Genomic DNA, 105,828 nt, shown 5'->3' with positions numbered 1-105,828 from the left:
TCCGCGTACTTGTTCGTGAGCTGCGAGCCCTGTGCGGCCATCACGGCCGGGCTCGTGTAGTTTTCCGACGCGATCAGCTCGATGTGATCTTCCTGGCGGCGGTTTTCCTGCTCGATCGCGGCAAAGATTTCGGGATCGACGTTCGCAATGGTGCTTTGGGCTCTGTCAAACATACGGTTTCCGTTAAGTGTGTACAGGTTGACCGGAGCGGCCGAGTACGGTGTGCTGCTGGCGGGACCAGCTCGACGTGGCGGAAGAATCCGTATGACGCGAGGCAGGACAGCCACCGGCGATGCACGCGACGGCGCACAACGGCTGCCCAGGCGAACGGCAAAAACGGCGCCCCGCGCTTCACGGTGGGATGCTCCACCTTGAACCCGAACGGGTTCTATCGCCAGTCACGCAGGGGTGATGAGCGCGTTAGTGTATTGGATGCGTCATGAATAGGCAACCGCACGGAACTGCGCCGGAATCAATTGGGGCCAGACTCTACGCGCCCGTGCCGAAACGCTTTGCCGCCTTGCCGCGGTGCGGCAATCTCAGTAGGCTTGCGGGATATCACCCGCTATTTTGTTATCGACCAGGAGCAGCAATGATCGTGTTCGTCACAGGCGCGTCCGCCGGCTTCGGCGCCGCCATCGCCCGTGCCTTCGTCAAAGGAGGCCACCGCGTCGTCGCGACCGCGCGCCGCAAGGACCGTCTCGATGCGCTCGCCGCCGAACTCGGCGACGCCCTTCTGCCGTTCGAGCTCGACGTGCGCGACCGCGCGGCCGTCGAGGCCGTGCCGGCCGCCCTTCCCGCCGAATTCGCGGCGCTCGACGTACTCGTCAACAACGCCGGCCTCGCGCTCGGCGTCGAGCCGGCCCAAAAGGCCAGCCTCGACGAATGGCACACGATGATCGACACGAATTGCACGGGCCTCGTCACGGTCACGCACGCGCTGCTGCCCGGCATGATCGCGCGCGGCCGCGGCCATATCTTCAATCTCGGCTCGGTCGCGGGTTCGTACCCTTATGCAGGTGGCAACGTCTACGGCGCGACCAAGGCTTTCGTCAGACAATTCAGCCTGAACCTGCGCGCCGATCTGCTCGGCACGCCGTTGCGCGTGACCGACATCGAGCCGGGCCTGTGCGGCGGCACCGAGTTCTCGAACGTCCGCTATCGCGGCGACGACGAGAAGGCGGCAAACGTCTACAACAACGTCCAGCCGCTGATGCCGGAAGACATCGCCGATACGATCTACTGGATCGCGACGCGCCCGGCACATGTCAACGTCAATACGATCGAGCTGATGCCGATCGCGCAAGCCCCCGGCGGCCCGACCGTCCACCGCGGCTGAAGCCCCGCGGGCCCGGCCTCAGGCCGGCCCGCGGCGTGCTACGGCGTACTACATTCCGTTACGAATCGGTTACGAATCGGCTCCCTGCCTTCCGGTAGAATGCGCGCCATGACTCAGCCTACCCGCTCCCCGGAAGCGTCTTCCGGCTTCACCTGGCCGGTGCGCGTGTACTACGAGGATACCGACGCAGGCGGCATCGTCTTCTATGCCAACTACCTGAAGTTCTTCGAGCGCGCCCGCACCGAGTGGTTGCGTGCGTGCGGCATCGATCAGCGCCAGCTCGCCGACGATACCGGTGCGATCTTCATCGTCCGCAGCACGTCGCTCGACTACCGCGCGCCGGCGCGACTCGACGATACGCTGGCGATCACGAGCCGGCCCGGACGCATCGGCCGCGCGTCGGTGGAATTCACGCAGGAAGCCTGGTGTGGCGACACGCTGCTCGTAGCCGGGAACATTCGCCTCGGCTGCGTCGACCGTAACGGTATCCGGCCCACGGCCATCCCGCCGGCCGTGCTCGACGCGCTGCAACGCGGGCCCGTCATCGATGCCGGGCACACTCCACTGTCAACGAAGCTCGCATGAGCGCCGTTTAGACAAAGCCTATGAACTTGCCGTTCTGATTCGATACTAAGCAAGGTTCGGCGTCAGGCATGGCCGGCGCGCCGCGCCGCATGCATACCGGGCGCCCCGAAGGGCCGTTACTCAAACCTCTATGAACACTTCTCAAGACCTGTCGATCATTTCCCTCGTCCTCAACGCGAGCGTGCTGGCCCAGGCCGTGATGGGACTGCTGCTGCTGCTGTCGCTGATGTCGTGGACCTTCATCTTCCGCAAGTGGTTCGCGATCCGCCGCGCACGCGCGCAGACCGAACGCTTCGAGAAGGATTTCTGGTCGGGCGGCGACCTGCAGGCGCTGTACCAGAGCGCGGCCAACAACCGCCACACGATCGGCGCGCTCGAGCGGATCTTCGAATCGGGGATGCGCGAATTCCTGAAGGCGAAGGAAAAGCGCATCAGCGATCCGGGCCTCGTGCTCGATGGAGCACGCCGCGCGATGCGCGCGTCGTTCCAGCGTGAAATGGACGTGCTCGAAGCCAACCTCGCGTTCCTCGCATCGGTCGGCTCGGTCAGCCCGTACATCGGCCTGTTCGGCACGGTCTGGGGGATCATGAACTCGTTCCGCGGCCTCGCGAACGTGCAGCAGGCCACGCTCGCGAACGTCGCACCGGGCATCGCCGAGGCGCTCGTCGCCACCGCGATCGGCCTGTTCGCCGCGATTCCGGCCGTGGTCGCGTACAACCGCTACGCGCACGACATCGACCGCCTCGCGATCCGCTTCGAGACCTTCATCGAAGAGTTCTCGAACATCCTGCAGCGTCAGGCCCAGTAAGGAGCGCGCCATGGCAGGAAGTCCCATCCGATCCAGCATGCGCGGCGGCCGCTCGCGCCGTGCAATGGCCGACATCAACGTCGTGCCGTACATCGACGTGATGCTGGTGCTGCTCGTGATCTTCATGGTCACCGCACCGCTCGTCGCCCCGTCTATCATCAACCTGCCGACCGTCGGCAACGCCGCGCCGCAGGAGCAGACGCCGCCCGTCGTCGTCAACATCAAGGCCGACCGCACGATGAGCGTCAAGTACAAGGGCGACTCGGGCTCGACCCAGGAAGACACGATGACGAAGGCCGAGCTCGACAGCTTCATCTCGGCCCGGCAGGCCGATCATCCTGACCAGCCGGTCGTGATCGCTGCCGACAAGACGGTGCAGTACGATGCCGTCATGACCGTGATGTCGGATCTGAAGGCGCGCGGCGTCAAGCGCGTCGGCCTCCTCGTCAAATCGCAATGAACCGGCAGCAATCCACGCGCAGCTCCGCCTACCCGCCTCAGCCTCCCCGCGAGCGCGGCACCTGGCGCGCGTTCGCGCTCGCCGCGCTGATGCACGTGCTGCTCGCGCTGTTCCTCTATCACGGCGTGCAGTGGCAGAACAGCACGCCGGCCGGCGCCGAAGCCGAGCTGTGGACCGAGGTGCCCGACGTCGCCGCGCCGCGGCCCGTCGTGACGCCTCCCGCGAAGGTCGCGCCGCCGCCTCCCCCGGTGCGCGACGAGCAGGCCGACATCGCGCTGCAGCAGAAGAAGCGGCAGCAGGAAGCGGCCGCGCGCGAAGCGCTGCTCGATCAGCAGCGCCGCGCGCAGCAGTTGAAGGCCCAGCAGGAAGACGAAGCCCGGCGCGCGCAGCTCGCGGCGCAGCAGGCCGCCACGCTCGCCGCGCAAAAGGCCGCCGAACGCGACAAGCAGAAGCAGGCCGACAAGCTCAAGCAACAGCAGCTCGCCGAGCAGCAGAAGCTCGAACAGCAGAAACTCCAGCAGCAAAAGCAGGCGCAGCTCGAAGCGCAGCAGGCGGCGAAGGCCAAGGCCGACGCAGCCGCGAAGGCAAAGGCCGAAGCGCAGGCCAAGGCGAAGGCCGAAGCCACGGCGCGGGCGAAGGCCAGCGCGGCGGCGAACGCGAAGCTCGACCGCGAGCGCAACGCGCGTCTCGCCCAGATGCAGGGCCTGTCCGGCGCCGGTGAAGGCGGCGGCGAAGGCCTCGCGAAAAGCGGCACGGGCACGGGTTCCGGCGGCAATGCCGCGACGCCCGGCTATGCCGACAAGGTACGCCGCCGCGTCAAACCGAACATCGTTTGGGGCGGCGAGCGAGCAGGCCTGACCACCGTCGTCAAGATTCGGTGCACGCCGTCCGGTGACGTATTGAGCGCATCGGTCTCCCGCTCGAGCGGGAATTCGGGGTGGGATCAAGCCGTGGTGAATGCGATCCACGCATCGGTCCCGTTGCCGCCCGATTCTAACGGTCGTACCCCGTCTGACATTACGATTACCTTCAAGGCAGCGGAGTGAAAGGAAATGCGCTTACACTCCGGGCGTCGCTGTCGGACGGGAACGAATCGGGTATTTTTACTGTCTCTGCGGATGCGCAGCGATCCAAGCCATACGGGAAGCAAGAAGCATGAGTTTGATGACAAAGCTAGGTTTCAGGGCACTCGTGGCCTCGTGTCTGATTACGGCGGGCAGCGCCGCTAACGCCCAGGTCAACGTGCTGATCACCGGTGTCGGGTCGACCCAGTTCCCCATTGCCACGGCGAATTTCACGAACGAGGCGAACCTGCCGCAGCAGGTCACGTCGATCGTCCGTGCCGACCTCGCCCGCAGCGGCAAATTCACCAACATCGACGCAGGCAGCACGCCCGTGCCCGAGACCGCCTCGGTCGATCTCGGCGCATGGAAGGCCAAGGGCGCGAATGCGTTCGTTGCCGGCAGCGTGAACCGCGACGCAAACGGCCAGTACAAGGTCAACTTCATCCTGTACGACACCGTGAAGCAGCAAAGCCTCGGCGGCCTGTCGCTGACGGCCACCGACACGACGCTGCGCACGGCCGGCCACAAGATCGCCGACTACATCTACCAGAAGCTGCTCGGCGTGCGCGGCGTGTTCGCCACGCGCCTGTCGTACGTGATCAAGACCGGCAATCGCTACCAGTTGCAGATCTCCGATTCGGACGGCCAGAATGCGCGCATCGCGCTGTCGAGCACCGAGCCGATCATCTCGCCGGCGTGGTCGCCGAGCGGGACGAAGGTCGCGTACGTGTCGTTCGAGCGCAAGAAGCCGATCGTCTACATCCACGACTTGCCGACCGGCCGCCGCTACATGGTCTCCGACCAGAAGGGCAACAACAGTGCGCCGGCCTGGTCGCCGGACAGCAACACGCTCGCCGTCGCGCTGTCGCTGACGGGCAATACGCAAATCTACACGGTCAATGCAAACGGCGGCGGCCTGCGCCGTCTCACGCAGAGCAGCTCGATCGACACCGAGCCGTACTACTCGCCGGACGGCCACTGGATCTACTTCACGAGCGATCGCGGCGGCGCGCCGCAGATCTACCGGATGCCCGCACAGGGTGAAAGTGCCGGTGCCGCGCAGCGCGTGACCTTCACCGGCAGCTACAACACGAGTCCGCGTATCAGCCCGGACGGCAAGCTGCTCGCTTACATCTCCCGCACGGGCGGGGGCTTCAAGCTGTACGTTCAGGATCTGCAATCCGGCGCGGCGAACGCCATCACGAATACCAATCGCGACGAATCGCCGAGCTTCGCGGCAAACGGCCAGTATCTTCTGTACGCTACCCAGTCGGGTGGTCGCAATGTTCTGGCTGCAGTGCCCTCCGACGGCAGCGCGCCGCCGCAAATCCTGTCCGTCCAGGGCGGCTCCGTTCGCGAGCCGTCGTGGGGGCCCTTCATGCAATGACCACAAGGAGAGTAACCATGATGTCGAATAAAGCTCGTCTGGCCCTGGCCGTGATGATGATCAGCGCGCTCGCCGCATGTAAGTCGGGCGTGAAGCTCGACGACAAGGCGAACAACGCGGGTGCAGTCAGCACGCAACCGAGTGCCGACAACGTCGCGCAAGTGAACGTCGATCCGCTGAACGACCCGAACAGCCCGCTCGCGAAACGCAGCATCTACTTCGACTTCGACAGCTATTCGGTGAAGGACGAGTACCAGCCGCTGATGCAGCAGCACGCTCAGTACCTGAAGAGCCACCCGCAGCGCCACGTGCTGATCCAGGGCAACACCGACGAACGCGGCACGAGCGAGTACAACCTCGCGCTGGGCCAGAAGCGTGCGGAAGCCGTCCGTCGCGCGATGGCACTGCTCGGCGTGAACGATTCGCAAATGGAAGCCGTGAGCCTCGGCAAGGAAAAGCCGCAGGCAACGGGTCACGACGAAGCATCGTGGGCGCAGAACCGTCGCGCCGACCTCGTCTACCAACAGTAAGTAACGGAAGAATCGCCGTATGACGCACCGTGTAACCTGGCTGCGTGCAGCCGCAGCTCTCTGCGTCGCCGGCGCGGCGTGGTCGGCCGCGCCGGCGCACGCCGGCGTGTTCGACGACAACGAAGCGCGCCGCGCCGTGCTCGATCTGCGCAGCAAAACCGACAACCTGGCGAGCCAGTTGTCGGCCGCCCAGCGTACGATCCTCGATCAATCCGGCCGTCTCGACCAGCTGAACCAGCAGGTCGCGACGCTGCGCGGCGAAAACGAGGATCTGACGAACCGGCTGACGACACTCGAGCGGCAGCAGAAGGAGTACTACCAGGATCTCGACACGCGGCTCAAGAAGTTCGAGCCGCAGCAGACGACGATCGATGGTGTCGAAGGCACCGTGCAGCCGGGTGAAACGGATGCGCTCAGCGCGGCGCAGCAGCAGTTCCGCAACGGCAACTTCAAGGCGGCCGCGGCTTCGTTCCGCGCATTCATCGCGAAGTATCCGCAGAGCCCCTACCAGCCGACCGCGCAGTACTGGTACGGCAATGCGCAATACGCGCTGCGCGACTACCGCGGTTCGACCGCGACGTGGCAAGGGATCGTCAGCAAGTTCCCGCAGCACCCGCGCGCGGCCGATGCCCTCGTGGCGATCGGGACGAACCAGCTCGAACAAGGCCAGAAAGCGGCCGCGAAGAAGACGTTCGAGCAGGTCGTGTCGCAGTACGCCGGGTCGAACGCGGCGCAGACGGCGCAGGGCAAGCTCGAGACGATCAAATAATTATCGCGGCGGGTTGTTGACAGCCCACCAATCCGTCGCTATAATCTTTTGCTCTTTGGGTCGCTTGCCAAGTTGTTGAAGCAACGAACCAACAGGTTTCAAGAACGTGGGGTGGTAACTCAGTTGGTTAGAGTATCTGACTTTTAATCAGAGAGTCGAGGGTTCGAGTCCCTCCCACCCTACCAACTATCTTTGATAGTGCAATTAAAGCCTCCCGAGTGGAGGCTTTTTTGCGTCTGTCGCTTGCGACTGTTCGAGCTCGAATGCTCGCCGCGCCCTCAGTCGCGCGCGGCCGGTCATCGCACACTCACATCCCGCAGCACCGCGCCATATCCCGCGTACAAATTGCCGTCAGGCAGCAACTGCCGCTGCGCGAGTTGCCGGTGCACGACCGGCAGGCTATGGAACGGCATCCGCGCGAACAGGTGATGTTCGATATGAAAATGAATCGCATGCGGGCCGAACAGGAACGTCTGCCATGAACGCCGGCCGATCGTGCGCGCGTTGCGGCTCTGGTCCTCTCCGGGCGGCAACCCGGCGTGCTCGAAGATCGCGCGCACCTGCCCGGCAAGCGGCAACAGCGTGACGGACGGCACGATCCACAACACGACATACAGCAGCGGATGTCCGGCAAGCGCGAGCACACCGAACAGCAGACCGTTGCACGCCAGCATCGACACGACTTCCCACGCCGCGTACGCACGCGACTTTACGACCTGCGGCAATGCATGGGCGAACTTGCCGCGCGCGAGCTTCACGACGCTGGTCAGATAGCCGACCCCGCACGCATACGCGAGCAAGCGGCCGACCAACCGCGCGCGCGTCACCGGATAGTCGTGCACGCCGAACAGCAGCGCGACGGGATCGTCCGGTTGCATCGGCGCGCGATGGTGTTTCAGATGGCCCGCACGATACGTGCGCAGCGACAACCACAGCGGACCGGCCGCGAGCAGTTGGCCGAGCACGTCGTTGACGCGCCGGTTCCGCGCCAGCAATCCATGCGCGCCTTCGTGCATCATGACCGCGAGCGCAAGCTGGCTGCGCGCGATCACGATCGCCGCGCACGCGTACACGAACGGATGCGGCAACACGATCGCAACCGCGAACGCCGCGGCAATCATCAGCCAGTCGCCTGCCAGCGCTGTCCCCACGCGCCACGCGTTCACGCGAAACAATTCGGGATCGGGCACGAACCGCGCCAGCTCCGCGTTCGGCCCGCCTTGACGAACATGGGCAGCCGTCACGCGAACCTCCTGCGCAGCGCACGCCGCTCGACCCACCGCGCACTGACCATCGCGAGCACCACGCCGCCGAGCACGTCGGCCACCGTATGCTGCTTGAGCGTCAGCGTCGACACGCAGATCAGCAGCCCGACCGCGGCGCCCACGATCCGGCGCCGGTCCACCAGCATCCGGCATGCAAGGCACGTCACCGCGACATGCAGGCTCGGAAATCCATTGGCCGCGAGATCGAGCTGCCACATGCGCGCGAGACGATCGCGCACGAACGCGTTGCCGATCTCCGCGACGTCGGGCCGCGGCACGGCTTCCGGAAACAGCAGGAAGCAGACGACGCCGAGCACGAACGCGATCAGCACGGCCTCCTTGAACGCGGCAAACGCGGGCGGCCGTGCATATGCGGCCAACGCAATCACGAACGGGAAGAAGGCGACATAGACGAACCACGACCATGCGATGAACGGAATCCGCGCATCGATCGACGTGGCCAGCACGTAGCGCGGCGTGACGCCGCGCTCGAGCACGAAGAAGATCGCGAGGCCGGCTGCCATGCCGAATGTCGCGGCCAGCATCTGCCGGACATCGGGCCGGCGATCGTCACGCGGCATCAACGTATTCATCGCGATGCCGGCGCCTCGCATCGGGTTTCCGCGTCGGCCGGCCGCGCCTGCGACCGCAGCGCGAGGATGCGCGACGTCCACGCGTCCACACGTGCCCGCGCATGCTCACGTCCGGCGCGCGTTCCCGCCGGCGTGCCCGGATTGCGCATCAGTTCGGCAGCGGCCTGCCCGACCGACCGCCGGAACGCATCCGCATCACCGCGCCACGTGACGACGCGATGCACGAGTTGCAGCCGCGCCGCCCGCGCGGCGTTGCTCGCCTGTTCGGGCTGATCGGTCAGCACGAGCAGGATCGGGCGGCGATAGACGCGCGCGATCGACAGCGCGGCCATGCCGGGCGCCGATACGATCAGCGGCGCATGCGCGGCGCGCGTCACCCAGTCGGCATCGACGCCGGTCCAGCCGTCGTGCCCGGCGTACCCCTCGCCCACGCGGTGCGCGGCAAGCCCCGCGTCGCGAATGCCGGCCGACAGCGCATCGGCGAGCGCGACGTCGCGGAAGTGCGGATTCAGATAAACGGCCGCGGCAACCTGTTCCGAAGGCGGCAGTTCGGCGACACCCGGTAACGGCGTCGGCAAGCGGACATGCCCGCGCGACTGCTGCACATCGTCGGCCACGTCGTACGCAAAATCGTGTTCGATGCAGCCCAGCGCCGAATCGATCTGCCAGTCGACGATCCGCGCGAACGCACGCGCCAGCATGCGCGGCAGCCGCGCATCGAAATTCGCGGTCAACGCACGACGCAGGCTGCCGCCGTACACGTGAACGACGCGACGGCGCCAGCCCGGCACCGCGCCCATGAACAGCAGCGCCGGATGAAACGAATCGTTGATCACGAGATCCGCATCGCGAACGATCGCACGCAACCGCACGATGTCGCGCAGCATCCGCGTCGGCCTGAACACGTAGTGCGCAACGTTGCGGTCGGTCGCGTCGCGCAGCATGTTCTGCCGCTCGTCGAACTGCACCGCGTAGTGACGGGACAGCACAGGCGCATCGATACCGAATGCGGCCAGGAACGCCTGCCCCGCATCGGACGTCGTCAGCACGTCGACCTGCGCGCCGGCTGCACGCAGCGCATGCACGAGCAGTTGCGCGCGCATCAGGTGGCCGCGCGCGTCGGCTGTCGCGAGATAGACGATCCGCTGCATCATGCGCGCGGACGAAGCGACTGGACCCAGCCTGCCGCATACATCGCCAGCGCCCCCGTCACGCCGAACCCGGCTTCGATTGCACGAATCTCGCGCAGCAACGCAGCGAGATGCGCGGCCTCGGACGGTTCGACGAGACGGCGCAACGTGTCCGAACAGAGCCGCACGTGCCGTGTCTCGTCGGCGAGCACGCGCGCGAGCAACGGATGGAGCGGATGGGTGTCGCCGATCGTCGCGCAGTGGCGCGCGAGCACACGCATCGCCATCTGTTCCGCGCACAGACCCGTCGCATAGGCCGGCACGAGCACGCCTTGCGCAAAATGCGGCGCGTGGCGTTGCGCGAGCCGGCGCCATCGCATGATCTTGCGCCGGCTCAGCCAGTCGGGTTCGTGCGGCCCGGCCGAAGCCGCGACGCCGCGCTGGTGCAGCGCATCGGCAAACGCGGCCGCGTGGCGACGCTCGTCCGCGAGATGCTGTTCGATCCGCGGCGCGAGCCAGTCCGGCGGCTGTCCGGTCCAGTCTTCATGCAACGCGCACTCGGTCGCTTCCTCGCCGATCAGGTACATGCGCAGCATCCAGCGCTCGCCGTGCATGCTGCGATGCAGCCGCCGGAGCGCCGCCCGCTTGATGCGATCGACGAGATACGCGCGCACCCGCGCCGCCCCCTGCGGCACGGGCGTATCGAGACAGTCGAAGCGCGCGCCGTCCGCCGCCCGCGGCGATGCGGGCAGCTCACCTGCCGCGCTCATGCCGGCACACCCCGCGCGGACGCGGACTTCGTCGCGGCGGCCGCGGCGGCCGGATCGCGGCGCCAGCCGAGGATCAGGCCAACGAAGCTTTCCTGCATGAACGCATGCGCGGACGCGGCGGCGCCTGCGAATGCTTCCTCATGGCCGTTCACGCGCAGATAGCCGTTGCCGTCGCGCGCGCCGAATTCGATCCGGTCGTTCTTCCGGAAGCCGCGCTCGCGCACGTCTTTCAGCAGCGCGCTGCCGTCGAGACCGAACAGGAACAACTCGCGCTGCGCGACCCACACCGGAATGTGATTGCTCAATGCGTCGAAACGGATCGACCACGTGCCCGACGCCAGTGCGCGATCGACGTCCGCATCGTGCGGCGCGGTCGACGTGAAGCTCGCGCGCGCGACCGACTTCGTCAGGCCGCCGACGCCGAGCGCGATCGTGATGTCGTCCGCGGACGGCTGCTTCGGATCGGTCGCGCTCACCTTCACGAGATGCCGCGCAAGCCGGGACGCCAGCGACGGATGCGCGAACAGCGCAAGCGTTTCGTCCGGCGTCAGCACATCGCGCTCGCCGTCGCCCTCCTTCACGCGCACACGGTACGGATCGATCCGCACATCGGTGAACTTGCCGCGCACGGGCGCATGGACGTACACGTCGCGGTCCCATTTCGCGCCGTCGCGGCGCAGCAGAACGTGCACGCTCAGCGGCACGCGCCGGCCGTCGCCGTCAACGCCCGTGCCCTGCAGCAGCACGTCGCCGAGCACGTCCTTCGTGCGGCGACTCTCATCGCTCGAGAAGACGATCGCGTGCGCATCGGTATCGACGCTCGCGTGAACGTCGGGCGTATCGAGCGCGATGCGATTGCAGTCCGTCGCGGCCGCGCTCGCGAACGGGCAACCGCTTTGCGACGCGAAGTGGTAGATCCCGCGTCCCGCGTGATCGACCGGCGCGGCGTGGGCGCCGGTGCTGGCGGCAAACAGGGCGAGGCAGGCAACACGGCTGGCGAATGAGGGCATGGTCGTCGTCGGGATGGGTTCAGGATGTCGAAGCAACGTGGCGCCGCCGCTTCAATGACGGTGATAGGACAGCGCGTCGAGATCGCGCCGGGTCGACGCTCGCCCGGCGAGCCCGAACCCGCGCGCGAGCGCGCCGATCGTATCGACGGCGGACGCGGCGATCGTGACGCCGGCGGCCGCGAGATAGCGGACGGTACCCAGTTGCGGCAACTGCTGATGATTGAGCGCACGCAGGCTGTAGCCGAGCCGCATCGCCATCACGCAGAACGGCCCGAGCGGGCCGCTGCGGCCAAGCCATTGCCACTGGCGCGGCAGGTACGCGTTCACGAGATAGGGCGTCAGCCCGACGCTGTCCTCGCCGCGCATCCAGCGCAGCTTCAGCGATTCGCGATGCGTGTCCGGCAGCCGATGCTCGGTGTGCGCGGCCGGCGCAAACTCGACGGCCACGCCGGCTGCCTGCATCCGCAACCCCATCACCTGGCAATGCGCGCGATAGACGCCGTCGAGCGGCTCGTAGCGGAATTGCGCGAATACGTCACGCCGGAACGCGACGTTGTTTGCGTAGAAGTTGCGCGTCGCGCCGTCGCGCAGCGGACTCGGGAAATACATGAAATCGATCGACGTCAGCGCGATGCCGAGCACATTCGGCGCATAGCTGGTCCGCCCCGCCACCGCCACGGGTGCGTCGCCCGCATCCCGCGCGAACGGCGCGAGCAGGTGCTCGAGCCAGTCGTCCGCTGGCCGGCAATCGGCATCGCCGAACACGACGATGTCGCAGCGCTCCGCGTCGACGCGATCGAAGCCGTCGTTCTTCGCATCGTAGTAGCCGGTGCTCGCGCCGATCTCGACGAAATCGATCGGACGACCGGCCAGCACGGTGATTTCCGCGCACGCATGGGCAGGCAAGCCGTCATGCGTGATGATCCATTGCGCAAGTGCCGCCGGCGGCACGGTCTGCTTCGACAGCGCCGACACGAGGCGCTTCAGGCTGTCGACGGCCTGCGCGAGGCCCGCGCCGCCGCGCAGGTTGTTCGTCTCCAGCACGAGCGCGGCTTTCGCCGCCACGGAACGCGCGGCCGCGCGCGTACGCGGTACGGTTTCATTGAAGTCTGGCATCCGGAATATCTCCACCGTCATGCGCGACGGCATGGATGAAACGGCAGGACGGAGGCTGCGGCGCACCGGCGAAAGCGGGCCGCCGCGGACCTCCTCGCGCGGCGGGCAGCCTGGTCAGGCACCCGCCCTGCGTGACGTCACTCCTGGATCGACGGCGCGGATTCTGCGTCGGCGAAGCGCGGCTTTGCGTTCTGCAGGTCGCGCGTGTTCTTCTGCACGGCCACCGCGCCGAACAGCGCGAGCACGAACGACATCGCGTAGAAGCCCTTTTCGCTCAGTTGCAGCGTTGCGTTGAACAGGCCGACGACCAGCAGCGCGATCGACAGCAGCAGCGCGATCCAGCTGAGGCCGTAGTAGATGCCCGTGACGGGAATGCCTTCCGCGCGGTCGCGCACGCTCTTCTGCAGCGAGATCGCCGCGTAAAGGCCGAACACCAGCACGGTGAAGTAGTAGCCCTTCTCGTTCAGCTGCATGCCGGCGTTCCAGAGGCCGATCAGGAACGCCGCGAAGCCGGCGAGCAGCGCGGCCCATGACGCGGCCACGAACGCAAACGACGGTTGCTGGATGGTGGTCTGGTTCATTGCTTTGCCCTCTCTTTCTTCTTGTTCGAAATCGTTTTCGTTGAACTGCGTTTTGCGCATGGTAGCAGCTTTGGTGCGCGCCACGACAACCGCACTTGCAGTCTTACATGCCGCGCTGCGCGCGCCGCCAGCGCCCCGGCGTCGTACCGAGTACCGCGCGAAACGCCTTGCCGAAGGCGGCCTCGGACTGGTAACCGACCGCCTGCCCGATTTCCGCCTGCCCGCGCTGCGTGTCCTGCAGCAACGCGCACGCATGCATCATCCGGATCTGCGCGACGAACGCGCCGACGCTCATCCCGGCCTTCTCGCGGAAATGCCGCGCATAGGTCGCGCGCGACATCGCCGCCGCGTCGCCGAGCGATTCGACCGTCCACGGCTGCTCCGGCGCCTGCAGCACGGCCTGGACCGACGGGCCGAGCCGCGCATCGGCCGCGAGCGCGAGCCAGCCGGACGGCACCCGCGCGCCGCGGCCATAGGCACGCAGCGCATACGCGAGCAGCGCCTGGCCGAGCGCGTTCACGATCGCGCCGGCGCCCGGCTGTACGTTCGACGCCTCGGTGCGCAGCACGCTCGTCAGCAGTTGCAGCGGCTCGAACCCCGATGCTTCGCGCAATCCGACGTGCAGCACCTGCGGCAGCGTGCGCATCAGCAGTTCGCCCGCGCCGCGCGCATAGACGAACCGTCCGCACAGCAGGTCCACGCTCGCGCCGCCCGGTTCGGCCGGATCGAGATTCGACTTGACCGGCAGCACCGCGCCGCCGCCGGCGCCTACGTCGCGCAGCGGCATGGCCGACCGTGACCGGCCATTCCCGGTGTCGAGCAGGTCGTGTGAACCGCCCGCGGGCAGCAGCACGAAATCGCCTTCGGCAAGTTGCAGCGTGCGCCCGTCGGCCGTGCGCAGCCGGCACGTGCCGGTCAGCACCAGGTGGAACGCCGCCTCGCCGGGCGGCAGCGGGTCGTGCGGCATCGCGAACGGCCCGTCGAGCAGGCAGCGCACGTCGAGTTCGACATGGCTGCGCCCGAGCGACAGCAGTTGACTCAATGCATCCATGAGACGATTGCGCTAAAAATTGACACTCTAGCGTATCGAAACCCTCAGCGCGAACGATCAGAATAGGTCTGCATCGCCCGAGATCGCGGCGCCCGCCGCCCTCCTCACCTCTTCTCGAAAAGGACGCATCATGCTGAACTGGAACGAATACCGGAAGGAACTCTCGACGCGCATCGGCGACATCGCCAAGCTGTCGCCCGATACGCTGGCCGGGTACAAGGCGCTGGCCGGCGCAGGCGCCAAGACCGGCCATCTGGACGCGAAGACGCGCGAGCTGATCGCGCTCGCGGTGGCCGTCACGACACGCTGCGACGGCTGTATCGCCGTTCACACCGCCGAAGCGGCGAAGCATGGCGCAACCAAGGAGGAAGTAGCGGAAGCGCTCGGCGTCGCGATTGCGCTGAATGCAGGCGCGGCGCTCGTCTATTCGGCGCGCGTGATGGACGCGCTCGGCGACTGACCGTCACGGCGGCGCCGTCGCGGGCCGCCTGCTGCGTGGCGCCCGGCCGTCCGGCCGGGTGGCCGCCCGCCTCGCGATGTATGAAGATTGGCAGGCGTGCTCGCGCCGGCAACCGTCGCGCCACGCGCAGCCCGCGGACACGCCGCGAAGTCGGCTACCATGCGCGAACGATCCATCGTGAAGGAGCGCTCCATGTGCCGCTGGCTCGCCTATACGGGTAATCCGATCCATCTGGAAACCGTGCTGTTCCGCGCGAAGCATTCGCTGATCGACCAGAGCCTGCATTCGGAGCTCGGCGCCACGACCACCAATGGCGACGGCTTCGGGATCGGCTGGTACGGGCGCCCCGACGAACTCCCGTTCCGTTATCGCTCCGTGCATCCCGCATGGAACGACCGCAACCTGCGCGAAGCCGCGCGCGCGATCCGCTCGCGGATGTTCATCGCGCATATCCGCGCGGCGACCGACACGCCGGTGCAGGAAACCAACTGCCACCCGTTCCGCCACGGCCGCTGGCTGTTCGCGCACAACGGGCTGATCCGCGACTTCCACAAGCTGCGCCGCGACCTGACGATGAAGGTCGATCCCGCGCTGTTCCCCACGCTCGAAGGCTCGACCGACTCCGAGCTGATGTTCCGCCTCGCGCTGACGTATGGCCTCGAGCAGACGCCGCTGCCGGCGCTCGAACGAATGGTCGGCGTAGTCGAGGAAACCGCCGCGCGGCATCGCGTGGCCGACCCGCTCAACATGACGATCTGCGCGACCGATGGCGACCGGATCATCGCGGTGCGCTACTCGAGCGAACGGCAATCGCGCTCGCTGTTCCACAGCACGTCGTTCAAGCACCTGCACGAGCTGTATCCGCATAATCCGCGCATCGCGGAAGCCGGTGACGACGCGTTCATGGTCGTGTCCGAGCCGCTCGTCGACCTGCGCGGCGCGTGGGAGGAAGTGCCGGAAGGGATGGCGATCGTCGCGCAGGGTGCGGACGTGAAGCAGCAGCCGTTCGCGCCGCGGCACAAGTAGTGGGCAGTGTCGTGCCCGCCGTCAGGCGCGGCGCGAGAACCGCATCCGGATCGAATCGAGTTCGGCAGGCAGCCGGCGCGAACGGGCGCGCGGCCGTGGCAACGCGGCAAACCCGAGCCGCTCGTACAGCGCGCGGGCGCGAACGTTGCGGGTCAGCACGTCGAGCACGACTTCGCGGCTGCCGTCGGCAGGCAACGCGCCGGAATCCAGCGCATCGCGGAACAACGCGCTGAAGATACCCGTGCCGCGCTGCCGTTCATCGGTCGCGCAGTGCGCGACGAGGATCTGCGAACGCTTCGGCGCCGGGAGTTCCGTTTCGAGGACCAGCCCGCGCAGCAACTGGCCGATCGTGCGGCGCACGCCGAAGAAGCGCGCGAGTGCCCATACGACATGCACATCGTCGAACATCGTCCGCTGCCCGTCGTGAATCGCCATCACGGCAAGCACGGTGCCATCGTCGGCAACCGCGACGCGATGCCGGCGCCACGAAAAGCGCCCATGACGCGACCGGAATGCCTGCTGCAGGAACGCGATGCAGCGCGCATCGCTTTCGCCGAGAAAAAACCCGAATTCCGCCACGCCGGACGCAAACACGAGCGGCCCGCACGACGCCGCATCATCCGCATCGGCCGCGCGAAACCGCACGGGCTCGCCGGCGCGCGGGACCGCCTGCGCAAACGCGGCGGCCTGCGTCATGCGCTACGTCCCGCGAGGCGCGACAACACGCCAACCGTCCGGCTGATCTGCTCGGGCTCGTGCGTCGAGCAGATGAAGAAACGCAGCCGCGCCGCCTTTTCCTCGACGGCCGGATAGAAGATCGGCTGCACGTTGATCCCTTCGTCGAACATCGCATTCGCCCACTGCGCGGCCTTCAGCGAACTTCCGGTAATCACCGGCACGACCGCATAGCCCGCACTCGTACCGGTATTCAGCCCGGCGGCACGCGCTTCGGTCAGGAACTGCCGCCCGCGCGCCTGCAGTTGCGCGACGCGCGCCGGCTCCGCCTGCAGGCGCTCGAGCGCAGCCAGTGACGCTTCGGCGAGCGTCGGCGCGAGCCCGACGCTGTACAGGAAGCCCGGCGCCAGATGACGCAGCATGTCGACGAGCGGCTGGCAACCGGCGATGAAACCGCCGCAACCGGCCAGCGTCTTGCTCATCGTGCCCATCCACATGTCGACCTGGTCGGGCGCGACGCCGCAATGCTCGCGAATGCCCTTGCCGGTCGCACCGAGCACGCCGAGCGAATGGGCCTCGTCGACCAGCAGGAACGCGCCGTGGCGCGTCTTCACGTCGACGAAGCGCTGCAGGTCGGGGAAATCGCCGTCCATGCTGTACAGCCCTTCGATCGCGATCAGCACGTGACGGTATTCGCGGCGTACGCGCGACAGCAATTCGTCGAGCGCCTGCCAGTCGTTGTGCGCGAAGCTCAGCCGCTTCGCGCCGCTCAGCTGCGCGCCCTGCACGATGCTGTTGTGCGCGAGCGCATCGTGAACGACCAGGTCGCCCGGGCCGAACAGCGCGCCGATCACGGTCACGTTCGTCGCGTGGCCGCTCACGAACGCGACGCAGTCGTCGGTCTCGTAGAACGCGGCCAGTGCGCGTTCGAGCTCGCGCTGCACCGGGCGTTCGCCCGCGACCATCCGGCTCGCCGATGCCGACGTGCCGTAGCGGTCGATCGCGGCTTTCGCGCGCGCGGACACGTCCGGGTCGCCGGCCAGGCCGAGGTAGTTGTAGTTCGCGAAGTTCAGGTATTCGCGGCCGCCGATCTGCGTCGTCGCACCGGCGACGCCGTCGTGCACACGGAAAAACGGCGAGTCGACGCGCAGCTTCTCGCCCATCTCGCGCATGATCCGGACCTGCTGATACTGCGGCATCGATTCGAAGCGGCTGCGCGCCGACGCGGTCTGCGCAGCCGGCGTGCCGGGCACGCCGGGCGCCGCGGCCGCATCGGTCGCGCGCTCCAGTTGCCGTTTCAGCGCTTTCGCCGCCAGTTGCTGGCGAAGATGCTCTCCCAGTGCCATTGCTTCCTTCGCTGTATCTCGAAAAGGCGCTATGTTACGCCGCGTATTTTTAAAAAGCGTGGTGTCACGCGTCGGAAAACTCGGCCCACTGCCACGCGTCGGGCGCGGCCAGCAGCGCATCGACCAGCCTGAAATTCATCTCGTGGCTCGGCCGCAACGCGCTCACGCGCGCCAGCAGCGGCGCGCCGGCCAGTGCGAGATCGCCGACCAGGTCGAGCACGCGGTGCCGGACGAACTCCTCCGGCAAGCGCATGCCGCCCAGCACGCGGCTGCCGACGATGGACGCGGTACAGGACGGCCGCGCGCCGCGCAGGATCGGCACGCCGCGCAGATAGCCGGCGACGATCGCCGGCACGGCCCACTTCACACGCCCGTACGAGCGCGACGGCGCGATTTCGGTTTCGAACGCGGCCGGCGTCAGCGCACCGTCCCAGTGCATGTCGCCGAAGCCGCGCAGGTCGTTGCGCACGCTCAGTTCGTAACGCGGCGCCGGCTCGATCCGCATTTCGCGCCGCTGGTCACCCTCGCCGTCCGTGACGACGACGGGCCGCAGCACGCGGATGAAGCGCTTCGGCGCATCGAGCGCGACGCGGCCGCACGCACGGACCGCATCGACCCACGGCGTTGCGCTGCCGTCGAGAATCGGCACTTCCTCCGCATCGAGCTCGACGATCGCGTGATCGATCTCGCACGCGAGCAGCGACGCGAGCAGATGCTCGATCGTGCGCACGCCGACGCCGTCGGCATTGCGCAGCATCGTGCAAAGCGGCTGCGCGCGGCGCAGCGCGGGATCGACCGGCAGCGTCGCGAGCGTGCGCCCGTGCGCGACGCGACGGAACGCGATGCCCGCCACGCCGTCTTCCGGACGTGCGGGCAGAATCCGCACGCCCACCCGGCGACCCGTGTGCAGCCCGTGCCCGTCGATCGTCAGCGGCCGTGCCAGCGTACCCTGGCGCGTTGCCCAGCCGGCCGGCGCGCTCATCGAGCCACCTCCAGCGTCGGCGACGCATGACCGGCGACGGGCGCCGGCCGCGTGTCGAGCAGCGCGCGCGCTTCGCCGTCGATCGCATGCTTCGCGGCAAGCGCCGCGACGGCCTCGTGCGCGGCATCGGTTGCCGAGCCGGCGTCGGCATCGGCATCGGCCGACGCGCCGATCGAATCGACGATGCGTCCGGCCAGCGTCGTCACCGACGCGCCCTCGGCAATCGCCATCACCGACAGCTTGACCTCGAACGCTTCCTCGACCGCGAGGCCGAGCTCCATCCCCATCAGCGAATCCATGCCCATGTCGAGCACCGACTTGTCGAGTGCGATGCGATCGGGCGTCATGTGCAGAATCCGCGCGATCTGCGCCTGCAGCGTCCGCGCAACCAGCGCGATCGCTTCGTCGCGCGGCAACGCGAGCACCTCTTCGCGCAGCTGCGTGCCGCCGTCGCGCACATCGCCGCCGCTCGCATGCGACTGCAGCAGCGAATACCGGCGCGCCTTCGCGGCCGGCATCCCGCGCGCCACCGCATGCCAGTCGAGCCGGACCACGGCTTCGCCGGCCGCCCCCGCGACCAGCGTGCGCTCGAGCGCGATCATCGCCTCGTCGGACGTGATCGACGCACCGCCGATCCGCGACTGCAATGCTTCGCGCGTATCGGCATGGCGGGCGAGGAAACCGACGTCCTCGAGCGGCCCCCAGGCCATGAACGTGCCGGGCAGCCCTGCCGCGCGGCGATGTTCGACGAGCGCTTCCAGGAAGCTGTTGGCCGCGACGTAGTTCGATTGCCCCGGATTGCCGAGATAGGTCGTCGCCGACGAATAGACCACGAACAGGTCGAGCGGCAGCCCGCGCGTCGCACGATGCAGGTTCCATGCGCCGGCCACCTTCGGTGCGAGCACCGCAGCCATGCGCGCATCGTCGAGATTGCGCACGAGACCGTCGTCGATCGACATCGCGGAATGCAGCACACCCTTCAGCGGAACATCGCGCCGGACGATCGCGGCAATCATCGCATCGACCGCTGCGGCATCGGTCACATCGCACGACACGACGTCGACGGTGACGCCCAGCGTGTCGCGCCAGCACGCGACTTCGTCGCGCGCCGCGGCGGCGAGTTCGCCGGAGCGGCTCGCCAGCGTCAGCCGGCGTGCGCCGCGCTCGACCATCCAGCGCGCGCTCGCGAAGCCGAGCCCGCCCGTGCCGCCGATCACCAGGTATGCGCCGTGCGGATCGAGCGCGAGCGAACCCGCGCCCGAGACGCCGCGCGTCGGCGCCGGCGTGCCGGACGGGTAGGTCACGAGCACCTTGCCGATCTGGCGCGCCTGCTGCATGTAGCGGAACGCATCCTCGGCCCGTTCGGCAGGGAACGCGCGATACGGCAGCGGATGCAGCACGCCTGCCGCGAACAGCGCCATCACTTCGCCGAACAGCCGTTCGGTCAGCTCCGGCAACGCGCCCATCAACTGGTCGGCATCGATGCCGAAATAGCTGATGTTGTTGCGGAACGGCCGCAGCCCGATATGGCTGTTTTCGTAGAAATCGCGCTTGCCGAGTTCGAGGAAACGCCCGAACGGCCGCAGCGTGTCGATGCTGCGCACCATCGCTTCGCCGGCCAGCGAATTCAGCACGATGTCGATGCCCTGCCCGCCCGTCATGGCCCGGATCTCGTCCGCGAACGCGAGGCTGCGCGAATCGAGCACGTGGTCGGCGCCGAGCAGGCGCACGAACTCGCGCTTCTCGTCGCTGCCGGCCGTCGCGAATACTTCCGCGCCGAAATGGCGCGCGAGCTGGATCGCGGCGATCCCGACGCCGCCCGCGCCGCCGTGCACGAGCACGCGTTCGCCGCGGCGCAGCCGCGCCAGTTCGACGAGCGCGTAATACGCGGTGAAGAACGTGGTCGGCACGGTCGCCGCTTCCTCGAACGACAGGCGTTCGGGTTTCAGCGCGATCGCTTGCGCGCGCGTCCTGACGCGCGTCGCGAACGACGCCGGCGCGAAGCCGAGAACCGCATCGCCCGGCGCAAATGCCGTCACGGCAGGGCCGACCCGGACCACGCGCCCGGACAGCTCCATGCCGATCGTTGCGCCCGCGAAGCCGGTCTCGACCGCTTCATCGGACAAGAGCCCCATCGCGTACATCACGTCGCGGAAATTCAGGCCGGTGGCAACCGGCTCGATCTCCACCTCGTCCTCGCCCAGCGCGCTTGCGGGCAACGCAAACCATTCGAGATTGCGCAACGAGCCCGGTGCATCGAACGCGAGCACCGATGCGCGAGCGATCGCGCCTTCGCTGCGAGCCGCGGCCTGCACGGCCGTCAGCATGCGCGGCACCAGCCGCCCGTGTGCGCTCAGGACGACCTCTTCCTCGACCGCCGAGCCCGTCAGCTCGCGAATCAGCGCATCGGAAATCCCGTCCGCCGCGCGATCGACGTCGATCAGGCGGCATGCGAGTTCGGGATGCTCGTTCGCGAGAACGCGACCGAGGCCCCACAGCGTCGCCTGTTCCGGGTGCGCACTCGCGGCCCCGGCAAACGGCGCCCCGCCGCGCGTGACGACGGTCAATCGCGTGGCCGCGTTCGGCTGCGCGCCGAGCACGCGAACGAGTGCCGCCAGCGCGATCGCACCGTGACGCTGCGCGGTCATCAGGCTGTCGCCCGTCGCGGCTTCGGCGAGTGGCGTTTCCGGTGCGCAGAACACGACGTGCGCCGGCTGCCCGGCCGGCAGCGACGCAATCGCGTCGGCCGCGTGCGTGATGTCCACGATATCGGCCGGATAGCCCGCCTGCGCCAGCGCATCGGCCAGTTGCCCGCCGAAACCGCCGACCGCATCCGGCGCGTGCATCACGAGCCAGTGTTCGTGGCGTGCGAGCGTATCGAGATCGCTCGGGTCATCGCCACGTTGTGCAGCAACCGTGTTCGCCGGATTGCGCGCGACGACGAACGTCGGCGTGCCGTCCAGGTCGAGCGACTGCTCGACGTGCCGCACGACGTCGACGTAGCCCGCGCGGGCGAGCGCCGCCTCGAGATCCGCCGGCGCCAGCGGCACGGGTGCATCGGCTTCCGTCGACGCCACCTGCGGGGCGAACACGATGTCGGAGAAGCGGCCGCGGCGCGACTCGGCCAGCAGCAGCAATCCGCCCGGCGCGAGCCACGACCGCATCGCATTCAGCGCATCGGCCACATCGTGACGGCCGCTCAACGCACGGTTCGCGACGATCAGGTCGTAAGGCCCTGCGTCATCGGCCGACAGCGACAGCCGCTCGCCCGACTGCAGTGCCACCGTGCGCACCGCCGCTTCCGCGTCCGTGTCGAACCCGGCCAGCTGGCCGGCCGTCGCGGCGATCGTGTGATCGCAGCGCGCGGCCGCGAGATGCATGCCGAGCGTCTGCAGCACGTCACCGTCCGTCGCGCCCAGTTCGAGCACGCGCAGCCGGCGCGCCGGCTGCCATGCGTCGACCGCCTGCTCGACGCCGGCCGTCAGCAGTGCATGCACGTGCTGCCAGGTCGGCGATGCGGCCAGGAGTTGCTCGACCAGGCTGTGCCCGGTCGGCGACAGCCAGCGTGCGCCATCCTTCGCGCCGCTCAGCACGTCGGCCAACGCCGCGCCGCAATGCGCGAGCAGCGTCAACTCGGCCACGTGCCCCGGCGATTCGGCCAGCAGCCCGCGCCACAGCTCGTCGAGCGGCGGCAACGCCGCGCACGCCGCGTCGTCGCGCACGAGGCGCTCGCCGTCGCGATGAGCCAGGCCGTCCTCGACGAGCATGTCGGCAAGACGTGCCGTCAGCGCCGCACGCCCGGGCGCCGGCTGCCACGTGCCGGCGAATGCGTCGAGCGCATCGAACGCGCGAAGCACGTAAAGGCTCGCGAGCACGTCGAGCAGCGGCAGGATTTCGGTCAGATGCTGCGTGCGGCGACCGTCGTCCTCGGTCGTATCGAGCCGGGCGACCGCTTGCGTGAGCAGCGCGTCGGGCGCCGGCAGACCGGCTGCATCGACGTCGCCCGGCAGCGGCACTTCTTCGAGGCGGTACACGAAGCGCGCGGGCAGGTTCTGCCGGCGGCCGACGAGATCGACGCGCCGGAACCGGCAAGCGCCGAGCCGCGCGACGATTGCGCCCTGCGCGTCGAGGAATTCGAAATGCGCGACGACCGAATGCGGGCTGCGCCGGTCGATCCGCGCGAGTACGCGCGCGACCGTGTCGCCGCGCAGATAGTCGACGCGGCCGATCTGCACCGGCACGTAAGCCGGATGCTCGCCGTCGCGCGCGTGCGCGGCAAGCAGCGCGAACAGCGGATGAAACCCGCTGTCCATCAGCGCCGGATGCAGCAGATAGGCTGACAGCGCCCGCGCATCGCCGCATGCGGCGGGCGCCGAGACGTCGGCCAGCGCCGCATCGTCGCCTGCGGCGACCCGCACGGTACGGACCCAGCGGAACGCCGGCCCGTACGCGAGGCCGATGGCTGCGGTGTTCGCATACAGCGTGTCGCCGTCGGCGGCCGGCACCGCGAGCAGGCGCTCGAGCGTGCCGGACGGCACGACGCGCGCCGCGCCGAGCGCGCTGCCGCTTTCCAGCATCCGCCCCGTCACGTTCAGCGTCCATGCGCCGTTGGACATCCGGTCGCGCGTCTCGATCGTGAAGGTCGCGGTACGCGGCTCGATCACGAGCCGGAACAGCTTCGCCTGCTGCGGCTGGAACACGACCGGCGTGCGGATCTCGACGTTTTCGAGTGCCGCATCCGGCGCATCGAAGAACGTACGCGCCGCGGCGAGCGCCATTTCCACGTAACCCGCCCCCGGGAACGCCACGCCGCCATCGACGACGTGATCGGCCAGCATCGGCAGCTTCGCCGGATCGAGCTGGTTTTCCCAACCGAACGCGTGTTCATGCAGCCGATAGCCGAGCAGCGGATGCTCGCGGCGACGATTGACGAGGCCGTAGCCTTCGACGGTCGGCGTCAGCCAGAAGCGGTCGCGCTGCCACGGATAGGACGGCAATGCCGCACGCGACGTGCCCGGTGCAAAGCGGTCGGGATCGACGCTCGCGCCGTGCGCGATCGCCGCGAGAATCGCCTGCCGCAGCGTCGCCGCGCTGCCGTGATCGCGCTTGAGCGTCGGCAGCACCGTACCGGTCGCGCCGGCAGCCGTGAACGCCTGCTTCACGTACGTGCGCAGGATCGAATGCGGCGACACTTCGACGAACAGCCGGACGCCCTGCTCGATCAGGTACGCGATGCCGTCGCCGAAGCGCACGGGCTCGCGGATATTGCGCCACCAGTAGCGCGCGTCGAGCTCGGTGCCGGAAAGCGCGCCGCCGGTCACGGTCGACACGAACGCGCCGTTGCCCGGTTGCGGCCGCAGGCTCGCCAGTTCGGCCAGCACGACCGGCTCGATGCGATCCATGTGGCTGCTGTGGAACGCGTAGTCGAGATCCAGCATCTGGAAGAACTTGCCGCTGCCGCGCAGCGCCGCTTCCAGTGCCTGCAAGCCCTGCAGTTCGCCTGCGAGCGTGACTGCGTCGGGGCTGTTGATGCCGGCGATCTCGACACGGCGCGCAAGCCCGTGGCGTGCGATCAGTTCGCGCGCCGCCGCGTCGTCGATGCCGACGGCGGCCATCCGGCCGCTGCCGCGCGTCATCGCCTGCGCGCGGCTGCGGATCTTGATTACGCGCACCGCGTCGCCGAGCGACAGCGCGCCCGTCACCCACGCCGCGGCAATTTCGCCGACGCTATGGCCGATCGCCGCGTCGTAACGCATCCCGCGTGCGTCGATCACCCGGATCATGCCGACCTGGATCGCGAACAGCAGCGGCTGCGCGTTCTCCGTCGCGGCGAGCCACTCGGCGCCCGCGCCGGCCAGCCATTCCGCGCTCGGGCCACCGCGCATCACGTCGACGAGCGACGGGCTGCCGTCGGCACACCACAGCGCGTCGACTTCGTCGAGCGCCGCGCGGAAGACGGCGTTCTCCGCATAGAGTTCGTTGCCCATACCGACCCACTGGCAACCGTTGCCCGAGAAAACGAGCGCGGTGCGCAGCGCGTCGGCGGGCGCCTGGCCGGTTGCCACGCAGGCAGGCAGGCCTTCCGGTGCCGGCTGGGCCAGTGCCGCAAGCGCCGCACGGCCTTCGGCAACCTCGGCCGGTGCGACGATCGCGCGATGCTCGAGCCATTGGCGACGACGTACGGCCGTGGCGGCAAGCGTCTGCCAGTCGCCACCGTTGTCGAGCATCGCCAGATAGCGGCCCGCGAGCGCGCCGAGCGCCGCCGCGCTGCGCGCGGTCAGCACGAGCGGAGACAACTGTGCGTGAGCCGGCTCGGGCGCGGCCGTCGACGTCTCGTTTGCAGCCGGTGCCTCGGTCAGCACGACGTGTGCGTTCGTCCCACCGAAGCCGAACGAGTTGACACCAACCGTCAGCGGCGCGTCACCCGCTTCGAGCGGCATGTAGCGATCGACGACGCGCAGGCGCCCGCCGTCGAAATCGATGCCAGGATTGGGCGTGACGAAATGCAGCGAGCGCGGCACCGCGCGATGCTTCAGGCACAGCACGGCCTTCAGCAGGCCGGCCATGCCGGAGGCCGTTTCAAGGTGGCCGATGTTGGTCTTCACCGAGCCGATGAGCAGCGGACGGCCCGCCGGGCGCTCGCCCGACACGACGTCGATCAGCGCACGCGCCTCGATCGGATCGCCGACCGCCGTGCCGGTGCCGTGCGCCTCGAGGTACGCGAGCGATTGCGGATCGATGCCTGCGCGCGCGTAGACGCTGCGCAGCAGCGACGCTTGCGCGGCCGCGCCCGGCACGCTGATGCCGCCCGGCGAGTGGCCCACGGAGTTCACGCCGGAGCCGGCGATGACCGCATGGATCGTGTCGCCGTCGGCGAGCGCGCGATCGAGCGGCTTGAGCAGCACGAATGCGCCGCCTTCGGAGCGGACATAGCCGTCGCCGGTTGCATCGAACGCGCGGCAACGGCCGCGCGGCGACAGCATCGACGCCTTGGAGAAGCTGACGAAGCCGAACGGGTGCAGCAGCAGATTGACGCCGCCCGCGAGCGCCACATCGGCTTCGCCGGATTGCAGCGCCTTGACGGCCTGGTGGAGTGCGACGAGCGACGACGAGCATGCCGTATCGACGGACATGCTCGGGCCGCGCAGGTCGAACAGGTAGGACACGCGGTTCGACGCGATGCTCAGTGTGTTGCCGGTCGCCGAATACGGATCGATCACGTTCAGATCGTCCATGTTGCGGTTGCCGTAATCCATGCTGGCGGCGCCGACGAAGACGCCGCAGTTGCTGCCGCGCATGTCGGCCGGGCGCACGCCCGCGTCCTCGAACGCCTCCCATGCGAGTTCGAGCAACAGGCGCTGCTGCGGATCCATCTGGGCCGCTTCGCGCGGGGAAATGCCGAAGAACGCGGCATCGAAGCCGGCGACGTTGTCGAGCACGCCGGCCGAGAACGTGTAGCTCTTGCCCGGTTCGCGCTTGGACGGGTGCTGGTAGAAATCGGTGCCGAAGCGGTCGGCTGGGATTTCGGTCACTGCGTCGCGTTCGTCGCGCAGCAGCTGCCAGAAGTCGCCAAGATTGTTAGCGCTCCCGGGAAACCGACAAGCCACCCCAATTATTGCAATCTTACTGTTCATCTTTTATGTCGCTTTCTCGGATGCGTGCGGCTCTTCCACGCGATTTCCGTCATCTTGTACCACATGCAGCAGTGCCACCCCCAGCTCCTCGGCCGCGAGATTCCGGCGTTCGGGAGTATTCGCGCCGTAATTCCGCCAAATGAAGTAGTCGCTGTGTTGCGGATTAACGCCCAGTTTTTCGAATACATGAGGCAGCGCGGGGACGTGGTCGCCGTAGAAACAAACGACCGTTTCACGATCGCTGGTGCGCAAATAATCGAGCAAGCGCCCGATCATTGCGTCGGCATTTTCAATGTGCCGCAGATATGCTGTCAGGTCGCGCCAGGAGGCGTCTTCGCCAAGAGTATGCCTTGAAGACGATTCGCCGGGTAAAACCTGCTCGAGGTGCAATGGGCCGTGGTTTTCCATTGTCATTGCGAAGATGAAGCGGGGCGCGCTTCGGGATTCGTCCAACGCATCGACGACGGCATCCAACACGGCCGAATCGGCAATATACGGACCGGCTCGCGGGGCATCGGCAAAGTTTTCAATATCCAGAAATTTGTCGAATCCGAGCAACGGAAAGACCCGATTCCTTCCGAAGAAGTCTGCATAGTACGGATGAATCGCGACAGTCGTGTAACCGCCCCGTCGAAACCAAGCCGCAATCGTTGCACACGCTCGCCGTACGAAAGCATACGGGTAGAAACGGGCGTAGCCGAGACGCGCGGACGTCAGTCCGCTCAGCATCGCAAACTCCGTCCGCATCGTGTTCGCGCCCCAGGCCGGCACAAGCAGTTCACCGTGGCAGCAGGACTCCCGGCGCGCGATATCCAGATTGCGGTAATTCACCGCATCGATCGCCGCGCCAAGACGCCGTGCGTCAAAATACGACTCGCTCTGGATCACGATCACGTCAGGGCCTGCAGTCGGCGCGCCCGATGCGTACGGCCCTGTCCGCGCAACCTGTTCGAATGCGCGCAGCGTCGCGGGCCGCAGGCCATTCAGCAGATACGCGACAAATACCGCGAAAAAGCCATGCCGCTGCTGGTCCGTGCCGGCATTCAGCGTAAGTGGCAAGCGCGCGACCAACCAACAGGTCGCGATCGCACACGCCACGAGGAGCGCCGTCACCTGCCAGAGTCCCCCACTCAACGGCCGCTCAGCGAAGAAGCCGCCCAGCAGCGCCACGACGCCGATCACGATTCCGATCACCTTGCCGACGCTCAGAAACGGCAAATACAACCGGGGATGGGCGAACAACTGGCTGAACAGACTCAAATCGGTAAAAACAAACGGTTCGCGCAGCGACTCGTACTTTGCATTGCTCACCGTTGCCAACAGGCCGACCAGCGCGACCGCAATGCAGGCGGAAAACAGGAGACGCCGGGTCACGATCAGCATCGCGCCGGTCAAAAACACGAGCGCGAGGACATGCAACATCCGTGCAGAACCGGAAACTCGTCGCGCGCGGGGTAGCGCAAACGCGTCCAGCGCGAACGACGCGCCGAGCGCGATCGCAAGCGTGAGCGACAGGCCAACGCTCAAGCTAGCGCTCCCGTCCCGGCAGATAAGACAGTCGGCCGAGTATCGCGTCACCGAGCCGGGCCGGCAGCAGTGTCAACAAGCTCATGCCGAGTGCGAGCAGCCCCGGAAACGCAATGACGGCTCGCCGCGCAGCCAGTTTCCGGCGAATATGGCCTGCGGCCCTGTCGGCCGACCACATGAATGGCTTGTCACCTGGGAAAACGTCACTCATCGCGGTCCTGACGAAACCGGGCAACACGATCGCAAGATGCACGCCGTCACGCGCCAGCAAGGGCCGCACCGAATCGCCGTACGCCTTGAGTGCGGCCTTGCTCGCACAATAAGCGGGTGAAATTGCCATGCCGCGTATCGCTGCAATGGAGCACATCAGCCCGATCTGTCCGCTCCGGCGCCCCCGCATGCGCGCGATCACCGGCAGTACCGCATGCATCGCCCCGTAGAAATTGGTGTCGACGACTGCCGCCATGCGATCAAGCTCCTCCCAATCGCGATCCGAATCAAGCGTACTGGCCACCCCGGCGTTGGCAATCAGCAGGTCTATCGGATAAGTGTCGTCGAACTGCCATAACCACGCTCGCATCGCCTCAGCGTCTCGCACGTCGACCTGTCCGGTGACTACCTTCGCGCCGAGCGCGCGACAGGCGTCAGCGCAGGCATCGAGTCGCCGCATGTCCCGACCAACGAGCCCCAACACCACACCGGGCGCCGCATAGACGGTCGCGAGCGAACGCCCGATGCCTGCGCTTGCGCCGGTAACGACAACGTGACGAGGTGCGGCACTAGCCATGTGCGGCCTCGAGACGAACAACCGCAGCGGCAGTCGCCATTTCGATGCCCGTGCGCGTGTAGAAGTCGCCGTTGATCTGTGTGTGGTGGACGACGTAGTCGAGAAATGCCTGATACAGATTCATGTCCGGCGGAGGTGCATCTGGCCAGAAGTCGTCGAGTTCACCCGCCCACGTCAACCCCGGCATGTTGTAAATCGCCGTACCAAGCGCGATCAACGGACGGCGATGATGCAGAGCCGAAAGCCCGACAGTGCTGTTGACCACGACGACCGCACGCGCGTGTTCGAGCAGCGTCGGCAGGTGACCAGCGTTGATGAACCGCAAACGGTCTGCCACGTCGAGCTCATGCGCAAGTCGCATCGCGTATTGGCGATAGTCGATGAGCCCAGTGTCGAGCGGGTGGTTCTTGATGACCAGCCACGTATCGGCCGGCGCGTGGCGGGCGAATGATCGAATTACCTTGGCGATAGCGTCACGGACGCCGTCAAACGGTGAATGGACGATTATCTGCGCATCCGAGTTCAACTGGAGCGGGAAGAGATAGTACCGTTGGCCGGCGCCGAGAAGCTCGCGCGTTACGTGCTCTGCGTCACGATGATGGCGGCCCTGGCAAAGTGCGCGCGAGGCAAGACCAGCGTATTCCATGATGCCGTTTCTTGGGCGATGGCTACGATAATGCGGGAACCGCGCCGCATAAAGCATGTTCGCAGCACGATAACGGATATCGTGATACGCGCGCTCGCCGAGGTTGTAACCGGTGGACTGGCCAACCGGGCTCGGCGGGATAATGCCCCGCTGGTCGAGGTACCACACCGGATCGCGCGGCAGCGACGAACGTCCGTTGACCCCGCTTCTCTCGAGCGTAAGCCAGTGAGGGCGGACATAGCCCTCTTCAAAAACATGGACCCGCAGGCCGAACGCCTGCGAAATCGGGTGCATGTGGCGGTGAATTTCGCGACAATCACCGAACATGATGACGTCTGTGAACTCACCTGCTCGCGTGATTTGCGTGTACCAGTCGGACAAGTCGTTCGGCTTGCCGTCGTAGTCCCACGCATGTTTTGCGCCGCTGTACAGCAGATCGCCGCCGCAAAAATTGACCTTGCGTACCGAATGCCCGCGTTCCCGCAAAGCAGCGGCAAGGTGACTGAAAAACGGCGAGGCCGTCCCTTGCAGGACAAGGAATGAGCGAGGCATCTGGTCTGGTCAAACGGCGCATAAGGCCCCCTCGAAATACAGCGGTGACGCCCGCGATGCTTCGATGCAATAAGCCTGTAATGGTTATATAAGGTTCGTGGTCCCAGCAAGAATCGAAGAATACCTCATTACAGCTGAAATCAATATAGGAATGGCGAAAAATGCGGCAAGATGTGGCCACAATCACAACACGATGGCGCCCTGCACATCCGATGGCTATAATCAGCCGCCGCGGCTCGATCTGCGCGAATCTGCTGCAGAGATATGCGCTGCCGAAACACGGCAGCACGCTAACGAGGCGACGCGATGTGCACCAAAGTGCGCAAGCAGGTCGCCAGCCCGTTTGAAACGTTGTCCGTAGAGTTGCGACACAGTTTGCGGATATTTTCGCCCCTCGGTCACAAAAGCGCCACAAAGTGGCTGGTTGTGAAAAAGGGGCCAAACAGCCTGGAAAAGAGTTGGATAACGTATCTAGCAGGACGGCGACATCGGGATCGCCAACAGGAACCCCCAAAGGCCTGACTGAGCGGATCAAGAAGATTAATCGGCTCTTTGCGCTAACGGTGCTCGTGCCCACTACGATCGCAACCGTCTACTATGGTCTTGTAGCGTCCGACGTTTACGTTTCGGAATCACGTTTCGTAGTGCGCAGCCCTCAACGACAAAGCCAGACAAGCGTTGTCGGCGCCCTGCTTCAAGGCACCGGATTCTCACGGGCACAAGACGATACTTACCCCGTGGTCGACTATATCCAGTCGCGTGATGCGCTTTCCGAGCTGGATCGAGGCAACTACATCCTTAACTCGTACTCGAATCGAGGCGACGTTATTAGCCGTTTCAACTCGAGTTTCGACGACAGCTTCGAAGCTTTGTGGAAGTACTACGGCAAGCACATCGTATCAGTGGAATTCGATTCGACGTCTGCGATTACTACGTTGCAAGTCCGTGCTTTTACGTCGAAAGACGCAGAAAAGATCAACCAGACGTTGCTGGAAATCAGCGAGCGGCTCGTCAACCGGATGAACCAGCGAGCAGCGGCGGATACCGTAGAGTTTGCGCAGCGTGAAGTCAACCAGGCTGCGACAAAGGCAAAGGATGCAGCAGCGGCGCTTGCAGCCTACCGGAACTCGTACACCGTGTTCGATCCGGAGAAGCAATCTGCGCTGCAGCTCCAGCAGGTAACGAGCCTGCAATCGCAGATGTTCGCTGCGCAAACGCAGCTCATGCAGCTGCAGTCGATTTCACCGCAGAACCCGCAAATTCCGGTGCTGAAGACGAACATCGAATCGATGCAAAAGCAGATTCAAATTGCAACCGGAGGGGTGACTGGCGGGAAGGATTCGCTTTCGCAGAAGGCCGCGAACTATGCGCGATTGCAACTCGACGCGCAATTCGCAGACAAGCAACTTGCTTCCGCAATGACTGCATTGGAGAGCGCTCGGGGTGAAGCGGAACGGAAACAGCTTTATCTTGAAAGGCTTGTGCAGCCCAATGCGCCCGATGTTGCAATAGAACCCAAGCGACTGAAGTCCATATTCGAGGTGTTCGCATTGGGAATGATCGCCTGGGGTGTCCTGAGTCTGCTGCTCGCCGGCGTGCGGGAACACCACGATTAAGGACAGGCATCTTGCATCACGACACTCCCTTGCTGAGGTCGCTGCAAATTCAACTGCGCGTGGTCGGCGCGCTGTTGATGCGCGAAATTCTCACGCGGTACGGTAGACACAACGTCGGCTTCTTGTGGATCTTCTTCGAGCCGATGATGTTCACGCTGGGGATTCTTGGACTATGGACCGCCACGAAAGCAACCCATGGGTCCAACCTTCCGATTACTGCCTTCGCCGTAACCGGATATTCTTCAGTGCTCTTGTGGCGCAATTGTGCAAACCGGTGTGCGCTTGCAATCGAGCCGAACCAAGCGCTCCTCTATCACCGAAATGTGCGCGTAATTGATCTTTTCATTGCGCGCGTAGCGCTCGAAATCACTGGCACGACGATTTCCTTTGTATTTCTAACCGTCGTCTTCATGACGCTGGGGTTGATGTCAGCCCCCCAGAATCTGACACTTATCATCGGCGGCTGGATACATCTGGCGATCTTCGGCAGCTCGCTCGGATTCATTATCGGCGCGTTAAGCGAGCGCAGTGAAGCCGCCGACCGGGTCTGGCATACGGTTGCCTACCTGCTCTTCCCGCTATCCGGCGCGCTCTTCATGGTCGAATGGTTGCCGCCCAACTTTCAGAAAGTGGTCTTGCTATTGCCGATGGTTCACGGCGCGGAAATGCTGCGCGCCGGATATTTCGGCACACTAGTAAAGGCGCACTACGATATCGGCTATATGGTGTGGTGCGACATGGTGCTTCTGTTTATCGGCCTCAGCCTCGTTAAAGACGCAAGCAAGCGGGTTGAACCGGAATGATCGAGCTCATCGACGTCAGCAAGGACTACCATACACGGCAAGGCAGTCGCCGCGTACTGGATACGATCAACCTGCAGGTGCAAACCGGCGAGAAAATCGGCATTCTTGGTCGCAACGGTGCGGGCAAATCCACCATGATCCGCATGATTAGCGGAGCCGAATTGCCGACTGAGGGCAAAATTCGCCGCAACATGAGTGTTTCATGGCCCCTTGCATTCGGCGGCGCATTCCAGGGCAGCCTCACCGGCATGGACAACCTGCGGTTCATTTGCCGCGTGTATGGTGCGGACCCCAAGGCAGCCGAACCGTTCGTCCAGGAATTCTCCGAGCTGGGCTATTATCTGCGCGAACCCGTGAAGAGTTATTCGGCGGGTATGCGTGCGAGGCTGGCGTTCGCGATATCGATGGCGATTGAGTTTGATTGTTTTCTGATCGACGAAATTGTGGCGGTGGGCGACAGTCGCTTTCACGACAAGTGCCACCATGAGCTTTTCGAGCGACGGCGTGATAGGTCCTTGATCATCGTGAGCCACGACTCTGGCTATATTCGCGAACACTGCGACCGTGCCGCGGTGCTCGTTCAGGGAAAACTCAACACCTTCGACGACATCGAAGACGCTTACACCTTCTATCGCGAAAGCGTGGTTTGAAGTCAGTCAATTTCGAATGCGTCGCTCAATTGGAATGCTGAACGCGGGAGTTTTGCAGTGGGCTGCGATTTGGTGCACTCCACGGCTCGCGAATCTCGCAAGACGTGCCGTCATGGCACTTTCTCCAGCCAAACGCCCCCATGCCCCGCCAAACAGGGCGCTGCTGATCGACGTGTCGATCATTGCGTCGCACGACGCCGGGACCGGCATTCAACGCGTCGTGAAATCACTGGCACTCGATCTGCTAAAGTCTCCTCCAGCCGGATTCGAAATCCGCCTCGTCCGAGCAACAAGGGCACAGCCCTATCGCTACGCCAATGCTTGGCAAGCGTCGCTTACCGGATCCGAAGTGGTGGAAGAAGATGAGCACGTTCGCGTATCGAGCGGGGACCTCTTTCTCGGTCTCGACCTGACCAGCCGCATCTTGCCCCGCCGTCATGCAGAACTGCTTCACTGGCGCGCACAAGGTGTCCGCTGCGCGTTCATTGTCTACGATCTGCTGCCAATCCTTCATCCCGACTGGTTCACGCCCCGCGCTCGCCGCTCGTATCGCCATTGGTTATCGACGCTAGCCGTGCAAGCAGACGCACTGTTTTGCATCTCGAAATCGGTATCAGACGAAATGCGTGATTGTTTGCATCGTCGATTCGGATTCGCGACAGATGAAATCGCAACACACTGGTTTCACCTCGGTTCCGCCCCCCTCGTTGATACGTCGCCGAAGAGCACGGCAAAGTCGAAACAGTCGCCAGTCAAGAACTATGGCGGCGGCCCCACCACGCTCATGGTTGGAACGATCGAGCCACGCAAAGGCCATGCTCAGGTCCTTGATGCGTTCGACCGATTATGGCGTGACGGCTTCGACGGTTCCCTGGTTATTGCCGGCAAACCAGGCTGGCAAATAAATCCATTGGCTGAGCGCTTGAAGCACCATGCCGAAGCTGGCAAACGACTCTTTTGGCTCTCCGAAGTCGACGACCACGAACTGGAGCGGCTGTATGCGGAACTCGATGGCTTGTTGATGGCGTCCGAGGCCGAAGGCTTCGGCTTGCCGCTCGTCGAGGCCGCACGGTACGGCATGCCGATATTTGCACGCGATCTCCCCGTGTTCCGGGAGATCGCAGGCGCGCACGCGTCGTTTTTCACCGCGAGCAATGGCAGCGAACTTGCTCCTCAGTTGGCTAAGTGGCTGACAGAAGTCCAGAGCGGCACGGCAACCGCGAGCAAAGGGATGAATGTACAGACGTGGAATGCCAGCGCAAATCAGCTTCGAGCGTTGCTGGCATCACTGCGCTAGCAAGTTTGCCCCTACACACCGTGCTCAGGCTGAACGACGGCATACGTCAAGGGTGCGTTTCGCACATTGATTCCAAGTAGCTCCACACGCAACATCAAGGCCTCGCCTGACTGCACTTATACGCCACGCGTTGTCGCACAAAACCCGCCCTATCCCATCTCGTAGAGCATCGTGATCATCGGGCTCGACGAGCCACGCGGCGCCGTTTGCCACTTCCGGCAGCGACGAATGGTTGGAAGTCAGAGTGGGCACTCCACTCGCCATCGCCTCAAGCACGGGGAGACCAAACCCCTCGTAGACTGATGGAAATAGAAAGGCCCTAGCGCCGGAATAAAGCAGCGGTAGAAACGCCTCGTCGGCAAAGCCGAGATACTTTAACCATCCCTCGCTTTCGCCGACGACGATCTGTTCCTGCAACGCATCGCTCAGCCACCCCCTGCTGCCTGCGAGAACCAACGGGTAACACGAGCGTAACGCCATCGGTATATCGCGGTAAGCGTCGAGCAGCCGGTCGATCCGTTTACGCGGCTCAAGTGTCGAAACGCAAAGTGAATAGCCACCATGCACAAGACCGTGTTCACGCAACGCCGCGCCCGCTTCCGACGCGTCGCGCAATCGAAATTTATCACTGACTCCGAGGCCAATCGCCGTAACGCGCTCAGACGGCCATCCGAAATAGCCAATCACTTCAGTACGCGTGGCTTCCGAGTCCGTGATCAGGTGTGTCGCGCGGCGCAATGTTGACGTAAAGCTACGTTCGAAGTGCCTGATACGCTCAACCGGATGAGTTTCGGGATACTTGAACACGGAAAGGTCGTGCACCGTCACGATTCCGCTTTCAACTTGCTCAGGCAGAAAATAATTCGGCGAGTGAAATACATGACCACGCATCTCTCGCCCCATCCACCACCGACGCCAATTCCTCGCAGTTCGCGGAAGAAAGAAACTGCTCTTGCGCCCCGAGGCCGCGTGCGCAGCAGAAATCAGCAGTCGCGCCGGATCCTTGACCCAACGATCTGAACAGAAAAAGCGCAATGCGTCAAACTCATTGCGCATCGTCTGGTAGTGGCTCGCAAGCTCCCACGCATATCGGCCAATCCCGGTGAGCGGAGGTGCGATGGCGTCTACAGCGAGCGCAAGCCTCACGCCGGCCCGTCCAGCATCCACCGAAGCGTATCGCGCAAAGGGATAGCCTCCAACGGCCCGATCGCCTGTTCAAGTTTGACTTTTGAGCCGATCAGCTTCCGAACTTCGTTTGCTCGCACAAAGGAAGGATTGACCCGGATTTCCGGGCGGTACCCTGCGAGATCACTCATGATTTCGAGCACGTCTTGCAAGGTACTCCCATTTCCACTGCATACGTTAAAAGTCTGGCCAGCGAAATGGCCGTCAAGTAGCCGCGTATATGCGTTGACAACTGTTCGAACGTCCGAAAAATCCCGAACCACATCGAGATTCCCCAGTTCGATCACCGACGCTCTGTTGCGGAAATGCGAAGCGATTTTAGGTAATAGAAAATTGACGCCTTGACCAACGCCCGTATAATTGAATGGCCGCACAATAGTAATCGGCAACCGGTCTTCCCACAAATGGGCGACATACTCCATCGCAAGCTTGCTGACGGCATAGTCATTGGCCGGTAATGCGCTGACCGATTCGTCAATCACTTCGACGCCAGCATTCCCATAGACATTTGCACTGCTCGCGACCAACAGCGCTCTCGGCGAGCAACCAGATGCTGCGACCGCGTCAAGCAATGTGCGCGTGCCAATCACATTTGTCTGATAGATAGCGTTCACGTCGCCATGAGCGACGAACGCAATCGCTGCGAGATGAACGATCGCGTCAGGTCGCTCTTCGACCAAGATGTCGGTCAGCTTCGGCTTGTCAAGTAAGTCACATACATGCGTACGCACATCGGCTGATTGAACCGGTCGATGCGCTATACCACAAACCTCATGTCCTGCACCGAGCAGGGCTTCGACAAGATGTCGCGCCGTGAAGCCAGCGATACCGGTGATCAGAATCCTAGCCATACGTCAAAACGAAAAGCCAATTTCATTGCGACGAATATCGGCCTCAACCATCATTTCGCAGAGTTGCTCCAGCGTTGTGCGGGGTTCCCAACCAAGCTCCGCCCGTGCCTTCGCGGGATCGCCAATCAGCAAGTCCACTTCCGCAGGACGGTAAAACTTCGGATTGATCTTCACAATTTCCTTACCAGACACAGTATCGACACCAATCTCGTTTTCGTCCTTGCCCACCCACGCAATGTTAAAACCAGCCGCCTTACCGGCCATACTAACAAAATCGCGGACAGTTTCAGTTCGATTGGTGGCCAACACATAAGTGTCCGCCTTATCAGCCTGCAGCATTCGCCACATTCCCTCAACGTATTCTTTTGCGTATCCCCAATCACGCTTGGCATCCAGATTACCAAGCTCAAGGATGTCGAGCTTGCCGAGGCGAATCTTCGCGATGCTATCGGTGATCTTACGTGTGACAAATTCACGGCCACGCAGTGGTGACTCGTGATTGAAGAGAATTCCGCTGCTCGCAAAGATGTTGTAACTTTCGCGATAATTCACCGTCATCCAATGCGCATACAACTTTGCTACGCCATACGGACTGCGCGGGTAGAAAGGCGTATCTTCCGTTTGCGGGACCGCTTGCACTTTGCCGAACATTTCAGAAGTACTAGCCTGATAAAAACGGATATCTGGATTGACAATTCGAATTGCTTCAAGCAAATGAAGCGCACCAATCCCGGTTATCTCGGCCGTAGTTATCGGTTGATCAAACGATACACCGACAAAGCTTTGTGCGGCGAGATTATACACCTCAGTGGCCTCTGTCTCTCGCAGCAGCCTTATGCTTGAACCGAGATCCGTAAGATCGTACTCGACCACGTGGAAATCTGGATGCTGAGCGATCCCGAGTTCCTCGACGCGCCAGAAATTCACCGAGCTGGTACGGCGATAAGTCCCGAATACCACATAGCCTTGCTCCAGGAGAAACTTCGCAAGATATGCTCCATCTTGGCCGGTTACTCCGGTGACGATCGCCTTCTTCATGATTAATCAACCTCTAAATTTCAATTAATTTCTTACTGACATTCGCTCACAGCTTGCGCCCTGCATTTTTCCAACGAAATGGATGTCAAGCATCAGCATTTGTCAGACAAATCAAGCAAAGCGCAATCCTCAAAGCTTAGCTCAGAATGCCCGAAATACCTCACGCTACACCTCTGCGCGAACAATCCATGCACGTGTGTCGTTCAACTCTGGGGCGCTAGCGTTTTTGCAACCATGTCACTGGGGGCTGCCCCGACGCTGTTCGGCATGCTTGTGCATCGCTCGCAAATATAAATCGACAAGCTGCCCCGAGATCACTGGCGGCGAGAAGCGTCGCTCATATGCACGTCGACCTTCGCGGCCGAGGGTAAGTCTCTGCTTGGGGTTCTGAAGCAATGTCACGATGGAACCTGCGAGATCGTCCGAATTCCCGGGCTCGACAAGCAATCCACCGTTGCTTTCGCCAAGGATTTCAGGGATGCCACCGACATTGCAACCCACGCACGGGACACCGAACATCATCGCCTCGACGTAAATCAAGCCGAACGACTCGAATCTTGAGGGTGCGACAAACAACGATGCACTCTCGAAAAGTGCGTCCACCTCCGAGTCCGAGATCTTTCCGAGAAAGTGGACCTGCTTCGCCAGTTCCGAATACCGTCGCGTGAAAATCTGGCGGAACGTTTCTTTCGAACCAGGCGCAGCAATCTGGTCATCACCTGCCAGATTGAAGTGCACATGCGGTAAACGCTGGAGCACCTTCGGAATTGCGTCCAGAAGAACGTCAATGCCCTTACGAAGCTCCAAACGTCCCAGGAAGAACACTTCAAGCTTCGGCTGCTCGCGCGCAGGCAATCCGCTTGAGCGATCCTCGAGTGAAAGATTGCAAATTTCAACACTCGACGGATTCATTACGATCTCGTTCCGTGTCTCGATTTCGTCAACGATTGCTCGGCTGATGGCGCGAATGGAATCACACTGGGCCAGGATGAAATTCTCCGCCTCCAACGCCGGCAGAACGAAGTTCTCCATATGCTCCTTGTCATCGCGCCACTCTGGATGCGATTCCAACGCAATACCAAGTGAAGTCTGAAGACTCACCACCACCGGAAACTCTCCGGAAGTGGTAAACGCGATTGCCTCGTTATCCCAAACCGGAGCCTCCACGACATCAACCTTGTGTCGCGAGTTGATGTTCCGAACCTCGTCGAGCATCGCCCGCGAATAGCACCATTGGCTCGGATGTACTTTGAACGGAAGATCTGCCGGTTGATCGTCATACCAACCGGCCGTGAGACGATGGACCCACACCCCATCCTCCCAGTCGATCCGAGCATCGCTTTGCACGAGCGTGAGAACATGGACGATATGACCAAGAGCCGCAAGCGCTCGGGCCTGAACCCCAATAAAGCGAGCAATGCCGGAATCCACCGCATCGTACTGCCGGCACAGCAACACGACACACAGCTGCGCCTCTCCGGCCGAACGCGTGGCGCTGGCTGGCAAAAAGTCCGACGCATGAATTTCCAGCAAATCCGCAGTCAGATATTTCGCAGGCGCCTGGTATCGCTCAAGCGCGTCATTGCGGGCCTTTACATAAACGGCAGGAAGATTCGCAAGCTTCTCCGCGGGAAGCTCGCCGTGCTCCACAAACCACTTTGCGTCTCGAAGATGGGCCTGATAAACGTTCTCACCATGCGTCAAAGCGGCGTCTATACCGACTTGTGGACTTGCATAGCGTAACGCGAAATACAATGTGTTTTTCAGGATCGGATAGTGATGCACAGTTGCCTTGCGCGCATTCCGCATATGACTCGGCAAGAACTTGTGATGCACCAGCGCATGATCAATCTGTACGACCTTGTACCCTGCATCGATTACCCGAACACACACATCAGTTTCGTCGAGGAAGTACTCGTACTCCTCGTCAAAACCGCCGACATCGAGCAACACGTCACGCCGAAACGAACTATTCGTTCCGATCAATGCGCTGAATTTAAACGCATGGGGAAAACTGTAGAGATCCGATGGATCCTTCTTCTCCTTTGGCCATGCGCTGCCAAATCGGTCGCAAATAATATTGGTAGCCTGATAGTCAATACCGGTCTGGTCGAAAACATGACCACCTACTGCCCCGACGTCGTCGCTTGTGTAAGCTGCAAGCAATCGCTCCGCCCAGAAGGGTTCCGGAAAGGCGTCGTCATCGATAAAGGCCACGACATCACCGGAAGACGCAGCAATGCCGATGTTTCTGGATACCGACAAATTGAATTCGGAACAACGCAGAGCCTTGATTCGACCCGCATATTTCGAAAGAATCTGCTCCGTATGGTCCGTGGACGGCCCGTTCACCACGACGATTTCCATCTGCGGACAAGCTTGCTGAAAAAGCGAACTGATCGTTTTATCCAGGCTTGTTGCACGATTGCACGTATTAATAACGACAGAGAGTGTCTTCGGATTTGCCCGCATGTTTTACTCGACTTCCAGTTCCATTTCAAAGCACAGGCCATTTTTGCGACCACGCGCCAGCCATCGGACGGTTTCGAAGCCTGCTTCGCGCAACAACATGCTTAACTGATCCGGCATCAGCATGTTGTAGTGAAAATCGCCACCGTAATCCTGCCCGCCGAAAAGAACCGTGCGGAAATGTTCGTATGGATAGGTTCCACGATAATACTCGTCAAACATATGCTCGGCATCGGGCACTATTACGTGTAGTGTTCCACCCGGCTTCAAGATCGAACGCCAATAGGGCAGAACCTCTCTTCGCAACTGCTCTTGCGGAAAGTGCTCAAGCAGATGTGCCGCGCGCAGAACCGATACCTCGCCGTTGCCGAACGGAAGACGGGTAGCCTCGGCGACAATATCAACACCCGGCAATTCGCGGGAGTCTACATTGATATGATCAGCCAACGGAAGGTGTCCGCAGCCAATGTTCAGCTTCAAGCCTGTAATACGCGCTTCTTCAACTTTCGCGGTATTAATGATTCGCGCCGACACCGCGTCAGGCTTTTCTGCAAATGCAGCAGCGGCACCGTACTTCAACTCGAACAGAGTTTCCCGTCGAACAAACTCAATTCGGCTATACGCACGCTGAAGCGAGGCACGAATTTCGTCAACACCTTCGTTCAATGCAGCCGCACCAACAGCAAGCTGCTCCACACGGGCAGCATGGTCGCCTTCGCGCGCGGCACACTCGGCCCGCACGACATTCAATGCATGTTGAATGGCAGCGGACGCACTATCTTGCCTGTCAATCAATTCACAAGCGCCATCAATCCTTGACGCCAACTGACCTCGCTCAAGGCTCTCACGGTCGAACTCTTGGACGAGCCGCGCACATTCAGCGCGAAGAGTTCCAAGTGCATCGCCGACGATGTCGAGGCGCGCCTCCTGCTGCGCGATCCGATGTACAGATTGGTCCATGCGTTGCACTTCACTTGCTGCACGTAAAGTCGAGTGGTCTACCAGTTGCTCAAGCACGCTGACACGCGAATGCACTGCCTGAGCCAGAACGGCGCACTCTTCAACTTTTGCAAGTGAACGCTCCAGCTCTTCGTCCCTCTGCGTCGTGTCGACAAACAGTTTTGCGAATTCTGCATCGTGCGCCTCGAGCGTCGTGAGTGCACGCTCAAGTCGACCAGAAATACTCGACTTCCAGCCAGGTGTCCCGGTTTGTCCGATCTCTTGCTTAAGGGCAATCAGCCGCGTCAACTGGTCACGCATCGTCGCAGGGATCGACGAAGCGAAGTTCCTGAAGGCTTCCAGTTCATGTGCAATCCGCTGAATTTCCGCCGCCAGAACAGATACGGTCGAACGGAGTTCGGACGCCTCACGTTGTGAAGCCTGCTCCCGTTCGTTGAAGGCATTAATCTCCAACTCCGCCATTCGCCGCTCAACGGCGCGCATTGTCGCGGGAATCGACGAAGCGAAATTCCGGAGCGAATCCAGTTCCTCGGTAACCCGCTGAACCTCAGCCGCCAGCGTAGCCCCGATCGCATGGATTTCGGACGATTCGCTTTGCGACGAATGCACCGGTCCATTTGCGACCTTACTCTCCAATGCCGCCAATCGACGCTCGACATCGCGCATGTACTGGTGACTTGAATTCACTGTATTGAAGATAGGGTCGAGATCGCGCTGCTGCTCGAGCTGCGCCTCCACTGCCTCGATTCTGAGGCGGCCTTCGGAAGCCAGTTCGCGTCCTGCTCTAATATCGCGCAAAACTGCAGGAGCATCGCCTACGAGCCGCAAGGCAGCGACGATCGTTCCCAAGACTGGGATTTCCATGACGCGCTCACCGATGGCAGCGAACTTCATGCCATGGACTCGAACCCCGAGCTTTCGCGCCTCCGCGCTTCTTGCAATACTTCGCACAACAGCGAACTTGCTCCTCCCGCTGCCAAGCATCTTGCGATAGTGCTGCCGCCCCGCCGGATCTGGCTCTCTCAGCAAAATCCTTTGGTAGCATTGTTCGATGAGTTGTTCGCCGTTATATGGCAAAAGCTCGGACAGGATTACGGTCTGCATATTCTTGACTCGGAACGCGGATTGTTACGAAAACAGGAGCCGACGCCGACTGAAATTAACTCACCCGCTAGATTTCACAAATCAAGCTGAATCGAGGAAAACGGGCACCATTAATTCAAGCTGCTGTTTAATAAAAATCTGAACTGACAAAAGACTCAACATGCCCCGAATTTCACGCATGAACGCGGCCACGTCCGCGCACAAAATTTACAGGTTGAGCCCGATACCGTTGGTCTGATTCGTCGATATCGCTTCGCCGGTGGGCAACGGTATCGACGCACGCCCAATCCGCGCTTGCCAACGACAATAAAACTGAAAGAACTTCAAGCAAGCGGCGGCACTAGCCTAGCTCCGTCACCATTACCTGGAACATCACTTGAATGTCTGCACGCCCGTCACTACCGGATACGCCACCGAGAACACCAGATTCAATACTTTCTGGATCTCGGTGACCGGCGCGTTCGACACATACAGCAGGTCCTTGTTGTCGATCATGAAGCTCTGGGCAACAAAAAACGAATTCGGATCTTTGAGATTCACACGATACACAACCGGCACCTTGCCATCAGCCGTGGTACGAACAGGGGCATTTGGCCATTGCAGCGCGGTTGCATCTTCAAGCCGAAAAATGAACACTCCGCGCGGATCGGAGCGCGAATCCTGCAGCCCGCCAGCACGTGCCAACGCCTGCGCAAGCGTAATACCCTGCGCCTCGAAGTTGAATTCTTGATTCTTGCCGGTCGCGCCCAGGGACGTGAAGCTGTACGGCTGAAACAACGCCGTTACCACATCCCCGGCATGCAGCGGAACATTCTGGCGCGGATCACGGATGACGGTTTCCAATGGCAACGACACTACTTTATCGCCACGCGTGACCTGAATCGTAATTTTGTCTATCGCCTGGCGCACCCCACCCGCGCTCGCCAGGGCATCGAGCACCCGCTCTCCGCGGGCCGTAAGCTGCATGCGGTTGCTGTTTGCCACATCCCCGACCACGGTCACATATGACGTGACGTTTCGCGACAGCTTGACCAACACTTGCGGATCGTGCGCCATATACTTCAGGCGCTCCATGATTTCACGCTGCAGTTGAGTCGGCGTGCGCCCGGCAGCCCTCACGAGACCGATGAACGGCACGCTGACGTTCCCGTCGCCATCGATCATCTGATCAGGCAGAACAGTCGCGTGCGCGCCGCTGCTGGCACCCGTCTTCGCATCGGCCTGCGCGGCACCAAATAGCGTTGCAGGTGGCGCCTCCCAGATCGACACCTCGATCGTGTCGCCAACACCTAATTGCCGCTGGAATGCCGTGCCGTTGCCCAGCGCAGCAGAGAAATCGGCGTGGGTTCGTTCGGCCAGGAGCTTGCGCGCAACTTCGTCCGTGACATCGACGACCTGGATACCCGTAGAATTTGGTGCCTGTGCCGCATCATCAATCTGCGACCGGCTCGGTCCGGATGTAGGAATTGCCCCCGCACAGCCAGCCAGCAAGGCCGCTCCCCCGATAATCGAAACGCAAAGAGCATTCATCCGAACACGCGACATTGCTTGGTAGTCTTGGTAAATTACGGTCGGCGCAAATTGTCGCACGTAACAGAATCAAATAGAATGTTGCGAGCAAAAAAACCACGTCAGCGGGACTGTGCGTCCCTGCCGCGCATCCGTTACCACAAAAATCTTGTATTCGCGTGTCACATATCTTGTTGGACGTCACCCGCCTGCTGTCTCGCCTCTCCGATGGCTTGCGGCCGACTGGCGTGGACCGCGTGGGGCTAGCCTATGTGGAAAGGTATGGCGCCCAGGCAAACGCGGTACTGAGCGAGCGTGGATTTTCCGCCGTTTTGACTGACAGAGATTCTCAGCAAATATTTGAAATGCTGCTGTCGTCCGCTCGTAATCGTCGTGCGATTCAAAAGCTGGTGGTGCGTGCCGTCGTGAACCAGCTACGCTTTAAAAGTTTCGCACGCAGCATTTTGTTGCATACGAGCCACAACGGAATGGAGTTTCAGCGCTATTACCACGCCATGGCGCGCCGGAACGCCCGCTCCGTATTCATGGTGCACGATCTGATTCCGCTCACGCACGCGGAATACTGTCGGCCCGGCGTCGACAATGCTCACCGGCTACGCATTCATACAGCCCTGCAGCACGCCACTGGTCTGATTGCCAACTCACGGGCCACGCTTGACTCGCTTGCCACCGAAGCCAACCTCGCCGGGCTCCCCCTGCCGCCAACCGTGGTTGCGCCCTTGGCGTCCGGCGTCGCCACATACCCTCAGGGGTCGAGCCCTCTGGATCATCCGTATTTCGTCATGCTCGGCACCATCGAGCCGCGCAAGAACCACTGGTTCATGTTGCATGTGTGGCGCCGGCTCGTCGAGCGGCACGGTGCGGCTGCGCCGAAGCTCGTCGTCATCGGACGACGCGGGTGGGAATGCGAGAACGTGATCGATATGCTCGATCGTTGCTCGAGCCTGCGCGGCGTAGTCATAGAAGAAGCCGATTGCTCCGACGAGCAACTTCATATTTGGCTGCAGCACGCGCGTGCGCTTCTTTTCCCGTCGTTTGTCGAAGGCTACGGCATGCCGCTCGTCGAAGCACTCGCGCTACGAGTGCCTGTGCTCGCCAGCGATCTCGGCGTATTTCGCGAAATCGTCGGCGACATTCCCGACTACCTCGACCCACTGGACGGCCTCAACTGGCTTGCTCACATCGAAGCATACCGTCAGCCGGAGTGCGCGGAGCGCGACGCGCAACTCGCGCGTATCGAGCACTTTCGCGAACCCACGTGGGCAGAACACTTTGCCTGCGTCGACAATTTCCTGGCAACACTGCAATAGATGAGCGATCCGGCACGCCATTACCCGAATCTGCGTGATCCGGCATTCGATCTTCGCAGCATCACGCGCGGATCGCGTTTCATCAGTTGGCTGATGCGGCGGTCGAATTGCATCTGGACAGACACTCGCACGGGACGACTCATGCTGCGCATCGCTCGCGCCGCTGGGTTCGACGTCCATGCAGCCTCGCCGGGCCCGCTATTGGCACGCAATGGCCGACGCATGCCGCTACTTTCCTGGTTCGTCGTGCATCGCACCGAAACCGGACCACAAACGCTTTTCGAAGCGATCAGCAGCACATTTGCTGCCACCAACGACGCGGGCAAATCACCCGACGTCGCAAAACTGATGGAGCGCGTGCTCGCCAGCTACGCGCTGGATCCGCAACACCGGGTGCCACGCTGCCCGCCAGCCCTGCTGGCGCCGCCCCGCGCCCCGCGAGTGCTGCTGGTCGACGAACGCATGCGATCTGCATGCACGGACGAGTCACCGAGCAAGCGTCGAAAGGCGTTCGAACAGATGATCGAAAACGCGCTCGCATCGCATCCCAACGCCCAGTTCTGGCTAGCGCGTAGCGGTGACTACGGTACCGGTCATTGGCTGTCGTCATTGGTCCGCAACTTGCCGCCCGGTACACAATATGTCGGCGACGAGTATTCGACCTGCGCCGCACTTCGCCACGTCGACCATGTCTATACGGTAACGGCGCCCGAGGGCATGTATGCATTGCTGGCTGGCGTCCAGGTCCACACATTCGGCGCGCCCTACTATGCGGGCTGGGGGCTGACAAACGATCACGGCGTGACGTGCAACCGCACAACGAGGCCAACCTTGGCCGCACTTTTCGATGTCGTATTCCTGCGCCTGGCGTATTACCTGGACCCGGCAACGCACGCGCCGGGCAGCCTTGATGTGTTGCTCGACAGCATTGAATTGCAGCGCTCAATTGCAAACCGGTTCGCCGATCTGCGCGAGGTGGTCGGCGTGCGCTTCCAGTGGTGGAAGCGCCCGTTCGCCACGCCGTTCCTCACTGCCGGCGGTGGCACGTTGCGCTGGGCACCTGAGCCCGGCTCGCTGCGCCCCGGCGAATGCGCGGCACTTTGGGGTGCCCGCAGCTCGGACGGTGTGCCCGAAGGCGTGCGTCACGTGAGAATCGAGGACGGCTTTCTCCACTCGACCGGACTCGGGTCGGACATGATTGCCCCCCGCAGCCAAGTGGTCGACATGAGCGGCCTGTATTTCGACGCAAGCCGCCCGAGCGACCTCACGACTCTGCTGAATGGAACGACATTCAGTGAAACGGAGCTGGCACGGGCCGCCAGGTTGCGCACGCGGATCGTCCAATTTGGCTTGACAAAATACAATCTGGGTCGGCGCAAACCGACATGGTTGGCACCGCCCGGGAAACAAGTTGTGCTGGTCCCGGGGCAGGTGGCCGATGATGCTTCCATCCGCCTTGGGACGCGTGCAATTTCCACCGCCGACGCGCTGCTACGTGAAGTGCGTGCACGCCTCCCCGAGGCTTTTGTCGTTTACAAGCCCCATCCCGATGTCCTTTCCGGCAACCGGAGCGGCCTCGTCAATGCCGAGCGGCTAGCCGATGTTGTCGATGTCGAATCGGATCTCGTGTCACTGATCGACGCGGCGGACGAAGTTCATACGCTGTCGTCACTCGCCGGCTTTGACGCGTTGCTGCGCGGCAAGGCCGTATTCACGTACGGACTGCCGTTTTACGCAGGCTGGGGCCTCACACACGATGCAATTGCCCCCATGCCCTGGAGAAACCGTAGTCTGTCGCTCGACATGCTCACGGCGGGTGTAATGCTACGCTATCCAATCTATTGGGACTGGCGCCTGCAGCTATTCACGACCCCCGAAGCCGTGATTCAGCGGCTCGCGCCGCTTGCGGCGCGCCCGCTTGCCCGAATAAGCGCTGATCATGCGCGAACCTTCCTGAAGATCATTCGCTGGAGCCGCAATGCAACGCATCACCTGGCTTGGCGCTGGCGGCAAATCATGAAGAAACGGGCTCGCGAAGTATCGTGAACCAGTCACAAAATTGGACACTTGACTTGGGAATTGCAACCATGAACATCCATCCGGTAATTCTGTGCGGCGGCAGCGGCACCCGCCTTTGGCCGATGTCGCGCGGCGGCTATCCGAAGCAGTACCTGAAGTTGACGGGCAATCAAACGCTCGTCCAGCAGACAGCTGCTCGCCTTCAGCACATCCCGGGCACCACGGCCCCCATCGTCGTCACCAATAACGAACAGCGCTTCCTGGTCGCGGAACAACTCCGTCAGGTCAGCATCACGCCATCGTCGATCGTGCTCGAGCCGGTAGGTCGCAACACCGCGCCCGCGATCGCGATTGCCGCGCTGCTCGCGCTGCACGAATCACCCGAGGCGCTGCTGCTAGTGCTGCCGTCGGATCACGTCATTCTCGACGAGCCGGCATTCATCGCCGCAGCAACCGAGGCGGCGGCAATCGCTGCGGACCAGCACCTCGTCACGTTCGGCATCACGCCGACAGAAGCGCACACCGGCTTCGGCTACATCCGCCGCGGCCCGGCCATCGTCGACGACAAGCAGGTCTACAAAGTTGACGCGTTTGTCGAAAAGCCCGACACCTCGACGGCCGAGCGCTTCCTCAACGATGGCAATTACTACTGGAACAGCGGCATGTTCATGCTTAGGGCGTCCACGTACATGGAGGAGCTGCATCGCCATGCGCCGGAGATTGCCCGCCAGGCAGAACTCGCGTTCGAATCCGCCAAGCGGGACAACGACTTCGTCCGCCTCGACGCCGACGTGTTCGCGGCCTGCCCGAACGTCTCGATCGACTACGCGGTGATGGAAAAGACCGAGCGCGCAGCCGTCGTCGCGGCGGCCGACCTCGGCTGGAACGACATCGGGTCGTGGAGCGCGCTCGCAGACATCGCGGACGCCGACGATCACGGCAACGCGCTGATCGGCGACATCTTCACCGACTCGGTGAAGAACTCGTATATCCGCGCTGAACACCGGATGGTTGCGGCAATCGGCCTCGACGACATCGTTATCGTGGAAACCGCCGACGCCGTGCTGGTCGCCCACCGCGACAAGACGCAGGATGTCAAGAAGATCGTCGAGTGGCTGAACGCCTCCGGTCGCCACGAATCGGTCACGCATCGCCGCGTTGTCCGCCCGTGGGGTTCCTACGAAGGCATCGACCAGGGCGACCGCTTCCAGGTCAAGCGCATCATCGTGAACCCGGGCGCACAGCTTAGCCTGCAGATGCACCACCATCGCGCCGAGCACTGGATCGTCGTCAAGGGTACGGCAATGGTCACGAACGGCGACAAGGAAATCATGCTGACCGAAAATCAGTCGACCTACATCCCGCTCGGCGCAACGCACCGCTTGAGCAATCCCGGCAAGATCCCGCTCGAGTTGATCGAGGTGCAATCAGGCGCATACCTTGGAGAAGACGATATCGTTCGCTTTCAGGACACGTATGGCCGGGAGTCCGCACAGTGAACGCGTTGCGGTAGCCGAGATCGAAGCTTCTGCATCCGGGGTCGCGCGAAAAATCGTGCGCCCCGCAGACCTCCTGTCGCCACGATCGTCCAGCCGCGGGGTAAACAGCTGAAATCGCAAGCTACGCCAAGATAAATTAACAGCAAGTCACCAATAACAATACTAGCAAGATGCCGACCGCCATGCGCCGCAATGGCATAAAGCAAATCAAGAGGATGCCATGAGAAAAACTCTTTACATTGCAAGCGAAGTCCGCTCCGGGTCAACATTTATTGCGGAATCCATCTCGTACTATCTCAACGAGCGATTTGGATATGAATTCTGGGATCTGGCGCAGGAGCGATTCTCCGGCTTACACGCAGAATCGACCGCAGATGAAATAATTGGAATCCAGAGCAATCTGTATCTAAACCCTGAAGGATGGGCCTCGTCGAAAATAATGTGCAAGGCCCTCTCCATTATAAAGCGAGAGTCGGCAAATTCCGATGCCGTAAAAGACGCCTTCTTTGGCCAGAACGCCTATTGGATTGTGATAAGAAGGAAGAATAAAATACAACAAGCAATCAGCCTTGCAATGGCAAAGAAATCCGGACTTTACCATTATTACGGTGACCCCAATGACGCTCCGGACAACAACATCAGCTCCGATTCAGTAGAAATCGAGGAGGCGCTTAAATCAATTTTGCTATCCGACATCTACCTCGAATCATTCGCCAGCGCCCTCCCGCAGGATCGCCGCATTGAGATAAGCTACGAAGAATTCCTCAGCGATAAAATTGAAAACATTAATAAATTAAATATGCTATGCAATTTTCCACCCAATGAAGAAGCAACTCATGAATTTAATCTCGCAAAGATAAAACAAACGGCGCAAAGCGAAAAACAAATAGCGCACGCCAAATTCGTTGACTGGTTCCTGGAAAATTATTACTGAACATAGGCCCGCTACCGATGGCACATCAACTGTAGTCGCAAGTTTTATGCGAGTTCAAATTATATAGCGCACGAAATTCAATGAACTCGCACCGCTCTACACTTTCAAATGATGCCCCAACACTGAACCAACATACACCGCAGCATCGACGACCGCAAACAGGAACACGGATAGTGAAGCCAGTGGCCGCCTAATCACTACCCCACCTCACCTATCGCCGATCACTTTACTTCTGCTCGGTACTAGAGCCGTGTTGTTGATTACCGCCAGGAGCACTGCCGCACCTTCGATTCTGGTACTGCCACGCTCGCGGCTAGATGCAGCTTGGACTGTGCCCGCCCAGCAAACACCCATCCGCTAACGGTCCGTTTTTTGTGCTCCGAATGAATGCCGGTGTGCTCACCCGATGATCGATTCGATCAGCATACGTTCGATTTTTTCACGCCCGCCATCCCAAGCACAACGCGCTGCCAGACGCTTTGCGTTGCCATCGTCAAGTTGACCCTCCAGGGTAGGTCCAGCCCATCCACGGCACCGCCACGTGGAGTCACCGAAAGTCGGTCGACGTTCGCTCCGATCGTCGTCATTTCGCGAGTCCGTCTCGTACTTTCTTCCATATACTGTCACCCGACAACGTCAGAATCACTTTGCCTTACTCGCACAAATAACAGGATGTAGATACACATTCTGAAATGTAAGCAGTTCCTGGCCAACGCTGAAAACAACGAGGAAACCCCGGATGAGATCAGACACACAGACTGGCAACCCAGGCAAAATCGCGTTAGCTCGAGAAACGTTCGCCCAACGTCAGGCAGACATGACGTCCAACTGGTACGAGGGAGTCAAGCAACGCGAGGGGGATGTCGATGCCTACATCGCAAAGCGGCACGACGCATACCTCGGTCGATGGAAAGAGGCTGCCCGGTTCATTCGCGACGGATCGAAGGTGCTGGATGTCGGCGGCGGCAACCTCTTTCCGAAGTTGCTCGACTACCTGACGGATCGCAAATTCGATTACTGGTATCTCGACGTGGACCAGCGTGCCGTAGACGGTTCGCGCGCAAGTGCGGCGGCGTATGGCATTCCTGGTGATCACTTCGCGTTCGGCTACAACGATCAATACTCGTTCCCGGATTCGACCTTTGATGCAGTTTTCTCGTCGCACTGCATCGAACACAGCTTCGATCTGTTCAGCACATTCCGCGAACTGAACCGCATCATCAGAATGGGGGGCAACCTGTTGATGGCCGTACCATTTGGTTGGGAAGTCAACCCGGAACATCCGTATTTTTTCGGGCCAAACCACTGGGTGGCACTAGTCGAAGATGCGGGATTCGAAATACGAGTCGCGCAGGTCGGAAGCGAGTACCCCGAGGTAGGCCATGACTTCTTCATTGCTGCTCGCAAGATCGGCGAACCGAATCTGGACTGGCGCATCAAGCCGGACGATTACAGAAAGGAATCCTACATATTCGTCAAGCACGATGCCGCCGCCGTGCGCTACGTGGGAAGTCATTCGCTGACGACCCGAAAAGATGGTTCGCACCTGCGTGGCAGCAACTGGGCTATCCGGGTGAATTTCCCGGACGCGGTCGAAGTATTACCCATCTTTCACAACCACGGGTGGTCGGGTATCGTGCAGATCACCGGGGGCGCCCAGATTTCGCACCACGACCTTTTCTCATGGTTCCCCACCGTGCAGCCGGCGCGCCACCTCATTACTGCTCCAAGGCACAAGGATCGTGAACTGATCATCCAGCCTTGCGGCAAGAATCCTGCTAGCCGCGCGATGGAAGCTGTGGTCTATGGGTTCATGTACCGCTAATCGAATAGCGCCTTCCTGTCCGTCATTCCTTACGCCACGGACGAAGAAATTTCTATAATGATCTGAATTTACTGATACTGTCCGACCAAGAGCCCCCATGATCGACCTCGCCACCGCCCAGCAATTCCTGATGACCCGCGGCCTCGACTTCGGCCTCAACCTCCTCGCCGCGATCGTCTTGTGGTTCGTCGGCCGCTGGGCGATCCGCATCGGTACCCGCCTGCTCGGCAAGGTCGTCCGCCGCAGCGGCAAGGTCGACCCGACGCTCACCGACTACCTGACCTCCGTCGTCGGCGTGCTGCTGACGATCCTGCTGATCCTCGCGATCCTGCAGATCTTCGGCGTGCAGACCACCTCGTTCGCCGCGCTGCTCGCCGGCCTCGGCCTCGCGATCGGCACCGCCTGGGGCGGCCTGCTCGCGCACTTCGCCGCGGGCGTATTCATGCAGGTGCTGCGCCCGTTCAAGATCGGCGACGTGATCAACGCGGGCGGCGTCACCGGCACGGTGAAGGAGCTCGGCCTGTTCGGCACGACGATCATCACGCCCGACAACATCGTCACGATCGTCGGCAACAACAAGATCTTCTCGGACAACATCGCCAACTACAGCGCGACGTCGTACCGTCGTGTCGACCTGACCGCGAAGATCGCGAACGGCGTCGATGCGGTTGACGCGATCAACCGCCTGAAGACGTCGATCCAGCAGATCCCGAACGTGCTGACCAACCCGGCACCGGACGTCGGTGTGTTCCAGTTCACGCCGGAAGGCCCGTTGCTGTTCGTGCGCCCGTCCACGGCGCCCGAGAACTACTGGCAGGTGTACTGCGACACCAACCGCGTGATCCTCGAGACGTTCCGCGACGCGCAATACCCGACGCCCGAAACGCCGGTCTCGCATCGCAACGCGTAACGGCATCGACCGACGAAAAAAAAGCGTGGCACTCGCCACGCTTTTTTATTGCGCCGAAGCAAAAGAAACGCGCGCGCTCAGCGCCCGCCCGTCTTCTGCGCATTGTCCGACTGCTTCCCGCGTACCAGCTTCCACACCGCGCCGAGCGCGACCGGCACGATCGCCGCACCGATACCGACCAGCACGATCACGTTCAGGTACTGGCGGATAAACGGGATGTTGCCGAAGAAATAGCCGAGCAACACGAGCAGCAGCACCCAGACCAGCGCACCGATCACGTTGAAGAGCTGGAAGCGCGCGGCGCTCATCGACGACGCGCCCGCAACGAACGGCGCGAACGTGCGCACGACCGGGATGAAGCGTGCGAGCACGATCGTCTTGCCGCCGTGCTTGTCGTAGAACGAGTGCGTCTTCTGCAGCGCGGCGCGGTCGAGGAAACGCTCGAGCACCGGGATATGCGTATTGAACACCTTCGGGCCGACCCAGCGGCCGATCAGGTAGTTCACGGTATTGCCGGAGATCGCCGCGACGAGCAGCAGTACGATCAGCGCGCCGACGTTCATTTCGCCCGTCGCCGCGAACGCGCCGCCGATGAACAGCAGCGAATCGCCCGGCAGGAACGGGAACACGACGAGCCCCGTCTCGCAGAACACGATCAGGAACAGCACGAGATAGACCCACGCGCCGTACTGCCGGATGAAGTCGCCGAGGAAGGCGTCGATATGCAGGACAAGGTTGACGAAATGAAGCAGCGTATCCAAATGCAATTCCTCGAAGGCGATAGGGCCGGAACGGCCGGAAATGGCGGAAGCGCCCGCCAGCCAAGGCGGCGCGCGCAATGGAGTCATGATACCGAAACTACCTTAAGGCTCCGTGAAAAAACGTAACGGCCCGCCGCCCCGGCACGCGCGTGCGGCCTCGCTATAATTCGGCCATGTCCGATATCACCGAAACGGCCGCGGGCGCCGCGCCCGCCCCCGCTCCGCGCCCGCTGCGCGCGATCCAGCCCCTGCCCGACCAGCTGATCAGCCAGATCGCCGCCGGCGAGGTCGTCGAACGCCCGGCGTCGGTCGTCAAGGAGCTGCTCGAGAACGCGATGGACGCCGGCGCGACGTCGCTGCGCATCGTGCTGGAAGAAGGCGGCGTGAAGCGCATCTCGATCACCGACGACGGCTGCGGGATCCCGCCCGACGAGCTGGCGCTCGCGCTGATGCGCCATGCGACCAGCAAGATCCGCTCGCTCGAGGAGCTCGAAGCCGTCGCGACGCTCGGGTTCCGCGGCGAAGCGCTCGCGTCGATCGCGTCGGTCGCCGAGATGTCGATCACGAGCCGCACGGCCGATGCCGCGCACGCGATGAAGATCGATGCGCAGACGGGCGTGCTGTCGCCCGCCGCCGGCTCGACCGGCACGACGATCGAGGTGCGCGAGCTGTACTTCAACACGCCCGCGCGACGCAAGTTCCTGAAGAGCGAGCAGACCGAATTCGGCCACTGCCTGGAAATGATCCGCCGCGCGGCGCTCGCGCGGCCGGACGTCGCGATCTCGGTGCTGCACAACGGCAAGGCCGTCGAGCACTGGAATGCGACCGAGCCCGCGCAGCGCGTCGCGAAGATCCTCGGCGACAGCTTCGCGACCGCGCACCTGCCGCTCGACGAACAGGCCGGCCCGCTGGCCGTCTACGGCTGCGCCGGGCTGCCGACCGCAAGCCGCGGGCGCGCCGACCAGCAATATTTCTTCGTCAACGGCCGCTTCGTGCGCGACAAGCTGCTGACGCACGCGGTGCGCGCGGCCTACGAGGACGTGCTGCACGGCGACCGCTACCCGTCGTACGTGCTGTTCCTCGACCTGCCGCCCGAAGCCGTCGACGTGAACGTGCATCCGTCGAAGATCGAAGTGCGCTTCCGCGATTCGCGCTCGATCCACCAGTACGTGTTTCATGCGGTCCAGCGCGCGCTCGCGCGCCACGCGGGCGCGTCGCCGGAAACCACGGCGGGCGGCCACGCCGCGCATATCGAACCCACGCCGCGCGGGCCGTCGTCGTTCCTCGACACGCCGCTCGGGCAGAGCCAGGGCCACGCGACCGGCGGCAGCGCCGGCATCGGTGGTAGCGGCTTCTCGTCGCCGTCGTCCTCGTCGTCAGGCAACACCTGGATGCGCCAGGCACGCATGACGCAGGGCACGCTGCCCGTCGCGCAACCGCTCGCGCTTTACGACGCGATGTTCGGCCGCAAGGATACGGGTGCCGGCACGCCGGACGGCACGACAACCGTCGCAAGCGATTCGGCCGGCGCACCCGTCGCGTCCTTGCCGGGCTTCACCGCATCACCGATCGCCGCCACCACGCACGACGAGCAGCCGCTCGGCTTCGCGCTCGGCCAGATCCACGGCATCTACGTGCTCGCGCAGAACGCGTACGGCCTCGTGATCGTCGACATGCACGCGGCGCACGAGCGGATCCTGTACGAACAGTTCAAGAACGCGCTCGCCGACCGCACGGTGGCCGTGCAGGCGCTGCTGCTGCCGATCTCGATGACGGCCACGCCGGTCGAGATCGGCACGGTCGAGGAAGAACGCGACACGCTCGAGTCGCTCGGCTTCGACCTCGCGGTGCTGTCGCCGACGACGCTCGCGATCCGCGCGGTGCCGGCGCTGCTGAAGGATGCCGACCTGCAGTCGCTCGCGCGTGCGGTGCTCGCCGACCTGCACGCGTTCGGCGGCTCGCGCGTGCTCACCGAGCGCCAGCACGAACTGCTCGGCACGCTCGCGTGCCATCACGCGGTGCGCGCGAACCGGCGCCTGACGCTCGACGAGATGAACGCGCTGCTGCGCCAGATGGAGGCGACCGAGCGCGCCGACCAGTGCAATCACGGCCGGCCGACCTGGTATCAGCTCACGCTGAACGATCTCGACCGCCTGTTCATGCGCGGCCAATGAGCGCTTCACCGCAGTCCGCTCCGACGACGATCGCCTGCCTGCTCGGCCCCACCGCTTCAGGCAAGACGGCCGCGGCGCTGGCGCTCGCCGCGCGCCGCCCGATCGAGATCGTCAGCGTCGATTCGGCGCTCGTCTACCGCGACATGGATATCGGCACCGCGAAACCGTCGCGCGAAGAGCGCGCGAGCGTGCCGCACCACCTGATCGACATCATCGACCCGGCCGACGCGTATTCGGCCGCGGAATTCCGCACGGACACGCTGCGCCTGATCGGCGAGATCATCGCGCGCGGCCGCACGCCATTGCTCGCAGGCGGCACGATGCTGTACTACAAGGCGCTGACGCAGGGGCTCAACGACCTGCCCGGCGCCGATCCGGACGTGCGCGCGACACTCGATGCCGAAGCCGAGCGCGACGGCTGGCCCGCGCTGCATGCGCGGCTCGCGCAGGTCGATCCCGACACGGCCGCGCGGCTCGCACCGAACGATTCGCAGCGGATCCAGCGTGCGCTCGAGATCTTCATGCTGAGCGGGCAGCCGATGTCGGTGCTGCTCGCCGCGCCGCGCCGCACCGACGATGCGGCCGCCGCGTTCCGTTTCGTGCCGGTCGCGCTCGAACCGTCGGATCGCGCGGTGCTGCACGCACGGATCGCGCAGCGCTTCGACGCGATGCTCGATGCAGGCTTCATCGACGAAGTCGAACGGCTGCGCCGCCGCGAGGATCTCCATCCCGACCTGCCGTCGATGCGCTGCGTCGGCTACCGGCAGGCGTGGGAATTCCTCGACGGCGACACCGACTACCGGACGATGCGCGACAAAGGCATCTTCGCGACGCGCCAGCTCTGCAAGCGCCAGATCACGTGGCTGCGCGCCATGCCCGAGCGGATCGTCGTCGACTGCATCGCGCCGGACTCGACGGCCCGTGCACTCGACGCGCTCGAACGCGCCCTCGACGGCAGCATGCCGGAAGGCTGATCGCGTCAGCCCGCGTGACGCGCCGCGAGGCGTGCACGCGCGCCGTCGACGATCCACGCGATGCCGTGCTCGAACGCGTCGTCGCCGCTGCGCTCGCGCAGCGCGGCCCAGCCCTTCGCGAGCAGCGGATACTCGGCCGCATCCGGCAATGACGCGTCGGCATCGGCGTCCGGTTCCGCCTGCTCCTCCAGCACCCAGCCGACCACGAAGCGGCCGATCGCAACCATCACGTCGACCGCTTCGTCCGGCGTGAAGCCGGCTTCACCCAGCAGCGCGACCTTGCGCTCGATCGAACTGAAATGCAGCGCGCGCGGCCGCGTCCCGGCATGCAGACGCGCGCCGTCGCGATAAGCCAGCAGCGCGCGACGGAAGCTGCGCGCATTCTCTGCAAGCCACACATCCCACACGTCGCCCGGCCGCGGTAGCGACGCATCGTGGCGCTCGAGCATGATCGCCTCGGCCATCGCATCGAGCAGCTCGGCCTTGTTCCTGAAATGCCAGTAAAGCGTCGGCGACTGCACGCCGAGCCGCTCGGCGAGCCGCCGTGTCGACAGTCCATCGATCCCCACTTCATCCAGCAGGTCGAGCGCCGCGCGCAATACCGTGTCGCGCGTCAGTCGCGCCCCTGTGTCCTTCATCTCTATCACCGATAGGGAAACTATGGAATAATCACCACTCTATCATCGATAGAGTCGCCCTCTTGAATCCGTCCCTGATTGCCATCCTGGCCACGGTCCTGCTCGACGCGATCGGCGTCGGGATCGTGATGCCGATCCTGCCCGGGCTGCTGCGCTCGCTCGCCGGCGCAGGCAGCATCGATACCCATTACGGGATCCTGCTCGCGCTGTACGCGTTCGCGCAGTTCCTGTGCGCGCCACTGCTCGGCGCGCTGAGCGACCGCTTCGGCCGCCGCCCCGTGCTGCTCGCGTCGCTCGCGGGCGCCGCGCTCGACTACCTGCTGATGGCGCTCGCGCCGACGCTCGCGTGGCTTTACGTCGGGCGGCTGGTCGCGGGCATCACCGGTGCGAACGTCGCGGTCGCGACCGCCTATGTGACCGACGTGACGGCCGAACCCGACCGCGCCCGGCGCTTCGGCCAGCTCGGCGCGATGATGGGCATCGGCTTCATCGCCGGCCCGCTGATCGGCGGGCTGCTCGGCGCGCTGCACGTGCGCGCGCCGTTCGTCGCGGCCGCGCTGCTCAATGCGCTGAATCTCGTGCTCGTATGGCGCGTGCTGCCGGAATCGCGGCCGCGTTCGGCGCGCGAAGGCCAGACGGTCGGCGCGCTCAACCCGTTCGCGAACCTGCGCCGGCTGAGCGGCGCGCCCGCGCTCGTGCCGCTGATCGGCATCTACGTGATCGTGGCGCTCGTGTCGCAGGCGCCCGCGACGCTGTGGATCCTGTACGGCCAGGAACATTTTGGCTGGTCGACGCCGGTCGCGGGGCTGTCGCTCGCCGGCTACGGCGCGTGCCACGCGCTTGCGCAGGCGTTCGCGATCGGGCCGCTGATCGCGCGGCTCGGCGAGCGGCGCGCGCTCGCGCTGGGCCTCGCGGGCGACGCGCTCGGGCTTGCGGTGATCGCGTTCGCGACCGCCGCGTGGGTGCCGTTTGCACTGCTGCCGCTGTTCGCGGCCGGCGGCATGACACTGCCGGCGTTGCAGGCGATGCTCGCGCGGCAGGTCGACGATGCGCGCCAGGGCGAATTGCAGGGCACGCTCGCGAGCGTGGCCAGCCTGATCGGCGTCGCGGGGCCGCTGGTCGTCACCGCCACCTATACGGCGACGCGCGCGACATGGCCCGGGCTCGTGTGGGCCATGGCTGCCCTGCTCTACCTGCTCGTGCCACCGTTGCTGGCCGGCGCGCGTCCGGCTAGCGCGCCGCGGCAGTCCACATGAGCATCTGCGGGCGGCGGCGACGGCGCCCGCGCCACCGCGCTCAGTGCACGAGCGTCACGAGATTCGCGTCGCGCACGAGCTGCCAGCGGCCGTCGGTCTTGCGGAAGATCGTCAGCGTATGGCCCGAACGACGGATCGTGTCGCCGCCCGGCGGCGTCGCCTCGATTTCGATGAAATTACGCATGTACGCCCAGTCGCCGATCACGCGCAGCTCGTCGATCCGGTAGCGGCCGTCGACCTTCGGCGCGTGCTCGGCGCCCACGTTCGCGTCGCGCGACGCGGCCGCGAACGCCGCCTTGTCGAACGGCGGCTTGCCGGCCACCATGAAGATCGCGTCGTCGGCGATCAGGTCGAGCACGGTGGCCAGATCGCCGCGCCGGCTCGATACGAACCAGTTTTCCACGAGCGTGCGGATCGCATGTTCGTCTTCGGTCATCGTCGTCCCTCCTTCATCGGTGCGCGTCCGCATGCCACGCGGCGCCCGAAAAAAAAGCCGCCCGGATCGGCTCCGGGCGGCTTTCCTTGCTGCATCTGTTGCTGCGGCGGTCAGACCACGACCGTCTGCGCCTCGCCTTCGCGGGTCGCACGCACAGTGCCGATCTTCCACACCTGTTCGCCGGCGGCGGTCAGGTCGGCGATCGCTGCGTCGGCATCGGCCGCCGACACGATCACGGCCATGCCGATGCCGCAGTTGAACACGCGGTGCATTTCCGCATCGGCAACGCCGCCGTGCTCCTGCAGCCACTTGAACAGCGGCGGCAGCGGCCATGCGTTCTGGTCGAGCTCGGCGGTGAGGCCTTCGCGCAGCACGCGCGGGATGTTCTCGACGAGACCGCCGCCCGTGATGTGCGCCATGCCCTTCACCGACAGCTTCTGCATCAGCGCGAGCAGCGGCTTCACGTAGATGCGGGTCGGCGCCATCAGCGCGTCGGCGAGCGAGCGGCCATGGAAATCGGCCGACAGGTCGGGGTTCGCGCGCTCGATGATCTTGCGCACGAGCGAGAAACCGTTCGAGTGGATGCCGCTCGATGCGAGGCCCAGCACCACGTCGCCTTCGGCGATCGTGCTGCCGTCGATGATCTTGCTCTTCTCGACCGCACCGACCGCGAAGCCGGCCAGGTCGTATTCGCCGTCCGGGTACATGCCCGGCATTTCGGCCGTTTCACCGCCGATCAGCGCGCAGCCCGACAGCTCGCACCCCTGCGCGATGCCCTTGACGACCGTGGCGGCCGTGTCGACGTCGAGCTTGCCGCACGCGAAGTAATCGAGGAAGAACAGCGGCTCGGCGCCCTGCACGAGGATGTCGTTCACGCTCATCGCGACCAGATCCTGGCCGACGGTATCGTGTTTGTTCAGATGAAACGCCAGCTTGAGCTTGGTGCCCACGCCGTCGGTGCCCGACACGAGCACGGGCTCGTTGTACTTCTTCGGCACTTCGAACAGCGCGCCGAACCCGCCGATGCCGCCGAGCACGCCGTCGCGCAGGGTTTTCTTCGCAAAAGGCTTGATCTTGTCGATGAGCGCGTCGCCCGCGTCGATGTCGACACCTGCGTCGCGATAGGACAGACCCTGAGCGTCAGGAGCGGATTTCGGAGGATTCATGGGGGAATGCGAGAAGGTCGGTAAAATGCGATTTTACCCGAAGCCGGCCCGTTGGCCGGAATTCCCAGCACCGAATCGTCAGGGATTGCATCTTGGTCAACACGTCCCCGTTTTCATCGCCGAGCAAACCGCGCCGAAACCCGCGCGGCGCCGTGCGTGCGGCCGCGCGTGAAGCCCACGGAATCGCAGCCCCCGGCGCGTGCCCGGCGTACGGCGCGCGTATTTTCAACCGACCCGCATTGTGACTGTTGTGTCCCGTCAACTGACGCTCGATCTCGGCACGCCGCCGCCCGCCACGTTCGACAACTTCATCATGAACGAGGAGAACGACGAGCTCATCTCGCGCCTGCAGAAGCTCGACCTCGCGCTCGCGGCGGGCCCCGTGCCGGACCGGTCGTTCTACATCTGGGGCGAGCCCGGCTGCGGCCGCACCCACCTGCTGCAGGCGCTCGTGAGCGACGCGTCGTACGGCTATGCGCGCTATCTCACACCGCAAAGCCCGCTCGGCGCGTTTACGTTCGACCCGCGCATCGGTATCTACGCGATCGACGACTGCGACCGGATGAGCGACACGCAGCAGGTCGCGCTGTTCAACCTGTTCAACGAAGTGCGTGCGCACCCGTCGAGCGCATTCGTCGCGGCGGGCCCCGCGGCGCCGCTCGCGCTCGACGTGCGCGAGGATCTCCGCACGCGCCTTGGCTGGGGGCTCGTGTTTCACCTGTCGCCGCCGTCCGACGCCGGCAAGATCGCGGTGCTCAAGCTCGCCGCGAAAGAGCGCGGGATCGCGCTCACCGACGACATCGCCGCCTACCTGCTGACCCATTTCCGCCGCGACATGCCGAGCCTGATGGCACTGCTCGACGCGCTCGACCGCTTCTCGCTCGAGCAAAAACGCGCGGTCACGCTGCCGCTGCTGCGCCGGATGCTCGCGCGTCCGGGCGACGACATCACACCATCGGGCACGGGCCCGAACCGCTTCGAGTAAAATGCGCTCCCATGACTAATCTGGCACTCTTTGACCTCGATCACACGCTGATCCCGACCGATAGCGACCACGAATGGGGTCGCTTCATGGTGAAGCTCGGCATCGTCGACGCGGAAAGCTTCTCGCGCCAGAACGATCAGTTCTTCGCCGACTACAAGGCCGGCAAGCTCGACATCCATGCGTACCTGACGGCGATGCTCACACCGCTCGCGAAGTATTCGCGCGCGCAGCTCGCCGAATGGCACGAGCAGTACATGCACGAGGTGATCCGGCCCGCGATGACACCCGCTGCGCTCGAACTCGTGCGCACGCACCTCGATGCGGGCGACCTGTGCTGTGTCGTGACGGCGACCAACGAATTCATCACGCGCCCGATCGCGACCGCGTTCGGCGTCGATACGCTGATCGCGTGCGAGGTCGAGACGACCGACGGACATCCCGACTCACCGTACACGGGCCGGCCGACCGGCACGCCGAGCTACCGCGAAGGCAAGATCGTGCGGACCGAAGCGTGGCTCGCGTCGCTCGGCAAGCACTGGGACGACTTCGCGCACAGCTATTTCTACAGCGACTCGCACAACGACATCCCGCTGCTCGAGAAAGTCACCGACCCGATCGCGACCAACCCTGACGACACGCTGCGTGCGCATGCAAGCACCCGCGGCTGGCGTATCCTCGATCTCTTCTGAACGTCGTGATCAAAAAATTCATCCGCAAGCTGCTCGGCCAGGACGAAACCGAGCAAACGTCACCCGCAGCGGCCCCGGCCGGCGAAGCGGCCCCTGCTACCCCGCGCGCGCCGAAGGGCACTCGCGGCGGCGGCGCGAAAAAGCCGCGCAGCAACCATGAGCCGACCGTCGTGCCGGCCAGCGTGCACGGCATCAATCCGGCGCTGATCTCGAAGAACGCCGTGCGCGTGACCGACACGCTGCAGCAGGCGGGCTTTCGTGCATTCATCGTCGGCGGCGCGGTACGCGACCTGCTGCTCGGCATCGCGCCGAAGGACTTCGACGTCGCGACCGACGCGACGCCGACCGAAGTCCAGCGCCTGTTCCGCCGCGCGCGCCTGATCGGCCGCCGCTTCCAGATCGTCCACGTGCAGTTCGGCCAGGAACTGATCGAGGTGTCGACGTTCCGCGCGCTGGTCGATGCGCCGCCCGAGGCGGCCGCCGCCGAGCCGCCGAAGCGCCTGAAGCGCGACGAACTCGATCGCCGCACGCACGCGGTCGACGCAAGCGGGCGCGTGCTGCGCGACAACGTGTGGGGCGAGCAGCATGAAGATGCCGCGCGCCGCGACTTCACGATCAACGCGATGTACTACGACCCGTCGACGCAGACGGTGCTCGACTACCACGACGGGATGGCCGACATGCGCGCCCGCCTGTTGCGGATGATCGGCGACCCGGCCACGCGCTTCCGCGAGGATCCGGTGCGGATGCTGCGCGTCGTGCGCTTCGCGGCGAAGCTCGGCTTCGAGATCGAGCCGCATACGCGCGAACCGATCAACGCGCTCGCCGACCTGATCAACAACGTGCCGGCCGCGCGCCTGTTCGACGAAATGCTGAAGCTGCTGCTGTCGGGCCACGCGCTCGCGTGCCTGACGCGGCTGCGCAAGGAAGGCCTGCACCACGGGCTGCTGCCGCTCCTCGACGTCGTGCTCGAACAGCCGCAGGGCGAGAAGTTCATCACGCTCGCGCTGAACAACACCGACGCACGCGTGCGGGCCGGCAAACCGGTGTCGCCGGGCTTCCTGTTCGCGACGCTGCTGTGGCACGACATGCGCCAGCGTTTCGAGCAATACACGGCCGAAGGCGAAATTCCGGTGCCGGCGCTCCATCGCGCGATGGACGACGTGCTCGACATGCAGACCGAGAAACTGGCGATCCACAAGCGTTATTCGGCCGACATGCGCGAGATCTGGGGCTTGCAGCTGCGCCTCGAGAAACGCTCGGGCCGCAGCGCGATGCGGCTGCTGGAACACCAAAGGTTTAGAGCGGGGTATGATTTCCTCCTGTTACGCTGCGAATCCGGCGAGCTCGATGCGGAAGTCGGACAGTGGTGGACGGATTTCATCGAAGGCGACGCGGCTGCTCGCGAGGCATTGCTCACGCAGGGCGGCTCGAAGGAAAAATCGCCCCGCAAGCGGCGCCGCCGCGGCGGTGTGCGAAACCGCAATCCGGGTGAAGGTGCCGCCGAGCAGGCACCGGATACCTCGGGCGGGTCCGACGACTGACGCGCTCGCCGGCGAACGACGTAGGAAGTGATGCCATGACGGTTGCATATATCGGACTGGGGGCGAATCTCGGCGATGCGCGCCAGACCCTGAAGGACGCGGTGGTGTGCCTCGCGCAGCAGCGCACCATCTCGATCCTCGGCAAATCGAGCCTGTATCGCACGGCGCCCTTCGAAGCGGGCGGCGACGACTACTACAACTGCGTCGTCAAGCTCGACACGACGCTGTCGGCGCGCGAGCTGCTCGCGCTTTGCCAGAAGATCGAACATCACTTCGGGCGCGAGCGCCCGTATCGCAATGCGCCGCGCACGCTCGACCTCGACATCCTGCTGTTCGGCGCCGATTCGATCGACGAACCCGACCTGATCGTCCCGCACCCGCGCCTCACCGACCGTGCATTCGCGCTCGTGCCGCTCGTCGAGATCGACCCGGCGCTCGACATCCCCGCGCGCGGTCGTGCCGACGCCTTCCTTGCCGCCGTGGCTGACCAGCGCGTCGAGAAGGTGCAAACCTGCCAGTGCCTGACGCAGAAGGCACTCGCCGCCGGCGAAGACGCCGACAAGACCCGCTGCCGATGAACTCGACTCCGCTGACCGTCACCGCGCCCGACCTGCGCGCCCCGCACCGCTATCTCGTAATCGAAGGCCCGATCGGCGTCGGCAAGACGACGCTCGCGCGCCTGCTCGCCGAGCGCTGGTCGATGCAGACGCTGCTCGAACGCCCACAGGACAACCCGTTCCTCGAGCGCTTTTACCGCGACACCGCGCGCTACGCGCTGCCCGCGCAGCTGTCGTTCGCGCTGCAGCGCGCGCAGCAGGCGCGCGAGCTGATCGGCGCGCTCGAAACGGGCCGCCCCGTCATCGCCGATTTCATGCCGCAGAAGAACGACATCTTCGCGCGGCTGAACCTGCCGGAAGACGAATGGCAGCTGTATCGCTCGGTCGCGACGCACGTCGACGTGCCGCAGGCGCCGTCGCCCGACCTCGTCGTCTATCTGCAGGCGAGCCCCGAAGTGCTGTTCTCGCGCATCCAGAAGCGCGGGCTGCCGATGGAGCTGCAGATCAGCGATGCGTACCTGCGCTCGCTCGTCGACGCGTACAACGAATTCTTCTACCACTACGACCGCACGCCGGTGCTGACGGTCGCCGCGGAACACCTGAACCCGCAGGATTCCCCCGAAGATCTCGCCCTGCTGGTCGAGCGCATCGAGACGATGCGCGGCCGCAAGGAATTCTTCGTCAAGGGCGAGACGACGCGCTGACGCGTCCCGCCTGTCGTTCTTCACCCATCGACCCGGATTTCCCATGACCTATCTCCAGGAATCGAGCCGACCTGCCGTGACGGTACCCAAGCTGCAGGCAATGCGCGACGCCGGCGAGAAGATCGCAATGCTCACCTGCTACGACGCGAGCTTCTCCGCGCTGCTCGATCGCGCGGGCACCGACGTGCTGCTGATCGGCGATTCGCTCGGCAACGTGCTGCAGGGCCACACGACCACTCTGCCCGTGTCGCTCGACGACATCGCGTATCACACGGCCTGTGTCGCACGCGCGCAGCCGCGCGCGCTGGTCGTCGCCGATCTGCCGTTCGGCACGTACGGCACGCCGGCCGAGGCATTCGCGAACTCGGTCAAGCTGATGCGCGCGGGCGCGCAGATGGTCAAGCTCGAGGGCGGCGAATGGCTGGCCGATACGATCCGCTTCCTCGTCGAACGCTCGGTGCCGGTGTGCGCGCACGTCGGCCTCACGCCGCAATCGGTGCACGCGTTCGGCGGCTTCAAGGTGCAGGGCAAGACCGAAGCGGGCGCCGCGCAGCTGCTGCGCGACGCACGCGCGATCGAGGACGCGGGCGCGCAGCTCGTCGTGCTCGAAGCGGTGCCGACGCTCGTCGCGTCCGAAGTCACGCACATGCTGAAGATTCCGACGATCGGCATCGGCGCGGGCGTCGACTGCTCGGGGCAGGTGCTCGTGCTGCACGACATGCTCGGCGTGTTTCCCGGCAAGCGGCCGCGTTTCGTGAAGGATTTCATGCAGGGCCAGCCGAATATTCAGGCAGCCGTCGAAGCCTACGTGAGCGCGGTGAAGGACGGTTCATTCCCTGGCCCCGAACACTCGTTCTGACGGAGAAGTCCGGATAAAAAAGCGCGGCGACCTTTGCGGGGCGCCGCGCTTTTTTTTGTGCGCTGAAAGTCCAGATGCCGGCGCGAGCGCAGTACCGGCTCCGTCACATCGTCATTTCAAAACCGCGTCGAGCGCACCGCGCAATGCATTGGTCAGCAGCAGCCCTTGCGCGCGTGCAAGATCGTCCTGGGTCACGACGCGCTCCACCGCACCGAACGCACGGTCGTCGAGCAGCACGCCGCGCATCACGCCCGGCAGCACGCCGGACGCCAGCGGCGGCGTCACCCACTGGCCGTCGAGCTTCACGAACACATTCGAGCGCCCGCCTTCCGTCACCTCGCCGCGTTCGTTGACGAACAGCATGTCGAAACCGCCGAGCGCCTCGGCCGCCTGCCACGCGCGGTCATATTCGGCGCGGCGCGTGGTCTTGTGCAGCAGCAGCGCATCGCTCGCGCGGGTCGGCGCGAAACCGTGCGCAGACGCCAGCATCACACCGACGGGCCCCGCCGGCAACGGCTTGAGCGGCGCCGCGATGATCTCGATCGTGCCGTCCTTCGCGAGCGCGAGCTTCATCCGGTAAGCATCGCCGCCGTCGAGCGCTGCGCAGCGCGCGTCGATCTCGCCACGCAACGCATCGGCGTCGAAGCGGAAGCCGAACGCGTCCGCGCTGCGCTGCAGCCGCGCGAGATGGCGGCCGAGATGCCGGATGCCGTCCGCACGCGTGGCCGCGGTCGTTTCGAACAACTGGAAGCCGGGATCGGCATCCGTCAGGAATCGCGCTTTCAATTCGCACTCCGCATATTCGTCGGCCGCGACGCTGTCGAGCACGATGCCCGCGCCGACACCCATCGTGCCATGGTGCCGCGTTGCCGAGCCGGATGGGTCGACGTCGGCATCGGCCCCGTCGAGCGTCAGCGTACGGATCGCAACCGACAGGCAGAAATCGCCGCAACCGGCCGCGTGGTCGCCAGGCGCGTCGAGCCAGCCGATTGCGCCCGTATAAAGGCCGCGCGGCGTCGATTCGATCGCGTCGATCAGTTGCATCGTCTTGTACTTCGGCGCGCCCGTGATCGACCCGCACGGAAACAGCGCGCGCAGCATCTGCGCGAACGTCGTGCAGTCGCGCCAGCCGGCCTCGACCGTCGACGTCATCTGCCACACCGACGCGTACGGTTCGACGGAGAACAGCGCCGGCACCTTGACGGTGCCCGTGCGCGCGATCCGCGACACGTCGTTGCGCAGCAGGTCGACGATCATCACGTTTTCCGCGCGGTTCTTCGGATCGTTCGCGAGGAACGCGGCAGCCGCCGCATCGTCGCGCGGATCGGCCGAACGCGGCGCGGTGCCCTTCATCGGCCGCGCGCGCAGCACGTCGCCGTGCTTCTCGACGAACAGCTCGGGCGAGCACGACACGACGCACGCACCGTCGGGCAACGCAACCAGCGCACCGTACCGCACGGGCTGGCGCGCGCGCAGCCGCCGGTACAGCGCGAGCGGCGTGCCGAATACGTCGAAATTCAGCCGGTACGTGTAGTTGACCTGATACGAATCGCCCGCGCGCAATGCATCGTGCACCGCGCCGATCGCCGCGTCGAACGCGTCTCGCGACACGCTCTTCGCGACATGCGCGACGCCCGCGATCGACGGCGCGCCACCGCCGTCCTGCTGCGCGAGCCATGCGTCGACTTCGTCGCGCGACAGGCGCTCGCAATGCGCATACAGCAAAAAGCGCAGCGGGGCATGGCCCGGCTGCGCTCGTTGCAGGTTGCGTCCGAATTCGTAATCGCCGACGACGACCGCATGCAGCCCGTCGCGCAGGTCCTGCGCGACCGCCGCATCGATTTCGTCGAGCCGCGCCGGATCCGTGCACACACGTTTGCGCACGAATCCCGAATACAAACGACTCGACCGCGCGGACGCGGTCGAGTCGCAATCGTCCAAGAGCGCGAACGACGCGCTCTCGTTACCTTCAGTCATGCTTTACTCGAAGAAGCTCTTCACACGGTCAAACCAGCTCTTGCTCTGCGGGCTGTGACGCGCACCGCCCTCGGCCAGCGACTTCTCGAACTGCTTGAGCAGGTCGCGCTGGTTGTCGGTCAGCTTCACGGGCGTCTCGACCTGCACGTGCACGTACAGATCGCCCGCGATGCTCGAACGCAGCCCCTTGATGCCCTTGCCGCGCAGGCGGAACGTCTTGCCCGACTGCGTGCCTTCCGGCACCGGGAACGACGCACGGCCGGCCAGCGTCGGCACCTCGATCTCGCCGCCGAGCGCGGCGGTCGTGAACGGGATCGGCATCTGGCAGTGGAGATCGTCGCCGTCGCGCTCGAACACCGAGTGCGGCTTGATGTGGATCTCGACGTACAGGTCGCCCGGCGGCCCGCCGTTGATGCCCGGCTCGCCGTTGCCGGCCGAGCGGATCCGCATCCCGTCGTCGATCCCGGCCGGGATCTTCACTTCGAGCGTCTTGGTTTCCTTCACCTTGCCCGACCCGTGGCAATGCACGCACGGCTCCGGGATGTAGGTGCCCGTGCCGTGGCACTTCGGGCAGGTCTGCTGGATGCTGAAGAAGCCCTGCGACATGCGCACCGTGCCCTGGCCATGGCAGGTCGGACAGGTTTCCGGCTTCGTGCCGGGCTTCGCACCCGACCCGTGGCAGACCTCGCACGACACCCAGCTCGGCACGCGGATCTGCGTGTCGTAGCCGTGCGCGGCCTGCTCGAGCGTGATTTCCATGCTGTAGCGCAGGTCGGCGCCGCGATACACCTGCGGGCCGCCGCGGCCACCGCGTGCGGCGCCGCCCGCGGCCTGGCCGAAGATGTCGCCGAAGATGTCGCCGAACGCATCCGCGAAGCCGCCGAAGCCCTGTGCACCCGCACCGCCCATGTTCGGATCGACGCCCGCGTGGCCGTACTGGTCGTACGCGGCACGCTTCTGGCCATCCGACAGCATTTCATAGGCTTCCTTCACCTCTTTGAAATGCTCTTCCGCATCCTTGTTGTCCGGATTGCGGTCAGGGTGATACTTCATCGCAAGCTTGCGATATGCCTTCTTGATTTCGTCGTCGCCCGCATTCTTCGCGACGCCCAGAACCTCGTAGTAATCCCGTTTCGCCATATCGATTCACTGTGCCGCCACGCATCGCGCACGCGGCGGCTCCTTTCGCCTGCAGTAAAGTCTCTCGACTCGTCTGGCGCTGCACCGTCCGCGGACGGCTCGCGCAGCACCCGCCAAAAAACAAATGTGCCCGGAGGGCCGCGAAGCCCGCCAGGCGTGGAGTCGATCCGGCCATCCGGAAGGAAAGACAGACCGCTTTTCAGCCGCTGGTCAATCGCGCCGCGCGTGTTTCCACGCGCGGCGTGCGGCGCCATTGCAACCCGGCTTAGTCCTTCTTCACTTCCTTGAACTCGGCGTCGACGACGTCGTCGGCAGCCTGCTGTGCGCCACCTGCGTGGGCCGCGCCTTCAGCTGCACCGGCCGCGCCGGCTGCACCTGCCTGCTGGGCCTGCATGTCGGCGTACATCTTTTCGCCGAGCTTCTGCGACACCTTGCCGAGTTCCTCGACCTTCGCGTCGATCGTTGCCTTGTCGGCCGACGTGTCCTTCAGCACTTCCTCGAGCGACTTCACCGACGCTTCGATCGCTTCCTTCTCGCCCGCGTCCAGCTTGTCGCCGTACTCGGTGAGCGCCTTCTTCGTGCTGTGGACCAGCGCGTCGCCCTGGTTGCGCGAATCGGCCAGCTCGCGCAGCTTGTGGTCTTCCGCTGCGTTCGCTTCCGCGTCCTTGATCATCTGGTCGATTTCAGCCTCGGACAGACCCGAGTTGGCCTTGATCGTGATCCGGTTTTCCTTGCCGGTCGCCTTGTCCTTCGCGCCGACGTGCAGGATGCCGTTCGCGTCGATGTCGAAGCTCACTTCGATCTGCGGCACGCCGCGCGGTGCGGGCGGGATGCCTTCGAGGTTGAACTCGCCGAGCAGCTTGTTGCCCGCTGCCATCTCGCGTTCGCCCTGGAACACCTTGATCGTCACGGCGCCCTGGTTGTCGTCCGCCGTCGAGTACACCTGCGCGTGCTTCGTCGGGATCGTCGTGTTCTTGCTGATCATCTTCGTCATCACGCCGCCGAGCGTCTCGATACCGAGCGACAGCGGGGTCACGTCGAGCAGCAGCACGTCCTTGCGGTCGCCCGACAGGACCTGGCCCTGGATCGCCGCGCCGACTGCGACGGCTTCGTCCGGGTTCACGTCACGGCGCGGATCCTTGCCGAAGAACTCCTTCACCTTTTCCAGCACCTTCGGCATGCGCGTCTGGCCGCCGACCAGGATCACGTCGTCGATGTCCGACACCTTGACGCCTGCGTCCTTGATCGCGATGCGGCACGGTTCGATCGTGCGCTCGACGAGGTCTTCCACCAGCGCTTCCAGCTTCGCGCGGGTGATCTTCAGGTTCAAGTGCTTCGGGCCCGACGCGTCTGCCGTGATGTACGGCAGGTTGATTTCGGTCTGCTGGCTCGACGACAGCTCGATCTTCGCCTTTTCAGCGGCTTCCTTCAGGCGCTGCAGCGCGAGCACGTCCTTCGACAGGTCGACGCCCTGCTCCTTCTTGAACTCGCCGATGATGTAATCGATGATGCGCTGGTCGAAGTCTTCGCCGCCGAGGAACGTGTCGCCGTTGGTCGACAGCACTTCGAACTGCATTTCGCCGTCGACGTCCGCGATCTCGATGATCGACACGTCGAACGTGCCGCCGCCGAGGTCGTACACGGCGATCTTGCGGTCACCCTTCTCGACCTTGTCGAGACCGAACGCGAGCGCGGCTGCCGTCGGCTCGTTGATGATCCGCTTGACTTCGAGGCCCGCGATACGGCCCGCGTCCTTGGTCGCCTGACGCTGGCTGTCGTTGAAGTACGCCGGCACCGTGATCACGGCTTCCGTGACCGGCTCGCCGAGGTAGTCTTCGGCCGTCTTCTTCATCTTGCGCAGCACTTCCGCCGAAACCTGCGGCGGCGCGAGCTTTTCGCCGTGCGCCTCGACCCATGCGTCGCCGTTGTCGGCCTTGACGATGGTGTACGGCATCAGGCCGATGTCCTTCTGGACTTCCTTCTCTTCGAAGCGGCGGCCGATCAGGCGCTTCACCGCGAACAGCGTGTTCTTCGGGTTGGTCACCGACTGACGCTTGGCCGGCGCGCCGACGAGCACTTCGTTGTCGTCCATGTAGGCGATGATCGACGGCGTGGTGCGCGTGCCTTCCGAGTTCTCGATGACCTTGACCTGGTTGCCTTCCATGATGGCGACGCACGAGTTCGTGGTGCCGAGGTCAATACCGATGATCTTTCCCATTTTTTCCTAATCTCCAGAAATGCCTGTTTGCTGCACGAAACCCCGCGTTTTTGGGCGGTTTCGCACGCCAGAATTCAACTCTGTTCCCGAAATGCGTCCGTCCGGTCCGTTTTCAAGACCCGACAGGCGATGCGGATATTAAATTTTTTCAATCGCCGCCGGCTAGCGGATCGCCGCCGCCGCGGCCTTCGCCCGCGCCGCCGACACGGCCGCCTGGAACTGCGCGAGGCCATGCCAGCCCGTCGCGCGGCCCAGCCGCTTGCCGCGGTGGAAGAAGAACCACGTCGGCACGCCGTGCAGCCCGAAGCGGCGCCCCAGCTGATGGTGTTCGTACACGTTGCAATGGAACCACTTCAGGTCCAGTGCGCGGATGGCGTCCGACTGGGCGAGCATCGCCTTCTTCGCGATCTCGCAGTTGAAGCAGTCGACGCCCCAGAAAAACACCACCGCGAGCGCGTCGCCCGCGCCGTCGATGGCCGCGTCGAACGTGCCGGCGTCGAGCGCCTGCATGTCGAACGCGTCGAACGCGGCCGGATCGACGCCGGCGGGCACCATCCCGGAGGCCTTACTTCGGCTGGGCGACGGTGACGAGCGCCGGACGCAGCACGCGGTCGGCGATCGTATAGCCCTTTTGCAGCACGGTGACAACGGTGTTCGGCTCCTGGTCGGCCGGTACCATCGAAATCGCCTGGTGCTGGTGCGGATCGAACTTCTCGCCGACCGGGTTGAGCGCGACGACGCGGCCCTTCTCGAGCGCGCTCGTCAGCTGGCGCAGCGTCAGCTCGACGCCTTCACGCACCTTCGCGATATCGCCGGACGTATCGTTGACGGCCGCTTCCAGGCTGTCCAGCACCGGCAGCAGGTGTTCCGCGAAGCTCTCGATCGCGAACTTGTGCGCCTTCGAGACGTCGTCCTGCGCGCGGCGGCGGACGTTCTCGGTCTCGGCCTTCGCCCGCAGGTAGCTCTCCTGCAGCTCGGCGACCTTGGCTTGAGCCTCCGCGAGCGCCGCGTCGGCTGCTTCGGCGGCGGGAGCAGCGCCTTGCGCCGCCTGCTTCTCGCTACCGATGTCTTCGGCCGATTGGGTAGCCGGGTTCTCTTGCGTGTTTTCCATGTCGCTGAAAGTCGATTAGAGGTTGAAGCCAAATCGGCAACCGCCAGACCGTATACCCGGCGGCACCGCACATTGTTGGTGCAAATAAGGGTGAAAACTGCAAATTCAAGAGGGTTATTCGCCGGCATTCTCCAATGCCGCGAAACAACCGCGCTGCCCGGCGGTGCGTGGCCCGCATAGTCCGCCAGATCGGGCGAAACCGGCTGTAACAACGCTTACCTGGCAAGTACTAGCTTGGCACAGTCCCGCTGCACTACACTCCACTCAAGCGTCGGAAAAGCGTGTTTACCCTTAGCTGACCGACGCCTTACAACCACCACCTGGCGCCGTTTTCACCCTTCTTCTCGAGGGGAGTACCGTGAAACTGACCTTTGCGATTTCGGTGGTCGCGCTGGTACTCATTGCCGGCACCACCACCATCTGTCTGTCGGGAGCTGTCACCGACCGCACGACCGAATACGGGAGCGCGCGGGCGACGTTCGACCAGATGTTCAGCTCCCACCAGAAAATCTGTCGATGATGCGCCGATCGCGCTTCGTCGGCCGGCCGTGCAGTTCGGCCGCCGGCTCGCGATACGTGCGACGCCGCTCCAGTTCGGCGAGCCGTGCGGCCCGCCCCGCTTCCGTTTCCGCGTAAAGCGTCTGCGCAACGCTCGCCGGCCCGCGCACGTCGCATACGCCAAGCACGGCAATGTGCCAGACGATGCCGTCCATCGCAATCTCGACCTCGTCGCCGACGCGCACCTCCTTGGCCGGCTTGACCGCCGCGCCGCCGATCTTCACGTGCCCCTTGTCGACCGCATCGGTCGCGAGCGAGCGCGTCTTGAAGAAGCGGGCCGCCCATAACCATTTGTCGATGCGCAGCTTCGCGCCCGGTTCAGTCGAAATCTTGTAATTCATCGCACTTCACTCACCGTTTCGGGCTGTGCGGCCCTGACGGGCCAGCCCTGCAGATTCTCGGCGACGATCTCGCCGATCGCGCCGATCCATGCAGGCGCGCCGTTCAGGCACGGGATGCGGTGGAACGTCTTGCCGCCGCCGGCCAGGAACTCGTCGCGCACTTCCATGCCGATCTCCTCGATCGTCTCGAGGCAATCGGCCGTGAAACCGGGACAGAACACATCGGCCCGCCGCACGCCGGCCTCGCCGAACTCGCGCAGCGTCGGCGCGGTGTACGGCTGAAGCCATTCGGCCTTGCCGAAGCGCGACTGGAACGTGATACGGCATTCGGTCGTCGACAGTCCGAGCGCGGCCATCAGCAACGCGCCCGTCTGCTGGCACTGGTCGTGATACGGGTCGCCGAGGTCGAGCGTGCGCTTCGGCACGCCGTGGAAACTCAGTACGAGCTTGTCGCCGGCCGCGAAGTCGGGCCGGCCGTGCTGCGCCCAGTACTGGCGCACCTGCTCGGCCAGCGCGTGGATATAGGCCGGATGGTCGGCGTAATGCCGCACGGTGCGCACTTCCGGCTGGTTGCGCATGCGCGCGAACGCGTCGAACGCGGCATCGAAGGCGGTGGCCGTGGTCGACGCCGAATATTGCGGATACATCGGCATCAGCAGCACGCGCTCGACGCCCGCGCGCTTGAACTGCGCAAGCGCGTGCGAAATGTTCGGGCTGCCGTAGCGCATCGCGTAGTCGACCGTCACGTGATAGCCGTTCGACGTGAGCAGGTGCCGCACGCTGTCGGTCTGGCGCTCGGTGTATACGCGCAGCGGCGAGCCTTCGGGCATCCAGACGGCCGCGTATTTCTTCGCGGATGCGCGGCCGCGCAGCGGCAGGATCAGCGTGCGCAGCAGCACCTGCCAGACGACCTGCGGAATCTCGACGACTCGCGGATCCGACAGAAATTCGGCCAGGTAGCGCCGCACGGCGCGCGGCGTGGGTGCGTCGGGCGTGCCGAGATTGATCAGCAGCACGCCGATGCGATGGGCGGCCGCGATGCTCGAAGGCGGCTCAAGATCGAAACGCATGGGCAAGAACGTGCTCGGGGCACGGGACCGGACGGCTCTCAATTATAGCGGGCCACCCCGTACCGTTCGGCCGACTGTCGGCGCGTGCGGCATTGCGACACGATGACGGGGCGGGATCAGGCTGCCGATCGCAGGCTATTGCTGGCTCAGCGTGAGCGACAGCAGGCGCGCGGTGATGTCGACGATCGGTATCACGCGGTTGTACGCCATGCGGGTCGGGCCGATCACGCCGAGCGTGCCGACGATCTGCCCGTTCACCTCGTACGGCGCGGTGACGACGCTCATTTCCTCGATCGGCACGAGCGTCGATTCTCCGCCGATGAAGATCTGCACGCCCTGGGCGTGGCTCGACACGTCGAGCAGTTGCAGGAGGCCCGTCTTTTGGTCGAACACGTCGAACAGCTTGCGCAGCCGCGCCATGTCGGACGAAAGATCCGCCACTTCGAGCAGGTTGCGCTCGCCGGAAATCAGCACGGTGTCCTCGGTGTCGGGCACCTCGGTACTGGCCGTCACGGCCGCGTGCATCAGCGTGGTCATGTCGCCGCGCAACTGGTCGATCTCGTCGCGCAGGCGGCGGCGCACCTCGTCGAACGACAAGCCGGCGAAATGCGCGTTGATGTAGTTGGACGCCTCGGTCAGCTGCGACGGCGAATAGTCGCGCGGCGTGGCGAGCATCCGGTTCTGCACGTCGCCCTCGGGCGTGACGATGATCAGCAGGATGCGCTTGTCGGACAGGCGCATGAACTCGATCTGCTTGAACACGTGGCTGCGGCGCGGCGTCAGCACGACGCCCGCGAACTGCGACAGGTTCGACAGCACGCTCGCGGCGGCCGCGACCACCCGCTGCTGTGGCTCGCCGGCCTGCAGCGTGTTCTGCACCTGCCGCGCGACGGCCTCGGCGTCGATCGGCGTCTCGACCGTCAGCATCGTGTCGACGAACAGCCGGTAGCCGCGCGGCGTCGGCACGCGGCCGGCCGACGTGTGCGGGCTCGACACGAGGCCGAGCTCCTCCAGGTCGGACATCACGTTGCGGATCGTCGCCGGGCTCAGCTCGAGCCCGGAGTAACGGGACAACGTGCGCGATCCGACTGGCTGACCGTCGGCGATATACCGTTCGATCAGGGTTTTCAGGAGGGTTCGTGCGCGAGGATCTAGCATGGTGGAAAATTTTAGCGCAACCGCGCGACCGCGGCGAGTGGCGTCGCCCACCGTTGCGCGGGCCGGCCCGATCCGGCCCCGTCGGCGCGCAGCCGGTTCTTTTCGTCAACGAGCTATGGTGTAATGCCGGCATGAAAACCGGTAATCAGTTCAATACTGTCGCGCTCGTCGGCCGGAGCAACACGCCCGTGATCGCCGAGCCGCTCGCCACGCTGGCTGCCAGCCTCGCGAAGCTCGGCTTCGAGGTCGTGTTCGAAGGCGATACCGCGCGCGAGATCGGCATCACCGGCTACCCGGCGCTCACCCCGGCCGAAATCGGGGCGCGTGCGGACGTGGCGGTCGTGCTCGGCGGCGACGGCACGATGCTCGGCATCGGCCGCCAGCTGGCGCCGTACCGGACCCCGCTGATCGGGATCAACCACGGGCGGCTCGGCTTCATCACGGACATCGCGGCCGCCGACATGCACACGCTCGTCCCCGTGCTGCTGTCCGGCAAGTTCGAGCGCGAGGAGCGCGCGCTGCTCGAGGCGCGGATCATGCGCGACGGCGAACCGATCTACCACGCGCTCGCGTTCAACGACGTCGTCGTCAACCGCAGCGGCTTCTCCGGGATGGTCGAGCTGCGCGCGTCGGTCGACGGCCGGTACATGTACAACCAGCGTTCGGACGGCCTGATCGTCGCGACGCCGACCGGCTCGACCGCCTACGCGCTGTCGTCGGCCGGCCCGATCCTCCATCCGCAGCTGGCGGGCATCGTGCTCGTGCCGATCGCGCCGCACGCGCTGTCGAACCGGCCGATCGTGCTGCCCGACGATTCGAAAATCGCGATCCAGATCGTCGGCGGACGTGACGTCAACGTAAACTTCGACATGCAGTCGTTCACGTCGCTCGAACTGAACGATACGATCGAGGTGCGCCGCTCGAAGCACACGGTGCCGTTCCTGCACCCGATCGGCTACAGCTACTACGCGACGCTGCGCAAGAAGCTGCACTGGAACGAACACGCCTCGAACGAAGACGACAAGGCGTCCTGACGCCGCCCCGCCCCACATCATGCTCCGCCACCTCTCGATCCGCGACTTCGTCATCGTCGCCGCGCTCGATCTCGAATTCGACAGCGGCTTTTCCGTCTTTTCCGGCGAAACAGGCGCCGGGAAATCGATCCTGATCGACGCCCTTGCCCTTGCGCTCGGCGAACGCGCCGACGCGAGCGTCGTGCGCACCGGCTGCGGCCGCGCCGACATCACGGCCGAATTCACGCCGCACGACCGCGTCGCGCGCTGGCTCGACGAACACGCGTTCGACACCGAGGACACCGTGATGCTGCGCCGCGTGATCGACGCAAACGGCCGTTCGCGTGCGTTCATCAACGGCACCAGCGCAACGCTCGCCCAGCTGCGCGAACTCGGCGAGATGCTCGTCGACATCCATGGCCAGCATGCGCACCAGCTGCTGATGCGGCCCGACGCGCAGCGCGAGCTGTTCGATACGCACGCGGGCCTCGTCGCCGATGCGGCGAACGTCGCACGTGCCTGGCGCGTGTGGCGCGACGCGACGCAGGCGATCGACGCCGCGAAGGCGCACGAGCGCGAGCTGCAGCTCGAACGCGAAAAGCTCGCGTGGCAGCTCGCCGAACTCGACAAGCTCGCGCCGCAGCCCGGCGAATGGGACGAAGTCAGCAACGAGCACAAGCGGCTGTCGCATTCGGCGAACCTGATCGAAGGCGTGCGCGGCGCGCTCAACGCACTGTCCGAGTCCGACGACGCGATGCTCGCGCAACTTGGCGCGATCGTGTCGAAACTGCGCAGCCTGGCCGACTACGACACCACGCTCGGCGACGCGCTCGCGTCGCTCGAACCGGCCGAAATCCAGCTGCAGGAAGCCGTCTATTCGCTGTCGCACTACGCGCAGCGCGTCGATCTCGATCCCGAGCGGCTCGCGCAGGTCGAGACGCGTCTCGATGCGCTGCACTCGACCGCCCGCAAGTTCCGGCTGCCGCCCGACACGCTGCACGAGGAACATGCGGCGCGCCGCGCGCAGCTCGCCGCGCTCGACGCGGCCGCCGATCTCGGCGCGCTCGAGGCGACGCAGGCCAAGGCGCGCGAAGCCTATCTCGCCGATGCCCGACAGCTGTCCAAGTCCCGCGCGCAGGCCGCGAAGGTGCTCGGCACGGCCGTCACGGCCGGCATGCAGGAGTTGTCGATGGCGGGCGGCAGCTTCGAAGTCGCGCTCGCGCCGCTCGCCGACGGCGGCCCGCACGGGCTCGAACAGGTCGAATTCCGCGTCGCCGGGCACCCTGGCGTGCCGCTGCGGCCGCTCGCGAAGGTTGCGTCGGGCGGCGAACTCGCGCGGATCAGCCTCGCGCTCGCGGTCATTGCCAGCGCGGCAAGCCCGACGCCGACATTGATCTTCGACGAAGTCGATACGGGGATCGGCGGCGGCGTCGCCGAAGTGGTCGGCCGCCTGCTGCACCAGCTCGGGCGCGACCGCCAGGTGCTGTGCGTGACGCACCTGCCGCAGGTCGCCGCACGCGGCGACCATCACTTCCAGGTCGCGAAGGGCAGCGACGATCGCGGCGGCACGGTGTCGACGGTCGTCGCGCTCGACCGCGCCAACCGGATCGAGGAAGTCGCGCGGATGCTCGGCGGGCTCGAGATCACGGCCACGACGCGCAAGCACGCGAAGGAAATGCTGGCCGCGTGAACAACGCCGGCCGGCTGCCTGCTCACCGCCGCACAACCGCGGCGGCGGACGCGCCCATCGCATCGCCGACGTCGCCGCGCCAGGCCGGCCGCGATCAGCCCTTGCATTGCGTATGCATGTTCGCGTTCCCCTGCTCGCGCCATGCCCCCCACTCGCCGCCCGTGCCCGGCTCGTCACCGAGCACCCACCAGCCGTTCAGCCAGGTCTTGCTCCGGTGGCTGACCTTCTCGCACGGCGTCGCATAGGTTTTCTTCGGATCCCATGCGGGTGCCCCCGCCACCGCGTCGGCCCGCACCGTCACCCGATGCGTCGCCGCCGCGCTGCGGTTCTGCGCGTCCGTCACGGTCAGTTTCACGTCATAGCGCCGCTCTTCGGCCGCCTTCGGCGCAACGAACGACGCGTCTACGCCGTTCTGGTCGATCGCCAATCCGGCCGGCCCGCTCCAGCGGTACGTCAACTCCTTGCCCGTCGACGACGCACCCGACAGCTTCACGCGCTCGCCGCCTTTCGCAACCGCCGGCCCGCTGATCGACGCCTTCGGCGGCGCAACCAGCTCTTCCGCCTTGACTTTCACCTGGTGCGTCGTCGCAGCCGAATAGCCGTTCCCGTTGGTGACCGACAACCGGAACACATACTCCCGATCGCGTTCGTGCGCCGGCGCGACGAAGCGCAGCGTGCTGCCGTCCTGCTTCGCATCGATCCCGTCGGGCACGGTCCACCGGTACGTGAGCCGATCGCCGATCGAGGTCGCGCCCGACAGCGTCACCGACTCGCGTGCGTTGGCGTGCTGCGGCCCCGTAACCATCGCCTGTGGCAACAGCTGGCCGTCGTTGCGCACGTCGATCACGGCGCCGTCGGGTCCGGCCGAACGCACCGTGATGATCTTGCCCGACAGCGTGTCGTGCAGCGCGTGGCCGGGCATCAGCGGCGCGTCCTTCATCCCGCCCGAGCTGCGCGGCGTCGTGTCGACCAGCGAGCTCGAATACGCCTCCGTGTCGTAGCGCATCGTCCGCACGATCACGCCGTTGACGAACGGATCGGACGCCGGCCGTTCGTTGTAGACCGGCGTTGGCTGATGGAACTCCAGCCACAGTTCCGAGCCGTCGTTGCGGTCGATCCGGTAGGCCTTCGCGCCACCCGCCTGGCTCCATGCGGGCTTCAGCGCGTAGGTTCCCGCATCGCGGACCACGGGCGCATCCCCGCGCTCGAGCCACTGGTTGTACTGCAGATAGCTCACCGGATACGGGCGCGCACCGCCGCCGCCCATCGGGTCGGCCGGATCGTCGACGTCGCCCTCGCGGCACTGGTCGCCGAGCTTCACGGTGCCGCCCTCGGTCGGACACCGGACGACCGAACCCGAATGGTCGGCACCGAACGTATGGCCGAATTCGTGCGCCCACACGCGGTACGGATTGTCGTCGCCGAGCATGATGATCCAGTTGTCCTGCGCCTGCGCGAGCCCGAGCCAGTCGCAGGCCGGCAGCTCGCTCATCGCGGGCAGGCTGAGGAACAGGTAATCGTAGTCATCCGGGTTCACGCCCTGCTTGAGCGCCGCCTTGCGCGCGCTCGACAGGAACTTGTCGGCATCACAGGTCGCGGGCCGCTTGCCGAGCGACACGTTTTCCAGCGTCTTGCCGCTGAGCTTCAGCTTGCCGCGCGACGAGAATTTCAGGAATTGCACGAGCGACGCGGGATCGTCGCCGTTGCCGAACACGGCGTCGCGCACGGCTTTCGGGTCGTTCGGCCGCGTCCCGTCGAAATGCGCGACCATCAGCAGCGCCGACTTGTTGCCGACGAGCGGTATGCTCGGCCGCTCGACGGGCTCCGCGTGATGCCAGATAGCCTGCGCACCGACCTTCGATGCACGCTGCATCGCGACGCGGCCGTCGGGCAGCGCGCTCAGGTACTCGGTCTGGCCGAGCACGTCGCGGTAGAAATTGCGCAGCACGAGCCGGCCGTCGACGCCGATCCCTGCCGTCCACATCCGCATGTAGTCGAAGCCGTCGGTGTCGTCCTTGTCGTCGCATTGGCCAAGCACGACGGGCTCGTTGCGGCCGCCCGTGTCGTAATCGGTCTTCAGGCAGTAGTCGTGGCCGCGCGCGGCGGCCTCGGCGTTCTTGATGTAGTGGAAGCTGTTGGCACGCACCTCGAGCTTCCAGTCCTGCGCCGCGCTGCCGTTGCACGCGGCAAATTCGACGACGTCGCTGCCGGCACGCCAGGTCAGGCATTGCGCGGCGCCGCGTTCGGTATTGGTGAGCGGCGCGTAGCCGGCGGCGGCGGCCGCTGCCGGCGTGGCGAGCATGGCGCTGGCGACGGAGACGGCCGCCGCGATCAGATGGGGACGGAAGGTGTTCAAGACGGGATCGAAAGGGCGGAGGCGCACGGTGCGCCGGTTGATCGGAGCCGCCATTGTTCCGGCGCCGCCCGCCCCGCTCAAACAATCTCAATCGAATCTCAACGCCCCGGAGCCGCACCCCGGGCGGCCTCCGCAACCTCGGCGCGCCGCCGTCAAGCGCCGCCGAACACCCGCTCCCACAACGCCGTCACCGCGGCCCGCTCGCCGGCGACCGTCGCCGGGTCGACCCGCGCCTTCTCCATCCCGTCGAGCCGCAGCTTGTGCTGCAGCTTCCGGTACTTGCGGTACGCGGCGCCGACGCGCTCGGCCTCGTCCTCCCCCATCAGCCCGAAGCGCGCGACCTCGCGCAGCAGCGCGATGTTGCCCGTGTTACGGATCAGCTCGGCGTCGCTCGACGCATGCAGCAGCACCCAGTACTGGACGATGAACTCGATGTCGACCATCCCGCCGCGATCGTGCTTCAGGTCGAACAGCTCGGTCTGGTTCGGATGGCCGGCAAACACCTTGCCGCGCATGTCGACGATCTCCTTCGCCAGCACATCGCCGTCGCGCGGCGTCGTCAGCACCTGCTGGCGGATCGCCTCGAAGTCCTCGCCGATCTGCGCATCGCCCGCGCTGTAGCGGGCGCGCGTCAGCGCCTGGTGCTCCCACACCCACGCCGTATTCGCGGCGTCGCCCTCGCGCAGCTGGTAGCGGCGGAACGCATCGAGATCGGTGACGAGCAGCCCGGCCTCGCCGTTCGGCCGCAGCCGCAGGTCGATGTCGAACAGCGCGCCGGCACCGGTCGCGGTCGTGAGCCACGTGATGAGCCGCCGCGTGAAGGTCGTGTAGACGTCCGCCGAGCGCTCGTCGGGGTCGTCGTACAGGAAGATCAGGTCGAGATCCGATGCGTAGCCGAGCTCCTTGCCGCCCAGCTTGCCGTAGGCGATCACCGCGAACTTCGGCACGTCGCGATGACGCTTCGCAAGCTGCGACCAGACCACTTCGATCGTCACGTCGAGCACCGCGTCGGCCAGCTCGGACAACCGGTCGCTCACATGCTCGACCGACAGCTGCCCGGCCAGGTCGATCAGCAGGATCCGGAACACCTCCGCGTGCTGTGCATGGCGCAGCAGGTCCATCTGCTGCTCGGGGCCGTCGGCCGCCGCGAGGCGCGCGCGCAGCGCGTCCTTGAACACGGGCCAGTCGAACGGGCTCGCGATCGCCTCGTCGTCGAGCAGTTCGTCGAGCAGCTGCGGATGACGGATCAGGTAGCCGCCGCCCCAGCGCGTCGCGCCCAGCACCGACAGCACGCGGTCGAGCGCGGCCGGATATTCGGTCAGCAGCGCGAGATAGACACCGCGCCGGCTGACCGTCTCGAGCAGGTCGAACAGGCGCACGATCGTGTCGTCGCGGCGCGCGGCATCGATCTTCGGTGCGGCGTCGAGCGCCCGCTGCGCGACGCTGTCGAAGCGCTGCCGGCTCTTTTCCGGCAACCCCGTGTAGCGCGACGATTGCCAGATCGCGCGCAGCCGCGCGAGCACGGTGGCCGGATCGGCAAAGCCCAGGCCGTCGAGACGCGCGACCAGCGCGTCGTCCTCGCCGTCGTCGGCCAGCGCGCCGCTCCAGATCCACGCGGCTGCGGTGTCGTCGCCGGCCGCACACGGGGCACCGCTCACCTTGTCGGCGAAAATCTGGTGGAACTGCGCCTCGACGAAGGTCCGGTGGCCGTCCAGCACCGTCATCAGCGCCGCATAGTCGGCAAAGCCGAGCGACGCGGCCAGCGCCGCGCGTTCATCCGGTTCGACCGGCATCGCGTGTGTCTGCGCGTCGTTGCGGTACTGCAGCCGGTGCTCGAGCGTCCGCAGGAAATTGTAAGCATCGGACAGGCGTACACGCACGTCCTCGCCGATCAGCCCGCGCGCCTGCGCATGACGCAGCACCGCGAGCGTCGGCCGCACGCGGAATTCGGCATCCTGGCCGCCGCGGATCAGCTGGAATACCTGCGCGCTGAACTCGATCTCGCGGATCCCGCCGCGCCCGAGCTTGATGTCGTCGGCCTTGTCGGGCCGCATCGACGCGCGGCGCGCGGCTTCCTGCCGGATCTGCTGGTGCAGCGAACGGATCGCGCCGATCACGCCGAAATCCAGATAGCGGCGGTAGACGAACGGCTTGACGATCGACTCGAGCTGCGACTCGAGCCGCTGCGCGGCGTCGCTGTCGCCTTCCGATACGAGCCGCCCCTTGATCCACGCATAGCGCTCCCACTCGCGCCCCTGCACGTAGAAATACTCCTCGAGCATCCCGAGGCTGCACACGAGCGGCCCCGAATCGCCGTTCGGGCGCAGCCGCATGTCGACGCGAAACACGTAGCCGTCGGCCGTGACCTCGGACAGCACGCCGATCAGGCGCCGGCCGAGCCGCGTGAAGTATTCCTGCGTGGACAGCGGCGAACGCGTGCCGCCGGTCGTCTCGCCGTCGTCCTCGTAGACGAAGATCAGGTCGATGTCCGACGACACGTTCAGTTCGCGGCCGCCGAGCTTGCCCATCCCGACCACGCCGAGCACGACGCGCTGGCCGTCGGCGCCGCGCGGCTCGCCGTACATTGCCTCGAGTTCGACCGACAACAGCGCGAGCGAGCGCTGCACGGCCACTTCGGCGAGATCGGTCATCGCGCCCGTCACCTCGGCGACGTCGGCCAGCCCGCGCAGGTCGCGCTCCGCGACCGCGCCGAACGCCTCGGCGCGCAGTTGCCGCAGTGCGCGCTTCAGTTGCTCCTCGGTCGGCGCGGCCGTGCCGGCCGGCATCGCGAGCAGTTCGGTGAGGCGCGCGTCGAGCTGCGCGCGGCCGAGCGGCGCGGCCGCCCACGCGGCCACCTGCTCGGCGAGCGCGGGCCGCGCGGCAGCCGCGCGGGCAAGGTATCGGGAATAGGACGTGCTGATCAGGGCGGAAGGGTCGGTCATCGAGAAGCGAGCCTGGCGGAAAGGCCGGCCGGCGCGGGCCGGCGCGTGCGCGCCCCGCTGCCGACCGGCCTCATGAACTCGGCGCGGCATCGCGGGACGCACGTGCGTCCGCCGCGAAACCGCGCGCCGGAAAGCCCGTGCCGCGCTGCCGCAACGGCCGCCGGCACGAACCCGTGTGATACATTTCAACGTCAGTCTGCAAAACTACCATATCGCCGCCCGTCCGCCGCATGTCCGACCGTCAGGAATCCGCCGTAGCTGCGCCCGAAGCGGGACCTCCGAAGCACGATCATCCGGTCCTGCGTCGCGTGTTCAGGGTGACGCTGGCAGTCGGGATCGGCACCTACTTCGTCGCGTCCGGCGCGTTCCTCGGGCTGCGCTATGTCCTGCTGCCCCGCATCGACGAATTCCGCCCGCGCATCGAGCGCGCGGTGTCCGACAAGCTCCACGCGCAGCTTTCGATCGGCAAGCTTTCTCCGAACTGGTCCGGCATGCAGCCGGGCGTCGAACTCACGAACCTGACGATCCGCGGCCGCGACGGCAAGGTTGCGCTGTCGGTGCCGCACGCAACGGCCGCGCTGTCGTGGATGTCGCTGCTGCGGCTGTCGCCCGCGCTGTCCAGCCTGATCGTCGACCAGCCCGACCTCGTCGTCGCGCGCGCCGCCGACGGCTCGCTGAGCGTCGCAGGCGTCGGCGTGGCAACCACCCACGGCGGTAACGACACGTTCGGCACCTGGCTGCTGAAGCAGGAGGCGATCGTGCTGCGCGGCGGCACGCTGCGCTGGCGCGACGCGCAACACGACGCACCCGAGCTCGTGCTGTCGGGCATCCGGCTCGCGGTGCTCAACAACGGCCGCGTGCACAAGGTCGCGCTGCAGGCGCCCGCGAACGGCACCCTGCTGCTCGGCCCGCTCGATTTCCGCGCACGCTTCCGGCACAAGCCGCTTGCGCCGATCGGCAAGCCGTCGAACTGGACCGGCGACGCGTACCTGTCGACCGGCCCCGTCGACCTGCAGACGCTGACGCGCTACCTCGACGTGCCACTGACGATCCATGCGGGCCGGATCGACAACGCGATCTGGGCGACCTTCAGCGATGGCCACCTGCGCTCGGCGGGCGGCGACCTGCAAGGCGCCGACGTCGCGCTGCGCGTGCGCCCGACGCAACCGCGGCTCGACGTGCCGACGGTCGGCTTCGGCTGGGACATGGTGCTCGACGCCGGTCACGACTACACGCTGCACCTGACGCGCTTCAACGCGGAGCTCGGCCAGCTGCCGCTACCGGACGGCACGCCGCTCGCGCGTTCGCTCGCGCTGTCGACGCTGACGGCGCGCTACCGCGTGCCGACGGCGACGCAGGGGCAATTGATCAGCGTCGTGGGCGACCGCGTCGATCTCGGCATCCTCAGCGAGTTCATCCGCGGGCTGCCGCTGCCGGCGCGCCTGCGCAACGAGCTGATCAAGATCGACCCGCGCGGGATGATGCAGAACTATCAGATCGAGGTCGAGCGCGCGAAACCCGCGCGGGCCGACCTCGCCGACGAAGAGCGGCGCACGGGCGCCGCGCCGATCGTCCGCTACCGCTTCCTCGGCGACCTGCAGGGCATCAGCTTCGCCGCCCAGGAGCCGCCGCCCGGGCTCTCGCCGCGCGGCCACCCGCGCGCCGGCTGGCCGGGCATCGAGAACCTGTGGGGCCGCGTCGACGCGAACGAAACGGGCGGCAACGCGCATTTCGACACGGTCAATGCGGCCGTGACCGTGCCCGGCGAATTCGACGAGCCGCGCCTGACGTTCGACCGGCTGCGCGGCAACGCCAAGTGGGCCATCACGCCCGCGCCCGGCGAGAAACACGCGCGCGTCGACGTGTCGCTGCCGGACCTGCTCGTGTCGAACCCCGATGCCGAAATCGCGGTGTCGGGCTCGTACACGAACCCCGGCCACGGCCGCGGCACGCTCGACCTGCGCGCCGATTTCGCGCGCGCATCGGTGGCACGCATTCCGCGCTACCTGCCGACCGGGATGTCCGAGCATCTGCGCGACTATCTCGGCCACGCGCTGCAGGACGGCAAGGTGACCAAGGGCGCGTCGATCGTCGCGCGCGGCCCGCTCGAGAAATTCCCGTTCGAACACGAGCCGGACGCCGGCGTGTTCCATATCGTCGCGCCGTTCACCGGCGGCCGCTTCGAGCCGACGCCCTACCCGCCGCGCAAGCTCGCGAACGGCACGCCGAGCGTCTGGCCGGCGCTCGACGGGATCGACGGCGTCTTTGAGCTCACGCAGAACAAGCTGCGCTTCGACATCGATCGCGCGCACTACAAGCGCGTCGCGTTGACGAAGGTCGCGGGCCGCATCGACGATCTCGGCAATCCGTCGCACTCGCCGCTGATCATCGACGGCCATGCACAGGGCCCGCTCGCCGACCTGATCGATTACGCGGACAACAGCTCGCTCGGCACGATGAGCGGCCATATCGGCCAGCGGATCGACGCGCAGGGGCCCGCGTCGCTCGCGCTCAAGATCACGATTCCGCAGCACGTCGCGCATCCGCATACGCACATCGAAGGCGCGCTCGCGTTCGGCGGCAACACGCTGTCGACCAGCGGCGTGCCGCCGCTGTCGGCGCTGCGCGGCAGCGTCCGCTTCACCGAGGCCGGCGCGTCGCTGCACGACCTGTCGGGGCGCTTCCTCGGCGGCCCGGTGCGCGCGAACGGCAACTTCCAGTCGCACGGCCCGTACACCGTGGACGTCGACGGCCGGCTCGCGCTCGACGCCGCGCGCGGCCTGAACCTGCACGGCCCGGCGGCCGCACTGCTCGAACACGTGGTCGGCGACGCGCCGTACAAGGTCGCCGTGCGCGGCGCGCCGGGCCGCCTGCCCGACATCAGCGCGCATTCCGACCTGACCGGCGTGGCACTGAATTTCCCCGCGCCATTCGCGAAACCGGCCGGCACGCCGATGCCGTTCAGCTTCACGCTGCAGCCGGCGCCGCAGGCGGACGGCAAGCGCCTCGAGCATGCCGACCTGACGCTCGGCCCCGTGTCGGCCACCTACCTGCTCGATGCGACGCGCGGCCAGCCGCTGCGCGCGGTGCGCGGTGCGATGGGCATCCACCGGATGCCGGACATGCCGCAGGACGGCGTGAGCGCGGCCGTGGACGTCGGCGAACTGGACGCCGACGCGTGGCTCGCACTCGCCCACACGCTGAAGCCCGACACGCCGCGCGCGCCGGAGCCGCAGCCCGCGCCGCGCGTCGATTTCGCGAGCTTCGCGCCGAAGCGTTTCGCGCTCCATTTCGGCACGCTGAAGCTGCTCAAGCGCAACTGGGAAAACGTGATCATCGGCGCGTCGCACGTCGACGATCTCTGGCAGGCGAACATTGCGTCGAACCAGGTGTCGGGCTACCTGTCGTGGGCGCCGGGCGGCGGCCACAACGGCGCGGGCGTGCTGAACGCGCGGCTCGCGAAGCTGGTGGTGCCGCAGAGCGCACAGCACGACCTCGTCGGCCGCGCGATGAACCTGCCGACGCCGACCGATCGCCCGATGCCGTCGATCGACCTGATTGTCGACCAGGTCGTCGCACGCGACCACGACATCGGCCGGCTCGTCGTCAACGCACGCAACATCGACGAAGACGGCACGCCCGTGTGGCAACTCGACAAGCTGGAGCTGTCGAACCCGGCCGCGAAGCTGACGGCGACCGGCAACTGGCGCACGTCGCGCCGCGCGCTCGCCCGCGGCGCCGACGAGAACGACGCGCCGCGCCGCACCGTGTTCGACTTCAAGCTCGACATCGACAACGCGGGCGCACTGCTCGACCGCGTCGGCCTGCCGCGCACGCTCGCGGACGGCCACGGCACGGTGACGGGCAAGGTCGGCTGGCGCGGCGGCCCGACCGCGCTCGATTTCCCGTCGCTCGGCGGCCAGGTCGCGCTCGACCTCGAGCACGGGCAGATCCTGAAGGTCGATCCGGGCGCCGCGAAACTCCTCGGCGTGCTGAGCCTGCAGAGCCTCGCGCGCTTCCTGACGCTGAATTTCCGCGACGTGGTCGGCAAGGGGCTGCCGTTCGACAAGATCACCGGTACCGGCCGGATCTCGAACGGGATCGCGCGCACCGACGATTTCTCGATGATGACGGGGCCCGCGAACGTCACCGTGCGCGGCGCGGTCGATCTCGGCACCGAGACGCAGGACCTGCATGCGCACGTCGCGCCGAAAATCAGCGCGGGCGCAGCCGCGATCGGGGCGGCCGTCATCAATCCGCTGCTCGGCATCGGCGTGCTGGCCGCGAACTACGCGCTGTCGGAGACCCTGTCGCACGCGTTCGCGCTCGACTACGCGATCACCGGCTCGTGGGCGCACCCGCATATCGAGCGGGTGCGGGGCGATCAGGGTAAGATGAATCACGGTCCGGCCGATGCACCGAACCCGAATCATTGAGCCGCGCATGGCGCCGGGCCGCACCCCATTTATGATGCAACCGATCCCGCGATGACCGACCACACCCGTTCCGCCACACCCTTCCGGGTTGCCGCGCTGCAGATGGTGAGCACGCCGGACGTCACACGCAATCTCGCCGAAGCGCGCCGCCTGATCGCGGAAGCCGCCGGCGAAGGCGCACAGCTCGTGCTGCTGCCCGAGTATTTCTGCTTCATGGGCCATCGCGACACCGACAAGCTCGCGCTCGCCGAGCCGTACCAGGACGGCCCGATCCAGCGCTTCCTCGCGGACGCCGCGCGCCGCCACGGCATCTGGGTGATCGGCGGCACGCTGCCGCTGAAGGCGCCCGAGCCCGATCGCGTGCTGAACACGACGCTCGTGTTCGATCCGTCCGGCAACGAGGCCGCGCGCTACGACAAGATCCACCTGTTCAACTTCGAGAAAGGCGACGAATCGTTCGACGAGGCCCGCACGATCCGCGCGGGCGACACGGTCGTCGCGTTCGACGCGCCGTTCGGGCGGGTCGGCCTGTCGGTCTGTTACGATCTTCGCTTTCCGGAGCTGTATCGCCGGATGGGCGACTGCGCGCTGATCGTCGTCCCGTCGGCATTTACGTACACGACCGGCCGCGCGCACTGGGAAACGCTGCTGCGCGCGCGGGCCGTCGAAAACCAGTGCTACGTGCTGGCGGCCGCGCAGGGCGGCAAGCACGAGAACGGCCGGCGCACCTGGGGCCACAGCATGCTGATCGACCCGTGGGGCGAGATCGTCGCGGTCCGCGATGTCGGCGCGAGCGTCGTGCTCGGCGCAATCGATCCGCAACGCATTGCCGACGTGCGCCAGAGCCTGCCCGCGTGGCGGCACCGCGTACTGACCTGAATCCGCCGCGCCGCTTGAAACGCCGCGCGGCCAACCCATCTGCCCAGCAGCACCCGACAACTTTTTGAGAAACCCCGATATCCGCATGAACATCATCGAACCCGGCATCCGCAACCTCGCGCTGGCGAAGGACATCCTGCTCACGCCGTACGGCCTCGACGAAAGCCTGCTCACGCGCACGATCGCCGACATTTTCACGCACCGCGTCGACTACGCGGACCTGTACTTCCAGGCGACCCGCAGCGAAGCGTGGAGCCTCGAGGAAGGCATCGTCAAATCGGGCAGCTTCAGCATCGACCAGGGCGTCGGCGTGCGCGCGGTCGCGGGCGACCGCACCGCGTTCGCGTACTCGGACGACCTGTCGCCGGAAGCGATCGCGCAAGCCGCCGCGGCCACCAAGGCGATCGCGGCCGCCGGCGGCGGCCGCCAGAAGATCAAGGCCGCGACGTCGCTGAAGGGCATCTCGGGCCGCGACCTGTACCTGCCGTCCGATCCGCTCGCGTCGCTCGACGCGACGGCCAAGGTCAAGCTGCTCGAGCGCATCGAGCAGATGGCGCGCGGCCGCGACCCGCGCATCACGCAGGTGATGGCCGGCCTCGCCGGCGAATACGACGTCGTGCTGGTCGCGCGCAGCGACGGCGCGCTCGCGGCCGACATCCGCCCGCTCGTGCGCGTGTCGGTCACGGTGATCGCCGAGCAGAACGGCCGCCGCGAGATCGGCTCCGGCGGCGGCGGCGGCCGCTTCGACTACGGCTACTTCACCGACGACGTGCTGTCGCGCTACGTCGACGACGCCGTGCACGCGGCACTCGTCAACCTCGACGCCCGCCCCGCACCGGCCGGTGCGATGACGGTCGTGCTCGGGCCGGGCTGGCCGGGCGTGCTGCTGCACGAGGCGATCGGCCACGGCCTCGAAGGCGACTTCAACCGCAAGGGTTCGTCCGCGTTCGCGGGCCGGATCGGCGAGCGGGTGGCAGCCAAGGGCGTGACCGTCGTCGACGACGGCACGCTGCCGAACCGCCGCGGTTCGCTGAACATCGACGACGAAGGCAACCCGACGCAGTGCACGACGCTGATCGAGGACGGCATCCTGAAGGGCTACATCCAGGACACGCTGAACGCGCGCCTGATGAAGATGCCGGTCACGGGCAACGCGCGGCGCGAGTCGTACGCGGCGCTGCCGATGCCGCGCATGACGAACACGTACATGCTGAACGGCGACAAGGATCCGCAGGAAATCATCGCGTCGGTGAAGCACGGCCTGTACGCGGTGAACTTCGGCGGCGGCCAGGTCGACATCACGAACGGCAAGTTCGTGTTCTCGGCGTCCGAGGCGTACATGATCGAGAACGGCAAGATCACCTACCCGGTGAAGGGCGCGACGCTGATCGGCAGCGGCCCCGAATCGCTGAAGGACGTGAGCATGATCGGCAACGACATGTCGCTCGACTCGGGTGTCGGCGTGTGCGGCAAGGAAGGCCAGAGCGTGCCGGTCGGCGTCGGCCAGCCGACCCTGCGGATCGACAGGATGACGGTCGGCGGTACGGCATAACCGCATCGCGGCGCAGACAATCCGCGCATTTTGAAGAAAACGCGCGGATTATCCGCATTTTCGACCGGTCCCGGTTGCCAGCCGCCCGGCGACGCGGTATAAATTCCGAATCAACTTTTTTGACGAACCGAATCCCCGTCATGTCCGCCAAGTTTTACTTTTACTTTTTTTGGTATCTCAGACCGCTGGCGGATCGAGAGGGTTGATGGCGCGTAAAGCGCAACCGAAATTCCCGAAAAAACCGCCGGCGAACCCGGCGGTTTTTTTTTCGCCCTTCGCCACCCGGTTGCCGCCGCAGCGGTCCCGCGGCCCCGACCGAAACCACTGAATCGCTTGAATTGATGAATCTGCCGCACGCCCGCTGATCGAACGGCGCCCGGAACCAAGGAGAAACAGCATGCCCCCGCACAACACCGACGACGTCCGCATTCGCGAACTCAAGGAACTGACGCCGCCCGCCCACCTGATCCGCGAATTCGCGTGCTCCGAAGCCGCGTCCGAGCTGATCTACAACTCGCGCCAGTCGATGCACCGCATCCTGCACGGGATGGACGACCGGCTGATCGTCGTCGTCGGGCCGTGCTCGATCCATGACACGAAGGCGGCGATCGAATACGCAGGCCGACTCGTGAAGGAACGCGAGCGCTTCAAGGGCGAACTGGAAATCGTGATGCGCGTGTACTTCGAGAAGCCGCGCACGACGGTCGGCTGGAAGGGCCTCATCAACGATCCGCACCTCGACAACAGCTTCAAGATCAACGAAGGGCTGCGCACCGCGCGCGAGCTGCTGTTGCAGATCAACGAGATGGGGCTGCCGGCCGCGACCGAATACCTCGACATGATCAGCCCGCAATACATCGCCGACCTGATCTCGTGGGGCGCGATCGGCGCGCGCACGACCGAGTCGCAGGTGCACCGCGAGCTCGCGTCGGGGCTGTCGTGCCCGGTCGGCTTCAAGAACGGCACCGACGGCAACGTGAAGATCGCGGTCGACGCGATCAAGGCCGCATCGCAGCCGCACCATTTCCTGTCGGTGACGAAGGGTGGCCACTCGGCGATCGTGTCGACGGCCGGCAACGAGGACTGCCACGTGATCCTGCGCGGCGGCAAGGCGCCGAACTACGACGCCGACAGCGTGAACGCCGCCTGCGCGGACATCGGCAAGGCCGGCCTCGCCGCGCGCCTGATGATCGACGCGAGCCACGCGAACAGCTCGAAGAAGCACGAGAACCAGATCCCCGTTTGCGCGGACATCGGCCGCCAGATCGCGGCCGGCGACGCCCGCATCGTCGGCGTGATGATCGAGTCGCACCTCGTCGAGGGCCGCCAGGACCTGAAGGAAGGCTGCGAACTGACCTACGGCCAGAGCATCACCGACGCGTGCATCGCGTGGGACGACAGCGTGAAGGTGCTCGAAGGCCTCGCGGAATCGGTCAAGGCACGCCGCGTCGCGCGCGGCAGCGGCAACTGACGGCATCAGTGTGGCGCGATCACGCCACACTGATGCCGCGCGTCTGACGCTCGGCCCGCAACGAAAAAGCCCGGCTCATGCCGGGCTTTTTTATTGTCCACCGACCGCCGGCCGGTACATCACTCGAGCGCGCCCGAACCGAAGATCTCGGTGTTGATGCGTTCCGGCGCGACGCCGAGCGCGACCAGCGCATCGCGTTGCGCCTTCATGAACGCGATCGGACCGCAGACGTAGTAGTCGGCGTCCGGCACCAGCGCGTAGTGCTGCACGCGTTCCGGCGTGAGGCGCCCTTCCAGGTCATGGTCGATGCCGACGCGATCGTTCGGGCCGACCAGCTCGTACAGCACCGTGCGCTTGACGTTCGCATGCGTGCGCACGGTGTCGTTCAGCCAGTCGCGGAACGCATGCACGGCGCCCGAGCGGCATGCATGGACGAACCGCACGTCGCGCTTGCTGCCTTCCTCGACCAGCGTCGACGCCATCGACACCATCGGCGTCAGGCCGACGCCGCCGGAGATCAGCACGACCGGCGTCTCGACGCCACGCTTCAGCGAGAACTCTCCCATCGGCGCAGTGACCTCGACGATCGCGCCCTCTTCCACGCCGTCGTGCATCAGCGTCGACACCTTGCCGGCCGGGATCGCTTCCGGCCGGCCGGCCTCGCGCTTCACCGAGATGCGCAGCCACTTGCCGTGCGGCGCATCGGACAGGCTGTACTGGCGCGGCTGGTCGACGCCGAGATCGCCGACGAAACGCTTCACCGTGAGGTACTGGCCCGGCTCGAAGGTCGGCGCCGCGCCGCCGTCGGCGGGCGTCAGGTAGAACGACGTGATCTCGTCGCTCTCGCGCACCTTGCGCGCGACCTTGAACGGGCGGAAGCCGCTCCACGCGGCGCCCGCGTACAGGTCGGCCTCGGCGCCGATCAGGATCTGCGCGAGCTGGCCGTACGCGACGCGCCATGCCTCGAGCGTCTCGGCGTCGACCGCGTCGCCGAGCACTTCGACGATCGATGCGAGCAGGTTCTCGCCGACGATCGGGTAATGCTCGGGGCGGATGTTCAGGCTCGCGTGCTTGTGCGCGATGTGCGACACCGCCCCGCCCAGCGCACCGAGATTGTCGATGTTCGCCGCATACGCATAAACGGCCTTCGCGAGCGTTTCCGGCTGGCTGCCGGTCTTCTGGTGCGTCTGGTTGAACAGGTTCTTCAGTTCCGGATGGCGCGCGAACATGCGCTGGTAGAAGTGCTTCGTGATCGTCGCGCCGTGAACGGCGAGAACTGGGGCAGTGGCCTTCACGCGAGCCATCTGGTCAGCGGTGATGTGGGTCATGTTCGTTCTCCGTTAAACATGCTCACACAATACATGTTTAAAAATTCAGCTTCACCCAGGCAAATTGTCGCAGTGCGCAAACGTACCGCGACCGATTAGCGGACGCGGCCGCGCTCCCACAGCACGTCCGCCCCGCCGCCGGCACGGTTCAGCACGCGCGCCAGCACGAACAACAGGTCGGACAGCCGGTTCACGTAGCGCCGCGGTGCATCATTGAGCGTTTCGGTGCGCCCGAGCGCGACGATCGAACGCTCCGCACGGCGGCACACCGTCCGGCACACGTGCGCGAGCGACGCCGCGCGCGAGCCGGCCGGCAGGATGAATTCCTTCAGCGGCGGCAGCGTCGCGTTGTAGTCGGCAAGCCACTGGTCGAGGCGCGCGAGATGCGTGTCGTCGAGCACCGTGTGGCCGGGAATGCACAACTCGCCGCCGAGATCGAACAGGTCGTGCTGGATCGTGACGAGCGCCGTGCGCACGTCGTCCGGCAGCGTCTCGGCAAGCAGCACGCCGAGGTTCGAATTCAGTTCGTCGACGTCGCCGATCGCGGCGATCCGCGCGTCGTCCTTGCCGATGCGCCGTCCGTCGCCGAGGCCGGTGGTGCCGTCGTCGCCGGTGCGCGTGGCGATCTTGCTCAAGCGGTTGCCCATGCGAATGTCCTCTCGTGCGCGGCCGCGCTGCGGCCCGGTTGGCTGGAACGCGATTATCGCAGCCCGCGGCGGCAGGCGCAGCGGACGTTACAGCGTAGAATGGGCCGAAAGTTCGACAAGCCGTCAGGAGACATTCGTGAATCACCCTGCCCCGCCGGCCATCACGCGCCGCCCGCTGCCTCCCGCCATGCTCGATGCGCTGCGCGCCGCCTTCGGCGAGCGCGTGTCGACCACCGACGCGGTCCGCGCGCACCACGGCCGCGACGAATCGCCGTTCGATCCGCAACTGCCCGATGCCGTCGTGTTCGCGCACAGCGCGGACGACGTGCGCGAAGTCGTGTCGCTGTGCTCGCTCTACAGCGTGCCGCTGATTCCGTACGGCGCCGGCTCGTCGCTCGAAGGCCATCTGCTCGCGGTGCGCGGCGGCGTGTCGCTCGACTTGTCGGAAATGAACCGCGTGCTGTCGATCAACGCCGAAGACCTGACCGTGACGGTCGAGCCGGGCATCACGCGCAAGGCGCTCAACGAAGCGCTGCGCGACACCGGCCTGTTCTTCCCGATCGATCCGGGCGCCGACGCCAGCATCGGCGGAATGACCGCGACCCGCGCATCGGGCACCAACGCCGTGCGCTACGGCACGATGCGCGAGAACGTGCTCGGCCTGACCGCGGTACTCGCCGACGGCCGCGTGGTGAAAACCGGCTCGCGTGCGCGCAAGTCGTCGGCAGGCTATGACCTCACGCGCCTGTTCGTCGGCTCCGAAGGCACGCTCGGCGTGATCACCGAGATCACGCTGCGCCTGCACCCGCTGCCGGAAGCCGTGTCGGCCGCGATCTGCACATTCCCGACGATGGGCGACGCGGTGCGCGCCGTGATCGAGACGATCCAGATCGGCGTGCCGATCGCGCGCGTCGAATTCGTCGATGCGCTCGCCGTGCGCTCGATCAACCGCCATTCGAACCTGACGCTCACCGAAGCGCCGACGCTGTTCTTCGAATTCCACGGCACCGAGGCCGGCGTGAAGGAGCAGGCCGAACTCGTGCAGGCGCTCGCCGGCCAGAACAACGGCCAGGGCTTCGAATGGGCGACCCGCCCCGAAGACCGCACGCGCCTCTGGGCCGCGCGCCACAACGCGTACTTCGCGATGCTGCAGCTGAAACCCGGCTGCCGCGCGGTGACGACCGACGTGTGCGTACCGATCTCGCAGCTCGCCGCGTGTGTCGAGGAAACCGAAGTCGACCTGCGCGCGTCGTCGCTGCCCTGCCCGATCGTCGGCCACGTCGGCGACGGCAATTTCCACGTCGCGATCCTGATCGATCCCGACAAGCCCGAGGAGATCGCGGAAGCCGAGCACATCAACGACAGGATCGTCGAGCGCGCGCTGCGCCTCGGCGGCACCTGCACGGGCGAGCACGGCGTCGGGCTGCACAAGATGCGCTTTCTGCCGAAGGAGCACGGCGACAACGCGATCGACACGATGCGCGCGATCAAGCTCGCGCTCGATCCGCGCAACCTGATGAATCCGGGCAAGATTTTCACGTGCTGACACGGCGGCGCGACGCCGCGCCGCCTGCTGCAGGAGACCCAATGAACGCTCCCGTCGAACTGTCGAGCGCCGCCCGCGCGCAGCGTCAGCGCGAAGTCGTGCAGGCGCTGATGGCCGTGCTGCCGACGCACTGTCTGCTGTACCGCGACGAAGACACGGCGCCGTACGAATGCGACGGCCTGTCCGCGTACCGCCGCCTGCCGCTCGCGGTCGCGCTGCCGGAAACGGAATCGCAGGTGCAGCGGATCGTGCAGATCTGCCGCCGCATGGAAGTGCCGATCGTGCCGCGCGGCGCGGGCACGAGCCTGTCGGGCGGTGCGCTGCCGATCGCGCTCGGCGTCGTGCTGTCGCTCGCGCGCTTCACGCGCATCGTCGAAGTCGATCCGTACGCGCGCACGGCGACCGTGCAGCCCGGCGTGCGCAACCTCGCGATCTCGGAAGCCGCCGCGCCGTACGGCCTCTATTACGCGCCCGATCCTTCGTCGCAGATCGCCTGCACGATCGGCGGCAACGTCGCGGAAAATTCCGGCGGCGTCCATTGCCTGAAATACGGGCTGACCGTGCACAACGTGATGCGCGTGCGCGCGGTGACGATCGACGGCGAGATCGTCGAATTCGGCTCGCTCGCGCTCGACATGCCGGGCCTCGACCTGCTCGCCGTGATGATCGGCAGCGAGGGGATGTTCGCGATCGTCACCGAGGTCACGGTGCGGCTGATCCCGAAGCCGCAGACCGCGCAGCTCGTGATGGCGAGCTTCGATGACGTCGTCAAGGGCGGCGAGGCCGTCGCGGCGATCATCGCGTCGGGCATCATCCCGGCCGGGCTCGAGATGATGGACAAGCCGGCCACGCAGGCCGTCGAGGCGTTCACGCACGCGGGCTACGACCTCGACGCGAAAGCGATCCTGCTGTGCGAATCGGACGGCACGCCGGAAGAAGTCGCCGAGGAGATCGTGCGGATGACGGCCGTGCTGCGCGAACACGGCGCGACGCGCATCCAGGTATCGCGCAACGAACAGGAGCGGCTGCGCTACTGGTCGGGCCGCAAGAATGCATTTCCGGCCGCCGGCCGCATTTCCGCGGACTATTACTGCATGGACGGCACCGTGCCGCGCCGCGCGATCGGCCCGTTGCTCGCGCGCATCGAACAGCTCGAGACGCGCTACGGGCTGCGCTGCATCAACGTGTTCCATGCGGGCGACGGCAACATGCATCCGCTGATCCTGTACAACGCGAACGATCCGGACGAGCTGCACCGCGCCGAGCAGTTCGGCGCGGAAATCCTCGAATGCTGCGTGGAATTCGGCGGCAGCGTGACGGGCGAGCACGGCGTCGGCATCGAGAAGCTCAATTCGATGTGCGTACAGTTCTCGCCGCAGGAGCGCGACGCGTTCTTCGCGGTCAAGCGCGCATTCGATCCGGCCGGCCTGCTGAACCCGGACAAGGGTATCCCGACCCGTGCGCGCTGCGCCGAGTACGGCCGCCAGCACGTGCGCGGCGGGCTGCTGCCGCACCCCGACCTGCCGCGCTTCTGAGCGGTGCGCGGGTCGCGGCCCGTGCCCGCGGCCAGGCCGCGGCGGTCGGCCGTGCCCGTGCGGCCCGTTCGCGCGGCGACGCGGGCATACGATCCGCGATACGGGGCTTAGGGATAGTCGCGATGTGGAATCGCGCCACCCCGGTACAATCGACCGAACAACAAGTCGAGGCAGCAACAGAACATGGAAGAGGACGACATCGTCGCCGGATGGGCCGAGCGCATTCGCGCAGCCAGTGCCGACGGCCGGCCGCTGCGGATTCGCGGCGGCGGCACCAAGGACTGGTACGGCCAGGCGCTCGAGGGCGAAATACTCGACACGCGCGCGTTTCAGGGCATCGTGTCGTACGACCCGGCCGAACTCGTCGTCACGGTCCGCGCGGGCACGCCGCTCGCGCAGCTTGAAACCGTCCTCGCCGAGTGCGGCCAGATGCTGCCGTTCGAGCCGCCGCACTTCGGCCGCGCGGCCACGGTCGGCGGCTGCGTCGCGGCCGGCCTCGCGGGCCCGCGGCGCGCCACCTGCGGCGCGCCGCGCGATTTCGTGCTCGGCGTCACGCTGATGAACGGCCGCGGCGAAATGCTGCGCTTCGGCGGGCAGGTCGTGAAGAACGTCGCCGGCTACGACGTGTCGCGGCTGATGGCCGGCGCGCTCGGCACGCTCGGGCTGATGCTCGACCTGTCGATCAAGGTGCTGCCGATGCCCGTCGCCGAGGTCACGCTGAAGTTCGAGATGACCGCGACCGACGCGGTGCGCAAGCTCAACGAATGGGGCGGCCATCCGCTGCCCGTCAGCGCGAGCGCCTGGCGCAACGGCACGCTCGTGCTGCGCCTGTCGGGCGCCGAGGCGGCCGTGAAATCAGCAAAGACGCTGCTCGGCGGCGAAGTCGTCGACGCGGTCGAAGCCGAGCGCTTCTGGGCCGGCCTGCGCGAGCATACCGACCCGTTCTTCAACGGCATCCCGCCCGGCTACGCACTATGGCGCCTCGCGCTGCCGTCGATCACCGAACCGATGCACCTGCCCGGCACCCAGCTGATGGAATGGGGCGGCGCGCAGCGCTGGTGGATCACCGACGCCGATGCGCAGACCGTACGCATGAGCGCGAAGCAGGCCGGTGGCCACGCGACGCTGTTCCGCGCGGGCGACGCGTACGACCGCAGCGCCGGCGTGTTCACGCCGCTTCCCGCCCCGATGATGAAGATCCACCGCGGGCTGAAGGCCGCGTTCGATCCCGCGCGCATCTTCAACCGCGGCCGGCTCTACCCCGATCTCTGAGAGCTCGATGCAAACGAACCTCGCCGATTTCATCCGCAACACGCCCGACGGCGACGAGGCCGACGCGATCCTGCGCAAGTGCGTGCACTGCGGGTTCTGCACCGCGACCTGCCCGACCTACCAGCTCCTCGGCGACGAACTCGACGGCCCGCGCGGGCGCATCTACCTGATCAAGCAGATGGTCGAAGGCGCGCCCGTCACGCGCAGCACGCAGCAGCACCTCGACCGCTGCCTCACGTGCCGCAGTTGCGAGACGACCTGCCCGTCCGGCGTCCAGTACGGCCGGCTCGTCGAGATCGGCCGCAAGCACGTCGAAGCGCAGGTGCAGCGCCCCGCGCAGCAGCGGCTCATGCGCCGCGTGCTCGCGAGCCTCGTGCCGAACGCCGCGCTGTTCTCGCCGGTGATGCGGCTCGGCCAGCATGTCCGGCCGCTGCTGCCGAAGCGGCTGCGCGACAAGGTGCCGCCGCGCACGCGGCTGCTCGAATGGCCGCACCGCACGCATCCGCGCAAGATGCTGATGCTCGGCGGCTGCGTGCAGCCGTCGATGCTGCCGAACATCAACATCGCGACCGCGCGCGTGCTCGACGCGCTCGGCATCGAGACGGTCGTCGCGCCCGACGCGGGCTGCTGCGGCGCGATCCGCCTGCACCTGAACTATCACGACGAAGCGCTCGACGACGCACGCCGCAACATCGACGCATGGTGGCCCCACGTCGAACAGGGCGCCGAGGCGATCGTGATGAACGCGTCGGGCTGCGGCGCGACGGTGCTCGAATACGCGCACCTGCTGCGCGACGATCCGGCTTACGCGGAGAAGGCGCAGCGCATCGTGTCGCTGACGCGCGACATCTCCGACGTGCTGCTCGCGTTCGAGGCCGAACTCGCAACGCTCGCGCGGCGCCGCGCGATCCATACGGTCGCGTACCACCCGCCGTGCACGCTGCAGCACGGCCAGCAGTCGCGCGGCAAGGTCGAGCGGCTGCTCGAGACGCTCGGCATCGACGTGCGGCTGCCCGCCGACAGCCATCTGTGCTGCGGCTCGGCCGGCACCTATTCGCTGACGCAGCCGTCGCTGTCGTACCGGTTGCGCAAGCAGAAGCTGCTGAAGCTGCAGGCACTCGAACCGCAGATGATCGTGTCGGGCAACATCGGCTGCATCGCGCACCTGCAGAGCGGCACACAGATTCCGGTCGCCCACTGGGTCCAGCTCGTCGAGCATTTGCTGTACGGCTAGCGCGACGGGCCGCCGCAGCCGGATCGCGCGCGCGGCGTCCGTATAATGAGCGGATCGATGCGCCGCGTGTCGCGGCGCATCGGCTTCAACCCGCTTCCGTGCCTGCTTTCGTGCCCGTCATGTCCGATCTCGCCGCCCGCCTCGAATCCGTTCATCGCCGCATCGCCGACGCCGCCCGCGCGGCCGGCCGCGATCCCGCCACCGTATCGCTGCTCGCCGTCTCGAAGACGTTTCCCGCCGACGACGTGCGCGCCGCGCATGCGGCCGGGCAACGCGCATTCGGCGAAAACTACGTGCAGGAATCGATCGACAAGATCGACGCGCTCGCCGAACTGCGCGCGGACCTCGAATGGCATTTCATCGGGCCGCTGCAATCGAACAAGACACGCCCGGTCGCCGAGCGCTTCGACTGGGTCCATTCGGTCGACCGGCTGAAGATCGCGCAGCGCCTGTCGGAACAACGCCCCACGCACCTGCCGCCGCTCAACGTGTGCGTGCAGGTGAACATCAGCGGCGAGGCGTCGAAGAGCGGCGTCGCGCCGGCCGACGTGGCCGACGTTGCACGCGCGGTCGCCGCGCTGCCGTCGCTGCGGCTGCGCGGCCTGATGGCGATTCCCGAACCGGCCGGCGACACCGACGCGCAACGCGCACCGCATCGCGCACTGCGCGCGCTGTTCGACACGTTGCGCGCCGACGGCCTGCCGCTCGACACGCTGTCGATGGGCATGTCCGCCGATCTCGACGCGGCCGTGCTCGAAGGTGCGACGATCGTGCGCGTCGGCACCGCGATCTTCGGCACGCGCGATTATTCGCACTGAACGCCGCACCCTTTTCCGCCCTACCGTTCACTCACTCGCTCATTCGGACATCATGAAAATCGCATTCATCGGCGGCGGCAACATGGCCGCGGCCCTGATCGGCGGCCTGATCAAGCGCGGCGTCGCCGCTGACGGCCTGTATGCCATCGACGTCAACGAAGAGGTGCGCGCGCGCGCCGCTCAGCAGTTCGGCGTGCGCACCGGCGCAGCCATCGACGCGACGCTCGCCGGTTACGACGCGGTCGTGCTCGCGGTGAAGCCGCAGGTGCTGAAGGACGTTGCGCAGGCGCTCGCGCCGCACCTGACGTCGCAGCTCGTGATCAGCATCGCGGCCGGCATCCGCGGCACGGATCTCGCGCGCTGGCTCGGCGACTACGCACGCGTCGTGCGCACGATGCCCAACACGCCCGCGCTGGTCGGCATGGGCGTGACGGGCCTCGCCGCGCTGCCGGGCGTCGACGCGGCGGGCCGCGAACTCGCATCGAACGTGCTCGGCGCGGTCGGCGAGATCGTGTGGTTCGACGACGAATCGCAGCTCGACGCCGTCACGGCCATTTCGGGCAGCGGCCCCGCTTACGTGTTCTATTTCATCGAAGCGCTGCAGGAAGCCGCGCGCCGCCTCGGCATGAACGACGAACAGGGCCGCGCGCTCGCGGTCGCGACGTTCACGGGCGCCGCGCAACTGGCCGCGCAATCGGGCGAGCCGGCAAGCGTGCTGCGCGAGCGCGTGACGTCGAAGGGCGGCACGACGGCCGCTGCGCTCGCGGCATTCGACGCGCAAGGCGTGAAGGAAGCGATCGTGCGCGGCGCGCTCGCGGCCGAAGCGCGTGCGAAGGAAATGGGTGACGAACTCGGCCGCGCGTAAGCACCGCGACCGCACGGGCTTCCCTTCCGGCACCGGCAACAAAAAAGCGGCCTCGCCGCTTTTTTGTTGGCATCGCGCGCCAGCGCGCGACCGCTTCAGTTGCCCGCCGGACCCGCCAGCAGGTAATGCGCGGCGATCCCCGCGAACAGCACGCCGCCGAGCCAGTTGTTGTGCCGGAATGCCGCGAAGCACGGCATCCGTTCGCGATCCTTGATCAGCGTGTAGTGATACAGCGCGCAGCCGACGGCGGCCGCCCAGCCGGCCCAATACACGAGACCGAAGCCGAGCGTCACGCCGACCCACACGTAGATGCCGAGCGTCGCCGCATAGCACGCCATCACGGCCGCGACGTCGAAGCGGCCGAACGTCAGCGCGGACGTGCGGATGCCGATCTTGATGTCGTCGTCGCGGTCGACCATCGCATACTCGGTGTCGTACGCAACCGACCAGAAGATGTTCGCGACCAGCATCACCCACGCGAGCGTCGGCACCGTGTCCTGCACGGCCGCGAACGCCATCGGGATGCCGAAGCCGAACGCGATGCCCAGATAGGCCTGCGGAATCGCGAAGAAGCGCTTCATGAACGGATACGAGCCCGCGACGAACAGCGCGACGACGGACAGCTCCTTCGTCAGCGTGTTCAGCGGCAGGATCAGCAGGAACGCGATGAACGACAGCCCGACCGCGATCGCGACGGCCTCCCATGCCTGGATCTTGCCCGACGTCAGCGGCCGGTCGGCCGTGCGCTTCACGTGGCGGTCGAAATCGCGGTCGGCGTAATCGTTCATCGCGCAGCCGGCCGAGCGCATCAGCAGCGTGCCGAGCGTGAAGATCACGAGCAACGGCCAGCGCGGGTGGCCGTCCGACGCGATCCACAGCGCGTTGAGCGTCGGCCACAGCAGCAGCAGGCTGCCGATCGGCTTGTCCATCCGGACGAGCCGCAGATACAGGGGAAAGCGGGCAAGCATGGCGAAGCACCGGGAAGATAACCCCGGCATTTTAGAGCCGAGCGGCCCTTCGCGTCATGTCGGGACGGCCCACAGCCGGCTGGCGGCGGTCGCGCACACACCGCCCGGGCCCGCCGCACGCGGCTGGGCAGCGACGCGCATCAATCAAGGGACAGATTCGACACCTCGGCAGACCGGATCGAAGGGCGCCCCTCCCTGGCCCTGCCGCGCTTACGCGAGCAGCGACCGCAGCATCCACGCGGTCTTTTCATGCGTCTGCAGGCGCTGCGTCAGCAGGTCGGCAGTCGGTTCGTCGCTCGCCGCGTCGGCGATCGGGAAGATGTCGCGCGCGGTGCGCACGACCGTTTCGTGCCCTTCGACGAGCTGGCGGATCATCTCCTCGGCGGCCGGCACCCCCTTCGCTTCCGGCACCGACGACAGTTTCGCGAAATCGGCGAACGTGCCGGGCGCGACGACGCCGAGCGTACGGATGCGCTCGGCGACCGAATCGACCGCGAGCCACAGTTCGTTGTACTGCGCCTCGAACATCAGGTGCAGCGTGTTGAACATCGGCCCCGTGACGTTCCAGTGGAAATTGTGGGTCTTCAGGTACAGCGAGAACGTATCGGCGAGCAGGCGCGACAGGCCGTCCGCGATTTTCTTGCGATCCTTGTCGCTGATGCCGATGTTGATCGGCGTGGCACGAGTCTTCCCGTTCATGCTACGGACTCCTTATTCAATGAGCCAAGGCAACGAAAGCGAATCGGTCTGCCTGCCAACCCCGCGCCGCGTTCAGGCGGCCGCGATCGCGCGCAGCGCTTGTGACACCAGTTCGGCCACACCGCCGATGACGATCGCGAATCCCACTACATACCGCGCGATCTCGGCCGGCGCCCGCACCTTCGGCGCCGCCAGTGCGGCGCGCATGTTCAATATCATTTGCGTCATGATCGTCACTCCTTCAACGAAATCCATGGTCCAGTAGAAACGGCCGGTCGGACGACCGGCCGTTTCCCGTTACTGCCTCACCGCGCTACCGCGCGGCGACGTTCATGCGAGGTCGAAGCGGTCGAGGTTCATCACCTTGTTCCAGGCCGCGACGAAGTCGCGTGCGAACTTCTCCTTCGCGTCCCCGCTGCCGTACACCTCGGCCAGCGCACGCAGTTGCGCATGCGAGCCGAAGATCAGGTCGACACGCGTGCCCGTCCACTTGACCTTGCCCGTCGCGCGATCGCGCCCTTCGAACACGTCGTTCGCGGCCGACGCCGGCTTCCATTCCGTGCCCATGTCGAGCAGGTTCACGAAGAAGTCGTTCGTCAGCGCTTCCGGACGATCGGTGAACACGCCATGCTTCGCGTCGCCCGCATTCGCACCGAGCACACGCAGGCCACCGACCAGCACCGTCATTTCCGGCGCGCTCAGCGTCAGCAGTTGCGCCTTGTCGACCAGCAGCGCCTCGGCCGGCGTCTTGTACGCGTGCTTCAGGAAGTTGCGGAAGCCATCCGCGACCGGTTCGAGCACGGCCATCGCTTCGATATCGGTCTCTTCCTGCGTCGCATCCGCGCGGCCCGGCGCAAACGGCACCGTCACCGCGACGCCCGCGTTCTTCGCTGCCTGCTCGACGCCGGCCGCACCGGCCAGCACGATCAGGTCGGCGAGCGACACCTTCTTGCCGCCCGTCTGCGCGTCGTTGAACGCCTTCTGCACGCCTTCGAGCGTCGCGAGCACCTTCGCGAGTTCAGCCGGACGGTTCACTTCCCAGTCCTTCTGCGGGGCCAGGCGGATACGGGCGCCGTTCGCGCCGCCGCGCTTGTCCGAACCGCGGAACGTTGCAGCCGACGCCCATGCGGTCGACACGAGCTGCGACACCGACAGGCCCGATGCAAGCACCTTCGCCTTCAGCGCGGCGATGTCGGCATCGTCGATCAGCTTGTGGTCGACGGCCGGGATCGGGTCCTGCCACAGCAGATGCTCGGCCGGCACTTCCGGGCCGAGATAGCGGGCACGCGGCCCCATGTCGCGGTGCGTGAGCTTGAACCATGCACGCGCGAACGCGTCGGCGAACTCGGCCGGGTTCTCGTAGAAGCGGCGCGAGATCTTTTCGTAGGCCGGGTCGAAACGCAGCGACAGGTCGGTCGTCAGCATCGTCGGGCGGTGCTTCTTCGACGCGTCGAACGCATCCGGGATCACGTCGCCGGCATCCTTCGCGACCCACTGGTGCGCGCCGGCCGGGCTCTTCGTCAGCTCCCACTCGTAGCTGAACAGGTGCTTGAAGAAGTCGTTGCTCCACTTGGTCGGCGTCGACGTCCACGTGACCTCGAGACCGCTCGTGATCGCGTCCTTGCCCTTGCCCGTGCCGAACGTGCTCTTCCAGCCGAGACCCTGCTCTTCGAGGCCCGCGGCTTCCGGCTCGGCGCCGACGTTCGACGCCGGACCGGCGCCGTGCGTCTTGCCGAACGTGTGGCCGCCCGCGATCAGCGCAACCGTTTCCTCGTCGTTCATCGCCATCCGCGCGAACGTCTCGCGGATGTCGTGCGCGGCGGCGACCGGGTCGGGGTTGCCGTCCGGGCCTTCCGGGTTCACGTAGATGAGGCCCATCTGCACCGCGGCGAGCGGGCTTTCGAGATCACGCTTGCCCGAGTAGCGGCTGTTCGGGCCGCCGCTCAGTTCCAGCCAGATCTTTTCCGAGCCCCAGTACACGTCGTCCGGTTCCCACGTGTCGACGCGGCCGCCGGCGAAGCCGAAGGTCTTGAAGCCCATCGATTCGAGCGCGACGTTGCCGGTCAGGATCAGCAGGTCGGCCCACGAGATGTTGCGGCCGTACTTCTGCTTGATCGGCCACACGAGCCGGCGTGCCTTGTCGAGGCTCACGTTGTCCGGCCAGCTGTTGAGCGGCGCGAAGCGCTGCTGCCCGCCGCCCGCGCCGCCGCGGCCGTCGGCCGTGCGGTACGTGCCGGCGCTGTGCCACGCCATCCGGATGAACAGGCCGCCGTAGTGGCCGAAGTCGGCCGGCCACCAGTCCTGCGACGTCGTCATCAGCGCGTGCAGGTCCTTCTTCACCGCCGCGAGGTCCAGCTTCTTGAACGCCTCGGCGTAGTCGAAATCCTTGTCCATCGGATCGGACAGCGCCGAATGCCGATGCAGGATGTTCAGGTTCAGCTGATTCGGCCACCAGTCCTTGTTCGTCGTGCCGCCACCAGCGGTGTGGTTGAACGGGCACTTCGTTTCGTTCGACATGCGATTTCTCCTTGGCTTGCTCGTATGACTCCACCGGTTCGCTCCGACGGCATGCCGGGCGCGGTTGGTGGAGTGTCATTGCGGGGATAAGAAACGGAACAGGTTGGTCCTCCTGTCGTACTACGGGATGTCGTGCGTGGCGATCGGCGCGCGTTCCCGCCGCGACGCGCCGCAGGCGGGGCGCCCGGGGAAGCGGCTGCCGGCAGGTGTCATGCCGGTGAGGTGCGTGGTGTTCCAGTCTTCGGACATGCGATGCTCCCTCATGGCTTGACGGCAGATGAATCGGGGGAACAGGAAACCGGCGTGCGGCGGCGCTCACCCACCATACACACGGTCCGCCAGATACGCGAACGCAATCGGACGCAGGCTGCGAACCGCCGCCCTGGCGCGATGTACGACCGCGTCGCGCGACGGGATGTTCCGCTGCGCGTGCTGCAATACCGACCGCATCATGACATCCTCCTTTGACGCTTGCATTCCACGTGCAAATCGGACGCCGACATGACGCCGATCCATGTAGACGATTGTATTTACATCTATCGACTAATTGAATTTAATAAATTTTATCTATGTGATAGGGAAAAATAAACGGGGTCGCAAGACCCCGTTCATCATGCTGCCACACGTGCGTGCAGCACGCGCTCAGTTCATCGTGGCCGGCATGTCGAGCTTCGCGACGCCCGGCAGGTCGCACGCGGAAATCGCGTCGCTGATCGCGTCGATCGCCGGCATCCGCGTGAAGCTCTTGCGCCACACGAGCACCACGCGGCGGTCGGGCACGGGTTCGTTGAACGGCACGTACGACAGCAGTTCGGCATCGGGACCGTTCGCGCGCGGGCCGACCTCGGCGACCGACATCCGCGGCAGCACCGTGATGCCGACGCCGCTCGCGACCATGTGGCGAATGGTTTCGAGCGACGAGCCCTCGAAGGTCTTCTGGATGCCGTCGGCCGTCTGCGAGAAGCGCATCAGTTCCGGGCACACGCCGAGCACGTGATCGCGGAAGCAATGGCCGTTGCCGAGCAGCAGCATGGTTTCCTGCTTCAGGTCCTCGGCGTCGATTTCCTCGCGCTTCTCCCACGGATGGCCGGCCGGCAGCGCGACGACGAACGGCTCGTCGTACAGCGGACGCACCATCAGGCCGGTTTCCGGGAACGGCAGCGCCATGATCGCGGCGTCGATCTCGCCCTGCTTCAGCAGTTCGAGCAGCTTCAGCGTGTAGTTCTCCTGCAGCATCAACGGCATCTGCGGGACACGCTGGATCATTTGCTTGACGAGCGTCGGCAGCAGGTACGGCCCGATCGTGTAGATCACGCCGAGGCGGAACGGGCCGACCAGCGGGTCCTTGCCCTGCTTCGCGATCTCCTTGATCGCGAAAGTCTGCTCGAGCACGCGCTGCGCCTGCGTGACGATCTGGTCACCGATCGGCGTCACGCTCACTTCGCTCGCGCCGCGCTCGAAAATCTGCACGTTGAGCTCGTCTTCAAGCTTCTTGATCGCCACCGACAGCGTCGGCTGGCTCACGAAGCAGGCTTCGGCCGCACGGCCGAAATGCCGTTCGCGCGCGACCGCGACGATGTATTTCAATTCAGTCAGCGTCATTGTGGGTCAATCAGAGATATACAGGCGATAGGTTTAATTTATACACCCT

The 105,828-nt window shown here is 65.4% G+C and carries 85 protein-coding genes, 1 tRNA gene, 1 pseudogene and 1 riboswitch; of the genes and pseudogenes, 43 read left to right on the top strand and 44 right to left on the bottom strand.

The genetic code is table 11. The annotated features are described in order from the left end of the window. A pseudogene (gene glyA / locus HWX87_RS29805) lies at window positions 1-173 on the bottom strand (serine hydroxymethyltransferase); the annotation flags it as partial. A 137-nt stretch (window positions 174-310) separates the two neighbouring features. After that, window positions 311-412, bottom strand: a riboswitch (ZMP/ZTP riboswitch). A 180-nt stretch (window positions 413-592) separates the two neighbouring features. Between glyA and HWX87_RS29800 the strand changes: the two are divergent. The 9 genes from HWX87_RS29800 (at window position 593) to HWX87_RS29760 (ending at window position 7,127) form a co-directional block, all read left to right on the top strand. Beyond that, window positions 593-1,339 carry an SDR family NAD(P)-dependent oxidoreductase gene (locus HWX87_RS29800; RefSeq protein ID WP_176050595.1) on the top strand — a complete coding sequence of 249 codons (747 nt, stop codon included), beginning with the start codon at window positions 593-595 and terminating at the stop codon, window positions 1,337-1,339. 99 nt (window positions 1,340-1,438) lie between these two features. Then, window positions 1,439-1,924 (top strand): tol-pal system-associated acyl-CoA thioesterase, encoded by a 486-nt coding sequence (gene ybgC, locus HWX87_RS29795; RefSeq protein ID WP_176050594.1) that lies wholly within the window; start codon window positions 1,439-1,441, stop codon window positions 1,922-1,924. Window positions 1,925-2,054: 130 nt separating this feature from the next. Continuing rightward, window positions 2,055-2,732: a protein TolQ gene (tolQ, locus tag HWX87_RS29790; RefSeq protein ID WP_021157170.1), complete on the top strand. Its 678-nt coding sequence runs from the start codon at window positions 2,055-2,057 to the stop codon at window positions 2,730-2,732. Window positions 2,733-2,742: 10 nt separating this feature from the next. Next, complete coding sequence (gene tolR / locus HWX87_RS29785) at window positions 2,743-3,192, top strand: protein TolR (RefSeq protein ID WP_124449291.1); 450 nt, start codon at window positions 2,743-2,745, stop codon at window positions 3,190-3,192. Further along, a complete protein-coding gene (gene tolA, locus HWX87_RS29780) occupies window positions 3,189-4,238 on the top strand; it encodes a cell envelope integrity protein TolA (RefSeq protein ID WP_176050593.1) in 1,050 nt (349 codons plus the stop codon). Before tolR ends, tolA begins: the two co-directional genes overlap by 4 nt. Window positions 4,239-4,347: 109 nt before the next feature. Then, window positions 4,348-5,643 (top strand): Tol-Pal system beta propeller repeat protein TolB, encoded by a 1,296-nt coding sequence (gene tolB, locus HWX87_RS29775; RefSeq protein ID WP_176050592.1) that lies wholly within the window; start codon window positions 4,348-4,350, stop codon window positions 5,641-5,643. Between the two features lie 17 nt (window positions 5,644-5,660). Beyond that, window positions 5,661-6,173 carry a peptidoglycan-associated lipoprotein Pal gene (pal, locus tag HWX87_RS29770; RefSeq protein ID WP_006484980.1) on the top strand — a complete coding sequence of 171 codons (513 nt, stop codon included), beginning with the start codon at window positions 5,661-5,663 and terminating at the stop codon, window positions 6,171-6,173. A gap of 19 nt (window positions 6,174-6,192) precedes the next feature. Further along, window positions 6,193-6,942: a tol-pal system protein YbgF gene (gene ybgF / locus HWX87_RS29765; protein WP_124449297.1), complete on the top strand. Its 750-nt coding sequence runs from the start codon at window positions 6,193-6,195 to the stop codon at window positions 6,940-6,942. A 108-nt stretch (window positions 6,943-7,050) separates the two neighbouring features. Beyond that, window positions 7,051-7,127: transfer RNA gene (locus tag HWX87_RS29760), tRNA-Lys, on the top strand. Between the two features lie 111 nt (window positions 7,128-7,238). Here the strand turns inward: HWX87_RS29760 and HWX87_RS29755 are convergent. From HWX87_RS29755 to HWX87_RS29720, 8 genes are all read right to left on the bottom strand, one after another. Further along, complete coding sequence (locus HWX87_RS29755) at window positions 7,239-8,186, bottom strand: fatty acid desaturase family protein (RefSeq protein ID WP_176050591.1); 948 nt, start codon at window positions 8,184-8,186, stop codon at window positions 7,239-7,241. Further along, window positions 8,183-8,800: a phosphatase PAP2 family protein gene (locus HWX87_RS29750; RefSeq protein WP_176050590.1), complete on the bottom strand. Its 618-nt coding sequence runs from the start codon at window positions 8,798-8,800 to the stop codon at window positions 8,183-8,185. The genes HWX87_RS29755 and HWX87_RS29750 overlap by 4 nt, the downstream gene beginning before the upstream one ends. Further along, a complete protein-coding gene (locus tag HWX87_RS29745) occupies window positions 8,797-9,954 on the bottom strand; it encodes a hypothetical protein (protein WP_176050589.1) in 1,158 nt (385 codons plus the stop codon). The genes HWX87_RS29750 and HWX87_RS29745 overlap by 4 nt, the downstream gene beginning before the upstream one ends. Continuing rightward, entirely contained in the window at window positions 9,951-10,700 is a 750-nt protein-coding gene (locus tag HWX87_RS29740) for a hypothetical protein (RefSeq protein ID WP_176050588.1), read from the bottom strand. Before HWX87_RS29740 ends, HWX87_RS29745 begins: the two co-directional genes overlap by 4 nt. Continuing rightward, window positions 10,697-11,710 carry a hypothetical protein gene (locus tag HWX87_RS29735; RefSeq protein ID WP_176050587.1) on the bottom strand — a complete coding sequence of 338 codons (1,014 nt, stop codon included), beginning with the start codon at window positions 11,708-11,710 and terminating at the stop codon, window positions 10,697-10,699. The genes HWX87_RS29740 and HWX87_RS29735 overlap by 4 nt, the downstream gene beginning before the upstream one ends. 51 nt (window positions 11,711-11,761) lie before the next feature. Next, the gene (locus HWX87_RS29730; protein WP_176050586.1) at window positions 11,762-12,826 is read right to left on the bottom strand and encodes a glycosyltransferase; all 1,065 of its coding nucleotides are present in this window, start codon (window positions 12,824-12,826) and stop codon (window positions 11,762-11,764) included. A 137-nt stretch (window positions 12,827-12,963) separates the two neighbouring features. Next, window positions 12,964-13,407 carry an inner membrane protein YiaA gene (gene yiaA, locus HWX87_RS29725; protein WP_176050585.1) on the bottom strand — a complete coding sequence of 148 codons (444 nt, stop codon included), beginning with the start codon at window positions 13,405-13,407 and terminating at the stop codon, window positions 12,964-12,966. A gap of 103 nt (window positions 13,408-13,510) precedes the next feature. Continuing rightward, window positions 13,511-14,458: an AraC family transcriptional regulator gene (locus HWX87_RS29720; RefSeq protein WP_176050584.1), complete on the bottom strand. Its 948-nt coding sequence runs from the start codon at window positions 14,456-14,458 to the stop codon at window positions 13,511-13,513. Between the two features lie 130 nt (window positions 14,459-14,588). Between HWX87_RS29720 and HWX87_RS29715 the strand changes: the two genes are divergently transcribed. Then, a complete protein-coding gene (locus HWX87_RS29715) occupies window positions 14,589-14,918 on the top strand; it encodes a carboxymuconolactone decarboxylase family protein (protein WP_176050583.1) in 330 nt (109 codons plus the stop codon). Between the two features lie 192 nt (window positions 14,919-15,110). Next, window positions 15,111-15,944, top strand: coding sequence for a class II glutamine amidotransferase (locus tag HWX87_RS29710; RefSeq protein ID WP_176050600.1), 834 nt, complete (start codon window positions 15,111-15,113; stop codon window positions 15,942-15,944). A 21-nt stretch (window positions 15,945-15,965) separates the two neighbouring features. On the opposite strand, the gene HWX87_RS29705 is transcribed toward HWX87_RS29710, so the two are convergent. The 7 genes from HWX87_RS29705 to HWX87_RS29675 all read right to left on the bottom strand — a co-directional run bounded on the left by HWX87_RS29705 (window position 15,966) and on the right by HWX87_RS29675 (window position 30,093). Further along, the gene (locus HWX87_RS29705; protein ID WP_176050582.1) at window positions 15,966-16,640 is read right to left on the bottom strand and encodes a GNAT family N-acetyltransferase; all 675 of its coding nucleotides are present in this window, start codon (window positions 16,638-16,640) and stop codon (window positions 15,966-15,968) included. Continuing rightward, entirely contained in the window at window positions 16,637-17,965 is a 1,329-nt protein-coding gene (locus HWX87_RS29700) for an aminotransferase class I/II-fold pyridoxal phosphate-dependent enzyme (RefSeq protein WP_176050581.1), read from the bottom strand. Before HWX87_RS29700 ends, HWX87_RS29705 begins: the two co-directional genes overlap by 4 nt. 64 nt (window positions 17,966-18,029) lie before the next feature. Continuing rightward, a complete protein-coding gene (locus tag HWX87_RS29695) occupies window positions 18,030-18,947 on the bottom strand; it encodes a UDP-3-O-acyl N-acetylglycosamine deacetylase (RefSeq protein WP_176050580.1) in 918 nt (305 codons plus the stop codon). Then, window positions 18,944-26,581: a type I polyketide synthase gene (locus tag HWX87_RS29690; RefSeq protein ID WP_176050579.1), complete on the bottom strand. Its 7,638-nt coding sequence runs from the start codon at window positions 26,579-26,581 to the stop codon at window positions 18,944-18,946. The genes HWX87_RS29695 and HWX87_RS29690 overlap by 4 nt, the downstream gene beginning before the upstream one ends. A 3-nt stretch (window positions 26,582-26,584) precedes the next feature. Beyond that, window positions 26,585-28,108, bottom strand: a complete 1,524-nt coding sequence (locus tag HWX87_RS29685) for an LTA synthase family protein (protein ID WP_176050578.1) — start codon at window positions 28,106-28,108, stop codon at window positions 26,585-26,587. 1 nt (window position 28,109) lies between these two features. Beyond that, on the bottom strand, window positions 28,110-28,895 hold the full coding sequence (locus HWX87_RS29680; protein WP_176050577.1) for an SDR family NAD(P)-dependent oxidoreductase: 786 nt from the start codon (window positions 28,893-28,895) through the stop codon (window positions 28,110-28,112). Further along, window positions 28,888-30,093: a capsular biosynthesis protein gene (locus tag HWX87_RS29675; RefSeq protein WP_176050576.1), complete on the bottom strand. Its 1,206-nt coding sequence runs from the start codon at window positions 30,091-30,093 to the stop codon at window positions 28,888-28,890. The genes HWX87_RS29680 and HWX87_RS29675 overlap by 8 nt, the downstream gene beginning before the upstream one ends. A 518-nt stretch (window positions 30,094-30,611) precedes the next feature. On the opposite strand from HWX87_RS29675, the gene HWX87_RS29670 reads away from it, so the two are divergent. The 4 genes from HWX87_RS29670 (at window position 30,612) to HWX87_RS29655 (ending at window position 34,459) form a co-directional block, all read left to right on the top strand. Beyond that, a complete protein-coding gene (locus tag HWX87_RS29670) occupies window positions 30,612-31,709 on the top strand; it encodes a hypothetical protein (protein ID WP_176050599.1) in 1,098 nt (365 codons plus the stop codon). 8 nt (window positions 31,710-31,717) lie between these two features. Continuing rightward, window positions 31,718-32,512, top strand: coding sequence for an ABC transporter permease (locus tag HWX87_RS29665; RefSeq protein WP_244137790.1), 795 nt, complete (start codon window positions 31,718-31,720; stop codon window positions 32,510-32,512). Next, window positions 32,509-33,162 carry an ABC transporter ATP-binding protein gene (locus HWX87_RS29660; RefSeq protein WP_176050575.1) on the top strand — a complete coding sequence of 218 codons (654 nt, stop codon included), beginning with the start codon at window positions 32,509-32,511 and terminating at the stop codon, window positions 33,160-33,162. Before HWX87_RS29665 ends, HWX87_RS29660 begins: the two co-directional genes overlap by 4 nt. A 112-nt stretch (window positions 33,163-33,274) precedes the next feature. Beyond that, entirely contained in the window at window positions 33,275-34,459 is a 1,185-nt protein-coding gene (locus HWX87_RS29655; protein WP_244137789.1) for a glycosyltransferase family 1 protein, read from the top strand. A 24-nt stretch (window positions 34,460-34,483) separates the two neighbouring features. On the opposite strand, the gene HWX87_RS29650 is transcribed toward HWX87_RS29655, so the two are convergent. From HWX87_RS29650 to HWX87_RS29625, 6 genes are all read right to left on the bottom strand, one after another. Then, window positions 34,484-35,605: a glycosyltransferase family 1 protein gene (locus HWX87_RS29650; RefSeq protein ID WP_176050573.1), complete on the bottom strand. Its 1,122-nt coding sequence runs from the start codon at window positions 35,603-35,605 to the stop codon at window positions 34,484-34,486. Then, window positions 35,602-36,495: an NAD-dependent epimerase/dehydratase family protein gene (locus HWX87_RS29645; protein WP_176050572.1), complete on the bottom strand. Its 894-nt coding sequence runs from the start codon at window positions 36,493-36,495 to the stop codon at window positions 35,602-35,604. The genes HWX87_RS29650 and HWX87_RS29645 overlap by 4 nt, the downstream gene beginning before the upstream one ends. Window positions 36,496-36,498: 3 nt before the next feature. Beyond that, window positions 36,499-37,533 (bottom strand): GDP-mannose 4,6-dehydratase, encoded by a 1,035-nt coding sequence (gene gmd, locus HWX87_RS29640; RefSeq protein ID WP_176050571.1) that lies wholly within the window; start codon window positions 37,531-37,533, stop codon window positions 36,499-36,501. A 237-nt stretch (window positions 37,534-37,770) separates the two neighbouring features. Beyond that, complete coding sequence (locus HWX87_RS29635; protein WP_176050570.1) at window positions 37,771-40,005, bottom strand: glycosyltransferase; 2,235 nt, start codon at window positions 40,003-40,005, stop codon at window positions 37,771-37,773. Between the two features lie 3 nt (window positions 40,006-40,008). Continuing rightward, a complete protein-coding gene (locus HWX87_RS29630; RefSeq protein WP_176050569.1) occupies window positions 40,009-42,066 on the bottom strand; it encodes a DUF4214 domain-containing protein in 2,058 nt (685 codons plus the stop codon). 372 nt (window positions 42,067-42,438) lie between these two features. After that, window positions 42,439-43,611, bottom strand: coding sequence for a polysaccharide biosynthesis/export family protein (locus tag HWX87_RS29625; RefSeq protein WP_176050597.1), 1,173 nt, complete (start codon window positions 43,609-43,611; stop codon window positions 42,439-42,441). A gap of 143 nt (window positions 43,612-43,754) precedes the next feature. On the opposite strand from HWX87_RS29625, the gene HWX87_RS29620 reads away from it, so the two are divergent. From HWX87_RS29620 to HWX87_RS29595, 6 genes are all read left to right on the top strand, one after another. After that, window positions 43,755-44,906 carry a glycosyltransferase family 1 protein gene (locus tag HWX87_RS29620; protein ID WP_176050568.1) on the top strand — a complete coding sequence of 384 codons (1,152 nt, stop codon included), beginning with the start codon at window positions 43,755-43,757 and terminating at the stop codon, window positions 44,904-44,906. Then, complete coding sequence (locus tag HWX87_RS29615) at window positions 44,907-46,952, top strand: capsular biosynthesis protein (protein ID WP_176050567.1); 2,046 nt, start codon at window positions 44,907-44,909, stop codon at window positions 46,950-46,952. Between the two features lie 41 nt (window positions 46,953-46,993). Continuing rightward, window positions 46,994-48,424, top strand: a complete 1,431-nt coding sequence (locus HWX87_RS29610; protein ID WP_176050566.1) for a mannose-1-phosphate guanylyltransferase/mannose-6-phosphate isomerase — start codon at window positions 46,994-46,996, stop codon at window positions 48,422-48,424. Window positions 48,425-48,644: 220 nt separating this feature from the next. Further along, window positions 48,645-49,358 carry a Stf0 family sulfotransferase gene (locus HWX87_RS29605; RefSeq protein ID WP_176050565.1) on the top strand — a complete coding sequence of 238 codons (714 nt, stop codon included), beginning with the start codon at window positions 48,645-48,647 and terminating at the stop codon, window positions 49,356-49,358. A gap of 817 nt (window positions 49,359-50,175) precedes the next feature. Next, entirely contained in the window at window positions 50,176-51,183 is a 1,008-nt protein-coding gene (locus HWX87_RS29600; protein ID WP_176050564.1) for a methyltransferase domain-containing protein, read from the top strand. A 97-nt stretch (window positions 51,184-51,280) separates the two neighbouring features. Then, a complete protein-coding gene (locus HWX87_RS29595) occupies window positions 51,281-52,093 on the top strand; it encodes a mechanosensitive ion channel family protein (protein WP_176050563.1) in 813 nt (270 codons plus the stop codon). A 77-nt stretch (window positions 52,094-52,170) separates the two neighbouring features. Here the strand turns inward: HWX87_RS29595 and HWX87_RS29590 are convergent, their stop codons facing one another. Beyond that, the gene (locus tag HWX87_RS29590; protein WP_176050562.1) at window positions 52,171-52,854 is read right to left on the bottom strand and encodes a DedA family protein; all 684 of its coding nucleotides are present in this window, start codon (window positions 52,852-52,854) and stop codon (window positions 52,171-52,173) included. Window positions 52,855-53,027: 173 nt separating this feature from the next. On the opposite strand from HWX87_RS29590, the gene mutL reads away from it, so the two are divergent. Both mutL and miaA read left to right on the top strand, forming a co-directional pair. After that, window positions 53,028-55,028, top strand: coding sequence for a DNA mismatch repair endonuclease MutL (mutL, locus tag HWX87_RS29585; RefSeq protein ID WP_176050561.1), 2,001 nt, complete (start codon window positions 53,028-53,030; stop codon window positions 55,026-55,028). Then, window positions 55,025-56,002, top strand: a complete 978-nt coding sequence (gene miaA, locus HWX87_RS29580) for a tRNA (adenosine(37)-N6)-dimethylallyltransferase MiaA (RefSeq protein WP_176050560.1) — start codon at window positions 55,025-55,027, stop codon at window positions 56,000-56,002. Before mutL ends, miaA begins: the two co-directional genes overlap by 4 nt. A gap of 5 nt (window positions 56,003-56,007) precedes the next feature. Here the strand turns inward: miaA and tetR are convergent, their stop codons facing one another. Continuing rightward, the gene (gene tetR, locus HWX87_RS29575; RefSeq protein WP_176050559.1) at window positions 56,008-56,640 is read right to left on the bottom strand and encodes a tetracycline resistance transcriptional repressor TetR; all 633 of its coding nucleotides are present in this window, start codon (window positions 56,638-56,640) and stop codon (window positions 56,008-56,010) included. Between the two features lie 62 nt (window positions 56,641-56,702). On the opposite strand from tetR, the gene tet reads away from it, so the two are divergent. Continuing rightward, the gene (gene tet / locus HWX87_RS29570; RefSeq protein WP_176050558.1) at window positions 56,703-57,896 is read left to right on the top strand and encodes a Tet(A)/Tet(B)/Tet(C) family tetracycline efflux MFS transporter; all 1,194 of its coding nucleotides are present in this window, start codon (window positions 56,703-56,705) and stop codon (window positions 57,894-57,896) included. A gap of 40 nt (window positions 57,897-57,936) precedes the next feature. Here tet and HWX87_RS29565 read toward each other — a convergent pair whose 3' ends face one another. Continuing rightward, complete coding sequence (locus HWX87_RS29565) at window positions 57,937-58,332, bottom strand: SgcJ/EcaC family oxidoreductase (protein WP_176050557.1); 396 nt, start codon at window positions 58,330-58,332, stop codon at window positions 57,937-57,939. Between the two features lie 110 nt (window positions 58,333-58,442). After that, window positions 58,443-59,498 carry a phosphoribosylformylglycinamidine cyclo-ligase gene (gene purM, locus HWX87_RS29560; protein ID WP_059235991.1) on the bottom strand — a complete coding sequence of 352 codons (1,056 nt, stop codon included), beginning with the start codon at window positions 59,496-59,498 and terminating at the stop codon, window positions 58,443-58,445. 250 nt (window positions 59,499-59,748) lie between these two features. Between purM and hda the strand changes: the two genes are divergently transcribed. From hda to panB, 6 genes are read left to right on the top strand one after another with little or no spacing between them, the layout of a single operon-like run. Then, window positions 59,749-60,483 carry a DnaA regulatory inactivator Hda gene (hda, locus tag HWX87_RS29555; protein ID WP_244137788.1) on the top strand — a complete coding sequence of 245 codons (735 nt, stop codon included), beginning with the start codon at window positions 59,749-59,751 and terminating at the stop codon, window positions 60,481-60,483. Window positions 60,484-60,494: 11 nt separating this feature from the next. Further along, window positions 60,495-61,172, top strand: a complete 678-nt coding sequence (locus HWX87_RS29550; RefSeq protein WP_176050555.1) for an HAD family hydrolase — start codon at window positions 60,495-60,497, stop codon at window positions 61,170-61,172. Window positions 61,173-61,177: 5 nt separating this feature from the next. Next, window positions 61,178-62,716, top strand: a complete 1,539-nt coding sequence (gene pcnB / locus HWX87_RS29545) for a polynucleotide adenylyltransferase PcnB (RefSeq protein ID WP_176050554.1) — start codon at window positions 61,178-61,180, stop codon at window positions 62,714-62,716. A gap of 35 nt (window positions 62,717-62,751) precedes the next feature. Continuing rightward, the gene (folK, locus tag HWX87_RS29540; protein ID WP_176050553.1) at window positions 62,752-63,294 is read left to right on the top strand and encodes a 2-amino-4-hydroxy-6-hydroxymethyldihydropteridine diphosphokinase; all 543 of its coding nucleotides are present in this window, start codon (window positions 62,752-62,754) and stop codon (window positions 63,292-63,294) included. Further along, window positions 63,291-63,977, top strand: a complete 687-nt coding sequence (locus HWX87_RS29535) for a deoxynucleoside kinase (RefSeq protein WP_176050552.1) — start codon at window positions 63,291-63,293, stop codon at window positions 63,975-63,977. Before folK ends, HWX87_RS29535 begins: the two co-directional genes overlap by 4 nt. A gap of 43 nt (window positions 63,978-64,020) precedes the next feature. Further along, complete coding sequence (gene panB / locus HWX87_RS29530; RefSeq protein WP_176050551.1) at window positions 64,021-64,836, top strand: 3-methyl-2-oxobutanoate hydroxymethyltransferase; 816 nt, start codon at window positions 64,021-64,023, stop codon at window positions 64,834-64,836. Between the two features lie 111 nt (window positions 64,837-64,947). On the opposite strand, the gene pabB is transcribed toward panB, so the two are convergent. From pabB to grpE, 5 genes are all read right to left on the bottom strand, one after another. Further along, the gene (pabB, locus tag HWX87_RS29525) at window positions 64,948-66,813 is read right to left on the bottom strand and encodes an aminodeoxychorismate synthase component I (RefSeq protein WP_176050550.1); all 1,866 of its coding nucleotides are present in this window, start codon (window positions 66,811-66,813) and stop codon (window positions 64,948-64,950) included. Between the two features lie 3 nt (window positions 66,814-66,816). After that, complete coding sequence (dnaJ, locus tag HWX87_RS29520; RefSeq protein WP_011351025.1) at window positions 66,817-67,953, bottom strand: molecular chaperone DnaJ; 1,137 nt, start codon at window positions 67,951-67,953, stop codon at window positions 66,817-66,819. Window positions 67,954-68,218: 265 nt separating this feature from the next. Further along, a complete protein-coding gene (gene dnaK, locus HWX87_RS29515) occupies window positions 68,219-70,171 on the bottom strand; it encodes a molecular chaperone DnaK (RefSeq protein ID WP_176050549.1) in 1,953 nt (650 codons plus the stop codon). A 162-nt stretch (window positions 70,172-70,333) separates the two neighbouring features. Then, window positions 70,334-70,726 (bottom strand): thioredoxin family protein, encoded by a 393-nt coding sequence (locus HWX87_RS29510; RefSeq protein ID WP_176050548.1) that lies wholly within the window; start codon window positions 70,724-70,726, stop codon window positions 70,334-70,336. 10 nt (window positions 70,727-70,736) lie between these two features. Then, window positions 70,737-71,282 carry a nucleotide exchange factor GrpE gene (gene grpE / locus HWX87_RS29505; protein ID WP_176050547.1) on the bottom strand — a complete coding sequence of 182 codons (546 nt, stop codon included), beginning with the start codon at window positions 71,280-71,282 and terminating at the stop codon, window positions 70,737-70,739. 358 nt (window positions 71,283-71,640) lie between these two features. On the opposite strand from grpE, the gene HWX87_RS29500 reads away from it, so the two are divergent. Next, window positions 71,641-71,802 carry a hypothetical protein gene (locus HWX87_RS29500; protein ID WP_006476841.1) on the top strand — a complete coding sequence of 54 codons (162 nt, stop codon included), beginning with the start codon at window positions 71,641-71,643 and terminating at the stop codon, window positions 71,800-71,802. Here HWX87_RS29500 and HWX87_RS29495 read toward each other — a convergent pair. The 3 genes from HWX87_RS29495 to hrcA form a co-directional block, all read right to left on the bottom strand. After that, on the bottom strand, window positions 71,774-72,181 hold the full coding sequence (locus tag HWX87_RS29495) for an RNA-binding S4 domain-containing protein (RefSeq protein WP_176050546.1): 408 nt from the start codon (window positions 72,179-72,181) through the stop codon (window positions 71,774-71,776). The genes HWX87_RS29500 and HWX87_RS29495 overlap by 29 nt on opposite strands. Continuing rightward, the gene (gene hemH / locus HWX87_RS29490) at window positions 72,178-73,251 is read right to left on the bottom strand and encodes a ferrochelatase (RefSeq protein WP_176050545.1); all 1,074 of its coding nucleotides are present in this window, start codon (window positions 73,249-73,251) and stop codon (window positions 72,178-72,180) included. Before hemH ends, HWX87_RS29495 begins: the two co-directional genes overlap by 4 nt. Window positions 73,252-73,386: 135 nt before the next feature. Then, window positions 73,387-74,409, bottom strand: coding sequence for a heat-inducible transcriptional repressor HrcA (hrcA, locus tag HWX87_RS29485; protein ID WP_176050544.1), 1,023 nt, complete (start codon window positions 74,407-74,409; stop codon window positions 73,387-73,389). A 131-nt stretch (window positions 74,410-74,540) separates the two neighbouring features. On the opposite strand from hrcA, the gene HWX87_RS29480 reads away from it, so the two are divergent. Next, window positions 74,541-75,443: an NAD kinase gene (locus HWX87_RS29480; protein WP_176050543.1), complete on the top strand. Its 903-nt coding sequence runs from the start codon at window positions 74,541-74,543 to the stop codon at window positions 75,441-75,443. Between the two features lie 19 nt (window positions 75,444-75,462). Continuing rightward, window positions 75,463-77,112, top strand: coding sequence for a DNA repair protein RecN (gene recN, locus HWX87_RS29475; protein ID WP_176050542.1), 1,650 nt, complete (start codon window positions 75,463-75,465; stop codon window positions 77,110-77,112). A 94-nt stretch (window positions 77,113-77,206) separates the two neighbouring features. Here the strand turns inward: recN and HWX87_RS29470 are convergent, their stop codons facing one another. Further along, window positions 77,207-79,468, bottom strand: a complete 2,262-nt coding sequence (locus tag HWX87_RS29470; protein WP_176050541.1) for a carbohydrate-binding protein — start codon at window positions 79,466-79,468, stop codon at window positions 77,207-77,209. A 152-nt stretch (window positions 79,469-79,620) separates the two neighbouring features. After that, on the bottom strand, window positions 79,621-82,410 hold the full coding sequence (gene glnE / locus HWX87_RS29465; RefSeq protein ID WP_176050540.1) for a bifunctional [glutamate--ammonia ligase]-adenylyl-L-tyrosine phosphorylase/[glutamate--ammonia-ligase] adenylyltransferase: 2,790 nt from the start codon (window positions 82,408-82,410) through the stop codon (window positions 79,621-79,623). Between the two features lie 230 nt (window positions 82,411-82,640). On the opposite strand from glnE, the gene HWX87_RS29460 reads away from it, so the two are divergent. From HWX87_RS29460 to aroG, 4 genes are all read left to right on the top strand, one after another. Continuing rightward, window positions 82,641-86,846: an AsmA-like C-terminal region-containing protein gene (locus tag HWX87_RS29460; protein WP_176050539.1), complete on the top strand. Its 4,206-nt coding sequence runs from the start codon at window positions 82,641-82,643 to the stop codon at window positions 86,844-86,846. Window positions 86,847-86,897: 51 nt separating this feature from the next. Continuing rightward, on the top strand, window positions 86,898-87,725 hold the full coding sequence (locus tag HWX87_RS29455; protein WP_176050538.1) for a carbon-nitrogen hydrolase family protein: 828 nt from the start codon (window positions 86,898-86,900) through the stop codon (window positions 87,723-87,725). A gap of 85 nt (window positions 87,726-87,810) precedes the next feature. Next, on the top strand, window positions 87,811-89,277 hold the full coding sequence (gene tldD, locus HWX87_RS29450; RefSeq protein ID WP_176050537.1) for a metalloprotease TldD: 1,467 nt from the start codon (window positions 87,811-87,813) through the stop codon (window positions 89,275-89,277). A gap of 397 nt (window positions 89,278-89,674) precedes the next feature. Next, window positions 89,675-90,748, top strand: a complete 1,074-nt coding sequence (gene aroG / locus HWX87_RS29445; protein WP_176050536.1) for a 3-deoxy-7-phosphoheptulonate synthase AroG — start codon at window positions 89,675-89,677, stop codon at window positions 90,746-90,748. Between the two features lie 119 nt (window positions 90,749-90,867). On the opposite strand, the gene hmpA is transcribed toward aroG, so the two are convergent. Together hmpA and HWX87_RS29435 are read right to left on the bottom strand one after the other, a co-directional pair. Beyond that, a complete protein-coding gene (hmpA, locus tag HWX87_RS29440) occupies window positions 90,868-92,076 on the bottom strand; it encodes an NO-inducible flavohemoprotein (protein ID WP_176050535.1) in 1,209 nt (402 codons plus the stop codon). Window positions 92,077-92,171: 95 nt separating this feature from the next. Continuing rightward, window positions 92,172-92,723, bottom strand: coding sequence for a cob(I)yrinic acid a,c-diamide adenosyltransferase (locus HWX87_RS29435; RefSeq protein WP_176050534.1), 552 nt, complete (start codon window positions 92,721-92,723; stop codon window positions 92,172-92,174). 136 nt (window positions 92,724-92,859) lie between these two features. On the opposite strand from HWX87_RS29435, the gene HWX87_RS29430 reads away from it, so the two are divergent. The 6 genes from HWX87_RS29430 (at window position 92,860) to proC (ending at window position 99,993) form a co-directional block, all read left to right on the top strand. After that, entirely contained in the window at window positions 92,860-94,269 is a 1,410-nt protein-coding gene (locus tag HWX87_RS29430) for an FAD-linked oxidase C-terminal domain-containing protein (protein WP_176050533.1), read from the top strand. Window positions 94,270-94,310: 41 nt separating this feature from the next. Next, entirely contained in the window at window positions 94,311-95,804 is a 1,494-nt protein-coding gene (locus HWX87_RS29425) for an FAD-linked oxidase C-terminal domain-containing protein (RefSeq protein WP_034187153.1), read from the top strand. Between the two features lie 183 nt (window positions 95,805-95,987). Next, window positions 95,988-97,076 carry a glycolate oxidase subunit GlcE gene (gene glcE, locus HWX87_RS29420; RefSeq protein WP_176050532.1) on the top strand — a complete coding sequence of 363 codons (1,089 nt, stop codon included), beginning with the start codon at window positions 95,988-95,990 and terminating at the stop codon, window positions 97,074-97,076. 7 nt (window positions 97,077-97,083) lie between these two features. After that, window positions 97,084-98,310, top strand: a complete 1,227-nt coding sequence (glcF, locus tag HWX87_RS29415; RefSeq protein ID WP_176050531.1) for a glycolate oxidase subunit GlcF — start codon at window positions 97,084-97,086, stop codon at window positions 98,308-98,310. A 119-nt stretch (window positions 98,311-98,429) separates the two neighbouring features. Beyond that, window positions 98,430-99,128, top strand: a complete 699-nt coding sequence (locus tag HWX87_RS29410) for a YggS family pyridoxal phosphate-dependent enzyme (RefSeq protein WP_176050530.1) — start codon at window positions 98,430-98,432, stop codon at window positions 99,126-99,128. A 52-nt stretch (window positions 99,129-99,180) separates the two neighbouring features. Then, the gene (proC, locus tag HWX87_RS29405; RefSeq protein ID WP_176050529.1) at window positions 99,181-99,993 is read left to right on the top strand and encodes a pyrroline-5-carboxylate reductase; all 813 of its coding nucleotides are present in this window, start codon (window positions 99,181-99,183) and stop codon (window positions 99,991-99,993) included. Window positions 99,994-100,088: 95 nt separating this feature from the next. Here proC and ubiA read toward each other — a convergent pair whose 3' ends face one another. The 6 genes from ubiA to HWX87_RS29380 all read right to left on the bottom strand — a co-directional run bounded on the left by ubiA (window position 100,089) and on the right by HWX87_RS29380 (window position 105,779). Beyond that, window positions 100,089-100,961 (bottom strand): 4-hydroxybenzoate octaprenyltransferase, encoded by an 873-nt coding sequence (gene ubiA, locus HWX87_RS29400; protein WP_176050528.1) that lies wholly within the window; start codon window positions 100,959-100,961, stop codon window positions 100,089-100,091. Window positions 100,962-101,171: 210 nt separating this feature from the next. Continuing rightward, window positions 101,172-101,660 carry a Dps family protein gene (locus HWX87_RS29395; RefSeq protein WP_176050527.1) on the bottom strand — a complete coding sequence of 163 codons (489 nt, stop codon included), beginning with the start codon at window positions 101,658-101,660 and terminating at the stop codon, window positions 101,172-101,174. A gap of 72 nt (window positions 101,661-101,732) precedes the next feature. Beyond that, window positions 101,733-101,888 carry a hypothetical protein gene (locus HWX87_RS29390; protein ID WP_176050526.1) on the bottom strand — a complete coding sequence of 52 codons (156 nt, stop codon included), beginning with the start codon at window positions 101,886-101,888 and terminating at the stop codon, window positions 101,733-101,735. 102 nt (window positions 101,889-101,990) lie between these two features. Further along, entirely contained in the window at window positions 101,991-104,177 is a 2,187-nt protein-coding gene (gene katG, locus HWX87_RS29385; protein WP_176050525.1) for a catalase/peroxidase HPI, read from the bottom strand. A 120-nt stretch (window positions 104,178-104,297) separates the two neighbouring features. Beyond that, complete coding sequence (locus tag HWX87_RS38260) at window positions 104,298-104,426, bottom strand: hypothetical protein (RefSeq protein ID WP_279612982.1); 129 nt, start codon at window positions 104,424-104,426, stop codon at window positions 104,298-104,300. Between the two features lie 393 nt (window positions 104,427-104,819). Further along, window positions 104,820-105,779, bottom strand: a complete 960-nt coding sequence (locus HWX87_RS29380) for a hydrogen peroxide-inducible genes activator (RefSeq protein ID WP_122944516.1) — start codon at window positions 105,777-105,779, stop codon at window positions 104,820-104,822. Window positions 105,780-105,828 lie beyond the last annotated feature (49 nt).

It is taken from the genome of Burkholderia sp. BCC1644 (assembly GCF_902833225.1).
In the GTDB taxonomy this organism is placed as follows: domain Bacteria; phylum Pseudomonadota; class Gammaproteobacteria; order Burkholderiales; family Burkholderiaceae; genus Burkholderia.
This window is presented reverse-complemented; position numbering and strand designations above follow the sequence as displayed.

What these genes read in the sequence shown, in the direction of transcription:
- HWX87_RS29800 (WP_176050595.1), top strand. Translation starts at nt 593, where the DNA reads ATGATCGTGTTCGTCACAGGCGCGTCCGCCGGCTTCGGCGCCGCCATC.
- ybgC (WP_176050594.1), top strand. Translation starts at nt 1,439, where the DNA reads ATGCGCGCCATGACTCAGCCTACCCGCTCCCCGGAAGCGTCTTCCGGC.
- tolQ (WP_021157170.1), top strand. Translation starts at nt 2,055, where the DNA reads ATGAACACTTCTCAAGACCTGTCGATCATTTCCCTCGTCCTCAACGCG.
- tolR (WP_124449291.1), top strand. Translation starts at nt 2,743, where the DNA reads ATGGCAGGAAGTCCCATCCGATCCAGCATGCGCGGCGGCCGCTCGCGC.
- tolA (WP_176050593.1), top strand. Translation starts at nt 3,189, where the DNA reads ATGAACCGGCAGCAATCCACGCGCAGCTCCGCCTACCCGCCTCAGCCT.
- tolB (WP_176050592.1), top strand. Translation starts at nt 4,348, where the DNA reads ATGAGTTTGATGACAAAGCTAGGTTTCAGGGCACTCGTGGCCTCGTGT.
- pal (WP_006484980.1), top strand. Translation starts at nt 5,661, where the DNA reads ATGATGTCGAATAAAGCTCGTCTGGCCCTGGCCGTGATGATGATCAGC.
- ybgF (WP_124449297.1), top strand. Translation starts at nt 6,193, where the DNA reads ATGACGCACCGTGTAACCTGGCTGCGTGCAGCCGCAGCTCTCTGCGTC.
- HWX87_RS29750 (WP_176050590.1), bottom strand. Translation starts at nt 8,800, where the DNA reads ATGAATACGTTGATGCCGCGTGACGATCGCCGGCCCGATGTCCGGCAG.
- HWX87_RS29745 (WP_176050589.1), bottom strand. Translation starts at nt 9,954, where the DNA reads ATGATGCAGCGGATCGTCTATCTCGCGACAGCCGACGCGCGCGGCCAC.
- HWX87_RS29740 (WP_176050588.1), bottom strand. Translation starts at nt 10,700, where the DNA reads ATGAGCGCGGCAGGTGAGCTGCCCGCATCGCCGCGGGCGGCGGACGGC.
- HWX87_RS29735 (WP_176050587.1), bottom strand. Translation starts at nt 11,710, where the DNA reads ATGCCCTCATTCGCCAGCCGTGTTGCCTGCCTCGCCCTGTTTGCCGCC.
- HWX87_RS29730 (WP_176050586.1), bottom strand. Translation starts at nt 12,826, where the DNA reads ATGCCAGACTTCAATGAAACCGTACCGCGTACGCGCGCGGCCGCGCGT.
- yiaA (WP_176050585.1), bottom strand. Translation starts at nt 13,407, where the DNA reads ATGAACCAGACCACCATCCAGCAACCGTCGTTTGCGTTCGTGGCCGCG.
- HWX87_RS29720 (WP_176050584.1), bottom strand. Translation starts at nt 14,458, where the DNA reads ATGGATGCATTGAGTCAACTGCTGTCGCTCGGGCGCAGCCATGTCGAA.
- HWX87_RS29715 (WP_176050583.1), top strand. Translation starts at nt 14,589, where the DNA reads ATGCTGAACTGGAACGAATACCGGAAGGAACTCTCGACGCGCATCGGC.
- HWX87_RS29710 (WP_176050600.1), top strand. Translation starts at nt 15,111, where the DNA reads ATGTGCCGCTGGCTCGCCTATACGGGTAATCCGATCCATCTGGAAACC.
- HWX87_RS29705 (WP_176050582.1), bottom strand. Translation starts at nt 16,640, where the DNA reads ATGACGCAGGCCGCCGCGTTTGCGCAGGCGGTCCCGCGCGCCGGCGAG.
- HWX87_RS29700 (WP_176050581.1), bottom strand. Translation starts at nt 17,965, where the DNA reads ATGGCACTGGGAGAGCATCTTCGCCAGCAACTGGCGGCGAAAGCGCTG.
- HWX87_RS29695 (WP_176050580.1), bottom strand. Translation starts at nt 18,947, where the DNA reads ATGAGCGCGCCGGCCGGCTGGGCAACGCGCCAGGGTACGCTGGCACGG.
- HWX87_RS29690 (WP_176050579.1), bottom strand. Translation starts at nt 26,581, where the DNA reads ATGAACAGTAAGATTGCAATAATTGGGGTGGCTTGTCGGTTTCCCGGG.
- HWX87_RS29680 (WP_176050577.1), bottom strand. Translation starts at nt 28,895, where the DNA reads ATGGCTAGTGCCGCACCTCGTCACGTTGTCGTTACCGGCGCAAGCGCA.
- HWX87_RS29675 (WP_176050576.1), bottom strand. Translation starts at nt 30,093, where the DNA reads ATGCCTCGCTCATTCCTTGTCCTGCAAGGGACGGCCTCGCCGTTTTTC.
- HWX87_RS29660 (WP_176050575.1), top strand. Translation starts at nt 32,509, where the DNA reads ATGATCGAGCTCATCGACGTCAGCAAGGACTACCATACACGGCAAGGC.
- HWX87_RS29655 (WP_244137789.1), top strand. Translation starts at nt 33,275, where the DNA reads ATGGCACTTTCTCCAGCCAAACGCCCCCATGCCCCGCCAAACAGGGCG.
- HWX87_RS29645 (WP_176050572.1), bottom strand. Translation starts at nt 36,495, where the DNA reads ATGGCTAGGATTCTGATCACCGGTATCGCTGGCTTCACGGCGCGACAT.
- gmd (WP_176050571.1), bottom strand. Translation starts at nt 37,533, where the DNA reads ATGAAGAAGGCGATCGTCACCGGAGTAACCGGCCAAGATGGAGCATAT.
- HWX87_RS29635 (WP_176050570.1), bottom strand. Translation starts at nt 40,005, where the DNA reads ATGCGGGCAAATCCGAAGACACTCTCTGTCGTTATTAATACGTGCAAT.
- HWX87_RS29630 (WP_176050569.1), bottom strand. Translation starts at nt 42,066, where the DNA reads ATGCAGACCGTAATCCTGTCCGAGCTTTTGCCATATAACGGCGAACAA.
- HWX87_RS29625 (WP_176050597.1), bottom strand. Translation starts at nt 43,611, where the DNA reads ATGTCGCGTGTTCGGATGAATGCTCTTTGCGTTTCGATTATCGGGGGA.
- HWX87_RS29615 (WP_176050567.1), top strand. Translation starts at nt 44,907, where the DNA reads ATGAGCGATCCGGCACGCCATTACCCGAATCTGCGTGATCCGGCATTC.
- HWX87_RS29610 (WP_176050566.1), top strand. Translation starts at nt 46,994, where the DNA reads ATGAACATCCATCCGGTAATTCTGTGCGGCGGCAGCGGCACCCGCCTT.
- HWX87_RS29605 (WP_176050565.1), top strand. Translation starts at nt 48,645, where the DNA reads ATGAGAAAAACTCTTTACATTGCAAGCGAAGTCCGCTCCGGGTCAACA.
- HWX87_RS29600 (WP_176050564.1), top strand. Translation starts at nt 50,176, where the DNA reads ATGACGTCCAACTGGTACGAGGGAGTCAAGCAACGCGAGGGGGATGTC.
- HWX87_RS29595 (WP_176050563.1), top strand. Translation starts at nt 51,281, where the DNA reads ATGATCGACCTCGCCACCGCCCAGCAATTCCTGATGACCCGCGGCCTC.
- mutL (WP_176050561.1), top strand. Translation starts at nt 53,028, where the DNA reads ATGTCCGATATCACCGAAACGGCCGCGGGCGCCGCGCCCGCCCCCGCT.
- miaA (WP_176050560.1), top strand. Translation starts at nt 55,025, where the DNA reads ATGAGCGCTTCACCGCAGTCCGCTCCGACGACGATCGCCTGCCTGCTC.
- tetR (WP_176050559.1), bottom strand. Translation starts at nt 56,640, where the DNA reads ATGAAGGACACAGGGGCGCGACTGACGCGCGACACGGTATTGCGCGCG.
- HWX87_RS29565 (WP_176050557.1), bottom strand. Translation starts at nt 58,332, where the DNA reads ATGACCGAAGACGAACATGCGATCCGCACGCTCGTGGAAAACTGGTTC.
- purM (WP_059235991.1), bottom strand. Translation starts at nt 59,498, where the DNA reads ATGAATCCTCCGAAATCCGCTCCTGACGCTCAGGGTCTGTCCTATCGC.
- HWX87_RS29550 (WP_176050555.1), top strand. Translation starts at nt 60,495, where the DNA reads ATGACTAATCTGGCACTCTTTGACCTCGATCACACGCTGATCCCGACC.
- folK (WP_176050553.1), top strand. Translation starts at nt 62,752, where the DNA reads ATGACGGTTGCATATATCGGACTGGGGGCGAATCTCGGCGATGCGCGC.
- HWX87_RS29535 (WP_176050552.1), top strand. Translation starts at nt 63,291, where the DNA reads ATGAACTCGACTCCGCTGACCGTCACCGCGCCCGACCTGCGCGCCCCG.
- panB (WP_176050551.1), top strand. Translation starts at nt 64,021, where the DNA reads ATGACCTATCTCCAGGAATCGAGCCGACCTGCCGTGACGGTACCCAAG.
- pabB (WP_176050550.1), bottom strand. Translation starts at nt 66,813, where the DNA reads ATGACTGAAGGTAACGAGAGCGCGTCGTTCGCGCTCTTGGACGATTGC.
- dnaJ (WP_011351025.1), bottom strand. Translation starts at nt 67,953, where the DNA reads ATGGCGAAACGGGATTACTACGAGGTTCTGGGCGTCGCGAAGAATGCG.
- dnaK (WP_176050549.1), bottom strand. Translation starts at nt 70,171, where the DNA reads ATGGGAAAGATCATCGGTATTGACCTCGGCACCACGAACTCGTGCGTC.
- HWX87_RS29510 (WP_176050548.1), bottom strand. Translation starts at nt 70,726, where the DNA reads ATGGTGCCCGCCGGCGTCGATCCGGCCGCGTTCGACGCGTTCGACATG.
- grpE (WP_176050547.1), bottom strand. Translation starts at nt 71,282, where the DNA reads ATGGAAAACACGCAAGAGAACCCGGCTACCCAATCGGCCGAAGACATC.
- HWX87_RS29495 (WP_176050546.1), bottom strand. Translation starts at nt 72,181, where the DNA reads ATGAATTACAAGATTTCGACTGAACCGGGCGCGAAGCTGCGCATCGAC.
- hemH (WP_176050545.1), bottom strand. Translation starts at nt 73,251, where the DNA reads ATGCGTTTCGATCTTGAGCCGCCTTCGAGCATCGCGGCCGCCCATCGC.
- hrcA (WP_176050544.1), bottom strand. Translation starts at nt 74,409, where the DNA reads ATGCTAGATCCTCGCGCACGAACCCTCCTGAAAACCCTGATCGAACGG.
- HWX87_RS29480 (WP_176050543.1), top strand. Translation starts at nt 74,541, where the DNA reads ATGAAAACCGGTAATCAGTTCAATACTGTCGCGCTCGTCGGCCGGAGC.
- recN (WP_176050542.1), top strand. Translation starts at nt 75,463, where the DNA reads ATGCTCCGCCACCTCTCGATCCGCGACTTCGTCATCGTCGCCGCGCTC.
- glnE (WP_176050540.1), bottom strand. Translation starts at nt 82,410, where the DNA reads ATGACCGACCCTTCCGCCCTGATCAGCACGTCCTATTCCCGATACCTT.
- HWX87_RS29460 (WP_176050539.1), top strand. Translation starts at nt 82,641, where the DNA reads ATGTCCGACCGTCAGGAATCCGCCGTAGCTGCGCCCGAAGCGGGACCT.
- HWX87_RS29455 (WP_176050538.1), top strand. Translation starts at nt 86,898, where the DNA reads ATGACCGACCACACCCGTTCCGCCACACCCTTCCGGGTTGCCGCGCTG.
- tldD (WP_176050537.1), top strand. Translation starts at nt 87,811, where the DNA reads ATGAACATCATCGAACCCGGCATCCGCAACCTCGCGCTGGCGAAGGAC.
- aroG (WP_176050536.1), top strand. Translation starts at nt 89,675, where the DNA reads ATGCCCCCGCACAACACCGACGACGTCCGCATTCGCGAACTCAAGGAA.
- hmpA (WP_176050535.1), bottom strand. Translation starts at nt 92,076, where the DNA reads ATGACCCACATCACCGCTGACCAGATGGCTCGCGTGAAGGCCACTGCC.
- HWX87_RS29435 (WP_176050534.1), bottom strand. Translation starts at nt 92,723, where the DNA reads ATGGGCAACCGCTTGAGCAAGATCGCCACGCGCACCGGCGACGACGGC.
- HWX87_RS29425 (WP_034187153.1), top strand. Translation starts at nt 94,311, where the DNA reads ATGAACGCTCCCGTCGAACTGTCGAGCGCCGCCCGCGCGCAGCGTCAG.
- glcE (WP_176050532.1), top strand. Translation starts at nt 95,988, where the DNA reads ATGGAAGAGGACGACATCGTCGCCGGATGGGCCGAGCGCATTCGCGCA.
- glcF (WP_176050531.1), top strand. Translation starts at nt 97,084, where the DNA reads ATGCAAACGAACCTCGCCGATTTCATCCGCAACACGCCCGACGGCGAC.
- HWX87_RS29410 (WP_176050530.1), top strand. Translation starts at nt 98,430, where the DNA reads ATGTCCGATCTCGCCGCCCGCCTCGAATCCGTTCATCGCCGCATCGCC.
- proC (WP_176050529.1), top strand. Translation starts at nt 99,181, where the DNA reads ATGAAAATCGCATTCATCGGCGGCGGCAACATGGCCGCGGCCCTGATC.
- ubiA (WP_176050528.1), bottom strand. Translation starts at nt 100,961, where the DNA reads ATGCTTGCCCGCTTTCCCCTGTATCTGCGGCTCGTCCGGATGGACAAG.
- HWX87_RS29395 (WP_176050527.1), bottom strand. Translation starts at nt 101,660, where the DNA reads ATGAACGGGAAGACTCGTGCCACGCCGATCAACATCGGCATCAGCGAC.
- HWX87_RS29390 (WP_176050526.1), bottom strand. Translation starts at nt 101,888, where the DNA reads ATGACGCAAATGATATTGAACATGCGCGCCGCACTGGCGGCGCCGAAG.
- katG (WP_176050525.1), bottom strand. Translation starts at nt 104,177, where the DNA reads ATGTCGAACGAAACGAAGTGCCCGTTCAACCACACCGCTGGTGGCGGC.
- HWX87_RS38260 (WP_279612982.1), bottom strand. Translation starts at nt 104,426, where the DNA reads ATGTCCGAAGACTGGAACACCACGCACCTCACCGGCATGACACCTGCC.
- HWX87_RS29380 (WP_122944516.1), bottom strand. Translation starts at nt 105,779, where the DNA reads ATGACGCTGACTGAATTGAAATACATCGTCGCGGTCGCGCGCGAACGG.